Source organism: Pseudomonas marincola, from assembly GCF_900116605.1.
Classification (GTDB): domain Bacteria; phylum Pseudomonadota; class Gammaproteobacteria; order Pseudomonadales; family Pseudomonadaceae; genus Aquipseudomonas; species Aquipseudomonas marincola.
In genome coordinates, this window is sequence record NZ_FPBC01000001.1 from 627,620 (window position 1) to 742,962 (window position 115,343).

General features: G+C 57.5%; 96 protein-coding genes and 3 pseudogenes (2 of these 99 running past the window's edge). 32 read left to right on the forward strand and 67 right to left on the reverse strand.

Annotated elements, in window-relative coordinates; translation table 11 throughout:
* Together BM395_RS23530 and BM395_RS03125 are read right to left on the reverse strand one after the other, a co-directional pair.
* Positions 1 to 375 carry the 5' portion of a tripartite tricarboxylate transporter TctB family protein gene (locus tag BM395_RS23530; protein WP_090508847.1) on the reverse strand. The gene continues 96 nt to the left of window position 1, outside the view, so 375 of the gene's 471 nt are visible here — the first part of the coding sequence; its start codon is at positions 373 to 375; its stop codon lies off the left edge, out of view.
* A gap of 26 nt (positions 376 to 401) precedes the next feature.
* Positions 402 to 1,370: a Bug family tripartite tricarboxylate transporter substrate binding protein gene (locus BM395_RS03125; RefSeq protein ID WP_090508848.1), complete on the reverse strand. Its 969-nt coding sequence runs from the start codon at positions 1,368 to 1,370 to the stop codon at positions 402 to 404.
* 550 nt (positions 1,371 to 1,920) lie between these two features.
* Here BM395_RS03125 and BM395_RS03130 point away from each other — a divergent pair.
* The 5 genes and pseudogenes from BM395_RS03130 to BM395_RS03155 form a co-directional block, all read left to right on the forward strand.
* Entirely contained in the window at positions 1,921 to 2,697 is a 777-nt protein-coding gene (locus BM395_RS03130; RefSeq protein WP_090508849.1) for an SDR family NAD(P)-dependent oxidoreductase, read from the forward strand.
* Between the two features lie 84 nt (positions 2,698 to 2,781).
* Positions 2,782 to 4,362, forward strand: coding sequence for an aldehyde dehydrogenase (NADP(+)) (locus BM395_RS03135; protein ID WP_090508850.1), 1,581 nt, complete (start codon positions 2,782 to 2,784; stop codon positions 4,360 to 4,362).
* Positions 4,363 to 5,464: 1,102 nt separating this feature from the next.
* Complete coding sequence (locus BM395_RS03145; protein ID WP_090508852.1) at positions 5,465 to 6,490, forward strand: sugar kinase; 1,026 nt, start codon at positions 5,465 to 5,467, stop codon at positions 6,488 to 6,490.
* A gap of 281 nt (positions 6,491 to 6,771) precedes the next feature.
* Positions 6,772 to 7,506, forward strand: a complete 735-nt coding sequence (locus BM395_RS03150) for a ribonuclease activity regulator RraA (RefSeq protein ID WP_090508853.1) — start codon at positions 6,772 to 6,774, stop codon at positions 7,504 to 7,506.
* Positions 7,507 to 7,966: 460 nt separating this feature from the next.
* Positions 7,967 to 8,860: pseudogene (locus BM395_RS03155) on the forward strand (OprD family outer membrane porin); the annotation flags it as partial.
* Positions 8,861 to 8,974: 114 nt separating this feature from the next.
* On the opposite strand, the gene BM395_RS03160 reads toward BM395_RS03155, so the two are convergent.
* The 11 genes from BM395_RS03160 to BM395_RS03210 all read right to left on the reverse strand — a co-directional run bounded on the left by BM395_RS03160 (position 8,975) and on the right by BM395_RS03210 (position 20,445).
* Positions 8,975 to 9,877, reverse strand: coding sequence for a LysR family transcriptional regulator (locus BM395_RS03160; protein WP_090508855.1), 903 nt, complete (start codon positions 9,875 to 9,877; stop codon positions 8,975 to 8,977).
* A gap of 85 nt (positions 9,878 to 9,962) precedes the next feature.
* Complete coding sequence (gene ycaC, locus BM395_RS03165; protein WP_090508856.1) at positions 9,963 to 10,589, reverse strand: isochorismate family cysteine hydrolase YcaC; 627 nt, start codon at positions 10,587 to 10,589, stop codon at positions 9,963 to 9,965.
* Between the two features lie 89 nt (positions 10,590 to 10,678).
* Positions 10,679 to 12,259, reverse strand: coding sequence for an MFS transporter (locus tag BM395_RS03170; protein WP_090508857.1), 1,581 nt, complete (start codon positions 12,257 to 12,259; stop codon positions 10,679 to 10,681).
* Between the two features lie 10 nt (positions 12,260 to 12,269).
* Positions 12,270 to 14,108 carry an amidohydrolase gene (locus tag BM395_RS03175; RefSeq protein ID WP_090508858.1) on the reverse strand — a complete coding sequence of 613 codons (1,839 nt, stop codon included), beginning with the start codon at positions 14,106 to 14,108 and terminating at the stop codon, positions 12,270 to 12,272.
* Between the two features lie 135 nt (positions 14,109 to 14,243).
* Positions 14,244 to 14,783 carry a putative antibiotic biosynthesis monooxygenase gene (locus tag BM395_RS03180; protein WP_090508859.1) on the reverse strand — a complete coding sequence of 180 codons (540 nt, stop codon included), beginning with the start codon at positions 14,781 to 14,783 and terminating at the stop codon, positions 14,244 to 14,246.
* A gap of 26 nt (positions 14,784 to 14,809) precedes the next feature.
* A complete protein-coding gene (locus tag BM395_RS03185; RefSeq protein WP_090509205.1) occupies positions 14,810 to 15,223 on the reverse strand; it encodes a DoxX family protein in 414 nt (137 codons plus the stop codon).
* A gap of 55 nt (positions 15,224 to 15,278) precedes the next feature.
* The gene (locus tag BM395_RS03190; RefSeq protein WP_090508860.1) at positions 15,279 to 15,932 is read right to left on the reverse strand and encodes a hydrolase; all 654 of its coding nucleotides are present in this window, start codon (positions 15,930 to 15,932) and stop codon (positions 15,279 to 15,281) included.
* A gap of 39 nt (positions 15,933 to 15,971) precedes the next feature.
* Positions 15,972 to 16,988, reverse strand: coding sequence for an alpha/beta hydrolase (locus BM395_RS03195; protein ID WP_090508861.1), 1,017 nt, complete (start codon positions 16,986 to 16,988; stop codon positions 15,972 to 15,974).
* Between the two features lie 367 nt (positions 16,989 to 17,355).
* On the reverse strand, positions 17,356 to 18,801 hold the full coding sequence (locus tag BM395_RS03200) for an ATP-binding protein (protein WP_170860538.1): 1,446 nt from the start codon (positions 18,799 to 18,801) through the stop codon (positions 17,356 to 17,358).
* 170 nt (positions 18,802 to 18,971) lie between these two features.
* Positions 18,972 to 19,922: a GlxA family transcriptional regulator gene (locus tag BM395_RS03205; protein ID WP_090508863.1), complete on the reverse strand. Its 951-nt coding sequence runs from the start codon at positions 19,920 to 19,922 to the stop codon at positions 18,972 to 18,974.
* 67 nt (positions 19,923 to 19,989) lie between these two features.
* Positions 19,990 to 20,445, reverse strand: a complete 456-nt coding sequence (locus tag BM395_RS03210) for a DUF411 domain-containing protein (protein WP_090508864.1) — start codon at positions 20,443 to 20,445, stop codon at positions 19,990 to 19,992.
* 142 nt (positions 20,446 to 20,587) lie between these two features.
* Between BM395_RS03210 and BM395_RS03215 the strand changes: the two genes are divergently transcribed.
* Entirely contained in the window at positions 20,588 to 20,914 is a 327-nt protein-coding gene (locus tag BM395_RS03215) for a DUF7693 family protein (RefSeq protein WP_244528917.1), read from the forward strand.
* Between the two features lie 332 nt (positions 20,915 to 21,246).
* On the forward strand, positions 21,247 to 23,055 hold the full coding sequence (locus BM395_RS03220) for a monovalent cation:proton antiporter-2 (CPA2) family protein (RefSeq protein WP_090508866.1): 1,809 nt from the start codon (positions 21,247 to 21,249) through the stop codon (positions 23,053 to 23,055).
* A 72-nt stretch (positions 23,056 to 23,127) separates the two neighbouring features.
* Here the strand turns inward: BM395_RS03220 and BM395_RS03225 are convergent, their stop codons facing one another.
* Positions 23,128 to 24,141: a zinc-dependent alcohol dehydrogenase family protein gene (locus BM395_RS03225; RefSeq protein ID WP_090508867.1), complete on the reverse strand. Its 1,014-nt coding sequence runs from the start codon at positions 24,139 to 24,141 to the stop codon at positions 23,128 to 23,130.
* A gap of 213 nt (positions 24,142 to 24,354) precedes the next feature.
* Here BM395_RS03225 and BM395_RS03230 point away from each other — a divergent pair, with 213 nt between their 5' ends.
* From BM395_RS03230 to BM395_RS03245, 4 genes are all read left to right on the forward strand, one after another.
* A complete protein-coding gene (locus tag BM395_RS03230; protein ID WP_090508868.1) occupies positions 24,355 to 25,269 on the forward strand; it encodes a LysR family transcriptional regulator in 915 nt (304 codons plus the stop codon).
* A gap of 184 nt (positions 25,270 to 25,453) precedes the next feature.
* The gene (gene mexE, locus BM395_RS03235; protein WP_069899439.1) at positions 25,454 to 26,701 is read left to right on the forward strand and encodes a multidrug efflux RND transporter periplasmic adaptor subunit MexE; all 1,248 of its coding nucleotides are present in this window, start codon (positions 25,454 to 25,456) and stop codon (positions 26,699 to 26,701) included.
* Between the two features lie 12 nt (positions 26,702 to 26,713).
* The gene (locus BM395_RS03240; RefSeq protein ID WP_090508869.1) at positions 26,714 to 29,887 is read left to right on the forward strand and encodes an efflux RND transporter permease subunit; all 3,174 of its coding nucleotides are present in this window, start codon (positions 26,714 to 26,716) and stop codon (positions 29,885 to 29,887) included.
* Positions 29,884 to 31,278 carry an efflux transporter outer membrane subunit gene (locus BM395_RS03245; RefSeq protein ID WP_090508870.1) on the forward strand — a complete coding sequence of 465 codons (1,395 nt, stop codon included), beginning with the start codon at positions 29,884 to 29,886 and terminating at the stop codon, positions 31,276 to 31,278. The genes BM395_RS03240 and BM395_RS03245 overlap by 4 nt, the downstream gene beginning before the upstream one ends.
* Positions 31,279 to 31,372: 94 nt before the next feature.
* Here the strand turns inward: BM395_RS03245 and BM395_RS03250 are convergent, their stop codons facing one another.
* The 7 genes from BM395_RS03250 to BM395_RS03280 all read right to left on the reverse strand — a co-directional run bounded on the left by BM395_RS03250 (position 31,373) and on the right by BM395_RS03280 (position 39,037).
* On the reverse strand, positions 31,373 to 31,708 hold the full coding sequence (locus BM395_RS03250; protein WP_090508871.1) for a DUF3325 domain-containing protein: 336 nt from the start codon (positions 31,706 to 31,708) through the stop codon (positions 31,373 to 31,375).
* A complete protein-coding gene (locus BM395_RS03255) occupies positions 31,698 to 33,293 on the reverse strand; it encodes a PepSY-associated TM helix domain-containing protein (RefSeq protein WP_090508872.1) in 1,596 nt (531 codons plus the stop codon). The genes BM395_RS03250 and BM395_RS03255 overlap by 11 nt, the downstream gene beginning before the upstream one ends.
* Entirely contained in the window at positions 33,290 to 33,580 is a 291-nt protein-coding gene (locus BM395_RS03260) for an iron transporter (RefSeq protein ID WP_090508873.1), read from the reverse strand. Before BM395_RS03260 ends, BM395_RS03255 begins: the two co-directional genes overlap by 4 nt.
* A complete protein-coding gene (locus tag BM395_RS03265) occupies positions 33,577 to 34,485 on the reverse strand; it encodes an alpha/beta hydrolase (RefSeq protein ID WP_090508874.1) in 909 nt (302 codons plus the stop codon). Before BM395_RS03265 ends, BM395_RS03260 begins: the two co-directional genes overlap by 4 nt.
* Positions 34,486 to 34,653: 168 nt before the next feature.
* The gene (locus BM395_RS03270; RefSeq protein ID WP_090508875.1) at positions 34,654 to 36,873 is read right to left on the reverse strand and encodes a TonB-dependent siderophore receptor; all 2,220 of its coding nucleotides are present in this window, start codon (positions 36,871 to 36,873) and stop codon (positions 34,654 to 34,656) included.
* 116 nt (positions 36,874 to 36,989) lie between these two features.
* Positions 36,990 to 38,333 (reverse strand): HAMP domain-containing sensor histidine kinase, encoded by a 1,344-nt coding sequence (locus BM395_RS03275; protein WP_090508876.1) that lies wholly within the window; start codon positions 38,331 to 38,333, stop codon positions 36,990 to 36,992.
* A gap of 2 nt (positions 38,334 to 38,335) precedes the next feature.
* Entirely contained in the window at positions 38,336 to 39,037 is a 702-nt protein-coding gene (locus BM395_RS03280) for a response regulator transcription factor (RefSeq protein ID WP_090508877.1), read from the reverse strand.
* Between the two features lie 410 nt (positions 39,038 to 39,447).
* Here BM395_RS03280 and BM395_RS23800 point away from each other — a divergent pair.
* Both BM395_RS23800 and BM395_RS23805 read left to right on the forward strand, forming a co-directional pair.
* A pseudogene (locus BM395_RS23800) lies at positions 39,448 to 40,134 on the forward strand (PAS domain-containing protein); the annotation flags it as partial.
* Positions 40,135 to 40,239: 105 nt separating this feature from the next.
* Positions 40,240 to 40,674, forward strand: a pseudogene (locus BM395_RS23805) (methyl-accepting chemotaxis protein); the annotation flags it as partial.
* A gap of 61 nt (positions 40,675 to 40,735) precedes the next feature.
* Here the strand turns inward: BM395_RS23805 and BM395_RS03290 are convergent.
* From BM395_RS03290 to BM395_RS03310, 5 genes are all read right to left on the reverse strand, one after another.
* Positions 40,736 to 42,151: an APC family permease gene (locus tag BM395_RS03290; protein ID WP_090508879.1), complete on the reverse strand. Its 1,416-nt coding sequence runs from the start codon at positions 42,149 to 42,151 to the stop codon at positions 40,736 to 40,738.
* A 155-nt stretch (positions 42,152 to 42,306) separates the two neighbouring features.
* Positions 42,307 to 43,464: an acetylornithine deacetylase gene (gene argE / locus BM395_RS03295; protein ID WP_090508880.1), complete on the reverse strand. Its 1,158-nt coding sequence runs from the start codon at positions 43,462 to 43,464 to the stop codon at positions 42,307 to 42,309.
* 73 nt (positions 43,465 to 43,537) lie between these two features.
* Positions 43,538 to 44,212, reverse strand: coding sequence for a DUF1028 domain-containing protein (locus BM395_RS03300; protein ID WP_090508881.1), 675 nt, complete (start codon positions 44,210 to 44,212; stop codon positions 43,538 to 43,540).
* 13 nt (positions 44,213 to 44,225) lie between these two features.
* On the reverse strand, positions 44,226 to 44,654 hold the full coding sequence (locus tag BM395_RS03305; protein ID WP_090508882.1) for a RidA family protein: 429 nt from the start codon (positions 44,652 to 44,654) through the stop codon (positions 44,226 to 44,228).
* Positions 44,654 to 46,012: a flavin-containing monooxygenase gene (locus BM395_RS03310; protein WP_090508883.1), complete on the reverse strand. Its 1,359-nt coding sequence runs from the start codon at positions 46,010 to 46,012 to the stop codon at positions 44,654 to 44,656. Before BM395_RS03310 ends, BM395_RS03305 begins: the two co-directional genes overlap by 1 nt.
* Positions 46,013 to 46,591: 579 nt before the next feature.
* On the opposite strand from BM395_RS03310, the gene mutS reads away from it, so the two are divergent.
* A complete protein-coding gene (mutS, locus tag BM395_RS03315; protein WP_069899451.1) occupies positions 46,592 to 49,171 on the forward strand; it encodes a DNA mismatch repair protein MutS in 2,580 nt (859 codons plus the stop codon).
* A 138-nt stretch (positions 49,172 to 49,309) separates the two neighbouring features.
* Complete coding sequence (gene fdxA, locus BM395_RS03320; RefSeq protein WP_069899452.1) at positions 49,310 to 49,633, forward strand: ferredoxin FdxA; 324 nt, start codon at positions 49,310 to 49,312, stop codon at positions 49,631 to 49,633.
* A 523-nt stretch (positions 49,634 to 50,156) separates the two neighbouring features.
* On the opposite strand, the gene rpoS is transcribed toward fdxA, so the two are convergent.
* The 9 genes from rpoS to BM395_RS03365 all read right to left on the reverse strand — a co-directional run bounded on the left by rpoS (position 50,157) and on the right by BM395_RS03365 (position 58,226).
* On the reverse strand, positions 50,157 to 51,161 hold the full coding sequence (rpoS, locus tag BM395_RS03325) for an RNA polymerase sigma factor RpoS (protein WP_090508884.1): 1,005 nt from the start codon (positions 51,159 to 51,161) through the stop codon (positions 50,157 to 50,159).
* A 104-nt stretch (positions 51,162 to 51,265) separates the two neighbouring features.
* A complete protein-coding gene (locus tag BM395_RS03330; protein WP_069899454.1) occupies positions 51,266 to 52,105 on the reverse strand; it encodes a peptidoglycan DD-metalloendopeptidase family protein in 840 nt (279 codons plus the stop codon).
* Between the two features lie 65 nt (positions 52,106 to 52,170).
* On the reverse strand, positions 52,171 to 53,100 hold the full coding sequence (locus BM395_RS03335) for a polyprenyl-phosphate transporter (RefSeq protein WP_069899455.1): 930 nt from the start codon (positions 53,098 to 53,100) through the stop codon (positions 52,171 to 52,173).
* Positions 53,101 to 53,121: 21 nt separating this feature from the next.
* Complete coding sequence (locus BM395_RS03340; protein WP_170827738.1) at positions 53,122 to 53,757, reverse strand: protein-L-isoaspartate(D-aspartate) O-methyltransferase; 636 nt, start codon at positions 53,755 to 53,757, stop codon at positions 53,122 to 53,124.
* Between the two features lie 41 nt (positions 53,758 to 53,798).
* Complete coding sequence (gene surE, locus BM395_RS03345; RefSeq protein WP_069899456.1) at positions 53,799 to 54,548, reverse strand: 5'/3'-nucleotidase SurE; 750 nt, start codon at positions 54,546 to 54,548, stop codon at positions 53,799 to 53,801.
* Entirely contained in the window at positions 54,536 to 55,594 is a 1,059-nt protein-coding gene (gene truD, locus BM395_RS03350) for a tRNA pseudouridine(13) synthase TruD (protein WP_090508885.1), read from the reverse strand. Before truD ends, surE begins: the two co-directional genes overlap by 13 nt.
* Positions 55,591 to 56,064: a 2-C-methyl-D-erythritol 2,4-cyclodiphosphate synthase gene (gene ispF, locus BM395_RS03355; RefSeq protein WP_090508886.1), complete on the reverse strand. Its 474-nt coding sequence runs from the start codon at positions 56,062 to 56,064 to the stop codon at positions 55,591 to 55,593. Before ispF ends, truD begins: the two co-directional genes overlap by 4 nt.
* Positions 56,065 to 56,183: 119 nt before the next feature.
* A complete protein-coding gene (fghA, locus tag BM395_RS03360) occupies positions 56,184 to 57,029 on the reverse strand; it encodes an S-formylglutathione hydrolase (RefSeq protein ID WP_090509207.1) in 846 nt (281 codons plus the stop codon).
* Between the two features lie 84 nt (positions 57,030 to 57,113).
* Complete coding sequence (locus tag BM395_RS03365; RefSeq protein ID WP_069899459.1) at positions 57,114 to 58,226, reverse strand: S-(hydroxymethyl)glutathione dehydrogenase/class III alcohol dehydrogenase; 1,113 nt, start codon at positions 58,224 to 58,226, stop codon at positions 57,114 to 57,116.
* Positions 58,227 to 58,346: 120 nt separating this feature from the next.
* Here BM395_RS03365 and BM395_RS03370 point away from each other — a divergent pair, with 120 nt between their 5' ends.
* The gene (locus tag BM395_RS03370) at positions 58,347 to 59,240 is read left to right on the forward strand and encodes a LysR family transcriptional regulator (RefSeq protein WP_090508887.1); all 894 of its coding nucleotides are present in this window, start codon (positions 58,347 to 58,349) and stop codon (positions 59,238 to 59,240) included.
* Here the strand turns inward: BM395_RS03370 and ispD are convergent.
* From ispD to rpsB, 24 genes are all read right to left on the reverse strand, one after another.
* Positions 59,237 to 59,944, reverse strand: coding sequence for a 2-C-methyl-D-erythritol 4-phosphate cytidylyltransferase (gene ispD, locus BM395_RS03375; protein ID WP_170860539.1), 708 nt, complete (start codon positions 59,942 to 59,944; stop codon positions 59,237 to 59,239). The genes BM395_RS03370 and ispD overlap by 4 nt on opposite strands.
* Positions 59,941 to 60,219, reverse strand: a complete 279-nt coding sequence (ftsB, locus tag BM395_RS03380) for a cell division protein FtsB (RefSeq protein WP_069899462.1) — start codon at positions 60,217 to 60,219, stop codon at positions 59,941 to 59,943. The genes ispD and ftsB overlap by 4 nt, the downstream gene beginning before the upstream one ends.
* 66 nt (positions 60,220 to 60,285) lie before the next feature.
* Complete coding sequence (eno, locus tag BM395_RS03385; RefSeq protein WP_090508888.1) at positions 60,286 to 61,575, reverse strand: phosphopyruvate hydratase; 1,290 nt, start codon at positions 61,573 to 61,575, stop codon at positions 60,286 to 60,288.
* Between the two features lie 136 nt (positions 61,576 to 61,711).
* On the reverse strand, positions 61,712 to 62,557 hold the full coding sequence (gene kdsA, locus BM395_RS03390; protein WP_069899464.1) for a 3-deoxy-8-phosphooctulonate synthase: 846 nt from the start codon (positions 62,555 to 62,557) through the stop codon (positions 61,712 to 61,714).
* A 4-nt stretch (positions 62,558 to 62,561) separates the two neighbouring features.
* Positions 62,562 to 64,193 (reverse strand): CTP synthase, encoded by a 1,632-nt coding sequence (locus BM395_RS03395; protein ID WP_069899465.1) that lies wholly within the window; start codon positions 64,191 to 64,193, stop codon positions 62,562 to 62,564.
* A 181-nt stretch (positions 64,194 to 64,374) separates the two neighbouring features.
* Positions 64,375 to 65,688, reverse strand: a complete 1,314-nt coding sequence (tilS, locus tag BM395_RS03400; protein ID WP_090508889.1) for a tRNA lysidine(34) synthetase TilS — start codon at positions 65,686 to 65,688, stop codon at positions 64,375 to 64,377.
* Positions 65,688 to 66,638: an acetyl-CoA carboxylase carboxyl transferase subunit alpha gene (accA, locus tag BM395_RS03405; RefSeq protein ID WP_090508890.1), complete on the reverse strand. Its 951-nt coding sequence runs from the start codon at positions 66,636 to 66,638 to the stop codon at positions 65,688 to 65,690. Before accA ends, tilS begins: the two co-directional genes overlap by 1 nt.
* A gap of 325 nt (positions 66,639 to 66,963) precedes the next feature.
* Entirely contained in the window at positions 66,964 to 70,482 is a 3,519-nt protein-coding gene (gene dnaE, locus BM395_RS03410; protein WP_090508891.1) for a DNA polymerase III subunit alpha, read from the reverse strand.
* Positions 70,483 to 70,573: 91 nt separating this feature from the next.
* A complete protein-coding gene (locus BM395_RS03415) occupies positions 70,574 to 72,031 on the reverse strand; it encodes an alanine/glycine:cation symporter family protein (RefSeq protein WP_090508892.1) in 1,458 nt (485 codons plus the stop codon).
* Between the two features lie 210 nt (positions 72,032 to 72,241).
* Complete coding sequence (gene rnhB, locus BM395_RS03420) at positions 72,242 to 72,838, reverse strand: ribonuclease HII (RefSeq protein ID WP_090508893.1); 597 nt, start codon at positions 72,836 to 72,838, stop codon at positions 72,242 to 72,244.
* Positions 72,838 to 73,971, reverse strand: a complete 1,134-nt coding sequence (lpxB, locus tag BM395_RS03425) for a lipid-A-disaccharide synthase (RefSeq protein WP_090508894.1) — start codon at positions 73,969 to 73,971, stop codon at positions 72,838 to 72,840. The genes rnhB and lpxB overlap by 1 nt, the downstream gene beginning before the upstream one ends.
* A gap of 3 nt (positions 73,972 to 73,974) precedes the next feature.
* The gene (gene lpxA / locus BM395_RS03430; RefSeq protein WP_069899472.1) at positions 73,975 to 74,751 is read right to left on the reverse strand and encodes an acyl-ACP--UDP-N-acetylglucosamine O-acyltransferase; all 777 of its coding nucleotides are present in this window, start codon (positions 74,749 to 74,751) and stop codon (positions 73,975 to 73,977) included.
* The gene (fabZ, locus tag BM395_RS03435; protein WP_069899473.1) at positions 74,748 to 75,188 is read right to left on the reverse strand and encodes a 3-hydroxyacyl-ACP dehydratase FabZ; all 441 of its coding nucleotides are present in this window, start codon (positions 75,186 to 75,188) and stop codon (positions 74,748 to 74,750) included. The genes lpxA and fabZ overlap by 4 nt, the downstream gene beginning before the upstream one ends.
* A gap of 47 nt (positions 75,189 to 75,235) precedes the next feature.
* A complete protein-coding gene (gene lpxD / locus BM395_RS03440) occupies positions 75,236 to 76,294 on the reverse strand; it encodes a UDP-3-O-(3-hydroxymyristoyl)glucosamine N-acyltransferase (RefSeq protein WP_425287572.1) in 1,059 nt (352 codons plus the stop codon).
* A gap of 4 nt (positions 76,295 to 76,298) precedes the next feature.
* Positions 76,299 to 76,808 carry an OmpH/Skp family outer membrane protein gene (locus BM395_RS03445; protein WP_069899475.1) on the reverse strand — a complete coding sequence of 170 codons (510 nt, stop codon included), beginning with the start codon at positions 76,806 to 76,808 and terminating at the stop codon, positions 76,299 to 76,301.
* 42 nt (positions 76,809 to 76,850) lie between these two features.
* Positions 76,851 to 79,247: an outer membrane protein assembly factor BamA gene (gene bamA, locus BM395_RS03450; RefSeq protein ID WP_069899476.1), complete on the reverse strand. Its 2,397-nt coding sequence runs from the start codon at positions 79,245 to 79,247 to the stop codon at positions 76,851 to 76,853.
* Positions 79,248 to 79,320: 73 nt separating this feature from the next.
* On the reverse strand, positions 79,321 to 80,673 hold the full coding sequence (rseP, locus tag BM395_RS03455) for a sigma E protease regulator RseP (protein WP_090508896.1): 1,353 nt from the start codon (positions 80,671 to 80,673) through the stop codon (positions 79,321 to 79,323).
* Between the two features lie 18 nt (positions 80,674 to 80,691).
* Complete coding sequence (gene ispC, locus BM395_RS03460) at positions 80,692 to 81,879, reverse strand: 1-deoxy-D-xylulose-5-phosphate reductoisomerase (RefSeq protein ID WP_090508897.1); 1,188 nt, start codon at positions 81,877 to 81,879, stop codon at positions 80,692 to 80,694.
* Entirely contained in the window at positions 81,876 to 82,691 is an 816-nt protein-coding gene (locus BM395_RS03465) for a phosphatidate cytidylyltransferase (RefSeq protein ID WP_090508898.1), read from the reverse strand. The genes ispC and BM395_RS03465 overlap by 4 nt, the downstream gene beginning before the upstream one ends.
* Positions 82,691 to 83,446, reverse strand: a complete 756-nt coding sequence (gene uppS / locus BM395_RS03470; RefSeq protein WP_069899480.1) for a polyprenyl diphosphate synthase — start codon at positions 83,444 to 83,446, stop codon at positions 82,691 to 82,693. Before uppS ends, BM395_RS03465 begins: the two co-directional genes overlap by 1 nt.
* Positions 83,447 to 83,462: 16 nt before the next feature.
* Positions 83,463 to 84,020, reverse strand: coding sequence for a ribosome recycling factor (gene frr, locus BM395_RS03475; RefSeq protein WP_090508899.1), 558 nt, complete (start codon positions 84,018 to 84,020; stop codon positions 83,463 to 83,465).
* Complete coding sequence (gene pyrH / locus BM395_RS03480; protein WP_069899482.1) at positions 84,017 to 84,763, reverse strand: UMP kinase; 747 nt, start codon at positions 84,761 to 84,763, stop codon at positions 84,017 to 84,019. Before pyrH ends, frr begins: the two co-directional genes overlap by 4 nt.
* Positions 84,764 to 85,080: 317 nt before the next feature.
* The gene (tsf, locus tag BM395_RS03485) at positions 85,081 to 85,950 is read right to left on the reverse strand and encodes a translation elongation factor Ts (RefSeq protein WP_090508900.1); all 870 of its coding nucleotides are present in this window, start codon (positions 85,948 to 85,950) and stop codon (positions 85,081 to 85,083) included.
* A 123-nt stretch (positions 85,951 to 86,073) separates the two neighbouring features.
* Entirely contained in the window at positions 86,074 to 86,817 is a 744-nt protein-coding gene (gene rpsB, locus BM395_RS03490; protein ID WP_069899484.1) for a 30S ribosomal protein S2, read from the reverse strand.
* 398 nt (positions 86,818 to 87,215) lie between these two features.
* Between rpsB and map the strand changes: the two genes are divergently transcribed.
* From map to BM395_RS03525, 7 genes are all read left to right on the forward strand, one after another.
* A complete protein-coding gene (gene map / locus BM395_RS03495) occupies positions 87,216 to 87,998 on the forward strand; it encodes a type I methionyl aminopeptidase (protein WP_069899485.1) in 783 nt (260 codons plus the stop codon).
* A gap of 35 nt (positions 87,999 to 88,033) precedes the next feature.
* On the forward strand, positions 88,034 to 90,736 hold the full coding sequence (locus BM395_RS03500) for a [protein-PII] uridylyltransferase (RefSeq protein WP_090508901.1): 2,703 nt from the start codon (positions 88,034 to 88,036) through the stop codon (positions 90,734 to 90,736).
* Positions 90,737 to 90,796: 60 nt separating this feature from the next.
* Positions 90,797 to 92,014, forward strand: coding sequence for a succinyldiaminopimelate transaminase (gene dapC, locus BM395_RS03505; RefSeq protein WP_090508902.1), 1,218 nt, complete (start codon positions 90,797 to 90,799; stop codon positions 92,012 to 92,014).
* Positions 92,011 to 92,358, forward strand: coding sequence for an ArsC family reductase (locus tag BM395_RS03510; RefSeq protein ID WP_069899488.1), 348 nt, complete (start codon positions 92,011 to 92,013; stop codon positions 92,356 to 92,358). The genes dapC and BM395_RS03510 overlap by 4 nt, the downstream gene beginning before the upstream one ends.
* 81 nt (positions 92,359 to 92,439) lie before the next feature.
* Positions 92,440 to 93,474, forward strand: coding sequence for a 2,3,4,5-tetrahydropyridine-2,6-dicarboxylate N-succinyltransferase (gene dapD / locus BM395_RS03515; RefSeq protein ID WP_069899489.1), 1,035 nt, complete (start codon positions 92,440 to 92,442; stop codon positions 93,472 to 93,474).
* Between the two features lie 88 nt (positions 93,475 to 93,562).
* Positions 93,563 to 94,768, forward strand: coding sequence for an aminotransferase class V-fold PLP-dependent enzyme (locus BM395_RS03520; protein WP_090508903.1), 1,206 nt, complete (start codon positions 93,563 to 93,565; stop codon positions 94,766 to 94,768).
* Positions 94,765 to 95,187 carry a SufE family protein gene (locus tag BM395_RS03525; RefSeq protein WP_090508904.1) on the forward strand — a complete coding sequence of 141 codons (423 nt, stop codon included), beginning with the start codon at positions 94,765 to 94,767 and terminating at the stop codon, positions 95,185 to 95,187. Before BM395_RS03520 ends, BM395_RS03525 begins: the two co-directional genes overlap by 4 nt.
* Here the strand turns inward: BM395_RS03525 and tcdA are convergent.
* Entirely contained in the window at positions 95,174 to 95,983 is an 810-nt protein-coding gene (tcdA, locus tag BM395_RS03530) for a tRNA cyclic N6-threonylcarbamoyladenosine(37) synthase TcdA (protein ID WP_090508905.1), read from the reverse strand. The two genes, BM395_RS03525 and tcdA, sit on opposite strands and share 14 nt — an antisense overlap.
* A 323-nt stretch (positions 95,984 to 96,306) precedes the next feature.
* Between tcdA and BM395_RS03535 the strand changes: the two genes are divergently transcribed.
* The 4 genes from BM395_RS03535 (at position 96,307) to BM395_RS03550 (ending at position 101,405) form a co-directional block, all read left to right on the forward strand.
* A complete protein-coding gene (locus tag BM395_RS03535) occupies positions 96,307 to 98,898 on the forward strand; it encodes a glycosyltransferase (RefSeq protein WP_069899493.1) in 2,592 nt (863 codons plus the stop codon).
* Positions 98,899 to 99,015: 117 nt separating this feature from the next.
* Entirely contained in the window at positions 99,016 to 100,161 is a 1,146-nt protein-coding gene (gene dapE / locus BM395_RS03540) for a succinyl-diaminopimelate desuccinylase (RefSeq protein ID WP_090508906.1), read from the forward strand.
* Positions 100,158 to 100,979 carry a putative RNA methyltransferase gene (locus BM395_RS03545; protein WP_090508907.1) on the forward strand — a complete coding sequence of 274 codons (822 nt, stop codon included), beginning with the start codon at positions 100,158 to 100,160 and terminating at the stop codon, positions 100,977 to 100,979. The genes dapE and BM395_RS03545 overlap by 4 nt, the downstream gene beginning before the upstream one ends.
* 54 nt (positions 100,980 to 101,033) lie before the next feature.
* Positions 101,034 to 101,405 (forward strand): hypothetical protein, encoded by a 372-nt coding sequence (locus BM395_RS03550; protein WP_069899714.1) that lies wholly within the window; start codon positions 101,034 to 101,036, stop codon positions 101,403 to 101,405.
* Positions 101,406 to 101,465: 60 nt separating this feature from the next.
* Here the strand turns inward: BM395_RS03550 and BM395_RS03555 are convergent, their stop codons facing one another.
* On the reverse strand, positions 101,466 to 101,675 hold the full coding sequence (locus tag BM395_RS03555; RefSeq protein WP_069899496.1) for a cold-shock protein: 210 nt from the start codon (positions 101,673 to 101,675) through the stop codon (positions 101,466 to 101,468).
* 308 nt (positions 101,676 to 101,983) lie between these two features.
* Between BM395_RS03555 and plsB the strand changes: the two genes are divergently transcribed.
* The gene (gene plsB, locus BM395_RS03560; protein ID WP_090508908.1) at positions 101,984 to 104,467 is read left to right on the forward strand and encodes a glycerol-3-phosphate 1-O-acyltransferase PlsB; all 2,484 of its coding nucleotides are present in this window, start codon (positions 101,984 to 101,986) and stop codon (positions 104,465 to 104,467) included.
* Between the two features lie 60 nt (positions 104,468 to 104,527).
* Here plsB and BM395_RS03565 read toward each other — a convergent pair whose 3' ends face one another.
* The 5 genes from BM395_RS03565 to BM395_RS03585 all read right to left on the reverse strand — a co-directional run bounded on the left by BM395_RS03565 (position 104,528) and on the right by BM395_RS03585 (position 112,217).
* The gene (locus BM395_RS03565) at positions 104,528 to 106,165 is read right to left on the reverse strand and encodes a phosphoethanolamine transferase (protein WP_090508909.1); all 1,638 of its coding nucleotides are present in this window, start codon (positions 106,163 to 106,165) and stop codon (positions 104,528 to 104,530) included.
* Between the two features lie 204 nt (positions 106,166 to 106,369).
* Positions 106,370 to 107,128, reverse strand: a complete 759-nt coding sequence (locus BM395_RS03570; protein ID WP_090508910.1) for a COG4705 family protein — start codon at positions 107,126 to 107,128, stop codon at positions 106,370 to 106,372.
* Between the two features lie 212 nt (positions 107,129 to 107,340).
* Complete coding sequence (rloA3, locus tag BM395_RS03575) at positions 107,341 to 107,856, reverse strand: retropepsin-like aspartic peptidase RloA3 (RefSeq protein ID WP_090508911.1); 516 nt, start codon at positions 107,854 to 107,856, stop codon at positions 107,341 to 107,343.
* Positions 107,857 to 108,027: 171 nt separating this feature from the next.
* Complete coding sequence (locus tag BM395_RS03580) at positions 108,028 to 111,108, reverse strand: efflux RND transporter permease subunit (protein ID WP_090508912.1); 3,081 nt, start codon at positions 111,106 to 111,108, stop codon at positions 108,028 to 108,030.
* Positions 111,108 to 112,217 carry an efflux RND transporter periplasmic adaptor subunit gene (locus BM395_RS03585; RefSeq protein WP_090508913.1) on the reverse strand — a complete coding sequence of 370 codons (1,110 nt, stop codon included), beginning with the start codon at positions 112,215 to 112,217 and terminating at the stop codon, positions 111,108 to 111,110. The genes BM395_RS03580 and BM395_RS03585 overlap by 1 nt, the downstream gene beginning before the upstream one ends.
* A 91-nt stretch (positions 112,218 to 112,308) precedes the next feature.
* On the opposite strand from BM395_RS03585, the gene BM395_RS03590 reads away from it, so the two are divergent.
* On the forward strand, positions 112,309 to 112,944 hold the full coding sequence (locus BM395_RS03590; protein ID WP_090508914.1) for a TetR/AcrR family transcriptional regulator: 636 nt from the start codon (positions 112,309 to 112,311) through the stop codon (positions 112,942 to 112,944).
* Positions 112,945 to 112,971: 27 nt separating this feature from the next.
* Here BM395_RS03590 and BM395_RS03595 read toward each other — a convergent pair whose 3' ends face one another.
* A complete protein-coding gene (locus BM395_RS03595) occupies positions 112,972 to 113,715 on the reverse strand; it encodes a class I SAM-dependent methyltransferase (RefSeq protein ID WP_425287578.1) in 744 nt (247 codons plus the stop codon).
* 302 nt (positions 113,716 to 114,017) lie between these two features.
* On the opposite strand from BM395_RS03595, the gene BM395_RS03600 reads away from it, so the two are divergent.
* The 3 genes in view from BM395_RS03600 to BM395_RS03610 are tightly spaced (at most 23 nt apart) and all read left to right on the forward strand, a layout consistent with a single transcriptional unit that may run on beyond the window.
* The gene (locus BM395_RS03600; protein ID WP_069899504.1) at positions 114,018 to 114,326 is read left to right on the forward strand and encodes a BufA1 family periplasmic bufferin-type metallophore; all 309 of its coding nucleotides are present in this window, start codon (positions 114,018 to 114,020) and stop codon (positions 114,324 to 114,326) included.
* 23 nt (positions 114,327 to 114,349) lie between these two features.
* Positions 114,350 to 115,255 carry an MNIO family bufferin maturase gene (bufB, locus tag BM395_RS03605; RefSeq protein WP_090508916.1) on the forward strand — a complete coding sequence of 302 codons (906 nt, stop codon included), beginning with the start codon at positions 114,350 to 114,352 and terminating at the stop codon, positions 115,253 to 115,255.
* Positions 115,252 to 115,343: the start of an HvfC/BufC N-terminal domain-containing protein gene (locus BM395_RS03610; protein ID WP_090508917.1), read on the forward strand. The gene runs 697 nt beyond the window's last position; the window shows 92 of its 789 coding nt (coding positions 1-92); its start codon is at positions 115,252 to 115,254; its stop codon lies off the right edge, out of view. The genes bufB and BM395_RS03610 overlap by 4 nt, the downstream gene beginning before the upstream one ends.

Here is a 115,343-nt window from a genome sequence, read left to right on the forward strand (position 1 = left end):
CGAAACGGCTATCAACCAACTCGGCCGATACAAGCAATACAGCAGCACACTCAACAGTGTCGACGCGACCACCGGAAAGCCCAGAATTGGCGTTAGCACTATATAAGCTACGATCACTGCGACGATGCCTAGCAGGGTCAGGTAGAACTGTTTAATCGGCACCGCATTGGCCCAGACCATCCAACGGGTATTGCTGCGCAAACCGCGTAGCACCAACAACCCGCCGAAAGCCATTAAAAGCCCTCCGATAACAGCCGGAAATGTGCCGGCGCCATACGCCTGATGCGGCAGATTGGCCAGCCCCCGGGAATTGGCAATCACCAATATCCCAAAAATTAGCGTCACTGCCCCTGTGACCTTGTCATTGGTACGCATACTGCTGTCCTCTGGGTCACGCAGGCTTAGTTAGCCAGCCCAAGCTTTTTGATCGTTACGGCGTTCTTTTCATCCTGCTCTTTCATGTACGCCTCAAAGCCTGCGGCATCTGCCCAGACAGGACCGAACCCACGGCTGTTCATGAAGGTTTGAAATGACTCGGAGTTGAAGACTTTCTCTGCCGCTGCAGCCAAGCGCTTGCTGACATCTTCTGGCAAGTTGGCAGGCCCGACAAAACCGCGCCATGAGCCTTGAGTCCAGTCTTTACCGGTAACTTCTTTAGCCGCCGGGATGTCTGGAAATGCACTCAAACGGTCATTGGACAGAACAGCGAGTGTGCGCACACGACCTGACTGACGCATAGACTCGGTTTCAGGGAGCGATGAGAAAACAATATTCACACCATTTGCAGCCAGCTCTTGCAGGCCTGGCGCTGCCCCTTCACTTGGCACCAGATTGATGCTTTGCGGGTCAATGCCCTGCTGGTCGATGAAGCCGGCAAACGACAAGTGATAGGCTGCGCCCGGCGCTGAACCCGAAACCACGTAGGTATTGGGCTTGGCTTTAAGGTCGGCCAATGCATCGCCAAGGGTTTTCCAGGGAGAATCCGCATTCACGGTGAACGCGGCGTAATCAACGTTAAGCAGAGCAATCGGGGTGAAATCGGTGTATGAGATGTTGGCCGTGCCGATGTGCTTATAGGTGGCGATTTCGGCAGTACCCAACCCCAGAGTGTAGCCATCTGGCTTAGCCATTTTCATCGCCATGTGGCCGACAACGCCCGCGCCACCGGTCTTGTTCACAACATTCACCGGCTGGCCAAGTTCCTCTTGAAGGCCCATTGCCAACTGACGACCGACAGCGTCAGAGCCGCCGCCAGCAGACCACGGCACAATCAAGGTGATCGGCTTGGATGGATAGTTCGCAGCACCGAAAGCAGCGCTGGCAGAAAGAGTCATAACAGTGGCGCATAGAACTGTGGATAGCTTACGCATTACAAACCTCATTATTTTTAGATGGTTTCGCGTGTCTTCAGGTCGTACATACAGCTAGCGAGCCGCACTGAACAGCACACTTAAACGCGCTGTCACTGCATGAGGGGTCACCTGACATAGGCAAATGGCAGATGCACGTCCTGATAGCCCGATTCGCTCCGAGCAGTTTCAACTCAGACGAAAAACTTTGCAAGTATTTACAACTCTACTTTTTTTAGCCGCAATCCGAACACAGGCCTACCGCTCACTACTTATAGATGTTTATTGGAAGCCAATACATCACCTCTACAGAGAGACCACAAATCACATAAATAGTTGATTTTTATGTATTTTAAATAGAATAGCGATATCTGCCTGCCGTTTTCAGGCTGTCGAAAAACGGCCGATCCCCCCCTCATCACAGATGAGAATACACACCAACCAGTTGTAATTATTTGTTTGATTAGACTCTTTCTCTGCGCTATCTTGTGCCCGACCCGCCCTGCAATCGCAACACATTTGCAGCGCTCAATCTTTGCGTTATGCACTTTCAAACACTCAGGAAACCGGCATGTTTAATGATCTGAAAAATAAGAAAGTCCTGGTCACTGGCTCCACCAAAGGCATTGGCCTGGCGGCAGCATTAGAATTTGCCAAACAAGGCGCCATCGTCGGCATTAACAGCCACCAGATGGACGCGGATGCAGAACAAGCGATTTCCCAATTTGAACACCTGGGCGCAACTTTTGCCTACTTCCAGCACGACCTAAGCCGCAGCGACGAATGCGCTGCACTAGTAAGTGCGTTTGTTGAAAAATTTGGCGCTCTGGACGTGCTGGTTAATAACGCTGGCGGCCTCGGGATTCGCGCCGGTCTGGAAAGTCTGGATGATGCAGCTTATGACCTGGTCTTTGATCTGAACATCCGCTCGGTAGTCATGACGACCAAATACGCGATCCCTCACCTTAAAGCCTCTGCTGCCTCGAGTGGCACAACCGCAGCGGTTATCAGCACCGGCTCAATTGCCGGCCGCGAAGGGGGTGGTCTGGGCGCTTGCCTTTACGGCGGCTCGAAAGCTGTGATTCATAACCTGCACCGCAACTGGGTGAAAGAATTCACCAGCAGCAATATCCGTTTCAACGTTGTCGCCCCGGGCACGATCGACACCGCGTTCCATGACGATAAAAGCCCTGAGCTTAAGGAAAAGATCCGCAATTCGATTCCAATGGCGCGCTTTGGCACCTCAGAAGAATGTGCCCCCACGTATCTGTTCCTGGCTTCACATCAGGCCAGTGGCTACATCACAGGGCAAGTGATTGACGTTAACGGCGGGCAGATGTGTCCGTAATCGCTCGAAGCTCACAGAGCCAATAAGCGCTGTCACGCCCCGGACACTCGCCGGGGCGCCTCACTTCATTATCAGGACATTCATATGCATCTCCAAGGGCATCAGCTCATCGGCCAGCAGTCCATTGCTGCGTCTGGTAAACCGATTCACGCAGTGAACCCTGCCACTGGACAGCGCCTGGAACCCGGCTACGCCAGTGGCGCCGCTCACGAAGTAGAACAAGCCTGTCAGCTGGCTTGGTCAGCGTTTGATGCGTATCGCGAGACAACGCTGAGTGCACGCGCTGATTTCCTTGAAACCATTGCACAACAGATCGAAGCCATTGGCGACGCACTGATCGAGCGCGCCATGCTAGAGACAGGTCTGCCCCGCGCCCGACTTGAAGGTGAGCGGGGTCGCACGTGTGGCCAACTGCGCTTGTTTGCCAGTGTTGTCCGCGCAGGCGAATGGCTTGATGTACGAATTGACCCGGCACAACCGGAACGCAGCCCTCTGCCACGGGCAGACTTGCGCCAGCGCCAAATTGCACTCGGCCCAGTCGCTGTTTTCGGCGCCAGCAACTTTCCATTAGCCTTCTCGGTGGCCGGCGGAGATACCGCATCAGCACTGGCTGCTGGCTGCCCGGTCATTGTCAAAGCGCACTCCGCTCACCCCGGAACCTCGGAGCTGGTTGGCCGCGCTGTGCAACGTGCAGTTGCCCTGTGCGAACTGCCGGAGGGCGTGTTCTCACTGCTGTTTGGTGCCGGTAACGACCTTGGCCAAGCATTGATTACTGATCCGCGCATTCAAGCCGTGGGCTTTACCGGCTCACGCAGTGGCGGGACCGCGCTGATGCAAACGGCCAATAACCGCCCACAACCCATCCCGGTTTATGCCGAGATGAGCAGTATCAATCCAGTGGTACTCATGCCATCGGCATTGGAAGGTCGTGCAGAAGCACTGGGGCAAGCGTTTGTAGCCTCGCTGAATATGGGCGCAGGCCAGTTCTGCACCAACCCGGGCTTGGTGCTTGCAGTAAAGAGTGAGCCTCTCGAGAGGTTTATCGCATCGGCGGCCAGCGTAGTGAAAGACAGCGCACCGCAAACCATGCTGACCCCGGGCTTCTGCCAGGCCTACAGCAACGGACTTAAGCAACTGCAAGAAAGCGGCAAGGTCAGCGAGATCGCCTCAAGCAAGCTGCCGACAGACTCTGCAAGCCCGTGCCATACCACGCTGTTTCGAGCGAGCGCTGCCGACTTCATCAGCCATGAATGCCTGCAAGCTGAGGTATTCGGTTCGTGCTCGCTGATTATCGAATGCGCCGACATGGCCCAATTACAGACCGTACTCGAGCACCTTGAAGGCCAGCTGACGGCCACTCTGCATATGGACGAAGCCGACCACAGCGCGGTGCGCGCATTGCTGCCGACGCTTGAGCGAAAGGCCGGAAGAATTCTCGCTAACGCTTGGCCTACCGGGGTTGAGGTGTGTCAGGCGATGGTTCACGGCGGCCCTTGGCCCGCCACCTCCGACAGCCGGAGTACATCTGTGGGCAGCGCGGCTATCTATCGATTCCTGCGTCCCGTTTGCTATCAGGATTTGCCGCAAGCACTACTGCCAGAAGCCCTCAGAGACGACAACCCACTGTCCATCTCTCGCTTGCTCGATGGCGCGCGGCAGCAGTAAACACAGGTCTTGGCGCAGCCGTTCACGTGCACTGTCGCTGCATGTGAACGGCTGCGTTAAGGATTCAGACACCTGAGAAACCCGAGCCCTCATAGATTCCCCATCCGCAGAATCAAGCAGGGGCGCGGTCATGACAATCGCTGGACGTCGTATGTCACATGCACAGCCCACATTGGATGCCTTCGCAGCAAGCAGCAACGGGCTCGGCCTTGAGCCGCATAGTGCATACCAAGGCACATCCATCGCCTTCTGCACCTCAGCCTTAGGCACCCTGCCCCGCTCGCAGCAGATTCAACTCGCGTTGCTGCAACAATTGAAAGCGGCCGGCGTAGAAACTGTTGAAATAAGCCGAAAGTCATTACCGCAGACATTCAGGGAGTTTCAGGGTCTGGGCCGGGCGTGCAGGATCACAGGGCTGCAGGTTATCTATCACGCGGACGACACCCTGTGGAATGCTGGCTTTATCTCAGCAAGCCTTAACACACGCCTGGCTGAAGCCGCTGCACTAGGCGCACAGGCAATCAAACTTTCACTCGGCCACTACCCGGGAAAACTGGCCGCAGGCTGGCCTCAACTGTTCAAACAGTTCAACCGCCCTGCTCAGCCTCTGGTATGGCTCGAGAACGATAAAACACTGGGTGGCGGCAGCCTCAACCCGCTGCAAAACTGCCTGAATGACGCCGCCTCTATGGGTTTTACCCTCGGCATGGCCTTTAACACGGCTAACTGGCACTGGTGTGGTGTAGACCCATTGCTTGCCGCGAAACGCCTGGCCAGATATGTCCGCCAGTTAGCCTGTCTAAATCTGGAGCACACCTGCACAGCCCTGAGCAGCGAAACAGCCAGTGTAGGGTGCTGCCAACTGCACCAGCTCTTGCCTGAGCTAAGCCATGTTTCAACACTAACAATTGAGCAATCACTCAATGCCTCAGCCCAGCACAATGATCAACTCAGGCGTACAAACCCACTGAGTGATTGTATGACTGAGCACATTAAATACTTTCGTGCTCTGACTCACAGGGCTGAGCTAACGAGCCTTCGCTGTGCAAAAGCTCAATAACCCAATAGAAAAACAAGAACCTGTTGAAGGACGAAATTGAGCATGCACAACTCCGCGTTCTCGATAACCAGAAAAAAACCTAACGCCCCCGAAATCATCACCTTTGGCGAGGCCATGGCCTTGTTGATTGCACAGTCAACGGGCGATCTTGCAGAAGTCGAGCATTTCGAACGCCGAATTGCAGGCGCCGACACCAACGTGGCCATCGGCCTGGCAAGGCTTGGCTTTCACGTGGGCTGGCTGAGCCGGGTGGGCAGCGACAGCTTGGGTCGCTATATCCGCAAGACCCTTGAGGACGAAGGCCTGGATTGCCAACACATGCGCACGGACCCAAACCTGGCGACCGGGATAATGTTCAAGTCCCGAGCCGAGGGAGCGGCAGACCCCAGCGTTGAATACTTCCGCAAAGGCAGCGCTGCCAGCGCGCTCTCCCCTGACGATGCCCGGGATCTGGACTTTACATCACTGCGCCACTTGCACGTTACGGGCATCCCCCCTGCGCTTTCCGACTCATGCTTGGCGCTCACTCAGCACATGCAGGAAAACGCACGGCGGGCAGGTGCGAGCATATCCTTCGACCCTAATTTACGCCCAAGCCTTTGGCGCAATGAGGCGTATATGCGCACCACGCTAAACGCAATCGCCAGCAACGCGGATTGGGTGCTGCCCGGCTTGGCAGAGGGCCAATTATTAAGCGGCTACGAAAAACCAGAAGACATTGCCAACTTCTACCTGGACCGTGGCTGCAAAGCCGTGATCATCAAGCTGGGGAGTGAAGGCAGCTTTTACCGCGGCGTACTTGAAGGCGCACTGACAGACACGGTCATGCCTGGCATTGAAGTCGACACCGTGGTCGACACTGTCGGCGCTGGAGATGGCTTTGCCGTGGGCGTGATAAGCGCGCTGCTAGATGGATTGTCGCCTGCGAGAGCCCTACTGCGCGGCAACTTGATCGGCGCTCAGGCCGTTCAGGTGTCCGGCGACATGGAAGGTTTACCAACCCGCCAGATACTGCAAACGCTGGAACATACAGCCAATGCACAGCAAAGAGACAGAGCTAAATGCTAAAGCGAGAGCGCTAACAAGCAATAATAATTACAAATAAACTCAAATCTGCTGTTTATGTATGCAGACAGCACCTTGCACCCCGAATTCACGATCAAACACTCACAGCGGCCGTACGCAAAACCCCAGATAAATCAGGCCTCTCCTTCGGCTAGAGCACTTCAACAGCGAAATGTTGGCGTCATAATCAAGGCCACTGAAAAGATGTAAATATTTGTTTGATTTGTTAAAAATTCGCACTTATAGTTTGTCCAGTACACCCACTGCCTCCAATGGAAACCGATATGAGTGCAACTGATCACACCCCAAGCAAAACCTTATCCAGTTCAGCCAAAGCAGGCTTGATGCGCGCGTCCACTGCGTCGCTGCACACCATCCTGTTCAAGCGTGGTCTGCGAAACACCTTCATTCAGGGCGTAAGCAAAATTAACCAGGGCGCTGTGAAAATGGTCGGCCAGGCATTCACCCTGCGTTACATCCCGGCCCGCGAAGACATCGATACAGTTGCAGCCTTCAAAGACCCTAAACACCCACAGCGAGTCGCTGTAGAAACGGTTCCCGAAGGGATGATCTTGGTCAATGACTGCCGTCAGGATGCAACAGCAGCCAGCGCAGGCAGCATTTTGCTGACGCGCCTTGATTATCGTAAGTGCGCGGGCTTTGTGTCCGATGCCGGCATCCGCGATTCAGAGCACGCGGCAACCATGAGCATGCCGATTTTTTGCGCCAAGGCCAGCGCCCCAACCAACCTGACCAAGCACCATGGTGTGGATATTCAGGTGCCAATCGGTTGCGGCGGTGTTGCCGTTTTCCCCGGTGACGTGTTGGTCGGCGACCATGACGGCGTCATTGTTATTCCACTGGAAATTGCAGAAGACGTCGCCGAAGAAGCCATGAGAATGGAAGCGTTCGAAGATTACGTTCTTGAAAAAGTACGCACCGGCACTCCGGTTATAGGGCTGTATCCACCAAGCGAAGAAGCCCAGGCGGAATACAAGCGTTATGTAGAGAGCCGCTAATCACAAGCTGAATCAGCACCCGAAAACACATAATAAAAATACAGGTGAACCTCACCATGACACTGTTTACCGCAACGCCTTTGTCACGTCATGCCAGACGTCTACCCAGCGCCAAACCTAAACATACATCAGCCCCCATCGGGCACATGAAGTGTCCTGTCGTTCACCGTATTTCTATTCAACGCTCATCTCGTTTCAGCCTCAGCCCGCTGCACAGAATGGAGATGCTCAGCCGCAGAAATGTGGTCAGCACTTTACTTCATCAAACGTGCCTGTACTCACTTGAGCCAAACGGCTCAGGGTTACCCATTCAGCTAGCACCGGGTTAAGTCGCGCTAAAAACTTGTCGGATACCCGACATTTCTGCCGCCCTGTAAGGGCAACCCCAACGCACCCCCTATTCATCTTGCCAAATATGGCGAGACGGGGGCGCCTGTTTAAAAATCGGAGCAATACAATAATGACAAAAACAACATCCCGCTCACTGGTGGTTCTGGCCGCAAGCAGCCTGGCATTAACGGTGCCGCTTGCCAGCCAGGCTGAAGGTTTTACAGATGATGCAAAGGTAACCGTGGGCCTGCGCAACTACTACATCAACCGCAACTTCACTAATCCGGCCTACCCGCAGTCGCAAGCAGAAGAGTGGACGCAAAGTTTAATTATTGATGCCCGCTCAGGCTTCACTCAGGGCACCGTAGGTTTCGGTGTTGATGTGCTGGGCCTCGGCGCGATCAAGCTTGATGGCGGTCGCGGCTCGCGGGGCACACAACTATTGCCCGTACACGACGATGGCCGACCAGCCGACAGCTTCGGCCGCCTTGGGGTTGCGGGTAAGGCACGCCTCTCCAAAACTGAATTGAAGGTGGGCGAATGGATGCCTGTGTTGCCGATCCTGCGCTCGGATGACGGCCGCTCCCTGCCGCAAACATTCCAGGGCGGCCAACTTACATCTGCAGAGATCACGGACTTGACGCTTTACGGCGGCCAATTTCGCGCTAACAGCCCCCGAAATGATGCCAGCATGGAAGACATGAGCTACAAGAACGGCAGCTCAGATCGATTCAATTTTGCAGGTGGTGAATACTCATTCAACGACAAGCGCACACTGGTAGGCGCTTGGTACGCCCAACTGGAAGATGTCTACAACCAACAGTATTACAACCTGGTTCACAGCGAACCTGTTGGCGATTGGGTGCTTGGCGCCAACCTCGGCTACTTCAACGGCGAAGACGATGGCAGTGCACTGGCTGGTGCGCTGGACAACCAAACCTACTCCGGCCTGCTCTCTGCCAAAACTGGCAACCATGCGTTCTTTATTGGCTTGCAAGAAGTCAGCGGTGACAGCGGTTGGGTCAATTAGTTAAAATGGCCACTGCTACGGCCACAGCACCTGAGCGTTCAAGCCCACTGATTACTTAGCGATTAATGGGTTGACTCAGATGCTGAAAATACTTGGTTTCAGTCAGCATCACTCACCCATAAATTCAACAATTTTTGCCCGCAGCCAACGCTCGGCGCAGTCGTTATCTTGAGCGCTGCTCCAGGCCATCGACAGCTTCGACTGGGCAATTTCAAATGGCGGCGGCTCAGCACGTAAACCGCCGCCTGCAACCAGTTCGGCAGCGGCATAGTCAGGCACGGTCGCGAGCAGTTCGGAACCGGCGAGCAACGAGCGCAAGCCATTAAATTGTGGCACTGCCAGCACCACATTACGGGCCCGGCCGATACGCGCGAAGTCGCGGTCGATATTGCCGCACAAGTCACCAGAAAACGACACAAGTGCATGCGGCCTGCAGCAGTATTCCTCTAATGTCAGCGGGCCTGGCCGGTCATCTGCACGCAGGACCATGGTGTTGATTGAGCGCAATGTTCGGCATTTTGCGTTAGCCGGCAGGTTCATCACGTAGCTGACACCCACTGAAATCTCACCCGACTCTAATTGCCCGGGCATCAACAAAAAGTTTGTCCGCCGAATGACCACAACAAGGTTGGGCGCTTCCTGCCGGAGGTTGTTGAGTAGCGGCGGCAACAGCCCGCACTCAACGTCATCCGAAAGGCCAATGCGCAAAGTCAGCTTGCTGCTGGCTGGGTCGAACTCCTGCGCATAACTCAGCGCGTTGGACATCGAGTCCAGAGCGGGACGCAATTGCTCAAATATTTCCAGCGCACGCTTAGTCGGCTCCATTGTGCGGCCGGTACGGATAAGTAATTGATCATTGAAGAAATCCCTGAGGCGGAGCAGTGCATTACTTATTGCCGGCTGTCCGAGAAACAGCTTCTCGGCCGTGCGGGTCAGATTGCGCTCAAGCATCAGCACTTCAAAGATGATTAACAGGTGAAGATCCACCTTGCGCATATCATTGCGATTCATCGCATAAATCTCCGCAACCGAAAAAACTGCAACCGTGGATACAGCTAAACGACATGGCGCCGACCCGAAGGCCGGCGCCGCTATTTCAGCGCGTTAACGCCGCATAGCTATTCATCAGGTTGCGGTAGTTGGGGATACGCTCAGACAGCAGATTGCCCAAGCCTTCGATGTCATTGCGCCAGTCACGGTGAAGCTCGCAGGCCACGGCAAACCAGTTCATCATTTGCGCACCTGCCACAGTCATGCGGTTCCAGGCGGCTTGCTGAACGGTTTCATTGAACGTGCCGGAAGCATCGGTCACCACAAACACTTCAAAGCCTTCAGCCAATGCCGACAACGTAGGAAACGCGACACAAACGTCGGTGACCACCCCGGCAATAATCAATTGTTTGCGGCCCGTGGCCTTGATGGCCTTAACAAAGTCTTCGTTATCCCACGCATTGATCTGCCCCGGGCGAGCGATATAAGGCGCGTCCGGAAACATGGCTTTAAGCTCAGGAACAATCGGCCCGTTCGGCCCCTGCTCAAAGCTTGTGGTGAGAATGGTCGGCAACTCGAAGAACTTGGCCAGATCGGCAAGCGCCAGCACATTGTTCTTGAACTCGTTGGGTGTGAAGTCCTGAACCAGAGAAATCAAGCCGGTCTGGTGGTCGACCAACAGCACAACAGCATCATCTTTATTCAGACGCGAATAGGTCTTTACAGTACTCATAGGTGACTCCTTGGTGGCTGGATGTGATTGAATCTACTGGCGCTCGTTCCAGCTCGGTAGAAAGCAGCCAGTTACGCAAAACCTCAGGTTTATAACGTCTGCCCTGCCAGCAAGTGGCGGACTTGCACGGGGACACCAGCAATCTGCAATCGCCTGGCCTGAGCCTCTATTCGCTGCTCGGCCCGTGTCACCCGGTTGTGGTGGCGCAAGTGCTCAAGCCACGACTCGTCATAGAAGACTTCCAGCCAGCGCTGTCTGTTCTCGGTGTCTTGCACCAGCCCCCACGAGAACGCGCCATTGCGCCGACGCATTCGCCGAACCTCGTTCATGGCCTGCTGAAATGCAGGCCAGTCATCGGCTGCGATCTGGTATTCAACTGTGACCATGACCGGCCCCTGATCCGGGCTTTGTCCGTCCAGCAGAACGGGCACCGGCCAATGCAACGAAGGCGCTAAGTCTTCCGCTTCGGTGACTGGCAGCTTGAAATAGGCCGTCATGCAAATCCCCAACAGCAATGCAATGGCGGCAAGACAGAGCGCATAAACAATCGAGCTTTGACTGGCGACATAGCCCCACAACAAGCCTCCGCTGGCCATGCTGCCGAAGAACACCAGGATATATACGGATAAGGCGCGGGCGCGTACCCAGCTCGGAACCGCTGTTTGCGCCGCCACCTGCAAAGACGACAGCACGGCAATCCAAGCGGCTCCACTGATAAACATAACGGGCAGCAGCAACCGAAAATCGCGCACAAAAGCCAGGGCAAGAATTACCAGCGCATAGAGCACACTGGCGCCCACAACCAGCCAGTCGGCGCTTATCTTCTCGCGCACCTTCGGCAAAAGTGTTGCGCCTGTAACAGCCCCCACGCCAACACTGCCAAGCAGCAGGCCGAAATCTGCGGCGCTGCCATGCAATTCCTGGCGCACGATCAGCGGGAGCAACGACATACCGCCGCTGGCCCCCAGAAAGAACGCAAAGGCGCGTACCAGAACTGCCTGTAACGACTTCGAAGCCCGGCTGTAGCGCCAACCCGCACGGATCGCGCCCCATAGCCGTTCCGCCGGGAGTACTGCGGGTGTCACCTCGCGGCGCCAGAACAGCAGCACGGCAATTACCGCGAAGAATGACAATGAGTTAAGCGCGAATGTTGCCCACGGCCCGCTCATGCTAACCAGCACACCTGCGATGGCAGGGCCAATTGCCCTGGCGACATTGACCCCGACACTCGACAACGCAATCGCCGCGGGCAAATCGGCCTTATCGACCAACTCCGGTGTCAGTGCCGACCATGCTGGCATCATCAACGCGGTGCCGATGCCCATGCACAATGTCAGCACCAGCAGCAGCGTGACGGTCATCTGGCCACTCAAGGTCAGCAGCGCCAAAGCCATTGCGACCCCGGCCATCCACACCTGCACCGTCAGTAAGTAACGGCGTCGGTCAACAATGTCGGCCATGGCTCCCGCTGGCAGCGCCAGGAAGAACATCGGGGCGCTGCCGGCAACCTGCACCAGCGCCACATTCAGCGGGCTGGCTGATAGCGAGGTCATCAACCAGCCCGCCCCAACCTCATGCATCCAGGTGCCAATATTGGAGGCGATGCTGGCCAGCCACAGCCAGCGAAAGGTTTTGTAACCGAGCGGGCTCCAAGCCGATGACTGCGCCATGCTACGCACCTCAGAAGGCAAAACAGGAGCAGCCGAATGCACCCCAGAACCCCTGAAAATCACTTACAGGGACTGTGGACAGACGCGCCTTCTCGTGGCTGTGCGCATGCACACCACAAGCGCCTGCACATTGATGAACCTGCAATGCCTGCGGGGCCGATGGGCGCCAATGCCCCGGAACATTGACCACGGGTGACCAGTCCGGCATGACGGGGACTGACGGCGGCGACAACCTGTCGAACTCATCTGCGCCGTAAACCACCTTGCCACCCACCACTGTCAGCACCGACTCGATCCACTTAACGGCCTCGTCCTCGACCGTGAAGTAGTCAGCCGACAGGGCAATCATGTCCGCCAGCTGGCCAACCTTGATCTGTCCCTTCTTGCCCTGCTCTGACGAAAACCAGGCGCTGCCATGGGTGAATAGCTGCAGCGCGGTTTCACGTGAAAGGCCTTGAGGATAAAGCGCCATCCCCCCGACAGTCTTGCCACTCACCAGCCAGTAGAGCGAGGTCCACGGGTTGTAACTGGAGACTCGCGTGGCATCAGTACCGGCGCCAACCGGCACACCCTCAGCAAGCATGCGCTGAATGGGCGGTGTTTGTTCAGCCGCCTGTTTGCCATAACGATCGACAAAATACTCGCCCTGAAACGCCATTCGGTCCTGAATCGCGATACCGCCACCCAGCGCGCGCACACGCTCGATATTGCGTGGGGTAATGGTTTCTGCGTGATCGAAAAACCACGGCAGTCCATTGAACGGAATATCTCGGTCAACTTTCTCGAACACATCGAGCATCCGCGAAATAGATTCGTCATAGGTTGCATGCAGCCGGAACGGCCAGCGGTGTTCGACCAGGTGGTGCACAACAGGCTCCAGCTCATCTTCCATATTTGCAGCAAGATCCGGGCGCGGCTCGACAAAGTCTTCAAAGTCAGCCGCAGAGAACACCAGCATCTCCCCTGCACCGTTGTGCCGGAGAAAATCATCGCCCTGATGCAGCTTTACCGAACCGGTCCAGCTCTTGAAGTCCTCCAGCTCTTCCTTGGGCCGTTGGGTAAACAAGTTGTAAGCAATACGCACGGTCAGCTGATTAGCTTTGGCCAGCTCTTCAATAACCGCATAGTCATCGGGATAGTTCTGAAAACCACCGCCAGCATCAATAGCGCTGGTAACCCCAAGCCGGTTCAACTCACGCATGAATTGGCGGGTTGAGTTCACCTGATACTCAAGCGGCAGCTTTGGTCCCTTGGCCAGGGTTGAGTAAAGAATCATCGCATTCGGCTTGGCCACCAACATGCCGGTTGGCTCACCATTGGCATCGCGCTGAATTTCGCCGCCTGGCGGATTGGGGGTGTTGCGGTCGTAGCCCACCACGCGCAGAGCAGCGCGATTGAGCAAGGCGCGGTCGTAAAGATGCAGCACAAAGACCGGGGTGTCGGGCGCCGCCTGATTAAGTTCATCAAGGCTCGGCATGCGCTTCTCGGCAAACTGGAATTCGTTCCAGCCACCCACCACTCTCACCCACTGCGGGGCAGGTGTCACATCGGCTTGCGCCTTGAGCATCCGCAAGGCGTCAGCCAGAGACGGCACGCCTTCCCAGCGCAGTTCAAGGTTGTAGTTGAGGCCGCCACGAATCAGGTGCAAGTGCGAGTCATTGAGGCCGGGTACAACCGTACGTCGCTGCAGGTCGATCAACTGCGTGGAACTGCCGCGCATGCTCATCGCGTCGGCGTCGCTGCCCACTGCAACAAAACGACCATCCTTGATGGCAACAGCCGTCGCATGCGGGTTGTCGCGGTCCACGGTATGCAAACGGCCATTGAAAAGAATCAGATCGGCGCTCATGACTATCTCCTTAAATGTGTCTGGCAATACACCTGCGCCCGTCGTTGAACTAAACAGGCATGGTCTTTCAGGTATCGCCGGCAACAAGCTGATGACGGGCGTACTCACACTCGCCGACTAAAACGCGTGGCTTACTCAGCGTGGCTTGAGCCAATTGGCAAATAACGCTGTCACCCGCGGCATGAACAAATAAACAACCAGAAGCACAATGCTCAGGGTGATCAGGGCATTGCTGAGAAAATACCCACCGAGCAGGGGCAATCTGGCAAAGAGCGGTTGCCACAACAAAGGCACCACCAGGCTCAAGGGCAAGATCACCAAAAAGGTAATACAGGCTTGTTTCCAGCGTGCCGGCGGCTCGTTCGCCGTTGGGGTAAACCAGAACTCGCGATTGGCTTCGACCTGAATCTGGTCGCCATCCGCCAGCAACGGCTGCACTTCCTCGATCAAATGCCGCCGTTCACTGGAATCCAGCCAGCACTGCAACTCCCCGGTGCCGACAAAACGCAGTACGCAAACAAACCGGTCAGCATCCCTGATCACATTGACCCCCAAGTGCCCTGGGTAGGTGCTGGCAATCTGAGTCGTGCGCCGCAACCATTTCTCATAAGCGGGCTGCTGTCCGGCCTTAACCCGGTGACGCACGATCAGAGTGACTATTTCGGGCTCGTCCATCGCATCTCCCAGAATCTTCAAATACGCTAGTTGATCGACGCCAAAGGGCTGCCCGGTTCAAAAACTCTGGGGCCGAGCGCAAGACTGCCGCCACCGGTGATCGCCAAAGTGCTGAAGATGATTAACAACAACCAGGCAAACTGCGCTTGCTCAAAACTCCACTGCGGATGCACCAAAAACACAGAGACCACCAGCAGGAACACCACCGGCAAACAGGCCAGCCGGGTAAACAAACCGAGCACAATCAGCAGCGGACACAGCACCTCGGCAAATATCGCCAAGCTGACGGTCAAGGCACCGCCCAGACCAAAGGGATCTTCGATTACTTCTGCCTGCTGGCTGAAGTGCAGCAACTTGGGTAAGCCGTGCACTTGCAGCAGCAGGATCGAAGCACTCGCCCTGAGCCATAAGAGCGCCCAGTCAACAGCCGAATTTCGCATGTGAATAACCCGATGCAGTGTTGAATTGAGCGCACCTTGGCGCGGCGCCAAAGCCTTAGTGACCCTCAGACGCATTGAACATGGTCTTGGCGTAAATCAGGCCAAGGCCATACGCACCGCCATGCTCGATCGAGGTTTTAACCGTTTGATCGTAGGTTTCACCGCGTGCCCAGTCGCGTTGCAACTCCAGCAAATACTGCAGAGCGGTCATGGGCCGTGCGCCGATCTGGATCATGCGCTGCATCGCCATTTGATGGGCTTCATCGGACACGTCTCCGCAGGCATCGGCGATGACATAAACATCGAAACCTTGATCAATCGCCGAGAGCGCAGGACCCACGATGCACACAGAGGTCCACAAACCCGCCAGGACAATTTTCTGTTTGCCGGCGGCGTTGACCTCAACCGAGATACGCTCGTCTTCCCAGGTGTTCATACTGGTACGGTCGATGACGTTGTAGTCGGGAAAAACCGACTTGATCTCGTTGAAAATCGGACCAGAGAAGCTCTTCTCGGCAACCGTTGTAAGAATGGTTGAAACCCCGAATTCCTTGGCGGCTTTAGCCACCAATGCGGCGTTATTGCGCAGGGTCACGGCATCAATCGACTTGGTCGCAAACGACATCTGTGATTGATGATCAATCATGATCAGGGTGTGATCATTAGGGTTCAAAAGTGTCTTGCCGGGTGCAGCTTTAGCAGTCGCCATGATGGTGTCCTCTGGGTGGTTTAACGGGAGTAATGGGGCTTATTTCAGGTGCTTCTTCAGCTCCGCACCTGCTTGCAGCATTGCCGACTGCGCACCACTTATATGCGCCAGCGGATTGAGCAAACCAAAATCGTGGATCATGCCGTTGTAACGAGTTGCAGTGACGTCCACCCCGGCGGCATCAAGCTTGCGTGCATAGGCTTCACCCTCATCACGCAGCACATCGAACTCGGCGGTCTGAATCAGTGCAGGCGGGAGTCCCTTGAGTTGTTCACTGTTCGCACGCAGCGGAGAGGCGTACAGATCTGAACGCTGCTTATCGTCCGTGGTGTAGTTGTCCCAGAACCACTTCATCAGTGGCTTGGTAAGGAAATGCCCCTGGGCAAACTGGTTGTATGAGGCTGTTTCCAGATTGGCATCGGTGACAGGCCAGAGCAGCGCCTGGAACTTGATGGTGGGCGTGCCCTTGTCCTTGGCCATGAGGCTGACAACCGCGGCCATGTTGCCGCCGACACTATTGCCCGCAACCGCAAGCCGCGAGGCATCCACGCCAATCTCCTTGCCGTGCTCGGCGACCCATTGAGTCGCTGCGTATGCCTGATTGATCGCGGTTGGGTAATGCGCCTCCGGGGACGGGGTGTAATCGACATACACCGCCACAGCGCCCGAGTTCACCACCAGATCATGAATAAGCCGCTCATGGGTTGGATAGTCACCCAGTACCCAGCCGCCGCCGTGGAAGAACATGAATACCGGTAGCGTTGCGTTGGCACCCGCCGGGCGCACAATGACCAGTTTCAGCGGCTTGCCATCTACTTCAATGGTTTTGTCTTCGACTTGTGTTCCCGACAAATCGACCTTTACCGACGCTTGCGCGCCCACCAGAACTGCTCGCGCCTCTTTGGGCGTCATCTGCTCAAGGGGCTTGCCTCCACCTGCAGCAAGGGCCTCCAAAAATGCCTGGGTATCCTGTTCGACTCCCGGGCTTCCGGCAGCAAGCGCAGCGCTCGCCGAGACACTCATTGCAACGGTTGATAAATACTTTTGCATGGCCATGACTTTTCTCTCGAACTGAGGTTAATGAATACCGAAACGCCCTGCGGGGGCTTTCTGGGACTCGCGACTGCATGCGAGAAATCATCTTCAAAGCGCAGAGAAAAATTGACCAGTTAAGGGTTGTTAATTGTCATTAGGCGCTGCTTAACAGCTGTTAATGAACGCTATACATGCACCCTGCAAAGCAGTTGTTTACACCCACAGAAAGTGGCGCCCACCCGCGGATGGCGCTGTTGAGGATGGGTTTAACAACACAGGGAAACAGACCAAATCAATCGGTGCCGGGAAGCCGCGAATGACTCAAGAGAAGGGATATAACGCAGGCATATTCACTGGCTATAAGCGCTGACAGCGGCGGTCAGCGTTATTACAGCGCGTATTTTTTGGCGGCGTGTGAGGGCTGGCGATGGGCGTAACGTTTGTTGTTTATCCGAAAATCAGCACTTTCGCTGAGCTTTTCCAAAGCATAAACGCGGGTGAAATTAAGCAGGCGATAATGCACCACCTCTTTACCCATCTCGATGGTCAGTAAAGACTTGGCAGCCAGTTGCACCACGGCGTCAAAAATGGCCGCCTCAGTGACTGACTTGCAACCAATCAAGGCAATCGCCTGCTCAAGCGTGACGGCCTCCTCGAAGGTTGCAAAACGCTGGAAAATGATCTGCTCGATTGGCGTCAGCAACCGATAACTCCACTCCAGCGAAGCGCGCAGCGAATGATGGCGAGGCAAGGCCGTGCGTGCGCCCTGCATCGACAACCAGAAACAACTGTCCAACTGCGCAAGCAGCCCCTTTAAACCGAACACATTGACATAAGATGCTGCGAGCTCAATCGCCAGAGGTATGCCTTCCAGCCGACGGCAAATATCGACAACCACCGGCACATCACAGTCGCGGAATCTGTATCCCTCCTGATGCGCAACCAAGCGACTGACAAACAGCTGAACCGCTGAATAGCCAAGCGCACTGTCGCAACTCAGATAAAGGGCGCTGTCTGGGATGTTCAATGCAGGCAAACGCTGTACGCATTCAAGACTGACCAAAAGCGGCTCACGGCTGGTTGCAAGAACCGACAGTCGAGGGGCACTTTTGAGCAACGTCTCCACCAGTTCGGCGCAGGCATCGATAACGTGTTCGCAGTTATCCATTAGCAGCAGTAAATGACGATCAGCAAGATAGCGGCAGAGAGGTTCTGGCAGCTCGCTGCTCAGCCCCAATGCCAAAGACACCTGGGCGCATACCAGCGCTGGGTCATCAATTTCGGCAAGATCAACGAAGATCACTCCATCCGTGTAGTAATCCTGCAACAACTCGGCGGCCCGAACGGCCACTGTAGTCTTGCCAATTCCGCCGGCACCGACCACCGTTGTTAAGCGCCGCCCCGGCATGAGCCGCACCATCCGGTCGATAATTGCGTCGCGGCCTCTGATTTGAAACAAGCGTGCAGGGAGTTTCAGAAGAGGCGACTGAAATAACTCAGTGACCGCCTGGCCATCAGCTGAAGCCTCAACTTGGGCGACAAAACTGTATCCACGCAGGGGAACATTAATGATAAATCGCTGGCCATTTACGCCGTCACCCAACGCGCGGCGCAAGGCGGCAATGTGCACGCGCATGTTTGACTCTTCCACAACAGTCGAAGGCCAGACGTGAGCGATTATTGACTCCTTGCTGACAATATCTCCTGCGTGCTCAAGGAGTAGATGCAGAATGTCGAGCGCCTTGCTTCCGATCCGAAGCGGACAATCGCCTTTGAAGATGATTCTCTTGTGCACATGGAAGCTGAACGAACTGAATCGCAGTACTCCTTCCATGCACAGCCCCTTTGGGTGATCCATATATTTCAAGCGCCATCGCCACGACGTCGATACGTGCTCAGCACTCCTCCATCAGCAGTGTCAGCCTAAAGCTTGGCAGACAATCTGCGACATGGATGGATCAATAGGGGCCCAATACGGCCAACGATGCGTCTGATACGGACGTACTAAGAAAACTGCCGACGATACTGGCTGGGCGGCAATCCCAAACGCTCAACAAAAAGGTGGCGCATCCGCCTGGCGCTGCCAAAACCACTTCGGTAAGCCACTGTTTTTAAAGGCAAGTCACTGGTTTCCAGGAGTCTTCGTGCACTGTCGATGCGTGCACTCTGAACGAACTCCATGGGCGTCATATTCAGCTCCCGACTGAACAGCCGCGTGAAATGGCGTGCGCTCATCGAGGCTAAACTGGCCATGCGCTCAACGTTCAAATCCTCGGCCAAATTCTCCAGCACGTAATTGCGGACTCTGAACACCGGGGTATCGTCTTTCGCAACATCGGCGACCAGAGGACTGAACTGCATTTGTCCGCCCTGCCGGGTCATAACCACCAACAGGACTTTGGCCACCGCAAGCGCAATGGCCTTGCCGTGATCTTCCTCTACGATCGACAGCGCCAAATCGATCCCCGAGGTAACCCCGCCAGAGGTATACAAATTACCGTCGCGAATGAATATGCGGTCTGTTTCAACTTGGGCGCGGGGAAATTGTTTTGCCAGTCGCTCGGTATAGTTCCAATGCGTCGTCACTTGCCGTCCGTCGAGTAGCCCTGCCTTGCCAATAACGAAAGCGCCAGTGCAAATCGAAACCAAACGCCCGACCTGACTAGTCATTTTGTTTAACCAGCAATCAAGGGCTGGATCATGTCGGTTATAAGCGCCGGGACCGCCCGGTACCAATAAGACATCAAATGACCCGGATACTTGCTCAATCGACATATCCGCAGCCAGCATCATGCCGTTTGAAGCACGTACCGACAAACCGTCCGACCCGATAGTGGTTATCTGATATTGACAGTCTGGTTCAAGGTAGCGATTGGCAATCGAGAAGACCTCAACCGGCCCGGAAACATCGAGCAGCAGCAGATCTTGAAATAACACCACAGCGATTGTCTTCATTTTACGGCCTTAAATTCTCTAAACAGACGTGCCCAATTGATTGTTCAATCGTCTCGCCCCTGTGCAATCAACGCGCGGGATAATCGGCAACTACTTGCTCTGCCCCGTCCTGCGTCAGGCCAATGACCTGATAAGCCTGCTGTACGTCGCCCATCTCCATGCCCGGTGATCCTGCCGGCATGCCCGGAACCGCGATGCCAACCAGATCGGTGCGTTTGGCCAAATCGATGACCTGTTGCGCGGGCACATGGCCTTCTACAAACTTGCCGTTGATAACGCCGGTGTGGCAGGCCGAAAGGCGCGGCGGAACGCCAAGTTGTTGTTTGACGGCACTCATGTCTGGCTCGATGTGATCGACCACGGTGATACCGTTGGACTCAAGGTGTTCGATCCATTTTTTACAGCAACCGCAGTTGGCGTCGCGGTGTACATCAATGGTCAACGCCTCGCTGGCCTGAACGATGGATGACACCAGCATCGTCGCCAATAACAATGCGCGTGCGCCTTTACGTTTTGCTTGCATGCTGATGCTCCTGACCACGGGTCCAAGATTAAAGAGTCTAATGAACAGCGCGCCGCTATCATGCAGAAAAACAGCCTGAAAAAACCTTGCAGGCATCATGAAATCACAAGCTTAGCCGAGTAAATCGTTCAGGAAGACTGCTGTGAATAATCCCATGCCGATAAATGCCCGCGAGGTTTATCAGCTGCTTAAAGACGCCGCGATTGGTAGCCGCGATTGGCGTCTGATTAAGCGCGAACCGCAGAGCGACTCAAGCCAGCAACTCGCTACCGTCGAGATCGATAGCTGGCAGTTGAAGTTGCTGGTCGATGCCGGGCATCTCGTCCACTGCCAGCACTGCACAGCCGCCGATGGGCGCCACGCCTCACTTGAAAGCTGGCAGCGCCACGGCACTGATCCGCTCGAGTTTCTCAGCGTTTGGGAGCGCACCCAGCTGGAGCGACTGCTCACGCCTGACTCAACGCTTTAACGCGCCTCGCCCGGCAGCACAAACCCTGTTCCCGGTTAGCCGTATAATCCGCACGATCATGTGCGCCAACATGCGCCTGATCTTGGGGTTAGAAATACGCTAACAAGTGCGCGGCAATCGTCCAAGCTCAGCGCAAATCGCAAGCAGCCGTTAAACTAGGCAACACCTATGCACACCTCAAACCCTGCTCGGCTGCCAAAACCAGCCGAGAGCGCAGCGTGGTGCCCACGGCGATTCATCTGCGCCCTAGCGCTAACAATATCGGCCTTACACGTGCCTAGCTAGCCCGGCCATATCGGCGTTTAGGCAACACCAAAACCAAGGAAATTGCCATGCATGAAGGATCAAGCGTACTGCAAATCATTGTGGTGTTTTTAGTCGCCACCGTGGTTGCAGTGCCATTGGCCAAGCGCCTGCAACTGGGCGCGGTTTTGGGCTATTTGCTGGCGGGCGTGGTCATTGGCCCTTCGGTACTCGGTTTAATCAGCGACCCGCAAAGCGTCGGTCATATCTCCGAGTTGGGCGTGGTGTTATTGCTGTTTATCATCGGCCTCGAACTCTCCCCCCGGCGCCTCTGGCTGATGCGCAAAGCGGTGTTTGGCGTCGGCATGGCGCAGGTGCTGCTCACCGGATTACTGATTGCACTGGTGGCCATGTATGCCTTTGGTCAGTCACTGAACACCGCGGTAGTTCTTGGCCTGGGGCTGGCGCTTTCATCCACCGCCCTGGGCTTGCAAATGCTCGCCGAGCGCAAGGAGCTGAATAAACCCCACGGCCGTCTGGCCTTCGCCATTCTGCTGTTTCAGGACATCGCCGCAATCCCGCTGATTGCGCTGGTTCCCATCCTCAGCGGCACCAGCGACATGAGCATGCACGCCAGCGATACCGGCCAGGTGCTGAAAGTACTCGGCAGTATCGGCGTAGTCGTCGTTGGCGGGCGGTATCTGTTGCGGCCAGTGTTTCGCATCGTCGCCAAGACCAACTTGCAGGAGGTCTCCACCGCTACCGCGTTGCTGGTGGTAATCGGCACAGCTTGGCTGATGGAACTGGCAGGCGTGTCGATGGCACTCGGTGCATTCCTTGCAGGCTTGCTGCTGGCTGACTCGGAATACCGCCATGAACTCGAATCGCAAATTGAGCCATTCAAGGGGCTGCTGCTGGGCCTGTTTTTCATCAGTGTGGGGATGACCGCAGATCTTGGTCTACTGCTCACCGATCCGCTGATGGTTTTGGGGCTCACGGCATTGTTGGTGTTGTTAAAGCTGCCGGTGCTCTATGCGGTCGGCCGTCTGGCCGGTGATCTGGATCGTCAGGGTGCTTTGCGTTTGGGCATTGTGCTGGCAAGTGGCGGTGAATTCGCTTTCGTGGTGTTCCAGATCGCCAACGACAACGGCATGTTCGCTCCGCACGTACACAGCCTGCTGATACTCGCCATTACTTTGTCGATGGCGATGGCGCCGCTGCTGATGCTACTGGCCAGCCGCTTGAGCAAGCCGCAGCCGGTGATTGAGCCCGAAGTCCCAGATGAATACCGCAATATGGACAGTGACGAGCCGCGTGTGGTCATTGCCGGCATGGGCCGGATGGGCCAGATTATCGCGCGTATTCTGCGCGCCCAGCGTGTGCCCTTTGTCGCGCTGGACACCGAAATCGCCAGTATCGAGCTGCAACGCAGCATCGGTAATATGCCCATCTTCTATGGTGACCCGCTGCGCCCGGAAATCCTCCGCGCTGCTCAAGTCGGCAAAGCTGAATGTGTAGTGGTCGCCAGTGATGACCCCGACACCAACTTCAAGGTGGTCGAGCTGGTCCGCAACCTCTATCCGCATGTCAAAGTCATTGCCCGAGCGCGCAACCGGCAGAACGTTCATCGCCTGATCGACCTTAAGGCGCAGGTGGTCCGCGAAACCTTCCACTCAAGCCTCGAAATGAGCCGGCTGACGCTAATCAGCCTGGGCCTCAGCGAAGAGCAAGCCAGCTCACGGGTGCGCCGTTTCCAGCGCCATGACGAAGAAGTGTTGGCCGCCCAGCACAAAGTGCATGGCGACAAGGCTGCGGTGATGCAAACCGCCAGAGAGGCCCGCGCCGAACTCGAAACGCTGTTCGACAGCGACGCCATTGAACCAAAAGGTTTGAAATAAAACCGCTAGCTTTTCATGCACATACAAAAACGCCCTGAACATGTCAGGGCGTTTTTAATCCAGCATCAGGTATCAGACGTTAAGCACCACACGGCCACGGCTCGGGCAAGTGCTCATGTACTGATGCGCGGCGCCAACTTTGTTGAATGCAAAGCTTTTATCAATCAGCGGTTTCAGCAAGCCGTCCGCCGTCAGCTGATTGATGCCTTGCAAGGCTTTGGCCACCGCCGCTTTATCCTGCTCGATGCCCAACTCCTTTTTACCGGTAAAGTTACCGATGCAGTGAACAAAGAACTGAATGTTCTTCTGGAACGCTGCACAGGCAGGGAAAGGTGTTTCATTACCGCCCTGCAACCCGTACAAAACCAGACGCCCGCACGGTGCCAAAGCATCGCCAAGCAGGCACATGGTCGGCCCGCCCAAGGCATCCATGACGATATTGACGCCACGGTTGTCGGTCAGCTTGTTGATACGGGTCACCAGATCCTGCTCTTCGGTGACAATTACATGATCAGCGCCAAGCTCGCGGACAAAATCGCGGTCTTCAGCGTCATCAATCGCGGCGATCACTTGCCCGCCCAGTGCTTTGGCCATTTGTACGACGTACGGCCCCCAGCACTTGTTGGCAGCCGTCACCAATACGGTTTCACCCGCCTTGATGCGCGCCAACTCGACCAGACCAAACCAGCCGACCATTGATGGCAGAAAGTGCACACTGGCCTGCTCGGCAGTCAGGTTGTCGGCGTAGCGCGTCACAGAACCACGCGGCAACACCACTTCGTCCGCATACGCCGGATAGTCATTGGGGCTGTGCGCCGGGAAGCTGGCGACCTTATCGCCAACAGCCAGATCATCTACACCCTCGCCGACGGCCAGAATCACGCCCGCGACTTCGAAGCCCAAACCCGCTGGCAATTGTGCGGCTGTTGGCGCCAGATTCTGCCGCCACAGTACGTCGTGCCAGCTGACTCCGATTGATTCGACGCCGATCAACACTTCGCCAGCGGCAGGCGCAGGGCGCGAGCGCTCTTCGATTTTGAGGACGTCTGCCTCGCCAAACTGATGGAAACGGATGATACGGGACATCAAAAACCTCTTCGGTTGACCCCTTTAGACTCAAACTTTATAGGGCCTTTGTCAGTAACACCATCTGCCTGTAGTAATACTGATCATGCTTGGCGATGATGTTACCCCTGTCCAATATTAACCGCTTGCGCGGCTATATTGCTAAAGCGAAATGCGCCGCAATGGCCAGAAGTGCGCAATAATCTGCACAGACAATGCCTGAATGGATGCCGGATGAACCGTAACGATCTCCGCCGAGTAGACCTGAATCTTCTGATCGTGTTCGAAACGTTGATGCATGAGCGAAGCGTTACCCGCGCAGCCGAGAAACTGTTTCTCGGCCAGCCGGCGATCAGCGCATCGCTGTCACGCCTGCGCGGCCTGTTCGACGATCCGCTGTTTGTGCGCACCGGCAGAAGCATGGAACCCACTCCGCGTGCGCAGGAAATTTTCAGCCTGCTATCTCCCGCGCTCGACTACATTTCCACGGCTGTGAGCCGCGCGTCTGAATTCGACCCAACCACCAGCACGGCGGTGTTTCGCATCGGCCTGTCGGATGACGTGGAGTTCGGCCTGCTGCCACCGCTGATTAAACGTTTGCGCGCCGAAGCGCCGGGCGTGGTGCTGGTCGTACGGCGCACCAACTACCTGTTAATGCCCGGCATGCTGTCATCCGGCGAAATATCGGTGGGGGTTTGCTACACAGAAGACTTGCCCGCCAACGCCAAGCGCAAAGTGGTGCGCCGCAGCCTGCCTAAACTGCTGCGCGCCGACAGTGTGCCGGGGCCGTTGTCGCTCGACGACTATTGCGCGCGGCCACACGCACTGGTTTCATTTGCTGGCGACCTCAGCGGCTTTATTGATGAGGAGCTGGCAAAACTCGACCGCAAACGCCGGGTTGTTCTGGCAGTGCCGCAGTTCAATGCGCTTGGCCCGCTGCTAAGTGGCACCGATATTGTCGCCAGCGTACCGGATTACACCGCAGCGGCACTTACGGCGGCTGGAGGCCTGCGCACGGAACCGCTGCCATTTGAGAGTAAAACATTCGAATTACACATGGCCTGGCGCGGTGCACAGGACAACGATCCCGCCGAACGCTGGCTGCGCTCACGAATTCAGATGTTTGTTGGCGATCCGGACAGCCTGTAAAGCGCACCATCAAGGTGCGCAACTTAATAAACTATTACGCCTTCGCCCTACTATTGGTCGGTGACAATATTGGGTATCTCATAATCATTTTCAACGATAGTAAGTTTCGCGCCGTTCGATTCGTTCAAGACCGCAGCCCGCCGCAAAATCCGCCCATTCAATAAACCCACGGGCGGGGATCATCATGGAACAGCCAAACACCAAGATCTGGCATCTTCCACTTGCAGTGCTTGCAGCAGTCGTACTCAGTGCATGCGGAAAAACCGAACAAACCTCACAACAGCAGCACGCCGCTAAAGTCAGCGTTGCTGAAGTTATCGAACAACCAATCAACGAATGGGATGAGTTCACCGGCCGCCTTGAAGCGCCTGAGTCGGTCGAAATTCGCCCGCGTGTTTCCGGCTTTATCGACAAGGTCGCCTTCGCCGAAGGCAGCTTGGTAAAGAAAGGCGACCTGCTCTTTCAAATCGATCCGCGCCCCTTCAATGCAGAGGTCAAACGCCTCGAAGCCCAGCTCAATCAGGCTCGCTCTGCGTATGCCCGTACGCGCAGCGAAGCACAGCGCGGCGAGCGTTTGCGCAAGAGCAATGCAATTTCCGCCGAACTGGCAGACGCCAGAACCAGCAGCGCCCAAGAAGCACAGGCCAATGTTGCCGGTATTCAGGCTGAGCTGGATAACGCGCGTCTCAACCTGAGCTTTACCCGCGTTATTTCACCGATTGACGGGCGCGTTAGCCGCGCGGAAATCACCGCCGGCAATCTGGTGACGGCCAGCGAGTCGCTGCTCACCTCGGTAGTCTCGACCGACAAGGTTTACGCCTATTTCGATGCCGACGAGCAGACGTTCCTCAAGTACGTGGATCTGGCGCAAAAGGCCGGTAAGAACACACGCGACGCCAGCCCGGTGTATCTGGGCCTGTCCAATGAAAGCGACTTCCCACACCTCGGCAAACTGGACTTTCTGGATAACCAGGTCAATCCGCAAACCGGCACCATTCGCGGTCGCGCCGTGTTCGACAACAGCCAGGGCGAATACACACCGGGCCTGTACGCACGCCTGAAGCTGGTGGGCAGCAATACCTATTCGGCGATGCTGATTCAGGACGAGGCCGTCGGCACCGATCTGGGCAAGAAGTTCGTGCTGGTGCTCGCGGATGACAACACCGTGAATTACCGCGCCATCGAATTGGGCCCCAAGGTCGAAGGCCTGCGCGTTGTGCGCAGCGGTCTGGCCAAAGGCGACAAGATTGTCGTCAACGGCTTGCAGCATGCCATGCCTGGCTCAACGGTAGACCCGCAGAAAGTCGCCATGGCCGATGAAGAAACACTGGCCAGCCTTGCCCGTATTCGTCAGCAAGTGGACTCGACCGTAAACACGGCCGAAGGCATCGCAGAGCGCCCTGCTCAACCCAACGCAGCACCTCGCGGTTAAGAGTAGAGACCCATGAATTTTTCTCAGTTCTTTATCAAACGGCCCATTTTCGCAGCGGTTCTGTCGATGCTGATCTTGATAGCCGGTGCAATATCCCTGTTTCAACTACCTATCAGCGAATACCCGGAAGTCGTTCCGCCAACGGTTGTGGTGCGCACCAGCTTCCCCGGCGCCAACCCCAAAGTAATCGGCGAAACCGTCGCCTCACCGCTGGAACAGGCGATTGTTGGCGTTGAAGGCATGCTTTATATGTCGTCACAGGCCACCTCGGATGGCGCGCTGACGCTAACCGTGACCTTCGCTCTCGGCACCGACCTCGACAACGCCCAGGTTCAGGTGCAAAACCGCGTAACGCGAACCATGCCAACCTTGCCAACCGAGGTGCAGCGCCTGGGTGTGACGGTCGATAAAGCCTCGCCCGACCTGACCATGGTGGTGCACCTGACATCCCCGGATAACCGTTACGACATGCTGTACCTGTCGAACTACGCCGCGCTAAACGTCAAAGACGAGCTGGCGCGCCTCGACGGTGTCGGTGATGTACAGCTGTTTGGTCTGGGCAACTATTCGCTTCGTGTGTGGCTCGACCCGAACAAGGTGGCCTCGCGCAACCTCACGGCGACCGATGTGGTCAACGCGATACGCGAGCAGAACCGTCAGGTTGCCGCCGGCTCATTGGGTGCGCCGCCAACCTCGAGCGACAACAGTTTTCAGTTGTCTATCAACACACAGGGCCGGCTGGTCTCTGAGGAAGAGTTTGAGAACATCATTATTCGCGCCGGCGAAAACGGTGAGATCACCCGCCTCAAGGACATCGCCCGGGTAGAACTGGGCTCCAGCAAATACGCTTTGCGCTCGTTGCTGAACAACAAGCCTGCTGTCGCGATTCCGGTGTTTCAGCGCCCCGGCTCCAACGCCATCGAAATTTCGGACTCAGTGCGCGAGCGCATGGCCGAGCTGAAAAAGAGCTTCCCGCAGGGCGTCGACTACGAAATTGTTTACGACCCGACCATCTTCGTTCGCGGCTCCATTGAAGCTGTGGTGCACACCTTGCTGGAAGCACTGGTGCTGGTGGTATTGGTAGTTATTCTGTTCCTGCAAACCTGGCGCGCCTCGATCATTCCGCTGGCAGCTGTGCCGGTGTCGTTGATCGGTACGTTCGCGGTCATGCATTTAATGGGGTTCTCACTCAACGCGCTTTCACTATTTGGCCTGGTACTGGCGATCGGTATCGTGGTGGATGACGCCATCGTCGTGGTGGAAAACGTCGAGCGCAATATTGGCCTGGGCAAATCCCCGGTCGAAGCCACCAAACAGGCGATGAAGGAAGTCACCGGGCCAATTGTTGCCACGGCATTAGTGCTCTGCGCAGTGTTTGTGCCCACGGCTTTTATCTCCGGGCTTACCGGCCAGTTCTACCAACAGTTTGCCTTGACCATTGCCATCTCGACGGTGATTTCGGCATTCAACTCGCTGACGCTCTCACCCGCACTGGCAGCGGTACTGCTGAAAAGCCACGATGCGCCCAAGGACCGCTTTTCGCGCGGGCTTGAGCGGGTCTTTGGCGGCTGGTTGTTCATCCCGTTCAACCGTATGTTCGAGCGCGCCAGCCATGGTTACGTTGGCACTGTGACCCGTGTACTGCGCAGTAGCAGCATTGCCATGCTGACCTACGGCGGCTTGATGATTTTGACCTATTTCGGTTTCGCCACCACGCCCACCGGCTTCGTTCCGCCGCAGGACAAGCAATACCTGGTCGCCTTTGCCCAACTGCCGGATGCCGCCAGCCTTGATCGCACCGAAGATGTGATCAAACGCATGTCGCAAATTGCCAGTGAGCATCCAGGTGTGGAAAACACCGTGGCGTTCCCGGGCCTGTCGATCAACGGCTTTACCAACAGCCCGAACAGCGGAATCGTGTTCACCCCGCTGAAACCATTCGATGAACGCAAAGACCCGAGCCTCTCGGCCAGCGCGATTGCTGCCGACCTTAACGCCAAGTTTGCCGATATTCAGGATGCCTACATCGCGATCTTCCCACCGCCGCCGGTACAGGGCTTGGGTACGATTGGCGGTTTCCGCGTGCAGGTGCAAGACCGTGGCGGCCTCGGCTACGACGAGCTGTACAAGCAGGTTCAGAACGTTATTGCCAAGAGCCACGACTACCCGGAGCTGGCAGGTCTGTTCACCAGTTATCAGGTGAATGTGCCGCAGATCGATGCCGATATCGACCGCGACAAAGCCAAGACTCACGGCGTGGCGATCAGCGATATCTTCGACACCATGCAGGTGTATCTCGGCTCGCTGTACGCCAATGACTTCAACCGTTTTGGCCGCACCTATCAGGTTAACGTGCAGGCGGATCAGAAGTTTCGTGTCGACGCCGACCAGATTGGTCAGCTGAAAGTGCGCAACAACCGTGGCGAAATGGTGCCGCTCTCGACCTTTATCAAGGTCAGTGACAGCGCAGGGCCGGATCGGGTCATGCATTACAACGGTTTCATCACCGCTGAAATCAACGGCGGCGCAGCACCCGGCTATAGCTCGGGGCAAGCGCAGGCGGCGATGGAGCGCTTGCTGGCTGAGCAACTGCCAAACGGCATGAGCTACGAATGGACCGAACTGACCTATCAGCAGATCTTGGCGGGCAATACGGCGCTGTTTGTTTTCCCACTCTGTGTGTTGCTGGCGTTTCTGGTGCTGGCCGCTCAGTACGAAAGCTGGAGCTTGCCGCTGGCGGTGATCCTGATTGTACCGATGACCCTGCTTTCGGCGATTACCGGGGTGATTCTGGCGGGTGGCGACAACAACATCTTCACCCAGATCGGGCTAATCGTATTGGTCGGTCTGGCCTGTAAGAACGCGATTCTGATTGTTGAGTTCGCCAAGGAGAAACAGGAAGAAGGCATGGACCGCGTCAGCGCGGTACTCGAAGCCTGCCGCCTGCGTCTGCGGCCGATTCTGATGACCAGCTTTGCCTTCATCATGGGCGTTGTACCGCTGGTAATCAGCTCCGGAGCCGGTGCCGAAATGCGCCATGCAATGGGTGTCGCGGTGTTCAGCGGCATGCTCGGTGTGACCTTCTTCGGTCTGCTGCTCACGCCCGTGTTCTATGTATTGCTGCGCGGCTTTGTCGAAAAACGCGAAGCCAGGCGCGCGCTGCGCTTGCAGGAGGTGCAGGCATGAAACTGAAATTATTCGCCCCCGCGCTGCTCGCGCTGGCAGTCTCGGCCTGCGCCGTCGGTCCGGACTTCAAGCAACCGGAAAATAGCCCGGCGCAGCTCTCGCAGATAGCGGCGGGTCGTTATGACCAGCAGCGCTTTGAAACGCTGTGGTGGCAGCAGTTTGAAGACCCGACACTGAATCAGCTGGTTGCGCAGTCGTTGCAAAGCAACCGTGAACTGCGCGTGGCCTTCTCCCGGCTGCAAGCCGCGCGGGCAATTCGCGATGACGTGGCCAATGACCGCCTGCCGACCATTACCAGCCGTGCCAGCAGCGACATTGGCAAGGCGCAACAACCCGACATCAGCGAAGACAGAGTGAAGACCGAGCGCTACGACCTTGGTCTGGACATGGTCTGGGAACTGGACTTGTTCGGTCGTATCCAGCGCCAACTGGAAGCCAGCGATGCACAGATAGAAGTCGCCGAAGCGGATTACTATCAACTGCAGGTGAGCCTGATCGCTGAACTGGTCGATGCGTATGGCAGCTTGCGCGGGGCGCAGTTACGCGAGCATATCGCCCGCGAAAACCTGAAGAACCAGCAAGAGTCACGCGGCATCACCGAACTGCTGCGCGACGCGGGTGTGGGCAGTGAACTCGATGTGCTGCGCGCCGATGCACGGCTGGCAGCGGTTGAGGCCAGCGTGCCGCAATTACAGGCCGAGCAGGTGCGTGCGCGAAACCGCATTGCCACCCTACTCGGCCAGCGCGCCGACCAGATGAGTATTGATCTGACGCCGCAGCCAATCCCGGCAATCGCCAAGGCATTGCCCATTGGCGACCCGGCCGAACTGCTGCGCCGCCGGCCGGATATTCGCTCAGCCGAACAGAGCCTTGCCGCGGCAACCGCCAATGTTGGCGTTGCCACCGCAGATCTGTTCCCACGGGTCAGCCTCAGCGGTTTCCTTGGTTTCACCGCAGGCCGTGGCTCGCAAATCGGCGCATCGGCAGCACGTGCCTGGGCGGTTTCGCCGACCATCAGTTGGGCAGCGTTTGATCTGGGCAGCGTCCGGGCCAGGATTCGCAGCGCCGATGCGCAGGCGCAAGGTGCATTGGCGCAGTACGAGCAACAGGTATTACTGGCATTGGAGGAATCGGAAAACGCTTTTAGCGACTACGCCAAACGCCAGCAGCGCCTGCTCGCACTAATTCGCCAATCCGAAGCCAGCCGCGCCGCAGCCGAACAAGCTGGCGTGCGTTATCGTGAAGGCACGGTGGATTTCCTGGTATTGCTCGATGCAGAGCGCGAACGGCTGGCGGCGGAAGACTCTCAGGCGCAAGCCGAAGTCGAGTTGTATAGCGGTATCGTTGCCATCTACAAAACCCTCGGTGGCGGCTGGCAGCCAAACAGCTGATCGCCACGCCTCACGAGAAAACCCTGCAAGCCCCGCCCGGTAAGGGTGGGGCTTTTTTAGGCCATACGATTAATACCGGCCGAAAACGCGGGCATTAAGCCAACAGCAAGGCCGAGAGCAAAAACGGTAAGCCCAGCAGCGGCAATAGCGTCGCCAAGCGCGGGCGATATGGCATCAACAACACCAGCGCCAAGCCTGCCAAACTCACCTGCCCCATCCAGCCAACCGGGCCTTGAGCCCAGCCCCAACTGGCGATACAGGCCGCGAAACCCAGTGCCAGCAGCAGCCAGCCGCACACACGAAACGTGCGGCACCAGGTTACGCTCGGCTCACGCTGCCAGACACTTTTGAAGTGGCGCTTGAGGCCCAAGCACAACGCGACCATGCCGGCATACACCAGCAACAGACCGGCAAAAAACTCAATCAGCATTCAGTAATTCCTGAGAAACGTTACGCGACTGACGCCGCGGTGCCGGCGCTGGCTTTTTCTGGCCAATGCGCCAGGCCGCAAAGGCGAACAAGGCGCCGCACGCCACTGTGGATAATTCAAGGTAGGCACGAATTGGCTCGGCCCACGGCCGAGTCATCGTCGCCAGGCTGAGCAATGGCATACACACACATAAGGCAGCCGCACAGACCAATTGCTCGCGCCAGGCTTGCGTGCGTTCACGGCAACAGGCATGCAGCAGGCTCAGTGCCCAGCAGGCAAAGAACACCCGCACTTCCCAAGCACCGCGCTGACTCAGCTCGGCTGGCAGCAGGCGGTTGCCCCAAAGATACGCCGCACAGGCAATGCTCAAGCCGGCAATTACGCTGATGTTCAGGCGTTCGGCAAGATGGTACAGCTGCGCCGCGATTGGCCCTTCCGCCTCGGGCCGACGCCGGCGTTTTACCGTGAACAGCACGAGCCCGGTGGCAATCATCGCGCAACTGGCCATGCCGCAAATAAAGTACAGCCAGCGCATCGGGTAGCCGCCGAACTGGGCGAAGTGCAAGCCCGACAGCACGCGCTGGGTCAGTTGTGCCCAGCGGCTTTGCTCCGGCATTTTCAACACTTCGCCGCTGACGCCAGCAAAGGTCATGGACAGACCTTTCGACAGCTCGATCCGATTGCCCAGCACCGGGCGCATCTCAATGCGTGCATCACTGCGCCCCGGATGGCTGATGGACACACTGCGCACCTCACCCAGAGCCTGCTCCGCTTGCAGCAACAACGGTTGCAACGGGGTCAGCGCAACCAGTTCTCCAGATCCTTCGCCACGACCCTCATTTTGACTGCGCCCATTGCGTGCTCCCTGAGCCGCCTGCTGCTCAGTCTTGGCCGGCTGACCAGGGCCAAACGCGGCCTCGCGATCGCCATCGAACAAGGCATCAACCGCTGCCGGCATATAGATCAACGAGAAGATCACCAAGCCGGTGTAGGTAATCATCAGGTGAAACGGCAGCACCAGCACGCCGGTTGCATTGTGCGCATCAAGCCAAGAGCGTTGGCCTTTGTTGGGCCGAAAGGTGAAGAATTCCTTGAAGAATTTCTTATGGATAATCAGGCTGCTGAACAGCGCCACCAGCATGCCGACAGCGGCCAGACCGACCAGCCAGATACCAATGTTGCGCGGCATATGCAGAGTGAAGTGGAACAGGAAGAAGAACCGGCCGCCGGCAGTCTCGCGAATATCAATCGGCTCGCCGGTATTAGGGTCGAGATACTGACGAGGAGCATTGCGCCGCCGCTCGCCGGTAGACACGCTGAGTACCGGCGAGCGCGCGGTCGGCAGGCTGATATCCCAGGCACTCTCGGCGCCGTGATGACGCTGCAGATAGCTGATTGCATGCTCGGCAGCCTGAGCTTGGTCGACGTGACTGACCGGGGCCTCGGGCTGCATCCAGACGTCAATTTCCTTATCAAAGACAGCCAGAGTGCCGGTCAGGAAAATCGCGAACAACAGCCAGCCGAAGATCAGCCCGCCCCATGTATGCAGCCAGGACATGGACTGCGTGAGGGATGATGGTTTCATGCCACCGCCCTCAAAAACTGTGGCCAGAACCCGATGAGCAATAAGGGCAAAGCAAGCCCGGCACTGGCCCAGACCATTCGCGGGCGCGGGCACGCGAAAGCCCAGAGGATCGTCAGTGGATAAATCACAAAGGCTGGCAACGTCGCGACCACCAGTGCATCGCGCGGCTCAAGTGGCAGCATCTGCGCAATGGCCGCAGTAAAGGCGTAGGTGTAGAGGTAGCCGCCAAACAGCGCCGCGATGATGCGCGACACAGTGGCCCAGCTAAATGAGCGGGAGGGTTTCATGGAGCACCTTGTTCAGTCGCGAACTGCATCGCTAATGGAATCGACGCTGCGAACATCGGGCCATGCCCAAGCCCCTTCAGCGTTTGGTAATCAACCTCAATGTGCGGATAAGCCGCGAGCCGGGCGACCATTTTTGCCAGCGCATCAGTGCCGACTGCGCGCATGGCCTGCGCCCGTGCGGCGGGCATTTCCCGGCCCTTGCCAGCGCGCCCTTCTTGCTCGCCCTGCAGGATCATGACGCGAGCACGCGCCTTGAGCGGCAGCTGCTTTTCGACCTGTAAAAGCAAGCCCGATTGCCACCACAACGACGGGCTGACCGCCACGTATCGCTGGAAAGCATCCGGGCGTACAAACAGGCAGTTGAGAACAAAAACGCCACCGTATGAATGCCCCCAGAGTGTTTGCTGCTGCCGGTCTACCCGATGCCTGGCATTAACCTGTGGTTTGATCCGGGTTTCGATAAGCTCAAGAAACTGGCTGGCACCGCCGGCCATTCGGCCCTGCGACGATTCATCGGCAAAAGGCTCGCCGGTAAGGGGTGACGGGGTGTAATCGAAGGTTCGCGCCAGCGGTTCTATGCGCAACTCGGTGTCGTAGCCAATCATTACCAGTAACGGTGGATTCTCAGCCTCGGCCAGCCACGACTCCTGCAACGACGCCAGCGCAGCATTGCCGTCGAGCATGTACATCACCGGATAGCCTGCCGCCGGTGCTGGCTGTTTTGGCACCGCCAGATAAACCCGGTAATGGCGCTGGTTGTCGGCTGCAGCCAGATCAAATCGCTCGAAACTGTAACTCTCGGAGCCACTTCGCGCCAAGGTATTGCCCATGGTTTGGCTGAGGTCGGGCTTGGCCAGAACTGGCCCAGCCAGCATCGCCATAAACAGCAATATCAACGCTTTCATCGCGTATCCCTCCGCCTGCGCTCGGCGAGTTTTTGTGTCCCGCTCAATTGGCAATCCTCGAACGTGTACAGGTGCTGGTATTAGTTGAAGGCCGAAACCAAAGTGCTCCATCAGGGCGAACCTGATGGAGCGAAGTCCCGTCGCTAAACGGGCAAAGGAGCCGGGGTATCAGAAGTTGGCGGTCACCGAGGCAAAGTAGGAACGACCCGGTTCGTTGTAAGTGTTAGCCCCTTCGCCGCCGGAGTTGGCTTCGCGGTACAGGCGCTTGTCGAACAGGTTGTTAATACCGGTCGCGAAGCTCCAGGTGTCATCCAGCTGGAAGTTGCCGGTGAGGCCAAAGATGCTGTAACTGCCGCGTGTGCGCAGCTCATCACCCGTAGCCGCATCACCTCTGGAGGTGAGGTTGCGGGGTTCCTGCTTGCCGTAATGGCTCATGTTCAGAGACAGGTCCAGACGCTCCGAAACGGTCCAGTCGAGCATCGAGTTAATGGTGTACTCGGGAATAACCGACAAGGGTTCATTGGTTTCCTTGTTGTTGTTCTCGATCATGTAGGTGAAGTTGTTGTTCCAGCTGAGGACGTCGCCCTCATCACCGAGCAACGGGATATTCAGATTACCTTCCCAGCCTGCAACAACTGCCTTGGGTGCGTTTTCCCACTGGAACACGCGGCCATTGCTGGTGGTCGTGGCGACCGGATCAAGACCTGCCGTGATCTTGTTCTTGTAGTCGTTATGGAAGTAGGTGATGCCGGCGTTCCAGCCTGCATCATCGAACACCACGCCAATCTCTTTGTTGAGGCTGGTTTCGGCGTCGAGGTTATCGCTGCCCTGCACATAACAACCGCTGCCCAGGCTCGGATAGTCCACCGGGCAGCCATTGCCGCGGGTGTAATAGAGATAGTTGGGGTTGGACTGGTACAGGTTTGGCGCTTTGAACGCCCGTGCCGCCCCGCCTTTTACGGTAAAGGTATCGGTGATTTTGTACGATGTGTTGAGGCTCGGGCTCCAGTTGCTGCCGAACTGACTGTGATGATCGAAACGTAGCCCCGGCGTGAGAATCCAGCGCTCAGTCAACTCGATGTTGTCTTCGGCAAACACGGCATAGTTGTCCGCATCCGACTTGCCCGAACGGGTACCCGTTTCAGCACCCGGCACATCGCCGCCATTGCCAGTGCTTTGGGTCATTGAGTAGGGATCATTCAACTCGTCACGGGTCAGTTCGGTGCCGAGTGTCAGCACCTGGCTCGCCCAGACTTCCAGTGGCAAATTCACCTCGCCTGCCAATCGATACGCTTTAAGCTCGGACGTCGACATGTCATCAGCAGTGGTAATACTGCCTTCCGGGCCACCGGCCAAGCCCTCATTGAGGCGGCGATTGCGGGTGTTCTCATACGAGGCAACCACTTGCGAGGTGCCGAAATCCCAGTCGCCGCGGTGGGTCAGCGAGGCGGACTGGCGGTACATGATATTGGTTTCCTTGCCATCACCCGCCAACTCGTTCAGCAGGTCTGTGCCATTGGTACTGACAGCCCGGTCGCCGGCGTAGATATTGCCCTGACGGCTATAACCGCCCTCCAGTTCGAGGGTTTGCTGCGGGTCGAGATCCCAGCGCAGCAGGCCGTCTATATCCTTGTTGCGCACCCCTTCACGCCCTGCTGGCGGTGTGGCGGTCGGCGAAGCTGCGAACTCGCCGTTGAGCGACAAGTCGTCGGCATCGGTCTTGTTGAAGTTACCGTAAACCCGGTACGACAACGCCTCGACCAGCGGGCCGGCCATGTTGAAGTTGATGCGCTTGGTGGTGCCTTCTGCATCGTCTTCGGGCAGGTTGGCATAGGCTGTGACCGAGCCACTGTGCTTATGCGTTGGGGCTTTGGTGATGATGTTAATCACACCACCGGCCGCGCCCGAGCCGTAACGTGCTGCCGCCGGGCCGCGCAAAACTTCAATACGCTCGACCGCCTGCGCCGGAACCCAGTTGGTATCGCCGCGGGTATTGCGCTCACCGCTGCGGCCCATGCGCACCGAGTTGCGTGAACTCACAGGCTTGCCATCAATCAGGATCAGTGTGTTTTCAGGGCCCATGCCGCGCAGGTCGATCTGGCGGTTGTTGCCGTACTGGCCGGTGGCGCTGTTGCCGGTCAGGTTGACGCCTGGCATCTTGCGGATGATGTCGGAGAGGTCATTGACCGGCGGCTGCTTTTTGATGTCTTCAGCCGTGATAATCGATACGCCCGGCGCCTGCTTGAGTTCTTCCTCTGCAGTCCCCAGTACATATGTATCTTGCAGCTGCACGGTATTGGCGTCGGCCTCTGCGCCGAACGATACCTGCGGTGCACTGATAGCGAGGAATGCCAGGGTCAGGTGGTTGAAGGTAAATCGGGGCTGCATCAACTCTCTCCTTGAATGCGTTTTTAGCGCAACAAGAGAGCCTGATGGCGGCTCCTCTCTGCGCCAGCGGCAGTGATGATATATATTCTCACTTGAGAATAAAGATCATTTACAAACTATACAGTTTGCAAACGCACACACAGCCGCAGCCCCTGCCCGGTATTTTCCGCCCAAATTGAAGCGTCCTGCAGCTTCAACGCCCCTTTAGCGATGGCCAATCCGAGCCCGTATCCCTCACCGCCAGGGCGCGCGGCACTGAGCCGGGTGAAGGGTCGGAAGATGTTCTCAAGTTCCGACTCAGCGACGCCGCCGCCCTGATCCTCAATTTGCAGCAGCCAGGTATCCGCCTCCCGTTTACCGCTGAGCGTCACGATACCGCCAGCCGGTGAATGTCGAATCGCATTGCGCAGAATATTTTCCAGCGCCTGCGCCAGGCTGTTCAGATGGCCCAGCACACGACAGCCATCCGGCAGGTCGCAACGCAACTGCTCTGGTTGCCAGCCGCTTTCGAAGCAGGCGTCTTCACACAGCACACTCCACAACGCGCCAATGTCGATTGGCTCAAGTGCGAGCCGCGGCTGCTCGGTGTCCAGCCAGGCCAATTCCAGCGTTGCGTCAACCAGTTGCTGCATCGACTGCACTTCGCGATCCACGCGCTGGCGCAAGGCTTCCAGCTCGGTCTGCGATTCGCTGGCGACCCGCAAACGTGACAACGGCGTGCGCAACTCATGGGACACGTCGCGCAGCAGCTGACGCTGAAAAGCAATGGTCTTTTGCAGGCGCTCGGCCATGTGGTCAAACGCGCGCCCCAGGTCACCCAACTCATCCCGACGCTGGCTGACACGCGGGCTAACCCGTGTGGCCAATTGATCGCCACGCAGCGCATTGGCTTGATCACGCAGATGCCCAAGCGGGGAAATCAACAACCGGTAAATAAACAGGCACAGCAGCAACGCCAATACACCTGGCGCCACACCATGCAGCAGAATTTGGGTCGACCAGGTAAACCCTTCGGGCAAAAACCGCTGCGGCAACTGCATCACCAACTGGCCCTGCTGCGGCGCGTGCACAAAGGGCATGCCGATATACAGCTGGCCACGGGCGCGCTTGCTCATCGGATTATCCAGGCCACGCACACGGCGCAAGCGAACGTAGTCTTCAGCATCCAGCTTGTGGCGGGTCAAGCTGCGCCATTTATTGTCCACCACCACCAGCCAAACACCCGGCTCGCGTTTGGCCATCCGCTCCAGCCAGTGCTCGACACCGTCCGAGCCGCCTTGCAGCCAGGCCCGCTCAGCCTGGCGGGCATAGGCGTGCATCTGGCGCTTGGCCATCGGCTCCAGAAACGAGCGACTCTGTTCGACTTTACCGGCCCAATACCAGGCGCCCCAGGCGATCAAAATGCACACGCCCAACTGCAATGCAGCCAAGCGCCAGAACAATGGATAGGTGCGGGCCATGCTTAATCATCGCCGGACTGGAAGGCATATCCTCTGCCCCAAACCGTCTCGATGCGCCCACCCGCGTAACCAATAGCCGACAGTTTGCGGCGTACATGGCTGATGTGCATATCCAGCACGCGGTCGTGCCGCGAGTATGCCCGGTGCAGAATCTGCTGATACAACAGCGCCTTGCTCAGCACCTCTCCCGGATGCTGCACCAGCAACTCCAGAATGCGAAATTCCGTCTGGGTCAGCTGCGCCCATTTGCCTTCGTGGCAAACATCGTTGCGCTCTGCGTCGAGCGCGAACGCCGAGATATTCTGATTGGCCGCAACGAAGCCGCGCTCAAACGCAACACGGCGCATGATCGCGGCGATGCGCACCTCAAGTTCGGCCATGGTGAAGGGCTTTGGCAGATAGTCATCAGCACCCTGAGTGAAGCCGGCAATTCGGTCCTGCTCGGCACCCAGCGCCGACATCAGGATGACCGGTACGCTGCTGTGGTCGCGCAATTGCGCCAACACATTAAGGCCGTCCAGCCCCGGCAACAGTACATCCAGCAGCACCAGATCGAACGTCTCGGCTTTGCCGTGGGCTAAGCCCGACAGGCCATCGCGCTGCAAGGTTACCGAGAAACCGCGACTCTGCAGGTGCTGCTCAAGATGAGCCGCTAGCACCGGATCGTCCTCGATCGCCAGAATGTGGGAGCTACATGCACGCATAGGAATTTTCGACAAACGCAAATAATAAGCAGTCGCAATAATGCCAAAAAGCCATCCATATTCCTAGTTTGATCTGCGCGACGCACCCTCAATGAGGCTGCGAACCAGAGCGGGCGCGGGCCTTAGCGCTGTGAAAGTGGACTTTTAACTTAAAGTTGTCGGCAAAACTGTAGATATAGAGGGTATGAAGCGATGACTTAAGAGTCATTGCCAGCACTGCGTTTATGAGCACGCCCGCGAAACTTCATTCAAGTAGCGCCACAACTTCAGTGCTCATCAATCGTTCTGCCCAACACTTCTGCCTTGCGACGGTGATCAAGATGTTCAATAAGCACTACAAACAGCAAATCGAGGTGCTAACCGAGAAGCTATCGTCACTGGAACAGGTGCGTGAAAGCCTTGACCAGGAAATGCTCGCGCTCACACTCGACGCGCAAGGCCGGATTGTTCAGATCAACCGTAATTTTCAGGAAGAGATGGCCCATCACAGCGACAAGCTTACCGGCCGCCTGCTGACAGAACTTGTGCCAACCCATGCGCAGAGCACCGAACATTTCGTGCGCATGAAAAATGCCATCCGCGAGGGCGCGCACTGGGCGGGCGCCTTGCAGATTGTTCGCGGCGACGGCGAAGAGGCGTGGTTACGCGCGATTGTTCAGCCCGTTCACGACAGCCAGGGCAATATTCTGCATTGCTCGGTGTATGCCAGCGACCTCACGCGCACGATTGAAACCTCGCGCGAACACGAAAATCTGATTGAAGCGCTACAGCGCTCGACGGCCGTTATCGAATTCAATCTCAATGGCGAAGTACTCACTGCCAACGACCGTTTCCTGCAGTCGATGGGCTATACGCTTGAGCAAATCAAAGGCAAGCATCACCGCCAGTTCTGCGAGCACGAAGAACACAGCTCTGTTGAGTATCAACACTTCTGGGACAAACTGCGCCGTGGTGAATTCATCGCCGACCGCTTCAAGCGCGTCGACAGCCACGGCCGGGTCGTTTGGCTCGAAGCCTCTTACAACCCGATTTATGATGCCCATGACCGCCTCTACAAAGTGGTCAAATTCGCCACCGTAATCACCGATCAGGTAGACCGCGAAAATGCCGTCGCCGAAGCCGCCGAGATTGCCTACAGCACCTCGCAGCAAACCGACGCCACCGCGAAGCGCGGCAGTTCAGTGGTGCAGGAAACGGTCGAGGTCATGCGCCAACTGGCCGTGCAGATGGAGGCGGCGGTAGAAGGCATTGCGGCGCTCGACAAGCAGTCGCAAGTGATTGGCACGATCATCAAAAGCATCAGCAGCATCGCCGATCAAACCAACTTGCTCGCCCTCAACGCTGCCATCGAAGCCGCCCGCGCGGGTGAGCAAGGTCGCGGGTTCGCGGTGGTAGCCGACGAGGTACGACAATTGGCCTCACGCACCAGCGCCGCGACCGAAGAAATCGTCAGCGTAGTGCTGAAAAACCAGAAACTCGCCGAAGAGGCCGTGCAGGTGATCGAGCACGGCAAACGCCAAACCCAACAAGGCCTGGAACTCTCCGCACAAGCCGGCGCGGTTATCGTCGAGATTCAGGACGGCGCGCAAAAGGTGGTGAGTGCGGTGGGTCAGTTTGCCAATCAGCTGGCAACCTGAACGACTGCGGGAGAGCACCGGTGAAGATGCTCTCCCGCTCATTTGCCGCTGTAACGCGAGGTTAGTCTTGCGCCTTTAATACGCTCTCGATCGGCTCTGGCGTGAACAGGGGTTTACGCATCACCAGCTTGATCCAAACCACAGCGATTACCGCCACCAGCCCGAGCACCACACCGGCGCTGCTGAATATCTGCGCAGTCAGTTCCGGTGCTGGCGATGCGTGCCACATGGCGAAGAGCATGCCGCCGATGCCGAACAACTGCGGCAATGGGTAAAACGGCGTGCGGAATGGGCGCTTCATGTGCGGGTAGCGATAGCGCAACACCATCACATCGACGTGCACAATGATGTAGGCCAACAGCCAGGCCAGCGCAGCGGCGATCAGCAGCAGATTGATCGAATCAACGCCCATCAACAGCACCGGCAAGCCGGTAATCGCCGCAATGAACAAAACCGACACCCAAGGAGCGCCCGTGCGTTTGCTGACCCGTTTGAAGCACGGGAAGGCCTGACCATTCTGCGCCATGCCGCTGAGCATCCGCGGAATGGCCGCCAGCGAAGTATTGAGCGTGCTGCAGGTGGCAGTCACGGCAGCTGTCACCAGCAACACCTGACCGGTTTTGCCAAATACCGCGGTGGCGAACAGGTAATGCGGCAAGCCGTTACTGGCGAGTTCTTCCTGGGGCACCATCAACAGCGCGCCCAGGCAATACAGGGCAATGGTGATAAAGATGACGCTGAGGCCAAGGATCATCGAACGCGGAATATTGCGCTCCGGACGACGCGACTCCTCTACCAGCGGGCAGACAAACTCGACGCCGACAAAACCCCAGATCGCCAGCGCGGTAAGCGCGACCACGCCAAGGCCCAGTGGATTCCAACCGTCCATCTGCAAGCTGCTCAGCGGCGAAGCGCTTTCACTGCCAACAGCGCTGAAACCGAGCACCAGCAAAACCACAACCATCACCAACGCCAGCACCGACTGCAGGCGGGCGAAAATATCGATGTTGAACAGATTGAGAATGGTGAATATAGCCAGCACCCCAAACGCCACACTCATCGAGGGCAACGCATGCGGATAGACCTTCTCGACAATAAGGTCGAGCAGCAGTAACTCGGCGGATAAGGCAAACATGGCCACCACGATATAGCCCGAGAACGTCGCCAGCATTGCCGGGAATTGGCCAATGGCAACTTCTGTATAGGTACTCAAGCTCCCGGCCCGCGGGATCATCAACGCCAGCTCCGAGAATGAGAAGGCGTAACTCAGCGCCAGCAGGTAGGCGAGTGTCAGCGGTACGATAAAGCCCAGCCCGGCGATACCGACGCCTTGCAGCATGATGACCATTACACCTTGCGACACCACCAGGCCGATGGCGACGGCCAGCAAGGCGCCCAGACCGAGGGATTTTCGCGCCAGCCTGGCCTGAGCTCCGGCAGTGGCAGTGGGCAGCGGCACGCTTATATCTTGCGACATTCTGTTGTCCTCTTTTGTTGTTGTAAGGATCTTTGCCAATGGTTAACGCAGCCGGGCGCCTGAACGCTCAGCAAGGGGTCCAAAATTGGGTTGTAGAGAGGTTGTGTCAGTTAACGGCCGCGCTGCCGCTATCGGCCCCAGCCATAAGGATTCATCTAGGCATCGGTTTGCAGCCAGTCAGCGAGGCGCGCGAGCATTGCGTCGCAGCCATCGAGTTGATCCTGAGTTATGAACTCATCGGGTTTATGGCCTTGGTCCATGCTGCCCGGCCCGCAGACCACCGTGGGAATTCCAGCCTGATTGAACAGACCGCCCTCGGTACCAAACGCCACCGTGCCAAAATCGCGACATTGGCTGATCAGCGCCAGCAACTGCGCCACTTCGCTGTGCGGCTCGGTAGCTAACCCGGGATAAGCGGACAGCGGCTCAAAAGCAATCGAGGTGTCGTTGTGGCGCGCACGCATGGTTGGCAACAACTGGCCTTCGGCGTAATCCGCCAGTTGATCGACCACCTGCTGCGCATCGAAGTCGGGCAAGGCACGGATTTCGAAGTCGAACTGACACTCTGCCGGGACGATATTCAGCGCCCTGCCCCCGGCGATCACGCCGGTTTGCACGGTTGAGTAAGGCGGATCAAAACGCGTGTCATGCAAGGCTGGCTGCGCCAACTGCCCGCCAATATCACCGAGTTTGCCGATCAGCTTTGCAGCATATTCAATTGCGTTGACGCCTTGCGGGGCGTAAGCCGAATGACACGCAGCGCCCTGCACATGGCACCTCATGGCCAGTTTGCCCTTATGCCCGAGCACCGGTTTCAGCTCGGTTGGCTCACCGATAATGCAGGCCACAGGCTTATGCGGGCGCTGCTCCAGTGTCGCCAATAGCGAACGCACGCCCAGACAACCGACTTCCTCGTCATACGAGAACGCCAAATGCACCGGCATGCGCAGCGGCTGCGCCAGAAAACGCGGCACTGCTGCCAGCACCGAGGCGATATAGCCCTTCATATCGGCAGCGCCACGGCCATACAGCTTGCCTTCGCGCTCGGTCAGTTTGAACGGCTCAACCGTCCACGCCTGCCCCGCCACTGGGACCACATCGGTATGACCGGAAAGCACCACGCCGCCGCGATCAGCCGGGCCAATTGTGGCAAACAGATTGGCTTTGCTTCGCTCGGCATTGAAGTCCAGCTCACACGAAACGCCCAGCCCTTGCAGGTAGTCTTGGATGAACTCGATAAGGGCGAGATTGGACTCCCGGCTTACCGTATTGAACGAAATCAGCCTGGCCAGTAAATCACGGCTGCAGAGCATCAAATCAACTCCTTGAGCTTACGCTGAGGCAAACGCCGGGCTGGCAATATTGCGCAGCACGGCGTCGCGCGGATTATTGATCGCCGGGTACGCCGTAGCTCGGCGCGGCAGTCGGGTCGAGAGCGCGGGTCAGGTAATCCTGCATTTGCGGGCGATAAGCCTGCCACAACCGATCCAGTTGGCCGATCGGGTCAACATCTGCCCAGTCCACGCGCAGATCCACAATCGGCCACGTAAACTCACCAACAACAGACATCGCCGCCGAATGCACCGGCCCTGCTTCACCGCCAGCCGCTACCGCTGCGTGCATGGCAGCCAGCAAACGCTCGGGCAAACTGCCTTCGGCCTGCTCGAATGCCGTCACCATCGCGCTGATAACCTCTGGCGCGGCGAGCAGATTACCGGCCGCCACACAGTGCTGGCCGGCAACTGCATTGTGCGTGCCCAACGCCTCGGAGCCGGTGTACAGAGCAGTACGCCCCTGACTGTCAACAACCCCGACCTGGCGATATTGGCTCCAGCCATTACTGCCCAGCGCTTTGTCCAGCGCGGCGTCTGGCGAATGCCCTGCATCAAGCAGATCCAGCACCTGCGGGCCGAGCGATGGCAGGGTGATGTTCTGCGTCGCTACAGCACCCACGCCGGCGCGCAACCACGGGCAGCGTGCGCCCACGGCGATGCTGGATGAGCTGATGGCGATACCCAGCTGACCGGTTTCTGCGCAGTGCCCTACGATGGAAAATGTCATGAAGTGCTCCTTATCAAGCGTCCGCTTGCCAGTCGTCCGGGATGACGGCAATGACGTCGATTTCCATCAACCACTGCGGCTGACCGAGTGCGCTCACAACCAGGCCGGTGGAGATCGGGAACACGCCTTTGAGCCACTTGCCGACTTCCTGATACACCGGCTCGCGATAACGCGGGTCGATCAGGTAAGTGGTGGTTTTGACGATGTGGCTGAGGTCGCTGCCTGACTCTTCGAGCAGTTGCTTGACGTTCTTCATCGCCTGCGCCGTTTGCGCCTGCGCGTCACCCAAGCCGACCAGACGGCCTTCAAAATCGGTACCGACCTGGCCACGTACATACACCGTGTTGCCGGCACGCACGGCCTGACACAGGTCATTATCGAGATTCTGGTTGGGATAGGTTTCTTTCGTGTTGAACATCCGAATGCGCGTATGTGTAGGCATCAGCTAACTCCCATGAGACTAAGTTTTTCAACCGGCGCGTGCTCATCCGCAGCGCGTTGCGAAGCATCGCGGTATTCGGCGTATTTACGTTGCGTGGCGATGTGATCAGCAATGTGCTTGGCATCGTGCCAAACGCCCCAGATAAACGTGGAGCCACGGCGTGAAAGCCAAGGCAGACCGACAAAGTAGACGCCGGGCTCGCTGGACACGCCGCGCTGATGCTGCGGTTTGCCGTTGGCGTCGAAGGCATTCACTTGCAGCCAGCTGAAATCGACCGAGTATCCGGTCGCCCAGATCACCGAAGTCACACCCGCCTCAGCCAGATCCAACTCACGCAGCGGATTAGTGATGCATTCGGAATCCGGGAACACGCGGCGCGCCTCCGGCTCTTCGGGTAAGTCGAGACCATTGCGGGCGATATAGGCGTCCGCCGCATCGAGCAGCGACAGGTAGTTTTCATCACCGCGAGCGAGGTTGTCGGCGAGGTCTTGCTGGAAGCTGACCTTGCCATCGCTGAAAGCTTTGGTCAGGCCTACCAACGTAATGCCTTCGCTGGCCAAACGGCGAAAATCAACAGTATGGCCGCCACGCGCGCCACTCACGGCAATGGTTACGTGTTCCTTGCCCGGCTGCGCCGCTTCGGCATCCCACTCGCCCAGAACACCCAACCACCAGCAGAAATCGCGGTTGCGGTAAGCCCGTGGCGGACGGTCATGGGCGCCAACTGAGAGATAAACCTGCTTGCCGGCACGGCGCAGTTCATCGGCGATCTGCACGCCCGAAGAGCCAGCGCCGACCACCAGCACAGCCCCCTCAGGCAACTGCTGCGGGTTGCGGTAATGCGCCGAGTGAATCTGCATCAGCGTCTCGTCTTTAGGCGCAATCGGCGGGATCACCGGACGCTGGAACGGGCCGGTTGCCGACACCACGCGGTTGGCCTTGATTACGCCTTGCGATGTTTCGACGGTAAACCCTGGCCGATCAGCGTTGCGAACCACGCGCTTAACTTCTACGCCAGTGCGGATCGGCGCTTTGAATTTGTTGGCGTAGGCTTCGAAATAGGCCGCTACGCGGTCCTTGGAGGCGAAGGCGTCTGGCGACAGGTCATCGAATTCCATGCCCGGAAAGCGGTCGTGCCACGCCGGCCCATTGGCCACCAGCGAATCCCAACGCCCTGTGCGCCAGCCCTCGGCGATGCGATTACGCTCAAGTACCAGATGCGGCACACCGAGTTTGCTCAGGTGCTCACTCATGGCCACACCAGCCTGACCAGCGCCAACAATAAGCGTGTCTATTTCCATTTGATCGAGTGTCATGTCTGCGCACTTCTGCAAGGCGGTTTGGTTCAGGTCGGTCATGGCTGCCTCCTCTGACTCTGAAATTTGTTGTTCTTGGTTTACGGCAATTCGTAAGGTGTTGGCCGCATTGTGTTCGGAGGCAGGGATTTGCGAAATTATGATTTTTGTAGTCGCTGGCGAGGAAAAAACTGCAAGGCGCTGGTTATAGTTTTTTGCGCGGATGGGGCGACATATTTACGAATGGGCGCAGGCGCTTGCCAGCCACATACTGGCGCAGAGATCAGTGCCCGCGAGCGTGTCTGCGCTTGGCTCGCCAAAGGCCACCTAATGCAGCAGGCCGAGGCAAGAAGTGAGTGGCCACGCTCAGCGAGCAGCACCACAATCCACTGCGCCAATCCCTAGCCAGAGCTGCAATCCGATGCCCTGCATCAATCCATGCATTGCTGGCCTGCGAGCCCTGCCTGCCCCGTGGTAACCTTGCGCCCATTGCAATGCGCATGGGCAAATTGCAGCTTGCGCGAGGCCGTTTTTATGGCCGCACGAGCGGTGATTCCACCTCTATAAGCCTCGGCGTGATTCCACCGCCAAGCCAGATGCCCTGCCGCCCCACGAATTTTCAAGACTTGCGCTAAGTACCCAATGAATATGGCCACCAAAGACTTATCCGCCCATACGCCGATGATGCAGCAGTACTGGAAGCTGAAGAATCAGCATCCCGAGCAATTAATGTTTTATCGCATGGGCGACTTCTACGAGATTTTCTACGAAGACGCGAAAAAAGCCGCCAAGCTGCTCGACATCACCCTCACCGCGCGTGGCCAGAGTGCCGGGCAGGCTATTCCCATGTGCGGGATTCCCTACCACGCCGCCGAAGGTTATCTGGCCAAGCTGGTCAAGTTGGGCGAGTCGGTGGTTATCTGCGAGCAGGTCGGAGATCCGGCCACCAGCAAAGGCCCGGTCGAGCGCCAGGTCGTGCGCATCATTACGCCGGGCACGGTGAGTGATGAAGCGCTGCTGGATGAGCGTCGCGATAACTTGTTGGCCGCCGTACTGGGCGATGAGCGCCTGTTTGGTTTGTCGGTACTGGACATCACCAGTGGTCGTTTCAGCGTGCTTGAGATCAAAGGCTGGGAAAACTTGCTGGCCGAGATCGAGCGCCTTAATCCGGTTGAATTGCTGATCCCGGACGACTGGCCAAAGGATCTGCCCGCCGAAAAACGCCGTGGTGCCAAGCGCCGTGCGCCGTGGGATTTTGAGCGCGACACGGCACTGAAAAGCCTGTGCCAGCAATTCGGCACTCAAGACCTCAAGGGTTTTGGCTGCGAGAAACTGACACTGGCAATCGGCGCCGCCGGCTGCCTGCTTAACTACGCCAAAGAAACCCAGCGTACCGCGCTGCCGCACTTGCGCAGCCTGCGCCATGAGCGCCTGGACGACACAGTTATTCTTGACGGTGCCAGCCGCCGTAACCTTGAGCTGGACATCAACCTGGCCGGTGGCCGTGAAAACACCCTGCAATCGGTTGTAGACCGCTGCCAGACTGCAATGGGCAGTCGTTTACTGGGCCGCTGGCTGAACCGGCCGCTGCGCGATCGCAGCGTGCTTGAAGCACGACAGGAGTCGATCACGTGCCTGCTCGATCGCTACCGCTTCGAGACATTGCAACCGCAGCTCAAGGAAATTGGCGACCTGGAGCGGATTCTCGCGCGCATTGGTTTGCGCAATGCACGCCCCCGCGACCTCGCCCGCCTGCGTGATGCCTTGGCCGCGCTGCCCGAGTTGCAACAGGCCATGGGCCAACTCGACTCAGCGCATCTGGGCGCTCTGGCGACGACTGTAAGCACCTACCCGGAGCTGGCGGAACTGCTGGCGCGGGCGATTATTGACAGTCCTCCTGCAGTAATCCGCGACGGCGGCGTACTCAAGACCGGCTATGACGCCGAGCTGGATGAGTTGCAATCGCTCAGCGAGAACGCCGGCCAGTACCTGATGGACCTGGAAACCCGCGAGAAGCAGCGCACCGGGCTGGCCAACCTCAAGGTCGGCTACAACCGCGTACACGGCTACTTTATCGAGCTGCCAAGCAAGCAGGCCGAACAGGCGCCCGCCGACTACATCCGCCGGCAAACCCTCAAAGGTGCAGAGCGTTTTATCACCCCGGAACTCAAAGAGTTCGAAGATAAAGCCCTGTCGGCGAAAAGCCGTGCGCTGGCACGCGAGAAACAGCTTTATGAAGAACTGCTCGAACACCTGATCAGCCACCTCGCACCTCTACAAGACAGTGCCAGCGCGCTGGCAGAGCTGGACGTTCTGAGCAACCTGGCGGAGCGCGCGCTCAACCTCGATCTCAATTGCCCGCGCTTTGTCGACGAGCCGTGCATGCGCATCGAGCAAGGTCGCCATCCGGTGGTTGAGCAGGTGCTGAGTACGCCGTTCGTGGCCAACGACCTGAACCTTGACGATGCCACACGGATGCTGGTGATTACCGGCCCGAACATGGGCGGTAAATCGACCTATATGCGCCAGACGGCGCTGATTGTTCTGCTTGCGCACATTGGCAGCTTTGTTCCGGCTAAAAGCTGCGAACTGTCGTTGGTTGACCGCATATTCACGCGTATTGGTTCCAGCGATGACCTCGCTGGAGGGCGTTCGACATTCATGGTCGAGATGAGCGAAACCGCGAATATTCTGCACAACGCCAGCGAACGCAGCCTAGTGCTGATGGACGAAGTGGGTCGTGGCACCAGCACCTTCGACGGCTTGTCGCTGGCGTGGTCGGCGGCCGAGCAGCTGGCCAAACTGCGCGCTTATACGCTGTTTGCCACCCACTACTTCGAGCTGACGGTTCTGCCAGAGAGCGAGCCGATTGTCGCCAACGTGCACCTGAGCGCGACCGAGCACAATGAACGGATTGTTTTTTTACACCACGTGCTGCCGGGCCCGGCCAGTCAGAGCTATGGTTTAGCAGTGGCGCAACTCGCCGGTGTGCCGGGTGAGGTTATTTTGCGCGCGCGCCAGCATCTGGCACGGCTGGAAGCCACGAGTTTGCCGCATGAAGCGCCACGTGTAGGGCCAGGTGAAGCCCCGGCGCCCATGCAGAGCGACATGTTCGCAAGCCTGCCGCACCCGGTGCTGGAGGAATTGAATAAGATCAATCCGGATGATCTAACTCCGCGAAAAGCGCTAGAACTGTTATATGCATTGAAGACACGGCTCTAACGCGAGCCCAAACAAGCTGTTAGAATCCTGCGCGCTGGAAAATGCCAAACACAAAGCCTGGTGATTTGGAGAGTTTTACCAGCTCAGGGGCTGTTTATGAGGGCAGCCCCCAGCCGTAGCCTGAGGAGAGAATTAGAAATGACCTTCGTCGTCACCGACAACTGCATCAAGTGCAAATACACCGACTGTGTGGAAGTCTGTCCGGTGGACTGCTTCTACGAAGGCCCGAACTTCTTGGTCATCCACCCGGACGAGTGCATTGACTGCGCCCTGTGTGAACCAGAATGCCCGGCCCAAGCGATCTTCTCAGAAGACGAAGTACCTGATGATATGCAGGAATATACTGAGCTCAATGCTGACTTGGCCGAGATCTGGCCGAACATCACCGAGAAGAAAGAAGCACTGGAAGACGCCGAAGAGTGGGATGGCGTGAAAGACAAACTCCAGTACCTGGAACGCTAGTCGTAAGAGCCACAAGGCCTCTGTCGTCTGTATGGCTCGCTGATAACCCTTCAGCGAGCCATTCGTTCACTGCTGTATGCATCGCTGCATGCCGTCACCTGCGATCCAGGTGCTGTATACAGCGTCTTGCCTGACTTTATTTCAGGCAAAAAAAAGGGGCGGTTTTACCCGCCCACTCTTTAGTCCCTACTCCCTTTCAATCCTTCATCATCCTGATGAAATCGCATCCTGCGATTGTCCTCGCCACAGTCCTTTGCGACGTGTGTCTATCCCTCGACACAGTTCTAATAATAGAGTTTTCTGAGCCTCCCACAAGGGGCTACTTTGCCCAAAATGGCCTGAAAACCTTCAGCACAAAATATAAAATCCTTATAAATCATATTGTTACATCTAATCCACATGATTTGAAAGCTTATTGCCTCCGAAAGTTCCTACATTCACTTACAGAGCGTGTAAGCAATCACTTACAAACCTGCGCCCACAAAAAACCGGCCTGAGCCGGTTGTTTGCTGAATAGCTTATTTCACTGGAATAACGAGTCGCTCGACAGGCCATTTTTCTCGAGGATTTCGCGCAAACGCTTGAGCGCCTCAACCTGAATTTGCCGTACACGTTCACGGGTCAAACCGATTTCACGGCCGACCTCTTCCAGGGTACAACTCTCATGACCGCGCAAACCGAAACGACGTACTACAACTTCACGTTGTTTATCTGTCAGGTCAGACAGCCACTGATCAATGCTCTGCGAGAGATCATCATCCTGCAGCAGCTCACAGGGGTCGGTAGGTCGGTCATCGGTTAAGGTGTCGAGCAAAGTCTTATCTGAGTCCGCACCGAATGATACGTCTACCGAAGAGACCCGCTCATTAAGGCCTAGCATGCGTTTGACTTCTGCCACCGGCTTCTCCAGCAGGTTGGCAATTTCTTCGGCCGAGGGCTCGTGGTCGAGCTTTTGCGTCAGCTCACGAGCAGCTCGCAGGTAGACATTGAGTTCTTTGACCACATGAATGGGCAGACGAATAGTGCGCGTCTGATTCATGATCGCGCGCTCAATTGTCTGACGAATCCACCACGTAGCGTAAGTTGAGAATCGGAAGCCGCGCTCAGGGTCGAATTTCTCGACGGCGCGGATCAAGCCCAGGTTGCCTTCTTCGATCAGATCAAGGAGCGAAAGGCCACGGTTGACGTAACGTCGGGCAATTTTAACCACCAGACGCAGGTTGCTCTCGATCATCCGTTTGCGCCCAGCCGGATCCCCCTTCTGAGCCAAGCGAGCGTAGTGGACTTCTTCTTCTGGAGTCAGTAACGGCGAAAAGCCGATTTCATTGAGGTACAGCTGAGTGGCGTCTAGCGCCCGTGTGTAGTCGATGTACTTGTGCTGCTTGCTCGTAGAAGTCTTTGCCTTCGTCCGGGCAGTTGGCTTTTCAGCCTTATTATTAACCCCTTCGTCAAGAACGATGGCGGGCTCCATGAGCAACACCTCGTCACTGACGTCAAACTCCGGCACTTCTTTCTTATTGAGAGCCATTGTTTCTGTCCCTTGCTGAGTTCGACAGCAAGCTCAAGCGCACCCTATTCCTTGGCGACACTTGAGCCCGTCCTTCCTACTTGAAGGAACGGGCCAACAGTGAATCAACGCTTTGGAAGGAACTGCAAAGGATCAACAGGTTTACCTTGACGGCGGATTTCAAAATGTAGCTTCACGCGGTCTGTGCCCGTTGAACCCATTTCAGCAATTCTCTGCCCTGCTTTGACACGCTGTCCTTCCCGTACCAACAGCTTACGGTTGTGGCCGTAAGCGCTTACGTAGGTATCGCTGTGTTTGATGATCACCAACTCGCCGTAGCCCCGTAAACCACTCCCGGCGTACACCACGGATCCATCAGACGCAGCTAAAATAGGCTCTCCCAAATTGCCGGCGATATCAATGCCTTTATTCAAACTGCCGTTTGAGGAGAATCGCCCGATTACAGTGCCTTGCGCTGGCCACGCCCAGCCAGAGGCGCTTTTCGAGACGCTTTCGACTTTAGTCGTTGCCGGCGTTGTTACCACCGGCGCAGGTTTGGCAACCGGCCGTGGCTGAGTTGTGGTGGTCGTACGAGGCTTGCTGACATTGGTCACAGTCACCGAACTCGACTTGGACGTGCCGTAGTTACCGTCAAACCGGATGATCTGGCCAACCCGGATGGTATACGGCGCAACGATGTGGTTACGCGCCGCAAGGGCTTTCCAATCCCAGCCAAAACGAAACGCGATCGAATACAGCGTATCGCCACGGCGCACGCGGTATTGGCCACTGGTGGTTTTAGGGCGAGCCGGCGCCGCACTGACCGCGCGACCATTACGGTCGACCACTTGTGCGCCGCCCGAGCTGCTGGCACAGCCAGACAGTAGCAAGGTGAAGACCACGCCACTCAACAGGTAAAACAGTGTGCTGGTGCTGATACGCGATTGAATGGCTGTAAAACTCACCCGTCTCTCCCTTACTGGCGACTTGCTAGGAACCGCTGAGAATAACTGTGGCAGATTGAGGCAACTCAATCCAAAAGCTTCTGGTTACGTTTGGCAAGCCACTCGATGCCAATCACCAGTATTACACCGCTAAGGGCCAACACAATGGCCATCAGCAGCTGCGGGTCGTGCCCGCTGACAGTGGCAAACTGGCTGGGCGACAGATTGCTTTGCAACAACGGAACCTGTTCGCCATGGCTATTAAGCCGCCAGGTCAGGGTTTCTTTCCACGGCCACAGCTTGTTCAGCGAGCCGAGCATAAGGCCGGTGAGAAACGCCAGAACCAGATCGTGCCAACGCGCCAGCATCCACCGCAGCAACCCGGCAAAACTGACCAGACCCAGCGCACAGCCGCAGGCGAAAAGCCCGAGAACGCCCAAGTCGAGGCTTTTGACCGCACCGATAATGAATGGATACAACCCTAGCAGAAGCAGGATAAAGCTACCCGAGATTCCAGGCAGAATCATTGCACAGATAGCAATCGCGCCCGCGAAAAAGATATTCAGCGAGTCTGTGCCCCACTGCACCGGGGACGCCACCGTAATCCAGTAGGCAAATGCTGCGCCCACCGCAAAGCTCAGCCAGCGGCCCGGGCTCCAGCGCTGAATTGAGCGAGCGACCAGATGCGATGAAACCAGCACCAGACCAAAAAAGAATGACCACACCGGAATCGGGTGGGTGTCGAGCAAGTAGGTAATCGCGCGCGCCAGGGTCACTACGCTGGTAAGAATACCGGCGAGCAGAGTCAGCAGAAATGTCAGATTGGCGGCTTGCCACGCCTCGGCAATACGGCCGCGCAGAAATAACGTAAAAGCGCCCGGCAAACTGGAAATAGAGCGCAGCAGTTCTTCATAGATACCGCTGATAAACGCAATTGTGCCGCCGGATACGCCCGGCACAACATCCGCAGCCCCCATAGCAATGCCTTTCGCATACAACAATAGGTGCTTTTTCATAAATTCGATCTACGTGAAAAATCAGGCCAAGGGGCCATTAAGCAAAGGTACAAAACGCACGGCATCGAGAACGTGGCGCGAGAAACCATCTTCTTCGCGGACAATCAGCATCAACTGCTGCACATCACCCGTCCCCACGGGAATCACCAAGCGCCCGCCCGGCGCCAATTGGTCGAGCAGAGCCTGCGGTACATCGGCCGCAGCGGCTGTGACAATAATGCCGTTGTAAGGCGCGAGCGCCGGCCAGCCTTCCCAGCCATCACCCCAGCGAAAGACCACGTTACGCAGATTCAGTTCAACCAGACGCTCTTTGGCGCGGTCTTGCAGGCCCTGAATACGCTCAACCGTAAACACCCGTTCAACCAGCTGGGAAAGAATCGCAGTTTGATAACCAGAGCCCGTGCCGATCTCGAGCACTTTGTCGAGCGGCCCGGCAGCGAGCAACAACTCACTCATGCGCGCCACCATGTAAGGCTGGGAGATGGTCTGGTTATGGCCGATCGGCAACGAGGTGTCTTCGTAGGCGCGATGCGCCAGCGCCTCATCAACAAACAGATGACGTGGCGTGCGGCGGATTACTTCAAGCACTTGTGCGTTGGACAAGCCTTCTTCATACAACCGTTGGATCAAGCGCTCACGTGTGCGCTGGGAAGTCATACCGATGCCGTGGCGATTCATTTCATCTCGCTCTCGAATTATCAATTTAAACGCTCCAGCCAGGTCTGCAGGCTGCTAAAGCCTTCCTGAAAGGTGCGATCAAGCTGTAAGGGTGTAATCGACACGTAGCCGTTCATTACCGCATGAAAGTCTGTACCGGGGCCACCGTCTTCGACATCGCCGGCCACTGCAATCCAGTATCCTTCCTTGCCCCGTGGATTGACGTCCTTAATCGGTGCGGCGGCACGTGCGCGATGACCCAGACGGGTCAACTGAATACCGCGAATATGATCGAGCGGCAAATTCGGCACGTTTACATTAAGCACAGTGCGCGGCGGCAGTTCGAGCTGCTCATGCGCCTCAATCAGCTGACGGGCAAAATAGGCGGCGGTCGGCAGGTTCTCGGCCTGACGGGACAACAGCGAGAATGCAAAGGCCGGCTTCTGCAGAAACCGGCCTTCAAGGGCCGCTGCCACCGTACCGGAATACAGCACGTCGTCGCCCAGATTGGCGCCCAGATTGATGCCTGATGCGACCAGATCAATACCCTGCGGCAACAGACCGTTGAGGCCCAGATGCACGCAATCGGTAGGCGTACCGTTAACGCTGATGTAGCCGTTGGCCAGCGTTTGCGGGTGCAGAGGCCTGTCCAGCGTCAGTGAACTACTGGCGCCGCTTTTGTCCTGATCGGGCGCAATTACCGTGCACTCGGCATAATCAGCCAACGCCGCGTGCAGCGCAGCCAAGCCCGGGGCGGCTACACCGTCATCATTTGAAATCAGAATACGCATGGGGTTTCCGTCGGCCCTGCAGGCAGCAAATCGACAAGCTCACGCACCACAACGGTGGCAAAGCATCCCGCCGGCAGGACGAATTCCAGTTGCAAAATATCAGGCTCGGGATAATGCCACGTCAAACCGCCGATGGGCAGTCGAAGAATGCGTCGTTCATGACTCATACCCGCCGCAACCAGCCAATCCACAAGCGATTGCTCGCCAGAAAAAATATTTTCCTCAAGCTTCTGGGTCTCGCCCGCCGTAGCTGTTTCGCCTGCGCCGCACAGCGGACCGGTCGGGTGCACATCGAGAATGGCCAGGCGCGGATCAGAGCACTGCTCCTCGCCTGCCGGGAAAAAGCTGCGACTGTCGGTGAACGCCAGCAAGTCGCCTATCTGCGCGGTATTCCAGTTGCCCTGAGCAACACGCGCTGCCAGCACCTGATTGAACAGATAACTGCGCCCGGCGGACAAAATACGCGAGCGCACATTACGCTGGCCGGGCAAATCTCCGCGCTTGGCAAACTGACGGGCGTCGAACAGGTTGCCGCCTTCATGGCCAAAGCGCTGCAAGCCAAAATAGTTGGGCACGCCCTGCTGCCTGATCTGCTGCAAGCGCGCATCGAGCTGCGCTATGTCTGCATTAAGGCCGGTCAGGCGCAGGGTGAAGCCATTGGCCGAATGCGCACCGCGCTGGAGTTTGCGCGAGTGGCGGACCTGCTTGAGGATGCGCAGGCTGTCGTCTTCAGCGCTGGCCAGATCCGGATTGTCCTTGCCCGGCAGATGCAGGCTGAACCACTGACGGGTCAGGGCCTGACGATCCTTGAGACCGGCATAGCTGATGTTGCGCTGCGAAACCTTGGCCGCTTTGCCCAGCCGACGCGCAGCTTCCTCGGTATTCAGGCCACGCTTCTCGACCCATAACCACAGGTGCTCGCCTTGGCCCGACAACGGGATATCAAGGACTTCATCAACCTGAAAATCTTCTGCGCTGGCTTTTAAAACCGCTTGCCCGCAGGCATCTCCATAGGCGCGGGGGCCGAGCAGTTGCAATTCGTTCATGGTTTGACCAACAGGGCGACAGCGTGCACTGCAATACCTTCTTCGCGGCCGGTAAAGCCAAGTTTCTCGGTGGTAGTCGCCTTGACGTTAACCTGATCCAGCTCGACCTCAAGGTCGGCCGCAATCAGCGCGCGCATGCTGTCGATGTGCGTCGCCATCTTCGGCGCCTGCGCGACAATCGTTGCATCGACATTACCCACAACCCAGCCCTTGGCCTTTATCAGACCCAGCACATGACGCAGCAATACGCGGCTATCAGCGCCTTTGAAGGTGGGATCGGTGTCGGGGAAATGCTTGCCGATGTCACCCAGCGCAGCGGCGCCGAGCAAAGCATCAGCCAAGGCATGCAGCAACACATCGCCATCGGAGTGAGCCAGCAGACCAAACTTGTGCGGGATCTGCACGCCACCCAAGGTGACAAAGTCGCCCTCGCAAAAACGGTGAACGTCGTAACCGTGACCAATACGCATCGAACTGCTCATTTATAACTGGACCCTAAACTATCAGGCCCTGATTCTACATGGAGCCAAGCAGTAACTGGTGCACCGTTGTCGCGAGGTAATGCGCAAAAGCGCAAAAAGCTGCTGTTTCAGCCGTTCAATACCGCGCTGTGATGACGCAGATGGTCATCAATGAAGCTGGCGATAAAGTAGTAGCTGTGGTCATAACCCGGCTGCATGCGCAGCGTCAGCGGATGTTCTGCCGCTTGAGCTGCAGCCTGCAAGGCTTCGGGCTTGAGCTGATTGACGAGAAAGTCGTCCCGGTCGCCCTGATCAATCAGAATCGGCAATTTCTCGCGCGCTTCGCCGATCAGTACGCAGGCATCCCATTCACGCCAGCGCGAACGGTCTTCACCCAAATAGTGACTAAATGCTTTTTCGCCCCACGGGCAGTTCATCGGATTAACGATTGGCGAAAATGCCGAGAGCGACTGATAACGCCCCGGATTGCGCAACGCACAGACCAACGCACCGTGGCCGCCCATGGAGTGGCCGCTGATTCCGCGCTTGTCGCTCACCGGAAAATTAGCCTCGATCAATGCCGGCAACTCTTCCACCACATAATCGTGCATGCGGTAATGACGCGCCCACGGCTCTTGCGTGGCATTCAGGTAAAAACCGGCACCCAGACCGAAGTCATACGCGCCATTGGCATCGTCAGCGACGCCCTCGCCGCGCGGGCTGGTATCCGGCGCCACGATAATCAAACCGAGCTCAGCAGCCAGGCGGTGTGCGCCGGCCTTTTGCATAAAGTTTTCGTCAGTGCACGTCAGGCCAGACAGCCAATACAGCACGGGCAGTTTCGCGCCCTGCTCGGCCTGAGGCGGCAGATAAACCGCAAACACCATGTCGCAGTTCAGCGTGCTTGAGTGATGACGATAACGCTTGTGCCAGCCGCCAGCGCTTTTCTGGCAGGACAGATTTTCCAAAGCCATGAGCAACTCCGCAGTCATGCTAAAGATTCATCGGCAACCGCAACGGGCACCCCCGGAAATTCCAGAGGCTGCCCTGAGTGCGATTTAGAAGTTAATGACCGTGCGAATGCTTTTGCCTTCGTGCATCAGGTCGAACGCCTTGTTGATATCTTCCAGGCCCATGTTGTGGGTGATGAAGGTATCCAGCGGGATCTCGCCGCTTTGCGCTTTTTCCACATAACCCGGCAACTCGGTACGGCCTTTGACGCCACCGAATGCAGAACCACGCCAGACGCGACCGGTCACCAACTGGAACGGACGCGTGCTGATTTCCTGACCGGCGCCAGCAACCCCGATAATCACCGACTCGCCCCAACCTTTGTGAGCGCACTCCAGCGCCGCGCGCATCAGCTGCACATTGCCAACGCACTCGAAGCTGTAATCAACGCCGCCATCGGTCATTTCGATGATGACATCCTGAATCGGCTTGTCATGATCCTTCGGGTTAACGAAGTCGGTTGCACCCAACTCACGCGCCACATCGAACTTGGCCGGGTTGATGTCGATGGCAATGATGCGCGAGGCCTTGGCCATTTTCGCGCCGATGATTGCCGCCAGACCAATACCGCCGAGACCGAAGATGGCCACGGTAGCACCCTCTTCAACCTTGGCGGTATTGAGCACAGCGCCGATACCGGTGGTCACACCGCAGCCCAGCAGGCAGACTTTTTCCAGCGGCGCTTCTTTCGGAATTTTTGCCAGAGAGACTTCTGGCAACACGGTGTACTCGGAGAATGTCGAGCAGCCCATGTAGTGATAAATCGGCTCGCCTTTGTAGGAGAAGCGCGTGGTGCCGTCCGGCATCAGGCCTTTGCCCTGAGTCGCACGTACCGAACTGCACAGGTTGGTCTTGCCCGACTTGCAGAATTTGCAGGCGCGGCATTCAGCGGTATACAGCGGAATAACGTGATCGCCCACAGCTAGCGAGGTAACGCCTTCACCGACCGCCTCGACAATGCCGCCGCCTTCGTGGCCGAGGATCGCCGGGAACACACCTTCGGAGTCTTCACCTGAAAGGGTGTAGGCGTCGGTATGGCAAACACCGGTGGCAACGATGCGTACCAGCACCTCACCGGCTTTTGGTGGCGCAACATCAACTTCAACAATTTCCAGCGGCTGGTTAGGCGCAAACGCAACAGCGGCGCGTGACTTGATCATGGTGGCTCTCCGGCAGATTTACACAGTGGGCCAAAGTGTAGATCATTAGCGATACTGCAATAATCACCCAACAAGCAAAACATTATTGCTATTCAGGGATAATCAACCAAGGAACCGAACATGAGTCGCTGGGAAGGTCTCGATGAGTTTGTTGCCGTCGCCCAATGCGGCCAGTTCAGCGCCGCGGCTGAGCGTCTGAGCATGTCGTCGTCCCAAGTCAGCCGGCAAGTGGCGCGGCTGGAGGAACGCCTGCAAACCCGACTGTTCTATCGCAGCACCCGTCGTGTTGCGCTGACCGAGGCCGGGCAGACTTTTCTGCAGCATTGCCAACGCCTACAGGATGCCCGCGAAGAAGCGCTGCGCGCCGTGGGTGACCTGAGCAGCGAACCGAAAGGGTTATTACGCCTGACCTGCGCGGTGGCCTACGGCGAGCGTTTTATCGCGCCACTGGTAACCGAATTCATGATGCGCCACCCCCAGCTCAGCGTCGAAATTCAGCTCAGCAACCACACCGTCGACTTGCTCCACGAAGGCATGGATCTGGCAATCCGCCTTGGCCGTTTGCAGGACTCAAGTTTGGTCGCCTCGAAACTGGCACCCCGGCAGATGTATTTATGCGCCGCGCCCGAGTATTTGCAGCATTACGGCCGCCCGCACAGTATCTCTGAGATCAACCAGCACAATTGCCTGATTGGCAGCGCGGATATCTGGAGTTTTGCCTCGCAGGGCAACGAGACGTCGCTGCGCGTTCATGGCAACTGGCGCTGCAACAGCGGGCAAGCAGTGCTGGATGCGTGTCTGCGCGGCATTGGTTTGTGCCAATTGCCGGACTACTACGTGCTGGAGCATCTGCGCAGCGGTGCGCTGGTGTCACTGCTGGACAACCATCGCCCACCCAATACAGCGGTGTGGGCGCTCTACCCGCAACAGCGGCATCTATCGCCGAAGGTGCGGCAACTGGTCGACTTTCTCAAACTAGGTTTGAGCCAGCGCGAGGAATACCAGACGGTTTAGGACTTACGCCAGTTACGCGCCAGGCTGTGCAGATCTTCCGGGCGCGTGACCTTGATATTGTCCGCCCGCCCCTCGACCAGGCGCGGCGCAAAACCGGCCCACTCAACGGCGCTCGACTCGTCAGTAACACTAACATCGGCCACCAGCGCATCCGCCAGCACCCGGTGCAGAAAGCCCAAACGGAACATCTGCGGGGTAAATGCCTGCCAGACCACTGAGCGGTCAATCGTCTCGCACACCCGGCCATCTGCGCCGGCACGCTTCAGGGTGTCGCGCGCAGGCACCGCAAGCAAACCGCCAACGGGGTCGTCCGCAAGGGTCTCAAGCAAGGTATCGAGATCACTGCGCGAGAGATTCGGCCTCGCGGCGTCATGCACCAGAACCCAGTCATGTTCCTGCGCGCCCAACTCAGTTAAGCGCAACAGGCCATTGAGCACCGAGTCGGCACGTTCACGCCCGCCTTCCGCACGCTCGATCCGCGAATCATTGGCGCACGCCAGTAACGGCCAGTAAGGATCATCACCGGCAAGGCTGACGACCAGACCACGCAATTGCGGATGATCGAGAAAACAGGCCAGGGTGTGTTCAAGGATGGTTTTGCCAGCGAGTGGCAAATATTGCTTGGGACGGTCGGCTTGCATACGACTGCCAACGCCCGCAGCAGGAATTATCGCCCAGAAACCGGGCAGCTCAGCGTTAATCATTCGGCCAACTGGTAAAGGGTTTCGCCTTCTTTGACCATGCCCAATTCATGCCGGGCACGTTCTTCTACGGTTTCCATGCCCTTTTTCAGCTCGCGCACTTCTGCCTCGAGAATCCGGTTGCGCTCAAGCAAACGTTCATTCTCACCTTCCTGATCAGAAATCTGATGCTTGAGGTCAGTAACTTGCGCAAGACTGCCATCACCAACCCACAGGCGATACTGCAAACCGCCCAAAAGAAGGATGAGGACTAAAAACAACCAATAAGGACTACGCATAGTGAACCGAGTATCCATACGAAAAAAAGGGCGACTTGCGCCGCCCCCTTTTTACCACGCTTCTACTTAGGCGCGGAACTCACCGCGGCCGCGATATGCAACTTTACCGCCGAGCTGCTCTTCGATACGCAGCAACTGGTTGTACTTGGATACGCGGTCTGAACGGCACAGCGAACCGGTTTTGATCTGGCCAGCCGCGGTCCCTACAGCGAGGTCGGCGATGGTCGAATCTTCGGTTTCGCCACTGCGGTGTGAAATCACCGCGGTGTAGCCAGCAGCCTTGGCCATCTGGATGGCTTCCAGAGTTTCGGTCAGCGAACCGATCTGGTTGAACTTGATCAGGATCGAGTTACCGATGCCCTTATCAATGCCTTCCTTGAGGATTTTGGTGTTGGTTACGAACAGGTCGTCACCGACCAATTGAACCTTGCTGCCGATCTTGTCGGTCAGCACTTTCCAGCCAGCCCAGTCGGACTCATCCATGCCGTCTTCGATCGAGATGATCGGATAACGCTCGGACAAACCGGCCAGATAGTCAGCAAAACCAGCAGCGTCGAATACTTTGCCTTCGCCAGCCAGGTCATATTTGCCGTCTTTGAAGAACTCGCTCGAAGCGCAGTCCAGCGCCAGGGTCACGTCATCACCCAGCGTGTAGCCAGCATTGGCAACAGCTTCAGAGATAGCTGCGAGCGCATCTTCGTTCGACGCCAGGTTAGGCGCGAAACCACCTTCGTCACCCACAGAGGTGCTCAGGCCACGCGCCTTGAGAACAGCTTTGAGGTGATGGAAAATTTCGGCGCCCATGCGCAGCGCATCGGCGAAGTTCTTGGCGCCAACCGGCTGAACCATGAATTCCTGGATGTCGACGTTGTTATCGGCATGCTCGCCGCCGTTGATGATGTTCATCATGGGCACAGGCATCGAGTAAACGCCCGGAGTACCGTTCAGGTCGGCAATGTGTGCATACAGCGGCACGCCTTTGGCTTGAGCAGCGGCTTTGGCAGCAGCCAGCGATACCGCCAGAATGGCGTTAGCGCCCAGGGTCGCCTTGTTCTCAGTGCCATCGAGTTCGATCATGGCGCGGTCGAGTGCCTGCTGGTCGCGAGCATCTTTACCCAGCAACAGATCACGGATCGGGCCATTGATGTTGGCAACGGCCTTGAGGACGCCTTTGCCCAGATAACGGCTCTTGTCGCCATCGCGCAATTCCAGCGCTTCACGCGAACCGGTAGAAGCACCGGATGGCGCGCAGGCGCTGCCAATGATGCCGTTTTCCAGGATCACATCGGCTTCTACAGTCGGGTTACCACGGGAATCAAGGACTTCACGGCCTTTGATGTCGACGATCTTTGCCATTACGTTTAGCACTCCAAAAGTTAACGAGAACTGCACCAGCGGGCTTCACGCCTGTTGTCATTGTTCTGACAGACGCCCATTACCTGACCAATTGGTCAGGTAATTCCCGACGGCACTTTACCGGATATCTGCGCTTTTAGGCAGTCTCAATCGGCGGAAAACTCTTTACCAGGTCATCCAACTGCTTGAGTTGGGTGAGGAAGGCTTCAAGCTTGTTCAAGCGCAGCGCACATGGGCCGTCGCACTTGGCATTATCAGGGTCTGGATGGGCTTCCAGGAACAAGCCGGCCAGCCCTTGGCTCATGCCGGCTTTGGCAAGATCCGTGACTTGTGCACGACGACCGCCAGCAGAGTCGGAACGGCCACCGGGCATTTGCAAGGCGTGGGTCACATCGAAAAATACCGGGTACTCGAACTGCTTCATGATACCGAAGCCGAGCATATCAACGACCAGATTGTTGTAGCCGAATGACGAGCCGCGCTCGCACAGGATCAACTGATCATTACCCGCCTCAACGCACTTGTTGAGGATGTGACCCATCTCTTGCGGCGCAAGGAACTGAGCCTTCTTGATATTGATCACGGCGCCGGTTTTGGCCATGGCCACAACCAGATCAGTCTGTCGCGACAAGAAAGCCGGCAGTTGAATGATATCGCAGACATCTGCCACGGCTTGCGCCTGATGCGGCTCGTGCACATCGGTAATCACCGGCACGCCGAAGGTCTTTTTGATTTCCTCAAAGACCTTCATGCCCTCTTCGAGGCCGGGGCCGCGGAAAGAGCTGACAGATGAACGATTCGCCTTGTCGAAACTGGCCTTGAACACATACGGGATGCCGAGCTTCTCGGTCACCCGTACATATTCTTCGCAGGCCTGCATCGCCAGATCACGCGACTCGATGACGTTGATGCCACCGAACAGCACGAACGGCTTGTCGTTGGCAATTTCAATGTCACCTACGCGGATAATCTTTTGCGCCATGGGCTTAAGCCTTCCTGGATTTTTGCGCCAATGCAGCGTTAACGAAGCCACTGAACAGCGGATGACCGTCACGCGGCGTCGAGGTGAACTCAGGGTGGAACTGGCAAGCTACGAACCACGGATGATCCGGCGCTTCAACCACTTCAACCAATGCACCGTCGCCCGAACGACCGGTTACGTTAAGACCCGCATCCGTCAGGCTTGGCAGCAGGTTGTTGTTCACTTCATAACGGTGACGATGACGCTCAACGATGACATCCTTGCCGTAGCAGTCATGCACTTTGCTACCGGCCATCAGCTGGCAATCCTGAGCGCCGAGACGCATGGTGCCGCCGAGATCAGACGACTCGGTGCGCTGCTCGGTGCTGCCGTCGGCGTCTTGCCATTCGGTGATCAGACCGACGACCGGGTGCTTGCTGGCCATGTCAAATTCGGTGGAGTTGGCATCGGTCCAGCCCAGTACGTTACGGGCGAATTCGATAACGGCAACCTGCATACCGAGGCAGATACCCAGATACGGGATCTTGTTCTCGCGGGCGTATTGCACCGTTTGAATCTTGCCTTCGACGCCGCGCAGACCAAAGCCGCCAGGCACCAGAATCGCGTCTACACCGTCGAGCAGCGAGGTGCCGCTGTTCTCGATGTCTTCGGAGTCGATGTAACGCAGGTTGACCTTGGTACGGTTCTGGATGCCGGCATGGCTCATCGCTTCAATCAGCGACTTGTAGGCGTCCAGCAGTTCCATGTACTTACCGACCATGGCGATATTGACTTCTTTTTCCGGGTTCAGCTTGGCGTCAACCACGCGGTCCCACTCGGAAAGGTCGGCGCTGCCGCACTCAAGGCCAAAGCGCTCGACGACGAAGTCATCAAGGCCCTGCGCATGCAGTACCGAAGGAATCTTGTAGATGGTATCGACGTCTTCGAGCGAGATAACCGCGCGTTCTTCAACGTTGGTGAACGAGGCGATCTTGCGGCGCGACGACACATCAACCGGATGATCTGAACGGCAAACCAGCACATCAGGCTGCAAGCCGATCGAACGCAGCTCTTTAACCGAGTGCTGGGTTGGCTTGGTCTTGGTTTCGCCCGCGGTAGCAATGTACGGCACCAGCGTGAGGTGCATGAGCATTGCGCGCTTGGCGCCAACCTCAACACGCAGCTGACGAATTGCTTCGAGGAACGGCTGCGATTCGATATCACCAACCGTGCCGCCGATTTCAACCATCGCCACATCCGCGTCACCAGCACCCTTGATGATACGGCGCTTGATTTCGTCGGTGATGTGCGGGATGACCTGAATGGTCGCGCCCAGATAATCACCACGGCGCTCTTTGCGCAGCACGTCTTCGTAGACGCGGCCGGTGGTGAAGTTGTTGTTCTGGGTCATCGTGGTGCGGATAAACCGCTCGTAATGGCCAAGATCGAGGTCAGTTTCAGCGCCGTCCTGAGTGACGAACACTTCACCGTGCTGGAACGGACTCATGGTGCCCGGGTCGACGTTGATGTAGGGATCCAGCTTCAGCATCGTGACCTTCAGGCCCCGCGCCTCCAGGATAGCCGCCAGTGAAGCCGAAGCAATGCCCTTCCCCAAAGAAGAAACAACACCACCCGTGACGAATATGTAGCGCGTCATGTAAAACCCTAGAAGTCTGCGTTTAGGCGGTCAGCGCCGCCGGGGAAAGCGAAGGAAAGGCCGAAGCCAGCAGTTATAAAACAGCCATAACTGAACGCGCTGCCGAGACCAATTCTTCAAAAGAAACGGAATCAACAAAAGCGCTAATAAGACGGGAGCGTAGTCTACCGGAAATGGCTTATCAGCTCAAACCTAGTTCGCTGGTCGGTAATTGCCAGACCAGACGCCAGAGTTTGCTTGAACAACCATCCAGATTTTCCACATTTGCCACCGCACAAACGCGCCCCTGACACATCAACAAGGGTAGACGAGCGCGGATAAAAACCGGCACCTGATGCTCATTTAATAATCGTTTCAAATCGCGATGGCCACGCTCTGGCAGCTCCAGCACCTCGCCGCCCTGACGGTAGCCGATGTAAAACGCCCCGTCCGGCAACTGCCCTTCAACACGCACCCGACCATTACCCGGCAGCGCCAGCCATTGACCGGAGATAATGGGCTGGGAAAGCGCCTGAGGTTTTCTCAGCCAGTCACCACTGAGCCACCATAGCCGCTCGTCGGCACGATGAATTTCACCGCCGGCCAAACGCCAGACTGGCGATGCATCCGGGGCTGCATCACGCAAGGTAATCCAGCTCGCCCAATGCGCCGTATCTGGCATCTTAGTGCGCTCGCGCAACCAATAACGCAGAGCATTACGCTGACGCGGCTCACTCAGGCTGCGCAATACCGGCAGCGACAAGCTCGGAACTGCGCTCCATGCTGCGGTCTCAAAGGATTCTGCGCGCTGTAAATCCTCAATTGCCAACTCATCGAGCAACTGCGAAGCCTCACCCAAATGCTCGGCAGCGCGGGCGATATTGCCCAACGCTTGCGGCCAGCGCGCATGCAATGCCGGCAGCACGCTATGACGCAGATAATTACGCGAGTACTGTTGATCGGCGTTGGACGGGTCTTCGATCCAGCTCAGCCGATGCGCCAGGGCGTATTCACGCAGCTCAGCTTGCGAGACATTCAGCAGCGGACGCAGCAATACGCCAGCGCCCAACGGCCGACTAACAGCCATTGCCGCGAGCCCGCGCACGCCGGCGCCACGGAGCAACCGAAACATCAGGGTTTCGGCCTGATCATCACGGTGCTGGGCAAGCAGCAACGCCTCCCCCTCTGCCAACTGCTGACCGAACGCCCGATACCGCGCCTCACGCGCTGCGCGCTCAAGGCTTGGTCCGTCATCAACATGCACGCGCTGAACATGCAGCGGCACAGCCAAACGCGCGCAAAACTGCTGGCAATGCGCCGGCCAGTCTTGCGCGACAGCTTGCAAGCCGTGATCGATATAGATAGCGGAAAGTGCCGGGATTGCCTCACGTTGCGCAAGGCTGGCTAGTACATGTAACAGGACGGTTGAATCCAATCCGCCCGAAAAGCCGACGCGCCACGCAGGTGCGTCACGCCAGGGAGCCAGATTTTCCAGCACCCTGGCGCACAGGGTCATCACGCCACGCCGTAGCTCATGAGACGCTCGTAACGACGGGCAAGCAGCGCGTCGGTATCGAGTTTCTTCAGGTCTTTAAGCTGCACAGCCAATGTTTGGCGAACAGACTCGGCAGCCGCTGCCGGGTCGCAATGGGCACCACCCAATGGCTCGGCAATGACTTTATCGACGATGCCCAAACCTTTCAGGCGATCCGCCGTAATGCCCATGGCTTCAGCCGCATCTGGCGCCTTGTCTGCGGTTTTCCACAGGATCGATGCGCAACCTTCCGGCGAGATAACCGCATAGGTCGAGTACTGCAGCATGTTCAGCTGGTCGCAAACGCCGATGGCCAATGCGCCGCCCGAACCACCTTCACCAATAACGGTAGCGATAATCGGGGTTTTCAGGCGCGCCATAACACGCAGGTTCCAGGCAATTGCCTCGCTCTGACCGCGCTCTTCCGCGTCGATACCCGGATAAGCACCTGGGGTGTCGATGAAGGTCACGATTGGCATCTTGAAACGCTCGGCCATTTCCATCAGACGGCACGCCTTGCGGTAGCCTTCCGGACGCGGCATGCCGAAGTTGCGACGTACTTTCTCGCGAACTTCGCGGCCCTTCTGATGACCGATGACCATTACCGGTTGATCATCCAGACGAGCAACACCGCCGACAATGGCAGCATCGTCGGAGAAGTGACGATCACCGTGCAACTCGTCGAACTCGGTGAAGATATGACCCAGATAATCGAGGGTGTAGGGACGACGTGGGTGCCGCGCCAGCTTGGCGATCTGCCAGCTGGTCAGGTTGCCGAAAATGCTTTCAGTCAACGCGTTGCTTTTGTCCTGGAGCCGCGCGATTTCATCACTGATGTTCAGTGAATTGTCGTTACCGACCAGGCGAAGCTCTTCGATCTTGGCTTGCAGGTCAGCGATTGGCTGTTCGAAATCAAGAAAATTCGGGTTCATAGTCATCCGTCTTGCGTCGACGGCCAAGTGGCCGGGGAGCGGTATCCGTTTATGCCCTACCTTATAGGATTGGGCTCATCCAGGTCGACACCTGAGTCTTGGCGCAACAACCCTGAAGGATCAATGCGCACGCTGTAGACGTCAAGTGCCGCCACCCTTACATAAGGCCTAGGCCTCAAAAGTTAAGGATCGAAAAAGAGCGCGGCTCAGTACTGCGGCATTTGTAAGACTCTGAAAGCGCTGATTTTTACCAAAAATTGCGCCTCAATGAGCCCTCTAACCTTGTAACTGCGCGGCACGCGTCCTTTTCAGTGCTACATAATCCTTAGCGGTATTGAAGGAAGACGTTGTCTCGGCCGAACTGGTCACGCAATGCCTGAATCAGGCTGTCTGCCGGATCAATCCGCCACTTTTCGCCAAACTCAAGCAGCGCCCGTGCATCCGTGCCCGCGTAGTCCAGCGTGATCGGGCAAGCGCCCCGGTGGCGTTCACACAATTGCGCCAGCCAGTTCAGTTTGTCCGCCTTCAGCGCTGTGCTGGCAATACGCAAACGCAAACTTTCGGCCAGTCCGGTACGTGCTTCCTCCAGGCTCATCACGCGCTTGGCACGCAAACGCATACCGCCCGAGAAGTCGTCGTTACTCACCTCACCCTCGACCACTACCAGCGCATCGCTCTGCAACAACGCCTGATTACTGGCGAAGGCCTCGGCAAACAAAGAGGCCTCAATGCGCCCGGAACGGTCGTCCAGGGTGATAAAGCCCATTTTGTCGCCCTTCTTGTTCTTCATAACCCGCAGGTTAACAATCAAGCCGGCAACCGTTTGCGACTCACGTGACGGTTTCAGATCAACAATGCGCTGACGGGCAAAACGGCGAACCTCGCCTTCGTACTCGTCGATCGGGTGCCCGGTGAGGTACAACCCCAAAGTTTCCTTCTCACCTTTGAGACGTTCTTTGAGCGTCAGTTCCCGCGCTTTCAGGTGCTTGGCATAAACATCGGCGGTTTCGTCGGCAAAGACGCCACCAAACAAGTCCATGTGTCCGCTGTCATGGCTGCGCGCCGTTTGCTCGGCGGCCTGCACAGCCTCTTCGGTCGCAGCCAGCAATACGGCGCGGTTGCGGTCGATATTGGCGCGATACTCTTTGATCTCTTCATGGAAGTGCGGCCCGAGACGATCCAGCGCGCCGCTGCGTACCAATGCATCGAGGGTGCGTTTGTTGATTCGCTTGAGGTCGACCCGTGAGCAAAAATCGAACAGATCCTTGAACGGGCCGTCTTTACGTGACTCGACAATCGCCTCTACCGGCCCCTCGCCCACGCCTTTGATCGCGCCCAGACCGTAGACGATCCAGCCCTCATCGTTAACCGTGAACTTGTACTCGGAGGTGTTCACATCGGGCGCATCGAGACGCAGCTTCATGCTGCGGCATTCTTCGATCAGCGTAACGACCTTGTCGGTGTTGTGCATATCCGCCGACAACACCGCCGCCATGAAGGCCGCCGAGTGATGCGCCTTGAGCCAGGCAGTTTGATACGAAAGCAAACCATAGGCGGCCGAGTGCGACTTGTTAAAGCCGTAACCCGCGAACTTCTCCACCAGATCAAAGATGTTACCCGCAAGGTCCGCATCAATACCGTTACTGGCGCAGCCTTCAATGAAACCGCCGCGCTGCTTGGCCATTTCTTCTGGCTTTTTCTTACCCATTGCGCGGCGCAGCATGTCAGCGCCGCCAAGGGTATAGCCCGCCATGACCTGAGCAATCTGCATCACCTGTTCCTGATACAGAATGATCCCGTAAGTCGGCGCCAAAACTGGCTGCAGGCCTTCGTACTGGTAATCCTGATGCGGATAGGAGATCGGCTCACGACCGTGCTTACGGTTGATGAAGTCGTCCACCATGCCGGACTGCAACGGGCCCGGACGGAACAGGGCCACGAGTGCGATCATGTCTTCAAGGCAGTCGGGCTTGAGCTTTTTGATCAGCTCTTTCATGCCGCGCGATTCAAGCTGGAACACCGCGGTGGTTTCAGCTTTTTGCAACATCGCGAACGTGGCTTTGTCGTCCAGCGGGATGAAGTCGATATTCAGGTCCGGCAAGCCCTGCTTGGCTTGCTCGCGGTTGATGGTTTCCATCGCCCACTTGATGATCGTCAGGGTACGCAGACCGAGGAAGTCGAACTTCACCAGACCCGCCGATTCCACATCATCCTTATCGAACTGGGTGACCAGACCATTGCCTTCTTCATCACAGGCAATCGGCGAGAAGTCGGTGAGCTTGGTCGGCGCGATAACCACACCACCGGCGTGCTTACCAGTGCCGCGGCAGATACCTTCGAGCTTGAGCGACATCTCCCAGATTTCGGCCGCTTCTTCGTCAGTCTTGAGGAAGTCGCGCAGCGGCTCTTCCATCTCGAACGCCTTGGCCAGCGTCATACCGACCTCGAACGGAATCATCTTCGACAAGCGATCCGCCAAACCGTAAGACTTGCCCTGCGCCCGCGCCACGTCACGCACCACCGCCTTGGCGGCCATGGTGCCGAAGGTGATGATCTGGCTTACAGCGTTGCGGCCGTACTTTTCCGCCACGTAATCAATAACCCGGTCGCGCCCGTCCATGCAGAAGTCGACGTCGAAGTCGGGCATCGATACCCGCTCGGGATTGAGGAAGCGTTCGAACAGCAGGTCATAGGCCAGCGGGTCAAGGTCGGTGATCTTCTGCACATACGCCACCAGCGAGCCTGCACCCGATCCACGGCCTGGTCCTACCGGCACGCCGTTGTTCTTGGCCCACTTGATGAAGTCCATAACGATCAGGAAGTAGCCGGGGAAACCCATCTGAATGATGATGTCGAGTTCGAAGTTGAGGCGGTCGACATACACCTGCTTCTTCGCCTCGTAATCCGGCGTGTCCTTGGGCAGCAATACCTCCAGACGCTCGTCGAGTCCGTCGAACGAGACTTTGCGAAAGTACTCATCCATGGTCATGCCGTCTGGAATCGGGAAGTTAGGCAGGAAGTAGGTGCCCAACTGCACATCGATATTGCAACGCTTGGCAATTTCGACGGTATTTTCCAGCGCCTCCGGCAGATCACTGAACAGCTCGGCCATCTCTTCCGGGGTTTTCAGGTACTGCTGATCGGAGTAGTTGCGCAGGCGGCGCGGGTCGTCCAGCGAGCGGCCTTCACCAATGCACACCCGGGTTTCGTGCGCCTCGTAGTCATCCTGATTAATGAAGCGAACATCGTTGGTAGCCACCAGTGGCGCGCCAACCCGGTCCGCCAGCTCAACGGCCATGTGCAGGTATTCTTCGTCGTTGACGCGATTGGTACGGTGCAACTCGACATAGAAGCGATCGGGGAAAACCGCCTGCCATTCGCGTAAACGCTGCTCGGCAAGCACCGGATCACCTGCCAGCAAGGCGCGCCCGACTTCACCTTCACGGGCGCCGGACAATGCAATAAGCCCTTCGGCAGCCGCCTTGACCCAGTCGCGCTGGATAATCACCAAATCATTGCTTTGGCCTTCACTCCAGCCGCGCGAGACCAGCTCGGTCAGGTTGCGATAACCCTTACCGTTCATCACCAGCAAGGTCATGCGCGTCAGCGCGCCATCTTCATCGGCACTGGCCAGCCAGATATCAGCCCCACAAATGGGTTTGATACCGGCGCCCATCGAGGCTTTATAGAACTTGACCAGTGAGCACATGTTGCTCTGATCGGTGACTGCCACCGCCGGCATACCCGCGCCGGCAACCGCCTTGATCAACGGTTTGACCCGGACCAGACCGTCAACCAGGGAGTATTCGCTGTGCACACGCAGATGGACAAATGGAACAGTCATGGCAGCCCTATTCAAAACACAAAAACGACAAGGCCCGGATTGTACCGAGCCTTGGATCAAACATCAGCTTTGCGGATCAAACTATCGCTAATTAGCGATCATCCCAAACGCCGGGTGAAAGTTTTTTCTGCACTTCCGGGTACTCGCTGGCATCGAAGGTCGGCACCTTGCCCGCCTTGCGCTGGGCGTTGTAGTCACGCGCCAGCTTGAACGCCAGATTGGAGAGCAGTATCACGGCAATCAGGTTGGTAATCGCCATCAACCCCATCGACACGTCCGCAAGATTCCAGACGAAGGGCAACGATGCCAGCGCACCAAACATCACCATCGCCAACACTGCCAAGCGGAAAATCAACAGACCGGACTGGTGATTATGCTCCAGGAATACCAGACAGTTCTCGGCATAGAAGTAGTTGGCAACAATTGAGGTGAAGGCGAAGAACAGAATCACCACCGCCAAAAAGTACTTGGCCCAACCGCCTAACTGGCTGCTCAGCGCCTGCTGCACCAGCGCAATACCTTCCGCGCTGCCGGCTGGCACCTTGGCCAGCAAAATGATCGCGGCCGAGGCGGTGCAGATCAGCAGTGTGTCGATAAACACGCCAGCCATTTGCACATAGCCCTGCGAGACCGGATGCGGCGGGTAAGGCGTCGCCGATGCAGCAGCATTGGGTGCAGAACCCATGCCGGCCTCGTTGGAGAACAAGCCGCGTTTAAAGCCGTTCATGATCGCCGCACCAATGCCGCCAGCCGCTGCTTCATGCAAACCAAAGGCGCTCTTGAAGATCAACGAGAACACTGCCGGCAACTCGCTGAAATTGATCACGATGATAACCAGCGCCACCAGCAGATAGGCCGCTGCCATAACCGGCACGGCCAGCTCGGAGAAGCGCGCAATGGAGCGCAGGCCACCGAAAATAATCAATGCGGTCAGCACCACCAAGCCCAGACCAATCACCGCTGATGCCACCGGAATTACGCTGCCCATCAGGGTAAACGTGCCCCAGTCGATATTGAACGCGCCAATCATTGCGCCGCTGATGGTGTTGGCTTGCACGGAATTGAACACGAAACCGAAGGCAATGATCAGGAAGATCGAGAACAGAATGCCCATCCAGCGTGCATTGAGGCCACGCTCCATGTAATACGCCGGACCGCCGCGAAACTGGCCTTGCTCGTCGCGGCTCTTGAACAACTGAGCCAGCGTGGCCTCAACAAAACCTGTGGCCATGCCGACCAGAGCAATCATCCACATCCAGAAAATCGCACCCGGCCCGCCGAGCGTGATCGCCACGGCGACACCGGCAATGTTGCCCGTACCGACGCGCGCCGCGAGCGAAGTACACAGCGCCTGAAATGATGAAATACCCGAACTGTCACTGTTACGGCTGCCGCGCAGCACCGTGAAAATGTGCCCGAAGTGACGAAACTGTACCGCGCCCAAGCGAACGGTGAAGTACAAACCGGAACCAACCAGCAACCAGATGAGTACCTTCCCCCAGATCAACCCGTTCAACAGGTCGACAACCTGCGTGGCCACTTCTTGCATGGAAATCCTCCGACCGCCTACCGCGGCATTTACGCTCGACCCTGAATTACCGGCCGGAAACGAATGTGCATCGCACTCAAGGTGCAACCTGAAAATGATGCTGACTACCAGTGTAGACAGCGCGAAAGGGCTGGGACTTTGAAATATTGGTCGCTCGCTTGCCTGCGAATGAGCGACCCATAATTGCAGTCAGGCGACAATGGCCGCGAATTAGCTGTCTAGCAGGTTTCTGACCGGCGCAAACGAGCGCCTGTGGATGGGCGTTGGCCCCAGACGCCGCAGCGCCTCAAGATGAACAGGTGTCGGGTAGCCCTTGTGTTTGGCAATGCCGTAGCCCGGATATTGCGCATCAAGCGCAAGCATTTCCCGGTCACGACTCACTTTCGCCAAAATCGATGCAGCGGCAATCGCCGCCACCGAGCTATCACCCTTGACCACAGATGCACTGGGAACGTTCAATTTTGGGCAGCGATTGCCGTCAATCAACGCAAGTTTAGGGGTGACGCTGAGCCCTTCTACAGCCCGCTGCATGGCCAGCATTGTGGCGTGAAGAATATTCAGCTGGTCGATCTCTTCAACCTCAGCTCTGGCAATACACCAGGACAGCGCCTTCTCGCGAATCTCGTCAAAGAGCATTTCACGGCGCGCTTCGGTGAGCTTCTTCGAATCGTTGAGCCCCAGAATCGGCCGCGCCGGATCAAGAATCACCGCAGCGGTCACGACTGCGCCGCACAGCGGGCCACGACCCACTTCGTCCACCCCGGCGACAAGTTCTTCGACCTGAGCAAAATCCAATCCCATCTGCATCAGGCGCGCCCTACCAACTCAAGTACCGCATCAGCCGCCTGTTTGGAGGCATCGCAGCGCAGTGAACGATGGATCTGATCGAAGCCTTCGGTTTGCACCTCGCCGCCATCGAGCAGCGGTGAAACCGTTTGCGCCAGCGCCTCGGCAGTCGCTGCATCCTGAATCATTTCAGGCACCAGCAAGCGCTTGGCCAACAGGTTTGGCAGCGAAATATACGGGCTCTTAACCAGACGCTTGAGAATGCTGTAGGTCAGCGGAGCAACGCGGTAGGCAACCACCATCGGCCGTTTGTACAGCAGCGCCTCAAGGGTTGCGGTGCCGGATGCAATCAGCACTGCATCGCAGGCTGCCAACGCCTCATGCGAACGGCCATCGAGCAACGTCAGGGCCAGATCACGATCGGCGAGCATGGCTTCAAGTTGCTCGCGACGCTCACGGCTCGCGCACGGCAGAACAAACTGAATACCGGGACGCAGCGCACGCAAACGTTCAGCCGCATCCAGGAACAAAGCGCCCAGGCGCCCTACTTCACCACCGCGACTGCCCGGCATAAGTGCAATTACCGGAGCATCGTGAGCCAGGCCCAGCGCTTCACGGGCGCCATGCCGATCCGCTTGCAGCGGGATTTCGTCCGCCAGCGGATGGCCGACAAAGCGCACCGGCACCTGATGTTCATCGTAGAACTGTGCCTCGAACGGGAACAGCGTAAGCATCAGGTCGCAGGCGTCACGAATCTTCAGCACGCGCTTTTGCCGCCACGCCCAAACCGACGGGCTGACGTAATGCACGGTCTTGATCCCGGCCTGGCGCAGCTTCAATTCAAGGCCAAGGTTGAAATCGGGCGCATCGATGCCGATAAACACATCCGGTTTAGCGGCAATCAGGGTTTTGGTCAGGTCGCGGCGACGCGAGAGCAGCTCCGGCAGGCGGCCGAGGACCTCGACCAAGCCCATGACCGACAAGCGTTCCATCGGGAAAATCGGCTCGAGGCCTTGAGCCTGCATCCGCGGCCCACCAACCCCGATAAACTCGACCTGCGGATGGCGCAGCTTGAGCGCCTGCATCAGACCCGCGCCGAGAATATCGCCCGAAGCTTCGCCAGCCACCAGGGCGACGCGCAATACAGCCGACATAAATTAGCGGGTGATGCCGCGTTGGGAAGACTGGATCGAGTCGCGGAATACCGCCACTTCGCTGAACTCATCGGCCAACTCAGCCAGTTCAAGCAAAGCGTCTTCGATGGTCAGGCCCTGACGGTAGACAATTTTGTAGGCACGGCGCAGCGCCTGAATGGCTTCGGCGCTGAAACCACGACGGCGCATGCCCTCGAAGTTCATAGTGCGCGCTTCGGCCGGGTTGCCGGAAACGGTGACATACGCCGGGACGTCTTTACCGATCGCCGTACCCATGCCCGCAAAGCTGTGCGCGCCAATGTGGCAGAACTGATGAACCAGGGTGTAGCCGGACAGAATCGCCCAGTCACCAATGTGCACGTGGCCTGCCAGCGCGACGTTGTTAACCAGAATGCAGTGGTTACCGATTACGCTGTCATGGCCGATGTGGGCATAAGCCATGATCAGGTTGTGATCACCGACGGTGGTTTCGTCGCGGTCCTGAATGGTGCCACGGTGCATGGTCACGCCTTCACGGATAATGTTGTGATCGCCAATCACCAGGCGCGTGGGTTCGCCCTTGTATTTGCGGTCCGGGGTGTCTTCACCAAGTGAGCAAAACTGATAAACACGGTTGTGTTTACCAATTCGGGTCGGGCCTTTAATGATGACATTAGGCCCGAGCACGGTACCCTCACCAATTTCCACATCAGCCCCAATAATGCACCAAGGCCCGACCACAACGTCGTCAGCCAACTTGGCAGCAGGATCGATAATGGCGCGAGGGTCAATCAAACTCATAATTTGCGTTCCGCACAAATAATTTCAGCTGAACAGACTTCCTTGCCGTCTACGGTTGCCTTGCACTCAAACTTCCAGATGCTGCGCTTGGAGCTGAGGAACTTGGCTTCGAGAATTAACTGGTCGCCCGGCACAACCGGCTGGCGAAAACGCAGTTTATCCGAGCCAACAAAATAGTATAGCGTGCCGTCTGATGGCTTGATGTCCATCATTTTGAAACCCAGGATACCCGCTGCCTGAGCCATGGCTTCAATAATCAGGACGCCCGGCATAATCGGGTGCTCAGGAAAATGGCCGTTGAAAAAAGGCTCATTAATGCTGACATTCTTATAGGCACGAATACATTTGCCTTCAACGTCCAGCTCCGCCACCCGGTCAACCAGGAGAAACGGGTAACGGTGCGGCAAGTATTCACGAATTTCGTTGATGTCCATCATTTCCAGAGAAGCCTGTAATAAAAAAAGAGGAGCACGGTTTTCCGGGCTCACGCATCAGATGAGGCTTTTCCGTTCGAGGTCACTGCGGCGAGCTGTTTTTCCAGCTGCTGCAAGCGTTTGGCCATATCATCCAACTGGCGAATCCGCGCTGCACTTTTGCGCCACTCGTTCGCCGGCTGCATTGCCGTACCTGAAGAATATGAGCCCGGTTCTGTAATCGAGCGCGTTACCATGGTCATGCCCGTGACAAACACACCGTCACAAACCTCAATATGACCGACCATGCCCACGCCGCCGGCAATCATACAGTTCTTGCCGATCTTGGTGCTGCCAGAAATACCGACACAACCGGCCATTGCGGTGTTGTCACCGACCTGTACGTTGTGCGCGATCATGATCTGGTTATCCAGCTTCACACCATTGCCCAACACCGTGTCGGACAACGCGCCGCGATCGACCGTGGTATTGGCGCCAATTTCGACATTATCGCCGATAAGCACACCGCCAATCTGCGCTATTTTCTGCCACACGCCCTTCTCGTTGGCGAAGCCGAAGCCCTCACCGCCGATCACTGCGCCTGACTGAATAACCACATTCCGGCCGATACGCACGTCGTGATACAGGGTAACGCGCGGCGCCAACCAGCCACCTTCACCGATCACCGAACGCGCACCAACAAAGCAATGCGCGCTAATGGTGACACCGGCCGCAATCTGCGCCCCGCTCTCGATCACCGCATAGGCACCGATACTGGCCGTCGGGTCAATGCTGGCATCCGCTGCCACCAAAGCACTCGGATGCACCCCGACCACGCCTTGCGGCTTGCGATCAAAGGCATGCGACAGCTCGGCGTAAGCCAGATACGGATTGGCCACAATCAACGCGTTACCGGGGAAACCCTCGGCATCCGTTTCTGTGAGCAACACCGCAGCCGCCTGGGTATCAGCCAGATATTTACGGTACTGGGCATTTGCCAAGAAGCTCAATTGCCCGGCGCCGGCGTCCTGCAAAGTTGCAAGGCCAGTAATCAACAACTCGGAGTCACCCTTGAGGGTGGCTCCGAGCCGAGTGGCCAGTTGGCCGAGAGTAAATTCTTTAGCCGTCATCAGATCAACGCAGTTGGTTCATACGCTCGATAACCTGGCGGGTGATGTCGTACTGAGGCTTAACCTCAACCACGGCGCCACGCTCCAGAACCAGATCGTAGTTACCTTTCTTGATGACTTCTTCAACGGCCTTGTCCAGGTTCGGCTTCAGCTTCTTCAACATATCGCGGTCGGCAGCTGCTTTGGCTTCATTGAGTTCTTTGGACTGGAACTGGAAGTCACGGGCCTTTTGCTTGAAATCAAGTTCAAGACGCTCGCGCTCTGCGGTCTGCATCTTGTCGCCGCCTTTAACCAGACGATCCTGAATCGACTTGGCGCTGCTTTCCAGCGACTTCAACTTGCTCAACTGCGGGCCGAACTTCTTCTCGGCATCCACTGCGTAACGCTTGGCAGCATCGGATTCGAGCAAGGCCATTTGATAGTTCAGCACAGCAATTTTCATTTCAGCCATTGCCGGAGTGGCAGTCGCCATCAAAGCAGCACTTAACAGAATAACTTGAGTCAACTTACGCACGATGCACCCCTGCAAAACTTGTGATTGATTAAGTTCAAACGCTTAGAACGTCTGACCAAGCGAGAATTGGAACACCTGCGTGTCTGCATTGTCCGGCTTCTTGATCGGTGCAGCCAAGCTGAAGCTCAACGGCCCCAGAGCAGTGATCCAGGTCAGGCCAACACCCACCGAACTTGCCATGCTGCCCAAGTCGATATCGCAGCTGTCGCTCAACTGCTTCTGGCTATCGGTGCAGTTGGTGTCGTAGACATTACCCACATCCCAGAACAGCGAGGTCCGCAGTGAACGCTGGTCTTTGACGAACGGCAGCGGGAACAGCAACTCGGCACCACCCTGAATCAACACGTTACCACCGAACGGCAGTGGGTCCTGATCCGGGTCAGTGTAGCGACCATTGGCATCCGGTACACCGTAGATGATTTCACCCTGATCGTTGCGCACCACACTTGGAGTACTGCGCGGGCCCAGACTGCTGTCTTCAAAACCACGTACCGAGTTGAAACCACCGGCGTAGTAATGCTCGTAGAACGGCAGTTCCGAGGTATCACCGAAGCTGTCGCCATACCCCAACTGGGTGTGGAAACGCATGGTGTAGTCATCATTGATCGGTGCAAAAATCTGCCCGCGGTAATCGACCTTGTAGAACGATAGATCACTGCCTGGCAATGTTGTTTCAACCACGAAGCTCTGCGAGTGACCACGGGTCGCCAGCACGCCACGGTTGAGGGTCGATTCGGACCAGCCGAAAGACGCCTTCCAGTTCAGGTAGCTGTCACCTTCCTTGTTCAGGAAGTCGTAGATTTCATCAACGGTGTAAACACCGGTGTTGATGTCATCCTGCTGCACAGTCAAACCGTAGGTCAGACGCGAGGTTTCGCTGATCGGATAACCGATGCTCATGCCCGCACCGTAGCTGTCTACCGCATAGCTGGATACGTCGGTATCAAGCTCATCGTAGTCAGTCGAGCGATAGAACAGGTTATAACCCAGGCTCACACCATCTGGCGTCCAGTAGGGATTCACAAAGCCAAAGTTGTAGCGGCTCTGATAATCACTGCGGGTCAAGCCGATGCTGACCTTGTTACCGGTACCGAGGAAGTTGTTCTGGCTGATCGAACCACCGAGGATCAAACCGGCGTTCTGGGCGAAACCAACGCTGGCAGTGATCGAACCGGACGGCTGCTCTTCAACGCTGTAGTTCACGTCGATCTGGTCATCAGTGCCCGGCACTTGCGGCGTTTCGACGTTTACTTCCTTGAAGAAGCCCAGACGCTCAAGACGCGTCTTCGACTGGTCGATCAGGTAGGTCGAAGCCCAGCCGCCTTCCAGCTGACGCATTTCACGGCGCAGTACTTCGTCTTCCGTCTTGGTGTTGCCACGGAAGTTGATGCGGTTAACGTAAGCGCGCTTGCCCGGATCGACAGCAAATACGATCGAAACCGTCTTGTCTTCATCGTTAGGCTGCGGAATACCGTTGACGTTGGCGAAGGTATAACCCTCGTTACCCAGACGACGGGTGATCAGCTCGGAGGTGCTGGTCATCACTTTACGTGAGAACACCTGCCCTTCCTTGACCAGCAACAGCTTGCGAACTTCTTCCTCAGGTACCTTGAGGTCACCACTGAGGCGAACGTCGCTGACTTTGTACTTGCTGCCTTCGTCGATGTTTACAGTGATGTAAACATGCTTTTTATCTGGGGTGATCGAAACCTGAGTCGAGGCGATATCCATGTTGATATAACCGCGATCGAGGTAATACGAGCGCAGACGCTCAAGGTCACCGGAAAGCTTTTCACGGGCGTACTTGTCATCGTTCTTGAAGAACGACAGCAAGTTGGTGGTTTTCAACTCGAACAGATCAATCAGATCGTCGTCCGGGAACACCGTGTTACCGACTACGTTGATGTGCTGAATCGCTGCAACCGAGCCTTCGTTGATGTTGATCTTCAGCGCCACACGGTTACGTGGCTGCGGGATCACCTCGGTTTCGATTTCAGCCGAGTAACGGCCCTGAGCAACGTACTGGCGTTGAAGTTCGTTACGCACGCCTTCAAGGGTTGCACGCTGGAAGATTTCACCTTCAGCCAGGCCGGACTGGTTCAGGCCCTTGAGTAAGTCTTCACTGGTAATCGCCTTGTTGCCTTCAATTTCAATGTTCGAAATCGAAGGTCGTTCGACGACTGTAATTACCAGCACATCGCCGTCACGTCCGAGCTGGATATCCTGAAAGAATCCAGTTTTGAACAGATCACGCGTTGCATCGACCAGAGCGCGGTCATCAGCAGCTTCGCCGACGTTAAGCGGCAATGCGCCAAACACGCTCCCCGCAGACACACGCTGTAGACCGTTTACGCGGATATCGGAGATGGTGAAGGACTCGGCGTGAACTTCGGCGATCATCAATGCGGAAAGCACCGCAGGCAGCAGCAGACGTTTCATGAAGTCCTTTCTTATTCCAACTGACGATAAAAAATCTGCCGCTCTTGGCGACAGATTTGTAATTCAGTAGCGATTACAAACGGCTCAAATCGTTAACCAGGGCCAGTAACATCACCCCAACCACCAGACTTATGCCAATTTGCATCCCCCAACCTTGAACCCGCTCAGACAATGGGCGACCACGCACCCATTCGACCAGGTAAAAAAGCAAATGCCCTCCGTCTAATACCGGAATAGGCAACAAATTGAGTACCCCCAAGCTTATGCTCAGATAGGCGAGGAAGTTAAGAAAATCCCCCAAGCCCGACTCAGCCGAAGCGCCCGCCACTTTAGCAATGGTTATCGGCCCACTCAAGTTTTTTACCGAGAGCTCGCCGAAGAGCATTTTCTTCAGGGAGTCGAGAGTCAACAGACTCATGGTCCAGGTGCGCTTAAAACTCTCGCCGATTGCGGCAATCGGGCCATGGCTGACTTCGCGCAACATGTCGCTCGGCCAGTCAACGCCTTTAACCCCAGCGCCCAGATAGCCTGTAGGCGCATCCGGCTCACCGCGCGTGGCCAGCGTCACCGGCACGTCACGCTGAGCACCGTCACGCTCAACGGTGAACACCACCGACTTGCCCGGCAGGCCGCGCACGCGATCAACCAGCTGCTGCCAGTCGTCCAGCGGCTGCTGATCCAGCGCTACCAGCCGATCACCCAGCTGTAAGCCGGCAGCGCCTGCAGGCCCTTGTGGGTCGAGCTGATCCAGAACCGGCGGAATCTGCGGACGCCAAGGCGTGATGCCCAGCGCAGCAATCGGATCAGGCTCACCAACGCCTTGCAGCCACTTGTTCAACGCCACCTGACGCGGGCTTTCAACGCTTGAGCCCGGCTCGCGCACGGTAATATTCAGATTGCCGGTCTCACCCAGACGGCGAACCAGCTGCAAATTGACCGCCGACCAGCCATTGGTAGGCTCGCCGTCGATCGAAACAATTTCCTGCCCAGCGGCAAACCCGGCCTCAGCGGCCAGACTCGAGACCTCGACACTGCCGATAATCGGCTTGACCTGCTGGCTGCCCAACATGGCAACCACCCAGAAGAACCCGATGGCGAGCAGAAAGTTGGCAATCGGCCCCGCCGCAACCACGGCGATGCGCTGCCCAACGGTTTTGCGATTGAAGGCGTGTTCGAGCTGGTCCAGCGGCACATCGCCTTCACGCTCATCGAGCATTTTGACGTAGCCACCTAACGGAATTGCCGCCACCACAAACTCGGTGCCGTGGCGATCGTGCCAGCGCAGCAATGGCGCGCCGAAGCCGACCGAAAAACGCAGAACCTTGATCCCGCACTTGCGGGCGATCCAGAAGTGACCGAACTCATGGAAAGTAACCAACACCCCGAGTGCAATCAGGGTGCCAACAATCATGTACAGCGCACTCATCACTCTTCTCCGCGTGGTTTATCCACGACGTGTAAGCCATTGCTCAGCCAGGCTGCGCGCAACGCGATCAGCCTCCAGCACGGTAGCAAGCCCTTCGACAGCAACACCAGGCTGCGTGCTCAGAACATCTTCGATGATACTCGGGATTTCGTTAAAACGAATGCGCCGCTGAAGAAATGCCTCAACCGCCACTTCATTCGCCGCGTTGAGCATGGCCGGTGAAGTACCGCCAGCATCCGCCGCCTCACGCGCCAGGCGCAAGCACGGGAAACGCACCTCATCCGGCGCCTGAAAATCCAGCCGCGCGACCGCAAACAGGTCCAGAGGCGGCACACCGGAGTCGATTCGCTCCGGCCACGCCAGCGCATGGGCGATTGGCGTGCGCATATCCGGATTACCCATCTGCGCTAGCACCGAGCCGTCTACATAGTCGACCAGCGAATGAATCACGCTCTGTGGATGAATCACCACCTCGACCTTGGCCGGGCGCGTATTGAACAACCAGCAGGCCTCGATCAACTCCAGGCCTTTGTTCATCATGCTCGCCGAATCGACCGATATCTTGCGCCCCATCGACCAGTTCGGATGGGCGCACGCCTGTTCTGGCGTTACTTGAGCCAATTGCTCGAGTGGTGTTTCACGGAACGGCCCGCCAGACGCGGTCAGCAAAATACGCCGTACACCCACCGACTCAAGACCATTGGCATAATTGTTCGGCAGGCACTGAAAAATCGCGTTGTGTTCGCTGTCGATAGGCAACAGCACCGCGCCACTGTGTTTGACGGCCTGCATAAACAGATCGCCCGACATCACCAGCGCTTCCTTGTTGGCCAGCAGCACCTTCTTGCTCGCCTCAACCGCCGCCAGCGTTGGCTTAAGCCCCGCTGCACCGACGATTGCCGCCATCACCGTATCAACCTGCGGGTGACTGGCCACCGTGCACAAACCGCTTTCACCAATCAACACTTCGGTGCTCAAGCCTGCGGATTGCAGACCGCCACTCAACAACTCAGCCGCCTGCTCATCACGCACCACTGCAAACCGTGGGCGATGCTTGAGACACAAGGCCTCCAGTTCTGCCAGACGACTGAACCCACTCAGGGCAAAAACAGCGTAACGCTCGGGATGACGCGCGATGACATCAAGCGTGCTCAAGCCAATCGAGCCCGTCGCCCCGAGCACGGTAATTTGCTGAACGTGACTCACAGAGTTGCCCAGCCAGACAGCAACAGCAGCAGCGCAAAGACCGGTATCGCAGCCGTCAGGCTGTCGATGCGATCAAGCACGCCGCCGTGGCCAGGCAGCAGATTGCTGCTGTCCTTGATGCCGGACTCACGCTTGAACATGCTCTCGGTCAGGTCGCCGACGACCGAGACTGCCACCACGATGGCAGCGCCCAGCAACGCCAGAACTGTATTGCCGGCCGACCAGCCCTGAACGATACCAGTGACCAGCGTAATCAGCAGACACGTACACATGCCGCCAATCATGCCTTCCCAGCTCTTGCCAGGACTCACTGCGGGGGCCAGTTTGCGCTTGCCAAAAGCCTTGCCGGAGAAATAAGCACCGATATCGGCCGCCCAGACCAACACCATCACGGCGAGAATCAGCCAATTGGCTTGCGGCCATTGCTTGAACAGGACCAAGCCCTGCCAGGCCGGCAGCAAGATCAGCAAACCAATGGCAATCCGCCGCCAGGCAGGCGCCCAATACACAGCAGACTGCGGGAACTTCAATACCAAGGCTGTCGCCACGCACCACCACAACACACCCAGCAGCAACACCGGCGTCGCCAGAATCGGCGCGTGGTAAAGCCCGAGCAACAATACGGCAACAAGCGCTGCAAACAGTATACGCTGCCACTGCGCAGGAAAGCCGGCCAGACGCGCCCACTCCCAACCACCCAGCGTCACAACGGCGCCGATAAACAGGGCAAAAGCGCCTCCCTCAAGCAGGAAGAAGCCACCCAGCGCTATCGGCAACAGGATGAGCGCGGTGATGATTCGTTGTTTAAGCATTAAGCTTTCGCCTCGGCTTCGATTTGCTCACTGGTGCGACCAAACCGCCGTTGGCGTTTGGAAAAGTCAGCGAGTGCTTTGCGCATGGCGTCATGCTTGAAATCCGGCCAGAACAGGTCGGAAAAATACAGTTCGCTGTAAGCCAACTGCCACAACAGGAAGTTACTGATGCGATGCTCGCCACCGGTACGGATACACAGATCCGGTAACGGCAGGTCGCCCGTCGCCAAGCAGCTTTGCAGCAACTGTGGGGTTATGTCGGCAGGCTGCAAGTGGCCGCCTTGCACTTCACGGGCAAGACGCTGCGCCGCCTGAGCGATATCCCACTGGCCGCCGTAATTGGCGGCAATCTGCAGCACAAAGCGCTTATTGCCAGCCGTTTGTGCTTCAGCGTCACGCATGGCGGTTTGCAGATCCGGATGAAAGCGAGCGCGATCCCCGATAATCCGCAAACTGATACCGTTCTCATTGAGCTTCTTGGTTTCACGCCGCAGCGCTGCCAGGAACAACTCCATGAGCGCGCCGACTTCTTCCGCCGGACGCTGCCAGTTCTCGCTGGAGAAGGCAAACAGGGTCAGCACCTCAACCCCGGCCTCTGCGCAGACCTCGATCACCGCACGAACGGCATCAACGCCGGCTTTATGTCCCGCCACACCAGGCATGAAACGCTTTTTCGCCCAGCGGTTATTGCCGTCCATGATGATTGCAACATGGCGCGGCACTACTTCGGCGAGGCCGTTTTTACTCTTCTCCATAACGCCATCCTGGCCGTCAGACGGCCATCAGATCCGCTTCCTTGCCTTCCAAGGCCTTATCGGCTTCGGCGACAAATTTGTCTGTCAGTTTCTGGATTTCATCAGCGGCGCGACGCTCGTCGTCTTCGCTGATTTCCTTTTCCTTGACCAGATCCTTCAACTGCGCCAGCGCGTCGCGACGAATATTGCGCACAGCAACACGGGCGTTCTCGGCTTCAGCGCGCGCCTGCTTGGTGTAGCCCTTACGCGTTTCTTCGGTCAGCGCAGGCATGGGCACACGAATGGTGGTGCCGGCAGTGGACGGGTTCAGGCCCAGATCCGAGGTCATGATGGCTTTTTCAACAGCCTGGATCATGCTCCGGTCAAACACGGTCAATGCCAGTGTGCGCGAGTCTTCTGCCATCACGTTGGCAACCTGACGCAGCGGAGTGTCGGTGCCGTAGTAAGACACCATCACGCTATCGAGGATGCTCGGGTGCGCGCGGCCGGTACGAATTTTGGCAAAGACGCCAGCCAGCGACTCAAGAGTCTTGGCCATACGCACTTGAGCGTCTTGCTTGATCTCGTTGATCATTGTTGTTCACCTTCCTCAATTAAAGTGCCTTCTGCGCCGCCGACTACAACATTGAGCAAAGCGCCAGGCTTATTCATATTAAACACACGAAGCGGCATATTATGGTCGCGGCACAGGCAGATTGCCGTCAGATCCATAACACCAAGCTTGCGATCCAGAACCTCGTCATAGGTCAGGTGATCAAATTTCTCGGCGTGCGGGTCCTTGAACGGATCAGCGGTGTACACACCATCCACCTTGGTTGCCTTAAGCACTACGTCCGCATCGATCTCGATGGCGCGCAGGCAGGCAGCAGAGTCGGTGGTAAAAAACGGATTACCAGTGCCAGCGGCGAAAATCACCACCTCACCGGTTTTCAGATGACGCATGGCCTTACGACGATCGTAATGGTCGGTCACACCCACCATCGAGATGGCCGACATAACGATGGCCGGAATGTTTGAACGCTCCAGCGCATCACGCATGGCCAATGCGTTCATTACAGTTGCCAGCATGCCCATGTGGTCGCCGGTCACACGGTCCATTCCGGATGCGCTCAGAGCCGCACCACGGAACAAGTTACCGCCACCAATGACCAGACCCACTTGAACACCGATACCTACCAGCTGGCCTACTTCCAAGGCCATACGATCGAGCACTTTAGGATCGATCCCGAAATCTTCGGAACCCATCAGCGCCTCGCCGCTAAGCTTGAGCAGAATGCGCTTATAGCGCGGTTGACGACCACTCACCTGCTGAGCCATTACCAGTCTCTCCTGCGGCGTTAAAAATTCTTGGCGAACCGACATGATTCGCAACTTTCGAGCACTTCGACAGCGCCCGACACAAAAATGCTGCGAGCGTGCAAACAAACAACAGCGCTCGTGATCCAGGTGTTTATTCTAGCGTCCGGCCGAACAGCTTACCGGTTACTGCAAGGATTACCTACAACACTGCCAGTGCGGGTGAACTTTGCCATGCAAAGACCCCACGCTTAAAGCGTCAATCGGTCACCCTATTTTGACAAAGAGGCCGCGCGCATAAGCGGGCAGCCTCTTTTTAGCAATAGCCTTGGGGCTAATTACTGCTTGCTGGCAGCCAACTGAGCAGCTACTTCAGCGGCGAAGTCAGTTTCGCCTTTGTCGATGCCTTCACCTACTTCGTAACGTACGAAGGAGATGATTTCAGCACCGGCTTTCTTAACCAGCTCGCCAACTTTAACGCTGTCGTCTTTAACGAAAGCCTGTTCAACCAAGCTCGCTTCAGCGAGGAACTTGGTGATACGGCCAGCAGTCATTTTCTCAACGATTTCAGCAGGCTTGCCCTTGATCTTCTCTTCGTTCAGCGCCAGGAAGATTTCTTTTTCCTTGGCGATGGCTTCTTCAGAGACTTCAGAAGGGTTGAGGAACTGCGGGTTGCTGGCAGCAACGTGCATGGCAACGTCTTTAGCCAGTTCAGCGTCGCCGCCTTTCAGAGCAACCAGAACACCGATGCGGTGACCGTGCAGGTAAGAACCTACAACGTCAGCTTCAACAGTCGCCAGACGACGGATGTTGACGTTCTCGCCTACTTTAACAACCAGTGCTTCACGCTCGGCTTCCTGAGCTGCGATCAACTGAGCAACGTCAGCGATGTTCTCAGCGAAAGCCTTGTCGATGCTGTTAGCAACGAAGCCTTTGAAGTCGTCTTGCAGAGCCAGGAAGTCGGTCTGAGCGTTAACTTCGATGATCAGAGCACGCTTGTTGTCATCAGCAACTTTAACGGCGATAGAGCCTTCAGCTGCGATGTTACCGGCTTTCTTGGCGGCCTTGATCGAACCTGCTGCGCGCATGTCGTCGATGGCTTTTTCAATGTCGCCACCAGCAGCAGTCAGGGCTTTTTTGCAGTCCATCATGCCTTGGCCAGTACGCTCACGCAGTTCTTTAACCAGGGCTGCAGTAATCTCTGCCATTTTGAAAATCCTCTTGGTAGGTCTTCAACCAGTTCGCCCCATCACAGGGCAATCAATTCTATAAGTGGCAAAAAGGGGGCCTAGCCCCCTTTTCGCGCAGCGAGTAACGCAGGCGGTTACTGCTTAGCCTTGAGCGGCTTCAGCTGCCGGGGCTTCTGCGACGAATTCCTCAGTGCCACCGTTAGCGTTGCTGCGACCACGGATAACTGCGTCAGCAAATGCGCCCATGTACAGCTGGATAGCGCGGATTGCGTCGTCGTTACCTGGGATGATGTAGTCAACACCTTCAGGGCTGCTGTTGGTATCAACGATGCCGATAACCGGAATACCCAGCTTGTTGGCTTCGGTGATAGCAATGCGCTCGTGATCAACGTCGATTACGAACATGGCGTCTGGCAGACCGCCCATGTCCTTGATACCACCCAGGCTGCGATCCAGTTTTTCCAGATCACGGCTGCGCATCAGGGCTTCTTTCTTGGTCAGCTTGGTGAAGGTACCGTCTTGCGACTGGGTTTCCAGATCACGCAGGCGCTTGATCGAAGCACGGATGGTTTTGTAGTTGGTGAGCATGCCGCCCAACCAGCGGTGATCGACGAACGGAGAGTTGCAACGAGCAGCTTCTTCGCGAACGATCTTGCCAGCAGAACGCTTGGTACCAACGAACAGAATCTTGTTTTTACCAGCAGCCAGCTTCTCAACGAACGACAGCGCGTCGTTGAACATTGGCAGGGTTTTTTCAAGGTTGATGATGTGAATCTTGTTACGCGAGCCGAAAATGAACTTGCCCATTTTCGGGTTCCAGTAACGGGTCTGGTGGCCGAAGTGCACACCGGCCTTCAGCATATCGCGCATATTGACTTGGGACATTGTCGTTCCTTAATAAGTCGGGTTAGGCCTCCACGTATCCCAATCTCCAACCCTTGCACGTGGCAAAAGGCACCCAGGAAATCGTGTCGATACGTGTGTGGGTTAGTGCTCTACAGACAGACAGCCCGTAAAGCGGCGCGTTTTATACCACAACAACCCGATCTAAGCTACACCTATCAGCAATCAGATCAACCCATTGCCCGACCTAAGGTGGGTGGCAAATACGCCGACACCGCCAATACACCGGACCGCCCAGCCCTGTTTAACGGCAGCAACACAACCCGCCAACTATGCCGCAGCAGGCAGGACGGTTCGCCGCCGCGTGTTTACGGCTTATAGCTTGGCGACTAGAACTGTTACCATAGACCTCTTTTTTCAGCTTGACCGCGAGAGCCCACATGACCGTGACCATCAAAACGCCCGAGGAAATCGAAAAAATGCGCATCGCTGGCCGTCTGGCCGCCGAAGTGCTCGAGATGATTGGTGAGCACGTCAAGCCGGGCGTCACCACTGAAGAACTCGACCGCATTTGTCATGACTATATAGTGAACGTGCAGCAGGCCATCCCTGCCCCGCTCAACTATCGCGGCTTTCCCAAGTCGATCTGCACCTCGATCAACCACGTGGTCTGCCACGGCATTCCCAATGAGAAGCCGCTTAAAGAAGGCGACGTGCTGAACATCGACATCACGGTGATCAAGGACGGCTATCACGGCGACACCAGCAAGATGTTCATGGTGGGCAAAGTTGCCGAGTGGGCCGAGCGTCTGGCGCAGGTGACACAAGAGTGCATGTATAAAGGTATCGAAATCGTCAAGCCGGGCACCCGCCTGGGCGATATTGGCGAAGTGATCCAGAAGCACGCCGAGAAAAACGGTTTCAGCGTAGTCCGCGAATACTGCGGTCACGGCATTGGCGCGGTGTTCCACGAAGAGCCGCAGGTTCTGCATTACGGTCGCGCCGGCACTGGCATGGAACTGAAAGAAGGCATGACTTTCACCATCGAGCCGATGATCAATCAGGGCCGCGCCGAAACGCGCCTGCTGGGTGATGGCTGGACGGCAATCACCAAGGACCGCAAGCTCTCGGCCCAGTGGGAACACACCATTCTGGTGACCGCCGATGGCTACGAGATTTTCACCCTGCGCAGCGATGACACCCTGCCACGCACGTCAGCCTAATCCGCCAGCACGGCCGTAACCATGAAGGATGCAGTATGCCGCAGGTAGATCCCGAACTGTTTGATCGCGGCCAGTTCAAAGCCGAACTGGCATTGAAATCCAGCCCGATTGCAGCCTTCAAGAAAGTTATCCGCCGTGCCAACGAAGTCCTCGACGCCCGCTTCATGGCGGGCCGAGAGATTCGCCGGCTGATCGAGGACCGCGCCTGGTTCATTGACCAGATCCTGCTCGAAGCCTGGGGTCGGCTGGAGTGGAGCGAAGATGCCGATATCGCCCTGCTCGCTGTGGGCGGCTATGGCCGGGGCGAACTGCACCCGCACTCCGACATCGACCTGCTGATTCTGCTCGATTGCGCCGACCACGAAACCTTCCGCGACCCGATTGAGCGCTTCCTCACCCTGCTCTGGGACATTGGCCTGGAAGTGGGTCAGAGCGTGCGCTCGGTGGATGAATGCGCCAGCGAAGCCCGCGCCGACCTGACCGTCATCACCAACCTGATGGAAAGCCGCACCATTGCCGGCCCGGAACGCTTGCGCCAGCGCATGCAACAGGTGACCAATACCGAGCAGATGTGGCCAAGCAACGAATTCTTTCTGGCTAAGCGCAAAGAGCAACGTGCGCGCCACGCCAAGTACAACGACACCGAATATAACCTTGAGCCTAACGTGAAAGGCTCGCCGGGCGGCTTGCGTGATATCCAGAACATTCTCTGGGTTGCCCGCCGGCACTTCGGCACGCTTAATCTGCAATCCATGGTCGATCAGGACTTCCTGCTGAAAACCGAATACAACATGCTCGCCTCCAGCCAGGAGTTTTTGTGGAAGGTGCGCTACGCCCTGCACATGCTGGCAGGTCGCGCCGAAGACCGCCTGTTGTTTGATCACCAGACGCAAATTGCTGAGCTGCTCGGTTATACGACGAATGAAAGCAAGCGCGGCATTGAGCAGTTCATGCAGAAGTACTACCGCGTGGTCATGGGCATCGCCGAACTCAGCGACCTGATCAAGCAGCACTTCGAAGAGCAAATCCTGCGGGCGGGCGAGTCGGGCCCGGCGACACCGATCAATAGCCGCTTCCAGTTGCGCGACGGTTATATCGAGGTCACCCACCCCAACGTCTTCAAACGCACGCCTTTCGCGATCATGGAAATCTTCGTGCTGATGGCCCAGCACCCTGATATCAAGGGCGTCAAAGCCGATACCATCCGTTTGCTGCGCGATCATCAACACCTGATCGACGATGAGTTTCGCAACGACATTCGCAACACCAGCCTGTTTATCGAGCTGTTCAAAAGCAGTTCCGGCATCCATCGCAACCTGCGCCGCATGAACCGCTACGGCATTCTTGGCCGTTACCTGCCCGAGTTCGGCCTGATTGTCGGACAAATGCAACACGACCTGTTCCATATCTTCACGGTCGATGCGCACACGCTCAACCTGATCAAGCACCTGCGCAAGTTCAAGTGGCCCGAGCTTGCCGAGAAGTTCCCGCTGGCGAGCAAGCTGATCGACAAACTGCCAAAACCCGAGCTGATCTACATCGCCGGGCTTTATCACGATATCGGCAAGGGCCGTGGCGGCGATCACTCCGAGCTGGGCGCTGTCGATGCCGAGGCATTCTGCCAGCGCCACCAACTGCCGACGTGGGACTCGAAACTGGTGACATGGCTGGTGCAGAGCCATTTGGTGATGTCGACCACCGCCCAGCGCAAAGACCTTTCTGATCCGCAGGTAATCCACGACTTTGCCCTGCATGTCGGCGATGAAACCCATCTCGACTACTTGTATGTGCTGACCATCGCCGACATCAACGCGACCAACCCGACGCTCTGGAACTCCTGGCGCGCGAGCTTGTTGCGCCAGCTCTATACCGAGACCAAGCGCGCACTGCGCCGTGGCCTTGAGAACCGTCTGGAGCGCGAAGAGCAGATCCGCCTGACGCAAACGGCAGCCCTGGACATTCTGGTACGCACCGGCACCGACTCTGATGAGGCGGAGCATTTGTGGTCGCAATTGGGCGATGACTACTTCCTGCGCCACACCGCCAATGACGTGGCCTGGCACACCGAAGCGATCATCCAGCACGGCAACGACAGCAATCCGCTGGTGTTGATCAAGGAAACCACCCAGCGCGAGTTCGAAGGCGGCACGCAGATATTCATCTACGCGCAGGATCAGCACGATTTCTTCGCGGTAACCGTAGCGGCCATGGCCCAGCTCAACCTGAATATTCATGATGCGCGGATTCTGACCTCGACCAGCCAGTTCACCCTCGATACCTATATCGTCCTTGAAGGCGATGGCAGCTCGATTGGCGACAATCCGGCGCGTATCAAGCAGATCCGTCAGGGCCTGATCGACGCACTGATCAACCCCGACGAATACCCGAATATCATTCAGCGTCGCGTACCGCGTCAGCTCAAGCACTTCGACTTTGCGCCGCGCGTGACCATCCACAACGATGCACAGCGCCCGGTGACCATACTCGAACTGACGGCGCCGGACCGGCCGGGCCTGCTGGCACGGATTGGCGGGATATTCCTCGACTTCGACCTGTCGTTGCAGAACGCCAAGATTGCCACCCTTGGCGAACGGGTAGAAGACGTGTTCTTCGTCACCGACGCCAACAATATGCCGCTCTCTGACCCGGACTTATGCATGCGCCTGCAAGAGACGATAATCTCGCAGCTGTCCGAAGCCAGTGGTCATATGAGCGAACCCAACCGGATCTCTATTTAACTTTTATTCGCAAGAAATCGTTGGCCCGCGCAGCCAGTGTTTAAGTTTCAGGAAGCCCACATGAACGACGCGTTAAACCAGCTGCAACCCTACCCGTTTGAAAAGCTCCGCGCCCTGCTTGGCAGTGTTCAGCCGAATGCCGACAAAGCGCCGATTGCGCTGTCCATTGGCGAGCCCAAGCACCGCAGCCCGGCGTTCGTCGCCGAGGCCCTGAGCAGCAACCTCGACCAACTGGCGGTCTACCCGACCACGCTGGGCATTCCAGCACTGCGCGAAGCCATCGCCAACTGGGCCACGCGCCGCTTCAACCTGACCGCTGGCGCCCTCGATCCGGCGCGCCACGTGCTGCCGGTCAACGGCACCCGCGAGGCGTTGTTCGCGTTCACCCAAACCGTGGTTAAGCGTGCGCAAGGCCCCGACGCGCTCCCGGGCCTGGTAATCAGCCCCAACCCGTTCTACCAAATCTACGAAGGCGCCGCCCTGCTGGCCGGCGCCCAGCCGCATTACCTGCCGTGCCTTGAAGATCATGGCTTCAACCCTGATTTCTCGAAAGTCAGCGCCGAGACCTGGCAGCGTTGCCAGATCTTGTTCCTCTGCTCGCCCGGCAACCCGACGGGCGCGCTGATCCCGCTGCCGGTACTCAAGCAGTTGATCGCCCTGGCCGATGAGCATGACTTTGTGATTGCCAGCGACGAGTGCTACAGCGAGTTGTATTTTGATGAGAGCAACCCACCCGCAGGTCTGTTGACCGCCTGCGCCGAGTTGGGCCGTAATGACTTCAAGCGCTGCGTGGTCTTTCACAGCTTGTCCAAGCGCTCCAACCTGCCGGGCCTGCGTTCTGGTTTTGTCGCCGGTGACGCCGACATTTTGAAATCTTTCCTGCTGTACCGTACCTATCACGGCTGCGCGATGCCGGTGCAAACCCAACGCGCAAGCATTGCGGCATGGGAAGATGAGGCGCACGTGCTGGCCAATCGCGACCTGTACCGGGAAAAATTCGACGCCGTACTTGAAATTCTCAAGGACGTGCTCGATGTAAAGCGCCCGGACGGTGGTTTTTACCTGTGGGCGAAAACCCCGGTGGATGATGAAACCTTCACCCGTGACCTGTTCGCCCAGCAACACGTGACGGTCGTGCCAGGTTCTTATTTGTCGCGTCAGGTTGAGGGTAATAATCCAGGCGCCTACCGCATTCGAATGGCGCTGGTTGCTCCGCTGGCGGAGTGCATTGAAGCCGCCGAACGGATTCGTACTTTTGTTAAGGGTCTGTCTGTATGACTAACACGCTGTTTGGCATCAAAGCCTGTGACACCATGAAGAAAGCCCGGACCTGGCTCGACGAGCATCAGGTCAGCTACCAGTTTCACGATTACAAAGCCGTCGGTATCGACCGCGAAAACCTGCAAAAGTGGTGTGATGAACATGGCTGGGAAAAAATCCTCAACCGTGCTGGCACGACTTTTCGCAAACTGGACGATGCGCAGAAAAGCGACCTCGACCAGAGCAAGGCCATCGAATTGATGATGGCCCAACCTTCGATGATCAAACGCCCGGTGTTGGATTTGGGCACTAAAACGCTGGTGGGTTTCAAACCCGAGCTTTACGCCGCAGAAATGGCATAAGGCCAGGCGTCATGCACAGGCATGACGCCGACTGAATAACCCCACGCGCCACACATTGAATTCGCTGTAAGGAAGATAAACATGAGCAACTCACTATTCAGCCTGGCCTTCGGGGTCGGTACGCAAAATCGTCAGAGCAACTGGCTCGAAGTCTTCTATGCACAGCCACTGCTCAACCCGAGCGAAGAACTGGTTGCCAAGGCCGCCGAGAAGCTCGGCTACGATGGTGGCAATCAGGCCATTGCGTTCACCAATCAGCAAGCGGCGCAACTGGCTGAAGCCCTGAAAAGCGTAGACGAGGTGCAAAGCGCCCTGTTGACCCGTCTGGCCGAGAGCAACAACCCGCTGGTCGCGACCTTCCTGGCCGAAGACTCATCGCCAACCAGCACGCCAGAGGCTTACCTCAAGCTGCACCTGCTGTCGCACCGTCTGGTGCAGCCGCACGGCGTCAACCTCAGCGGTATCTTCCCGCTGCTGCCAAACGTGGCATGGACCAGCCAGGGCGCAATCGACCTCGCCGAGCTGGCTGAGCGTCAACTCGAAGCGCGTCTGCGCGGCGAGCTGCTGGAAGTGTTCTCGGTCGACAAGTTCCCGAAAATGACCGACTACATTGTGCCGAAAGGTGTGCGCATCGCCGACAGCTCGCGCATCCGTCTGGGCGCCTACATTGGCGAAGGCACCACCGTCATGCACGAAGGCTTCGTCAACTTCAACGCCGGAACCGCCGGCCCGGGCATGATCGAAGGCCGTGTATCGGCTGGCGTATTCGTGGGTAAAGGTTCCGACCTTGGCGGCGGCTGCTCGACCATGGGCACTTTGTCTGGCGGCGGCAACATCGTGATCTCGGTCGGCGAAGGCTGCCTGATCGGCGCGAACGCCGGTATCGGTATCCCGCTGGGCGATCGCAATACCGTTGAAGCGGGCCTGTACGTGACCGCTGGCACCAAGATCAACCTACTCGACGGCGAAGGCAATCTGGTTAAAGTGGTCAAGGGGCGCGACCTGGCTGGCCAACCCGACCTGTTGTTCCGTCGCAACTCGCTGAGCGGCGCGGTCGAGTGCAAGACGCACAAGTCCGCAATCGAGCTGAACGAGTCGCTGCACGCGCACAACTAAGCGCGGCTGCGCGACTTACGGGGAGTCGCTTAAACACGAAGCGCTGTATAAGCTCGTCTTTAAGCGACTCCAATGTCTGGATACCAACATGTCTTTGCACTCCCCCTGGCGAGCCGACTTCCCCGGGATTCTGGCGCTTGAAACCGAGCACCAGACCTACCTCGACAGCGCGGCCACCGCGCAAAAACCGCAGAGCGTAATCGACGCAATCACCGGCTATTACCTGCATGGCGCGGCGAATGTCCATCGTGCCCAGCACGTGCCAGGCGAACGTACGACGCGGGCGTTTGAGGGCACGCGGGAAAAAGTCAGCCAGTGGTTGAATGCGCAGGACCCGGCGCAAATCATTTTCACTCATGGCGCAACTGAAGCCTTCAATCTGCTGGCCTATGGCCTTGCGGATGTGTTTCAGGCGGGCGATGAGATTGTCATCAGCGCAGCCGAACACCACGCCAACCTGTTGCCGTGGCAACAACTGGCGCTGCGCAAGCAACTGACCCTGCGCGTTCTGCCACTGGCAGACGACGGTCAGATTGACCTGCAACAGGCCGCTGAAATAATCGGGCCGCGCACGCGTCTGTTAGCCGTGACCCAGCTTTCCAACGTACTGGGCGGCTGGCAGCCCTTGGCCCGGCTACTCGAACTCGGCAAAACACACGGCGCAATCACCGTGGTCGATGGCGCGCAGGGCGTGGTGCATGGCCGCCACGATGTGCAGCAACTGGGCTGCGACTTTTATGTTTTCTCCAGCCACAAACTCTACGGCCCGGACGGCGTCGGCGTCATTTCTGGTGAGGCGCAGGCTCTACAGCAGTTGCGCCATTGGCAGTTCGGCGGCGAGATGGTGCGCAGCGCAACCTTTGAGTCGGCTGAATTCAATCCGGCGCCCTTGGGCTTCGAGGCTGGCACGCCACCGATCAGCAGCGTGATTGGCCTTGGCGCCGCGCTGGATTATCTGAGCGGGCAGAATCCGACGGCCATCGCCGCGCATGAGGCGGCGCTGCATAAGGCGCTGCTTGCCGGCCTCATTCAGTATCCGCAGGTGAAAATTCTCGGCCAGCCCGAGGTTGCGCTGGTCAGCTTTGTGGTTGATGGCGTGCACAACGCCGACCTCGCCCACTTGCTCACCGAGCAAGGCATTGCGGTGCGCGTTGGTCATCATTGCGCCATGCCGCTGCTGAAAAGCCTTGGCCAGACGGGAGCGATCCGTGTGTCGCTGGGTTTGTACAACAACGGCAACGACTTGTTGCGCTTCTTCAATGCCTTTGATCAGGCACTGGAGTTGCTGCAATGAGCCCGCAGGACTTGTCCGCCCCTGCGACCGAAGCGCTTAGCGCGTTTCAGGCCGCTGGTAGCTGGGAGCAACGCGCGCGACTGCTGATGCAATGGGGCGCACGGCTCGAACCGCTGAGTGACGCGCAACTCTGTGAAGAGAATCGCGTGCATGGCTGCGAAAGCCAGGTCTGGCTGGTTGCGCAACAACACGGTGATAGCTGGCAGTTCAACGCCAGCAGCGACGCCCGCCTGTTGCGCGGACTGCTCAGCGTATTGCTGGTTCGGGTCAACGGTTTGTCTGCCGGTGAACTGGCGCAACTCGACCTGATCGACTGGTTTAATCAGCTCGGCCTGTCACGGCAATTGTCACCCTCGCGCAGCAACGGCCTCAACGCCGTGCTGCAGCGCATGCAGCAGTTGGCGGTCAGCTCGGCTTAACCCGCTCGGATGGCCGGCGCACGCCCTCCACCAATTTCTCCACGGTTTTACTCACGGCGACCATGCCGAAGGTCGCCGTCACCATCATCGCCGCGCCAAGCCCGCCCGCACAATCGAGGGCCACGGCGTCGCCGACAAAGCTCTTGCTCAGGCACATCGAACCATTGGGCAGCGGGTAGCGTAATTGCTCGGTTGAGAACACGCACGGCACGCTGTAATTACGCCCCTGAGTGCGCGAGAAGCTGTAATCACGGCGCAATGTTGAGCGTACTTTGGATGCCAGCGGGTCGTTGAACGTCTTGTTCAGATCGCCCACGCGAATCTGCGTCGGATCAATCTGGCCGCCCGCACCGCCCGTGGTGACGATTTGAATCTTGCGCCGCTTGCACCACGAAATCAGCGCCGCCTTGGCGTTAACACTGTCGATGCAATCAATGACCGCATCCATGTCTTCGGTGATGTACTCGGCCATGGTTTCACGGGTCACGAAATCAGTGACCGCATGCACCTTGCACGCCGGATTGATCGCCCTTACCCGCTCGGCCATCACCTCGACCTTGGACTTGCCGACAGCGCCGTCCATTGCGTGGATTTGCCGATTGGTGTTGGTGATGCACACGTCATCGAGATCGAACAACGAAATCTCGCCCACGCCCGAGCGCGCTAAGGCTTCGGCCGCCCACGAGCCAACGCCGCCAATCCCGACCACGGCCACATGCGCCGCCAATAGACGCTCAGCGCCTTGCTGGCCATAGAGTCTGGCGATACCGCCGAAGCGTTGTGGGTCGAACGTCATTACTGTCCCCTGAAGGCGGCTATTAAATGCAGGCGCGCATTATAGAAAGCTCAGCGCAAACCCCCAAGCCCGCTGGTAGATAAGCCGTAATCAGCCAGCAGCGAAACGCGCCGCCGCTTATTAAGGGCAGGAAGTTAGGTGTAGGAAATTTCGAACTCATTGCAAACGCGACGCTCTAACCTTCATCGTTAAATATTGCCTTTGGGAGCAGTGCATACGCAGGCTATACAGCCTGCCTGGGTGAGAGTAGGATGCGCGCCAACCGGCGTTCGCCGGATTCTCCCTGCTCCCTTCTGCTACTTTCTGCGGAATTTGAAAACACCATGCCATCGCGCAAATTTGGTCTCAACCTGGTTGTTGTACTGGCAATTGCCGCTCTGTTTTCCGGTATCTGGGCGCTGTATAACCGCCCTGTTACGGCACCGGACTGGCCCGAACAGATATCCGGATTCTCCTTCTCGCCATTTCGCCAGGGGCAAGATCCGCAGAACAATACCTACCCGAACGATGAAGAGATCCGCTCCGACCTTGAGCTGCTCTCCAAGCACACCGATAACATCCGCACCTATTCGGTCGATGGTACGTTAGCTGACATCCCACGACTGGCCGAAGAGTTTGGTCTGCGCGTCACCCTGGGTATCTGGATCAGCAATGATGAGGTGCGCAATGCCCGCGAGATCGCCCGTGCGATCGAGCTGGCAAACACATCGCGCAGCGTCGTGCGGGTTGTGGTGGGCAACGAGGCCTTGTTCCGTGAGGAAATCACCGCCGACAAGCTCATCGAATACCTCGATTACGTGCGCAGCAAAGTCAAAGTGCCGGTGACCACCTCCGAGCAGTGGCACATCTGGGAGAAGTACCCCGAGCTTGGCCAGCACTCCGACCTGATCGCCGCGCACGTGCTGCCTTACTGGGAATTTATTCCCATGAAGGACTCGACCGAGTTCGTGCTTGAGCGTGCCCGAGACCTGAAAAACCTGTTCCCGAAAAAGCCGCTGCTGCTTTCCGAAGTGGGCTGGCCGAGTAACGGCCGCATGCGTGGCGGCGCCGATGCCAGCCAGGCGGATCAGGCCATTTATCTGCGCACCCTGGTCAATACACTGAATGCCAAGGGCTACAGCTACTTTGTGATCGAGGCGTTCGACCAGCCGTGGAAAATCAGCGATGAAGGCTCAGTGGGCGCCTATTGGGGTGTGTATAACCTTGATCGAAATCCCAAGTTCAACCTGACCGGGCCGGTCGTGGCGATTCCCCAGTGGCGTCTGCTGGCGATTGGTTCTGTGGTCATGGCCTTGCTGTCGCTCGCCCTGCTGCTGATCGACGGCAGCGCCCTACGCCAGAACGGCCGGACCTTCCTGACCTTTGTCGCCTTTGCCGGCGGTTCGGCGCTGGTGTGGATCGGCTACGACTACAGCCAGCAATACAGCACCTGGTTCAGCCTGACGGTCGGCCTGTTGCTGGGTGTCGGCGCGCTCGGCGTGTTTATCGTGTTGCTCACCGAGGCCCATGAACTGGCCGAAGCCGTTTGGACGCGCGTACGCCGGCGTCCTTTCAGGCCGATTGTGGGCGAGTCTGATTACCGTCCCAAAGTGTCGATTCATGTGCCGTGTTACAACGAGCCGCCGGAGATGGTCAAACAGACCCTCGACGCCCTCGCCCGCCTCGATTATCCGGATTTTGAAGTGTTGCTGATCGACAACAACACCAAGGACCCGGCGGTGTGGGAACCGGTGCAGGCGTATTGCGAACAACTGGGCCCGCGTTTCAGGTTCTTCCACGTCGCACCGCTTGCAGGCTTCAAGGGCGGCGCACTCAACTACATTCTGCCGCACACCGCGCCAGACGCTGAAGTGGTGGCCGTAATCGACTCGGACTACTGCGTAGACCCGAACTGGCTCAAGCACATGGTGCCGCACTTTGCCGACCCGAGCATTGCCGTGGTGCAGTCGCCGCAGGATTACCGCGACGGCACTGAAAGCACCTTCAAGAAGCTTTGCTACGCCGAATACAAAGGCTTTTTCCATATCGGCATGGTCACGCGCAACGACCGCAACGCGATCATCCAGCACGGCACCATGACCATGATCCGGCGCAAGGTGATGGATGAACTGCAATGGGCCGACTGGACCATCTGCGAAGACGCCGAGCTGGGTCTGCGCGTGTTCGAGAAGGGCTATCAAGCCGCGTATGCCTACGACAGTTATGGCAAAGGCCTGATGCCCGACACCTTTATCGACTACAAGAAGCAGCGCTTCCGTTGGTCGTATGGCGCTATCCAGATCATGAAAGGCCACGCCAAGAGCTTGTTTGGCCGCGACTCGACGCTCAAGCGCGGGCAGCGTTATCACTTTATTGCGGGCTGGTTGCCGTGGATTGCCGATGGCCTGAACATCTTCTTCACCGCCGGTGCCCTGCTCTGGTCGGCGGCGATGATCATCGTGCCGCAACGAGTTGACCCGCCGCTGTTGATTTTCGCAATCCCGCCACTGGCGTTGTTTGTGTTCAAGATCGGCAAGATCCTGTTCCTTTACCAGCGTAATGTCGGGGTCAACCTGAAGGATGCCTTCTGCGCCGCCGTGGCCGGTTTGGCGTTGTCCCACACCATTGCCAAAGCCGTGCTGTACGGAGCGTTCACCACCAGCATTCCGTTCTTCCGAACACCGAAGATGCGCAGCAGCCATGGCTTTATGGTGGCGCTGGCCGAGGCCCGTGAAGAGGTATTCCTGATGCTCCTGCTCTGGGGCGCAGCGGCAGGTATCGCGCTGGTTCAGGGGCTGCCGAGCGCAGACGTGAAGTTCTGGATCACCACATTGTTGGTGCAGTCACTGCCGTATCTGGCGGCGCTGATCATGGCGATGCTGTCTTCCTTGCCCAAACCCAAGGAAGACGAGGCGCCCGAGACCGCCCCAGCTTAAGCCTGAATAACCTGCTTGCAGCGCAAGGTGCATGCAGATCAGCAGTTTCGGCGGCCAATGGCCGCCGTTTTGCTTTAAGATGTCGGCCTTTCTGCTGACCGTTGCCCTGGAGTCGTAATGACCACCCTGACCCCGACCCTCGAACTTGCCTGCGATCTGATTCGTCGCCCTTCCGTGACGCCGGTCGATGAAGGCTGCCAAGAGTTGATGATGCGCCGCCTGGCCGACATTGGCTTCAACGTAGAGCCGATGCGCATCGAGGAAGTCGATAACTTTTGGGCCACTCACGGTCACTCGAAAACCGGCCCGGTGTTGTGCTTTGCCGGCCACACCGATGTGGTGCCGACAGGCCCGGTGCAGGCATGGCAGCACCAGCCGTTCGATGCTCTGATCGACGAGCAAGGTATGCTTTGCGGCCGTGGCGCCGCGGACATGAAAGGCAGCCTGGCGTCGATGATTGTCGCGGTCGAGCGCTTTATTGCCGATCATCCGCAGCACAAAGGCGGCATCGCCTTCCTGATTACCAGCGATGAAGAAGGCCCGGCGCATCATGGTACCAAGGCCGTGGTCGAACGCCTGATGGACCGTGGCGAGCGCATGGACTGGTGCATTGTGGGTGAACCTTCGAGCACCTCCAAAGTCGGCGACGTGGTCAAGAATGGCCGTCGTGGCTCGCTCGGCTGCACCCTCACGGTGAACGGCGTTCAAGGCCACGTGGCTTACCCGCATCTGGCCAAGAACCCGATCCATCTGGCGGCTCCGGCGCTGGCCGAACTGGCTGCCGAACATTGGGATGACGGCAACGACTTCTTCCCGCCGACCAGTTTCCAGATCTCCAATATCAACTCTGGCACCGGCGCGACCAACGTTATTCCGGGCGAGCTGCGCACCATCTTCAACTTCCGCTTCTCGACCGAGTCGACCGTTGAAGGCTTGCAGCAGCGTGTGCGCGAGATCCTCGACAAGCACCAACTCGACTATCACCTTGAGTGGGCTCTTTCCGGCCTGCCGTTTCTTACCGAGCCAGGCGCTTTGCTGGATGCCGTGAGCGATAGCGTGCGCAGCGTAACCGGTCAGGAAACCCGCGCCAGCACCAGCGGCGGCACGTCCGATGGGCGTTTCATTGCCACCATGGGCGCTCAGGTTGTCGAACTTGGGCCGGTCAACGCAACGATTCATCAGGTCAACGAGCGCGTACTCGCCAGCGACCTCGACCTGCTGACCGAAATCTACTACCAGACGCTGGTCAATCTGCTGACATGAGCCAGAGCCGTTCAAGCCTCATTTGCCCGATTTGCCACGGCGCGCTCAGCGCTGTGGATAACGGCGTCGCCTGCCCGGCCAACCACCGCTTCGACCGGGCGCGTCAGGGCTATCTGAATCTGTTGCCGGTGCAGCACAAGAACAGTCGCGACCCGGGCGATAATGCCGCGATGGTTGCTGCACGCCGCGACTTTCTCGAAGCCGGTCACTATGCCCCGCTGGCCAAGCGTCTGGCCGAACTGGCTGCCAGCTATGCGCCGCAGCAGTGGCTGGATATTGGCTGCGGTGAAGGTTATTACACCGCACAGATAGCCGAGCAATTGCCGCAAGCACAAGGCTACGCGCTGGATATCTCGCGCGAGGCGGTAAAGCGTGCGTGCCGCCGAGCGCCCTCGGTAGAGTGGCTGGTGGCGAGCATGGCGCGGGTGCCTTTAGCCGATGCATCGTGCCAGTTGCTCGCCAGCGTTTTCAGCCCGCTCGACTGGCAGGAAGCCAAGCGCCTGCTCTCGCCCGGCGGCGGTTTGCTGCGCATGGGGCCAACACGTGAACACCTGATGCAGTTGCGCGAAAAACTCTACGACGAGGTGCGCGACTACGATGACCAAAAGCATCTGGAACTGATTCCACAAGGCATGCGCCTGGCGCACAGCGAAGTGCTGGAGTTCGAGCTGCAATTGCAACACAGTGCTGACCGCGCCAATTTGCTGGCAATGACCCCGCATGGCTGGCGCGCCAGTGCCGAGCGCCGCGAGGCCGTGATTGCCGAGCCGCTGCAGGTTAAAGTGTCGATTCGTTATGACTGGATTGTGCTCGACTAGAGTTCAACCGGCCCAATCCATTCAATGCCAGACAGTCCAAAGGTATTTACCATCATGCGCCAACCCGATATCGAGATTTACCTGAAAGACGCCGACCATAACGACATCAGCAACTGGCTGACCACGGCCATTGGCCCGTGCTCCGATTGGCAGCAAAAGGGCCAGACCTTCAAGTGCAAGGCCGGCGATGTCGCGGTGACCTGGCTGCCAAAAGCGGTCGGCAAATGGCACAGCCTGTATCTCGAAAGCGCAGACACCCCTTGGGAAGATGATCTGGCGTGTGCACAAGCAGCCTTTGCCGCTCTCAACGTAGAAGTACGCTGCGCGCCTGGCACTTGGGTTGAAGAAGAAAGTGTCGAGCAGGCCGACCGCTGGATGCGCATCAGCGCCGATGGCGTCGAAGAAATCACCTGGCGCACTCAGTAATTGCATGTGAGCCGCGCATAAAAAAACCCGTCGATGACGGGTTTTTTTATGCCAATCGGCTTATCGCGGCGCTACATCATCCGCCTGCAAGCCCTTCTGGCCTTCGGTTACCGCGAATTCAACCTGCTGGCCTTCGACCAGCGAGCGGTGGCCTTCGCCGCGAATCGCCCGATAGTGGACGAACACATCAGCACCACTCTCACGCTGAATAAAGCCATAACCCTTGGAATCGTTGAACCACTTGACGGTTCCCAGTTCGCGCTCAGCCATTACCATACTCTCCAACTGCAGTTTTTTATTGTCTCAAAGGTAAGTTGAAAGCTCGCCAATCGCACCTGGTGCTTTACCGGCACGCGCGCCACGGCCTGCAATCCAGACTCAGTATAATTCAACGAATTTCGCTGAAAAGTGCTAATTCAACTGGTTATCTGATGTTTTACGTCCATGGCCAGTAAAAGCCGGGAGCATACGCCGGTGCTGAACGCTCTGGTAATGAGAAGATTTTGCCCCGCTGCGGGCGATGCGTCACACTAGCGCCCCCGAGCATTCGCTCGATTGAAATCACCAGCAGACTCCGTATGACCCGCTCACCGCTACACCGTCTTGTATTCGGCACACTGCGCCGCCTGCTGTACCTCTGGGTACGCTCGGAAACCATCAATCAGTCATCCCTGTCGCTCAAACTCGACCGCGGCACGCCAGTATTTTACGTGCTGCAATCGCCCTCGATGACCGACCTTGCGGTGGTCGACACCGAATGCACCAAGGCCGGATTGCCGCGCCCTGTACTGCCGGTATCTCTGGGCTCGCTGGATGAGCCCAACGCGTTCTTCTACCTGACCCCGGCGCCTGGCTGGTTTGGTCGGCAGGATAAACGCGGAATTTCGCCGACGCTCGATCGTCTCGTCAGCGCGCTAAGCAGCGATGCACTGCTGAGTGCGCAAATCATCCCGGTCAGCGTGTTCTGGGGCCAGTCGCCCGACCGCGAAACCAGCCCCTGGAAGCTACTGTTTGCCGATAGCTGGGCCGTAACCGGACGCATTAAGCGCCTGTTCAGCATTCTGATTCTGGGCCGCAAAACCCGCGTACAGTTCGCCGCGCCGATTCAGTTGCGCGATCTGGTCGCTCAGAACAAAGGCCATGAGCGCACCCTGCGCATGGTTCAGCGCATACTGCGCGTGCACTTTCGCAATCAGAAAGCCGCGGTTATTGGCCCGGATGTCTCGCACCGTCGTCATCTGGTCAAAGGGCTCGTGCACTCGGCGCAGGTTCGTCAGGCCATCAGCGACGCTGCCAGCCACGACAACATCAGCCTGGAAAAAGCCGAAGCGCAGGCGCTGCGTTACGGCAATGAAATTGCCTCGGATTACACCTATACGGTGATCCGCTTCCTCGAACTGGTGCTGAGCTGGTTCTGGAACAAGATCTACGACGGCATCAAGGTTAATCACATCGAGGGCGTGCAGGACGTCGCGCAAGGCCACGAAGTGATCTACGTGCCTTGCCACCGCAGCCACATCGATTATTTGCTGCTGTCTTACCTGCTGTTCCGCAATGGCCTGACGCCGCCGCACATTGCCGCGGGTATCAACCTCAACATGCCGGTGGTCGGTAGCCTGCTGCGCCGTGGCGGCGCGTTTTTCATGCGCCGCACCTTCAAGGGCAACCCGCTGTACACCGCGGTATTCAATGAATACCTGCATACCCTGTTCACCAAGGGCTTCCCGGTTGAGTACTTTGTCGAGGGTGGCCGCTCACGCACCGGCCGCATGCTTCAGCCAAAGACCGGCATGCTGGCGATTACCGTACGCAGCTACTTGCGCAACAACCGCATGCCGGTGGTTTTCGTGCCCGTTTACATCGGTTACGAGCGCGTGCTTGAAGGCCGCACCTATCTCGGTGAGTTGCGCGGCGCGAGCAAGAAGAAAGAGTCGATATTCGATATCTTCAAAGTCATCGGCGCGCTCAAGCAGCGCTTTGGCCAGGTGTGGGTCAACTTCGGCGAGCCGATCAAACTGGCGGAATTCCTCGATGCCGAACAACCCGATTGGCGCCAGCAGAATTTAGCGCCGGCCTATCGCCCCGAATGGCTCAACGCCACAACCAACCGACTCGGCCAGCGGGTTGCCCAGCACCTCAATGAAGCTGCTGCGGTCAATCCGGTGAATCTGGTGGCATTGGCGTTGCTGTCCACCAGCAAGCTGGCGCTGGATGAGCGCTCGCTGGCGCGGGTCTTGGATCTGTATCTGGCCCTGCTCCGTGAGGTGCCCTATTCACCGCATGCCACCTTGCCGGAAGGCGATGGCGCAGCGCTGATCGAGTACGTCGCACGTATGGACCTGCTCGCACAGCAGGATGATCGTCTGGGCAAGATTGTCTATCTGGACGAGAAGAATGCTGTCCTGATGACGTACTACCGCAACAACGTGCTGCATATATTTGCGATTCCGGCGCTGCTCGCCAGCTTCTTCCAGAGCAGTGCGCGCAACAGCCGCGAACAGATATTGCGCTACACCCGTGCGCTTTATCCGTATTTGCAGAGCGAGCTGTTTATCCGCTGGAGCCTCGACGAACTCGACGCGGTGATTGACCAGTGGCTGGCGGCGTTCGTTTCGCAAGGCCTGCTTAAACAGGATAACGACGCCTACACCCGCCCGGCGCCAAGCTCGCGGCAGTTCGTGTTGCTGACCCTGCTCTCGCGCACGGTCGCGCAAACCCTGCAGCGCTTCTACATGGCCACCGCCTTGTTGATCAACGCCGGGCAGAACACCATCAGCGCCGAAGAACTGGAAGACCTGTGTACGGTCATGGCTCAGCGTCTGTCGATCTTGCACGGCCTCAATGCGCCGGAATTCTTCGACAAGAGCCTGTTCCGTCACTTCATCCAGACCCTGCTCGACCAGGGCGTGTTGCGCCGTGATCAGGCCGGCAAGCTGAGCCATCACCCGGCACTCGACTCGCTGGTTGAGGGCGCGGCCAAGCGGGTGCTGCCTGCCGAGTTCAGGCTGTCAATCCGTCAGGTGACGATGGACGGTAATCAGGATCACCCAGCCGACCAATAATTGACCCAGAATGCAAAAGCCCCGGAATAATCCGGGGCTTACTGGTGCAGATTGGCCGTATCAGTTAACGCCCTTCTCCTGCGTACCGCTGATGGTTGAAGCCTGTTGCGGCGCCTGACACTGATGGAACATATCGCGAGCCGGGTCGTAAACGCTGGTTTGAATAGCCATCAAGCCCAACACCGAATCGAACAGATTATCCTGCGACCAGGCTTTATCCTTAACACTCTGCAAGCAACCTGGCTGCAGGTTGGCGGTTTCCTCCATGCCTTGGGACATCCACAGAATCATCGGGATATGCGTTTGCTGCTGCGGCGCCATGGCGTAAGGCAGGCCGTGCAAGTAAATGCCATTCTCGCCGAGCGACTCGCCGTGGTCGGACATATACAGCATGGCGGTGTCGAAGCGCGTTTGATTGGCCTTGAGTAATTTAATGGTCTGCGCCAGGACATGATCGGTGTAACGCAGTGAGTTGTCGTAAGCATTGACGATGCTTTCAGTTGAACACTGATCCAGCTCGCTGCTCTGACACACCGGTGTGAAGTGCTCAAACGCTTGCGGGTAACGCTTGGAATACGATGGGCCGTGACTGCCTTTCATGTGCAGCACTACCACAGTGTCGTCCTTGAGCGTGTCCAGATAATCCTGCAGGCCGCTGAGCAATGCTTCGTCGTGGCACTCGCCGCCCGCCTCGCAGATGTCAGCAAGCCCCAGATTCGACACATCAACGCTCGCCACGCGATCACAAGCACCTTTGCAACCGGAGTTATTGTCACGCCAGAGCACGTTGACCCCGGCGTGCTTCAACACATCCAGCAAGCCTTCGCGGGACGTTGCCATCGACGGCTTGTAATCATCACGACCGGCTTGCTGGAACATGCACGGCACCGATACCGCAGTGGCCGTACCGCACGAACTGGCGTTGGTGAAGTTGATGATGTTCTGCTTTGAAAGCTCAGGATTGGTGTCGCGCTTGTAGCCATTGAGCGCAAAGTTCTCGGCGCGCGCCGTTTCACCGACCACCACAATGGTCAGGCGTGGTTTGACGGCATTACCCACGCGCATCTGCCGGTGAGCATCGGCGCCAATCACTTCAAGTTGGGTCGGGGTTTTCAGTTCACGACGCACATAACCATTAACCGCAGACACCACGTTGGACGGCGTCAGTTGCAGGCGAATTTCGCGGTGGTTGCGAAACAACGAGGCGTAAGACTGATACTCGCTCATGGCGATGCCGCCGATACCGGCCAGGGCAACCACCACACTGACCAGCTTCATGCTCAGTTCGCGCTTCCAGCTGAACTTGCGGGTTTCAATACGGGTGAGCAGAAACGCAGGCAGAACGCCTAACAACGCGATCCAGATGAACATGCGCGGGCTGAGCAGTTCGAGCGCCTCACGGGTGTCTGTCTGCACCACGTTAGTCAGCATGTCGTAATCAATCACAATCCCGAAGCTGTTCATGAAGTAGCTGGCCGAAGCCGAAACGATCAGGAACAGGCCTAGCACCCACTTGGTCATCCGGCCCCACGCCAGCAGCGTGAGCAGGCCAAATGTCCACAGCAGAGCCAGTACTGGCAGGCTCAGCAAAAACAGCGGGCTGCCGTTATCCCAGCCGCCGATGCCTTGCCAGACCGTGGTCCAGAATGTGCTATTGCTGAAAACCAGCAACCACACCGAAACCAACAAAATCTGCATGGGTCGGCTTAAGCTGATTTTCCAAGCGAAAGAGGATGAGTTAGGGGTGTTGTCAGTAGTGGGCTTGGTCACTTCGAGTCCTGCAGCTGAGCCTAGAATGAAGCCAGCTTACGGAGCACGCTGTTAGTGGAATGTCAGCCCGATGTGAAAAAATCGTTGGTCACTTTGCAGTGGCACCTGGCGTCAGGTGCCACTGAGTCGGAGTCATGCGCTGGGGTTGGCGACCAGTGTGGCCGGGCCCCGGCGCTGGGCAATGCTGGCCCCCACGATCATCAGCAGCAGGATCGCGCCGAGAATGGCTGACGAGCCGATAGTGCCGAAGCCCATGCCGCCTTGCTCGTGCGTCTTGGTCAGGAAGTCGCCAAGGGTTGCGCCAAACGGACGGGTCAGCACGAAGGCAATCCAGAACAGCGCCACCGGCGAAATCCTGGTGACGAAACGCAGTACCACTACCGCGGCGATCAGGCTGCCGATCAGCAGCGCGCCACCGGCAAAACCCAGCCCCGAATCATCGGCCAGATAATCACCGAGGGCGGTGCCCAGTGTGTTCGAAAACAAGATGGCGACCCAATAAAACAACTCACCTTTGCGGGTGGTGATGTGCTCGACGTTGAGCGACTTTTCACTGTATTTCCACACGGCAAAAGTCAGCAGCAAGATGCCGATCAGCAGCGCCGAACCGGTGGCGTAACCGAGCCCGAGTGTGCGATCCATAAAGTCCGACATGGTGGTGCCGGCAGTGCTGGTTGCCAGAATGACCACCCAGTACAACGCGGGGTGGTAGCGACGTGAATAGAGTTGCCCCAACAAGGTCAGCAGAAACACGCTGATGAGTAATAGCGAGCTCATTGCATAGCCGATATTGAGGGTCATCGATAACAAATCACCGGCGGTTTCGCCGAGAGTGGTCGCACAAATCTTCATCACCCAGAAAGCCAGGGTGATTTGCGGAAGTTTATTCATAGAGGGGCGCTCGCGAGACGGTTGGCGGAACTGCACCCGGTATGCAGCCCGGCTGTATAAGCCGGGCTTGAGCGGTTCAAGGTGTCAGTGCGCGCACAGTAGGCAAGCATTGGTGAAAATAGCGTCAAGAAACAATCAAGCCGGTATTAGCGCCTGAGTTGTCCTGAAATTAGTGCATCAGGCCGGGCAAAAGGCTAAGGGTGCCGGACAACTCAGAGCTTGCACTTGGGCTTGGTGGTGAATGTCTGGGAAACATCGACCGCGCCTAAATGCTCAAGCGTGCGACGGCCAATAAGCACCGGATAATTCATTTTTCCACGGTTCTTCAGCGAGAATTGCTCATCGTAGATTTCGTTACCGATGCAGATTTTCATCATCACCACCGGGCGGCTTTCCTGCCCGCCAGCACCACGCACCTTGATCCTGCGAACCACCCGCCGCTCAACGGGCGAGTTGCTGACTTCGCCGGTGTTGGCGTCTTTCAGCTCAACCATGAACCGCACCCAGTCCTCGCCATCTTTCTTGAAGGTTTCCAGGTCCTTGGCATCCATCGACGATGTCTTGGCCCCGGTGTCGAGCTTGGCCTTAACGGTGATGGCCTCAGGTTCGATTATCGCCTCCTCGATCCAGCCGAAAATTTTACTTTGGGCCTCGCCCGCCAGTGCCGGAAAAACACTGCCGATGCCCAAGGCGATTAGTGCGAAGCGAATGCAGCGTGCGACTTGCATAACGATCCCCCGATAAGGTGTAGGTGTCGATTATGCCGCAGCAAATGTGAATGGATTGTCATGCCGGAGCAAACCGACAGCGCTGCAGCTCTCGACCTAGCCTAGCCCACAGGCCCGACGACCGACAGGCAATGGAGCAGATGCGCTGCCCTATTGCCTGCCCAAGCGCGCTTAGTCGGTATGCGCTTCACTCGGTTTTACCCGGAACCAGGCGGCGTACAACGCTGGCAGGAACAGCAGTGTCAGCGCGGTCGCGACGATCAAGCCACCCATGATTGCCACCGCCATTGGCCCGTAAAACACACTGCGCGACAGCGGGATCATCGCCAGAACAGCGGCCAGCGCCGTGAGCACAATCGGCCTGAAACGGCGCACGGTGGCATCGATCACCGCATTCCAGCGATCCTGCCCGGCGAGGATATCCTGCTCGATCTGGTCTACCAGAATTACCGAGTTACGCATGATCATCCCGGACAAGGCGATGGTGCCCAGCATGGCAACAAAGCCGAATGGCTGATTGAGGATCAGCAGGAACAAGGTCACCCCAATCAACCCCAAAGGCGCCGTGAGAAATACCATCGCGGTGCGCGAGAAACTCTTCAACTGCAACATCAGCAAGGTCAGCACCACCACTACAAACAGCGGGATACCGGCGTTCACTGAGCGCTGTCCACGCCCGGAGTCTTCAACGGTGCCGCCCACTTCAAGGTGATAACCACCAGGCAGACGCGCACGAATCGGCTCCAGCGTTGGCAGAATCTGCTGCACCAATGCCGAAGGCTGTTCAGGCCCATAAACATCAGCCCGCACCGTAACCGTTGGCAAGCGCTTACGGCGCCAGATAATGCCTTCTTCAAAACCGTATTCCAGCGAGGCGATTTGCGCCAACGCAACACTGCGCCCGTTACCTGTTGGCACCGACAAACTCGACAACATGCTGAGTTTTTCACGGTCTTCCTTGGCCCCGCGAATTACCAGCGCAATCAGTTCATTGTTCTCGCGGTACTGGCTGACCGGCGTGCCGACCAGAGTACTTTGCAAGAAGTTGGACACTTCGCGCGTGCTCACACCCAATGCCCGTGCGCGCTCCTGATCTATATTCAGGCGCACCACTTTGCTTGGCTCCTGCCAGTCGAGGTGAACGTTAGTCACGTAAGGGTTCTCACGCACCTTGCGCTGCACTTCGCGGGCAAATGCGCGAACCTCGTCTATGTGCTCACCAGACACCCTAAACTGGATCGGATAACCCACCGGCGGGCCGTTCTCAAGACGCGAAACACGGGTGCGCATGGTGGTGAATTCGGTCGCCATCAGATCGATCAACCATTTGCGCAACTCCTCACGCTGCTCCAGATCCTTGGCCAACACCACGAACTGGGCGAAGCTGGTCATCGGCAGTTGCTGATCGAGTGGCAAGTAGAAGCGCGGCGATCCTGAGCCAATGTAGCCCACATAGTTATCAATGCCCGGATGATCCTTGAGCATGGCTTCAAGGCGTTTCGCCTGCGCCTCGGAAGCTTCAAGTGAAGCACCTTCGGCCAGTTTCAGATCGACCATCAGCTCAAGACGACCGGATGCCGGGAAGAACTGCTGCGGCACCAGCTTGAATAAAAACACCGAGCCGATGAACAGCACCAGCGTCGAGACAATGACTGTCTTGCGGCGCTCGACACACCAGCCCACCACACGCCGAACGCGCTGATAAAACGCCGTTGAATACGGGTCATGTCCGCCTGCGCTGCCGCCGTGTTTGGCCGCATGCAATTTAGCCAGATCCGGCAGCAGGCGATCGCCCAGATACGGCACAAATACCACCGCAGCGAACCAGGACACCAACAAGGCGATGGTCACAACCTGAAAGATCGAACGGGTGTACTCACCGGTACCGGACTGGGCAGTGGCAATCGGCAAGAAACCGGCGGCGGTAATCAAGGTGCCGGTCAGCATCGGAAATGCAGTGCTGGTCCAGGCGAAGCTGGCGGCCTTGAGGCGGTCATAGCCCTGCTCCATTTTGATCGCCATCATTTCGACGGCAATAATGGCGTCATCCACCATCAAGCCCAACGCCAGCACAAGCGCGCCGAGGGAGATCTTGTGCAAGCCGATACCGAAGAAATACATCGCCGCAAAGGTCATGGCCAGCACCAGCGGAATCGACAAAGCAACCACTAACCCGGTGCGCAGCCCCAACGAGAAAAAGCTCACCAGCAAGACGATCACCACCGCCTCGGCCAACACTTTGACGAACTCGTTGACCCCGGCTTTAACCGCAGCGGGTTGGTCGGACACCTTGCTCAGCTGCATGCCGGCGGGCAAATCGCTCTGCAGCGTGGCAAAGGTTGTTTCAAGCGATTCTCCGAGTTGCAGAATATCGCCGCCGTCCTTCATCGCCACGGCCAGGCCAATGGCATCTTCACCCATGAAACGCATGCGCGGCGCCGCTGGTTCATTGAAGCCGCGTTTAACCTCGGCAATATCGCCGAGCCGGAAGGTGCGCCCGGCCACTCGGATGGGGAAGTTGCGAATCTGCTCGGGCGTGGTAAAGCGCCCGGAAACCCTGACTTGCACGCGGTCGGTGGCGGTCTCGAAAAAACCTGAGCTGACAATCCCGTTCTGGTCTTGCAGCGCCTGTTGCACAGCCTGCAACGGCACGCCCAGCGTTGCCAGTTTGGTGTTGGACACCTGCACCCAGATGCGCTCGTCCTGCAGCCCGATCAACTCGACCTTGCCGACGTCTTTAACGCTTTGCAGTTGCAGCTGCACACGCTCGGCATAATCCTTGAGCACGGCGTAATCGAAGCCCTTGCCGGTCAGTGCATACAAGTTGCCGAATGTGGTGCCGAATTCATCGTTGAAGAAAGGCCCTTGCACGCCTTCGGGCAACGTATGCTGGATATCGCCGACCTTCTTGCGAATCTGATACCAGAGTTCGTTAACGTCCTTGGGACCCATCGCATCATTGGCGATGAAGGTGACCTGGGACTGGCCCGGCCGCGAAAACGAGATGAGCTTTTCGTACTCGCCGGTCTCCATCAATTTCTTTTCAATGCGGTCGGTCACCTGCTCGGCCACCTCCTCGGCACTAGCGCCGGGCCAATCGGTACGCACCACCATTGCTTTGAAGGTGAAGGGCGGATCTTCACTCTGCCCCAGCTTGGTGTAGGAGAGTGTGCCGACAACGGCCAGCAACAGCATGAAATAGAGCACGATCTGGCGGTTTTTCAGCGCCCAAGCCGATAGATTGAAGCCCATTACTGCGGCTCCTGACCAGTCAGCTCAACGGTGCGGTTATCACGGTCCACCGGGCGCACTTTCTCGCCTTCGTGAAGCATCTCGACACCGGCCAGAACAAACCAGTCATCGGCACTCAAGCCCTCGAGTACAGGCACCAGACGCTCGCCGTACGGGCCCACTCGCACAGGCCGTTTGTGCAATGTCGAGGTTGCCGGGTCAAGCCACCAGACATAGGGTTGCTGCCCTTCTGCGGTCAACGCCGAAAGCGGAATTGCCAGCGCGTCCTGATCTTTTTCAAGAATGAATACCCGTGCGCTCAAACCCAGTGCGACGCGCGTGGTGTCGGTGTTGAAGGCCACTCGCGCCGCGTAGGTGCGCGACTGCGCGTCGGCTGAGGGTGAAATCTCGCGGATGTAGCCGATGTAGCGTTTACCCGGCTGCGACCACAGTTCCACGGCGACCTTCTGGCCGATTTCAAGTTTGGAAACCATATGTTCAGGCAAGTCGATCTGCACTTCACGGTCGCCATCGGCAGCCAGACTCAACACCGTTTGCCCCGGCGAAACCACTTGGCCGACATCGATCATCCGCTCAGCGATAACCCCATCCTGCGGGGCACGCAGCACCGCGTAATCGGCCTGATTACTGGCCACCTTGTACTCGGCCTTGGCCTGATTGAGCCTGGCCAGACCTGCACGGTAGAGGTTTTCGGTGTTGTCGTATTGCGAGCGGCTGACCAATTGGCGGCCGAGCAGGGTCTTGTAGCGATCCCGTTCGGTTTTCACCAACTGCAGGTTGGCTTCGGCTGCCGCGAGCTGAGCCCGCATGGCATCGAGCTTGAGGCGCATGTCATCCGGATCGAGTTCGGCCAGCGCCTGATTCTTTTTCACCCGCTGCCCGGAATCGACCAGCCGCTTACTGACCTTGCCGGCGATGCGAAAAGCCAACTCAGGCTCGAAGCGCGCGCGAACCTCTCCCGGATAAGCCTCCTGCAACTCGATGGCAGATTGCGGCTGCGTCACCATCGCAGCGCGAATAACCGGCTCCGAGGTCGTTTCCTTACCGCAAGCGGCAAGCAATGCAACCAGCGCCAATGGCAAGGTTAGGTTCACAATAGGACGCAGCATGACAGCAGACCTTTGAAGAAGGTTTAGAATATTTATACTGAGCGGTATAGTAAAAATACTAAACTCGGCAGTCCAGTATTATAATCAGCCAATGACCGACAAAATATTGCAGACCAACGGCCCGGGCCGTCCCAAGGATCAAGCCAAGCGCCAAGCCATTCTGGATGCGGCGCAATCGCTGTTTCTGAGCAATGGCTATGACGGCAGCAGCATGGATGCGATTGCCGCCGAGGCGGGGGTTTCAAAGCTTACGGTGTATAACCACTTCACCGATAAAGAGACGCTGTTCTCGGCCGCAGTGGCCGCCAAGTGCACCTCGCAGTTACCGGAAGGCCTCTTTGAACTCACGTCAGACGTCTCGATAGAGAAGATTCTGATGAATATCGGCAGAGCGTTTCACACGCTGATCAACAGCCGCGAGTCCATCGAACTGCACCGGGTGATGGTCAGCCTGAGCACGCAGGAATCGAAACTTCCGGAGATGTTTTTCCAGGCAGGCCCGCAAACGCTGATCGACAAGATGACGCGCCTGCTGACCCAGGCCAACAACAGCGGCACACTCAAGGTGGAAACACCGCAACTGGCGGCGGATCAGTTCTTCTGCCTGCTCAAGGGCACCAGCAATTTTGCATTGCTGATCGGTTGCCGCGCGGCGCACAGCCAGCAGGAAGCAGAACTGCACGTCAGCGATTGCGTGAAAATGTTCATCCGCGCCTATCAGCCGTAATCTGCCGGGCGCGAATGACCGGCAGGGTTACTGAAGCTTCTTCAGCGGGTAAATATCGTAACGGCTGGATTTACCTTCCAGCGCATAACCGGGTTTGAATCCCTCGATTATCGGAGCCTTGCGCGGGCGTTTAACCACCACGCGGTGAGTCGCCAGCGCCATCGCGGCCGCCAGCAGCGCCGGAGCATCCTGATCGTCGCCGACCAATGGCCGAAACAGGCGCATTTCCTTTTTCACCAACGCACTCTTGTCGCGGTGCGGGAACATCGGGTCGAGATAAATCACCTGCGGCGCTTCGCCCTGCCACGCGCTCATCAACTCGATTGCATTGCCTTGCAGCAAGCGCATGCGTGCGCAGATCGGTGCTACATCCAGATCCAGCCGTGCCCGCGCCAGCCCGTCTTCCAGCAAGGCGGCAATCAGCGGCTGACGCTCGATCATGCTCACATTGCAACCCAGACTTGCCAGCACAAAGCTGTCGCGCCCAAGCCCTGCGGTAGCGTCCAGCACCACCGGGCGTATGCCTTGCTGAATGCCGACGGCCTTGGCGATCATCTGCCCGCTGCCACCGCCAAACAAGCGCCGGTGCGCCACAGCGCCTTCAACAAAGTCGACCTTGACCGGCCCCGGCGCCTTGTCACCCAACTCGCTCAGTTGCAGGCCAGCGGGACCGAGTTGCAAGGCAAAATCGGCATCGCCGTGCAATGCTAGGCCCAAGCGTGACGCCCATTGCTGCGCTGCATCATCCAACTCCGGCACCAGCGCTTCCATCCGCACCACGGCTGCTTGCACGTTATCGCTCATAAACCACTCATCAATTATTCGTCTGCGCAGCATTCTGCGCTGAGACCTTCAATGCCGGCTATTTTGCCAGAGCCGGGCACTTCGCGCGTTATCCAAGCGCCGCTGAAATTGTTTATTTGCCCGCTGTAACAAAAACACCGCTGACGGCTCTTTAGTCTCAAGCGAGCGACATCATCATCTCGCTTATAACTGGCGCTCATCAGGTGATAAATCGCCGGTCTGAGCCAGCAACAGATCCGCTCAATCTTTGAAGCCTTGGAGATATACAGATGACTAACAAAAGCACCCGCGCTGTATCCGCTGCCAGCTTGGCCCTTGCACTTGGCGCAGCCGTTGCGATCTCGACTGCCACTGTTACCACCGCCCATGCGGCCGACAACGAGAAATGCTTCGGTATTTCCATGAAAGGTAAAAACGATTGCGCAGCAGGCGCTGGCACCACATGCGCAGGCACTGCAAAAACCGATTTGCAGGGCAATGCCTGGAAATATGTCCCGGCCGGCACCTGTGAAAAGACCCCGTCTGCCTCATCGCCAACCGGCTTTGGTCAGCTGCAGGAATACAAAGAAAAAGCCTGATAAATCGCGGGGGAGCGAACTGTATGCCTAATGCTCATTTAACCGACGTCAGCCTGCGCGCCCCCGCTAAAGTCCGGGGCCTGCCCAACCGGGCGGGCATCGGCCTGAAAAGCCAGCATGTGGCCGAAATTATCGAGACGCTTCCGGAGCTCGGTTTCTTCGAGGTCCATGCAGAGAATTACATGGTTGCCGGGGGGCCGTTTCACCACTTCCTGCAACAGATTCGCCAGCATTATCCGCTCTCTATTCATGGCGTCGGCCTGTCGATTGGCGGTGTAGATCCACTCGACACGGCACATTTACAGCGCCTGCAAATATTGCTGGAACGCTACCAGCCGGAGTCGTTTTCCGAGCATCTGGCCTGGTCCAGCCACGGGCAAAACTATTTCAACGACCTGCTACCAGTTGCTTACGACGCCGCCACGCTGGATCGGGTGTGTGCGCATGTCGATCAGGTGCAGTCGCTGCTGAAGCGACAGATACTGCTGGAAAATCCATCGACTTACGTCGAGTTCGCTGACTCCAGCCTGACTGAGCCGCAGTTTATCAGTGCGATCATCCAGCGCACCGGCTGCGGCCTGCTGCTCGATGTGAACAATGTGTACGTCTCGGCGACCAATCATAACTGGGACGCACAACAGTACATCGACGCGCTGCCGCTGCACGCGGTCCGCGAGATTCATTTGGCAGGCTTCAGTGAAGACCTCGACAGCCTCGGCAGCCGCCTGCTGATCGACGCCCACGGTTCTGCCGTGGACCAGGCCGTGTGGACGCTGTACGCCGATGTTCTGCAGCGCCTCGGGCCGGTTCCGACCCTGATCGAGCGCGACGACGATGTGCCGGCGCTGCAGCACTTACTGGCCGAGGCGGATATCGCCGAGCAACATTTGCAACATGCAGCCGCCGCACGCAAGCAGGCCTGCCGATGAGCAACCAGACCACCTTCAGCCAGGCCCTGCTCAACCCAGAGCAGCCGTGCCCAGATGGCTTACGCAGCTGGAATGGCTCCGATCCCGC

What these genes read in the sequence shown, in the direction of transcription:
- BM395_RS03125 (WP_090508848.1), bottom strand. Translation starts at nt 1,370, where the DNA reads ATGCGTAAGCTATCCACAGTTCTATGCGCCACTGTTATGACTCTTTCT.
- BM395_RS03130 (WP_090508849.1), top strand. Translation starts at nt 1,921, where the DNA reads ATGTTTAATGATCTGAAAAATAAGAAAGTCCTGGTCACTGGCTCCACC.
- BM395_RS03135 (WP_090508850.1), top strand. Translation starts at nt 2,782, where the DNA reads ATGCATCTCCAAGGGCATCAGCTCATCGGCCAGCAGTCCATTGCTGCG.
- BM395_RS03145 (WP_090508852.1), top strand. Translation starts at nt 5,465, where the DNA reads ATGCACAACTCCGCGTTCTCGATAACCAGAAAAAAACCTAACGCCCCC.
- BM395_RS03150 (WP_090508853.1), top strand. Translation starts at nt 6,772, where the DNA reads ATGAGTGCAACTGATCACACCCCAAGCAAAACCTTATCCAGTTCAGCC.
- BM395_RS03160 (WP_090508855.1), bottom strand. Translation starts at nt 9,877, where the DNA reads ATGAATCGCAATGATATGCGCAAGGTGGATCTTCACCTGTTAATCATC.
- ycaC (WP_090508856.1), bottom strand. Translation starts at nt 10,589, where the DNA reads ATGAGTACTGTAAAGACCTATTCGCGTCTGAATAAAGATGATGCTGTT.
- BM395_RS03170 (WP_090508857.1), bottom strand. Translation starts at nt 12,259, where the DNA reads ATGGCGCAGTCATCGGCTTGGAGCCCGCTCGGTTACAAAACCTTTCGC.
- BM395_RS03175 (WP_090508858.1), bottom strand. Translation starts at nt 14,108, where the DNA reads ATGAGCGCCGATCTGATTCTTTTCAATGGCCGTTTGCATACCGTGGAC.
- BM395_RS03180 (WP_090508859.1), bottom strand. Translation starts at nt 14,783, where the DNA reads ATGGACGAGCCCGAAATAGTCACTCTGATCGTGCGTCACCGGGTTAAG.
- BM395_RS03185 (WP_090509205.1), bottom strand. Translation starts at nt 15,223, where the DNA reads ATGCGAAATTCGGCTGTTGACTGGGCGCTCTTATGGCTCAGGGCGAGT.
- BM395_RS03190 (WP_090508860.1), bottom strand. Translation starts at nt 15,932, where the DNA reads ATGGCGACTGCTAAAGCTGCACCCGGCAAGACACTTTTGAACCCTAAT.
- BM395_RS03195 (WP_090508861.1), bottom strand. Translation starts at nt 16,988, where the DNA reads ATGGCCATGCAAAAGTATTTATCAACCGTTGCAATGAGTGTCTCGGCG.
- BM395_RS03200 (WP_170860538.1), bottom strand. Translation starts at nt 18,801, where the DNA reads ATGGAAGGAGTACTGCGATTCAGTTCGTTCAGCTTCCATGTGCACAAG.
- BM395_RS03205 (WP_090508863.1), bottom strand. Translation starts at nt 19,922, where the DNA reads ATGAAGACAATCGCTGTGGTGTTATTTCAAGATCTGCTGCTGCTCGAT.
- BM395_RS03210 (WP_090508864.1), bottom strand. Translation starts at nt 20,445, where the DNA reads ATGCAAGCAAAACGTAAAGGCGCACGCGCATTGTTATTGGCGACGATG.
- BM395_RS03220 (WP_090508866.1), top strand. Translation starts at nt 21,247, where the DNA reads ATGCATGAAGGATCAAGCGTACTGCAAATCATTGTGGTGTTTTTAGTC.
- BM395_RS03225 (WP_090508867.1), bottom strand. Translation starts at nt 24,141, where the DNA reads ATGTCCCGTATCATCCGTTTCCATCAGTTTGGCGAGGCAGACGTCCTC.
- BM395_RS03230 (WP_090508868.1), top strand. Translation starts at nt 24,355, where the DNA reads ATGAACCGTAACGATCTCCGCCGAGTAGACCTGAATCTTCTGATCGTG.
- mexE (WP_069899439.1), top strand. Translation starts at nt 25,454, where the DNA reads ATGGAACAGCCAAACACCAAGATCTGGCATCTTCCACTTGCAGTGCTT.
- BM395_RS03240 (WP_090508869.1), top strand. Translation starts at nt 26,714, where the DNA reads ATGAATTTTTCTCAGTTCTTTATCAAACGGCCCATTTTCGCAGCGGTT.
- BM395_RS03245 (WP_090508870.1), top strand. Translation starts at nt 29,884, where the DNA reads ATGAAACTGAAATTATTCGCCCCCGCGCTGCTCGCGCTGGCAGTCTCG.
- BM395_RS03250 (WP_090508871.1), bottom strand. Translation starts at nt 31,708, where the DNA reads ATGCTGATTGAGTTTTTTGCCGGTCTGTTGCTGGTGTATGCCGGCATG.
- BM395_RS03255 (WP_090508872.1), bottom strand. Translation starts at nt 33,293, where the DNA reads ATGAAACCATCATCCCTCACGCAGTCCATGTCCTGGCTGCATACATGG.
- BM395_RS03260 (WP_090508873.1), bottom strand. Translation starts at nt 33,580, where the DNA reads ATGAAACCCTCCCGCTCATTTAGCTGGGCCACTGTGTCGCGCATCATC.
- BM395_RS03265 (WP_090508874.1), bottom strand. Translation starts at nt 34,485, where the DNA reads ATGAAAGCGTTGATATTGCTGTTTATGGCGATGCTGGCTGGGCCAGTT.
- BM395_RS03270 (WP_090508875.1), bottom strand. Translation starts at nt 36,873, where the DNA reads ATGCAGCCCCGATTTACCTTCAACCACCTGACCCTGGCATTCCTCGCT.
- BM395_RS03275 (WP_090508876.1), bottom strand. Translation starts at nt 38,333, where the DNA reads ATGGCCCGCACCTATCCATTGTTCTGGCGCTTGGCTGCATTGCAGTTG.
- BM395_RS03280 (WP_090508877.1), bottom strand. Translation starts at nt 39,037, where the DNA reads ATGCGTGCATGTAGCTCCCACATTCTGGCGATCGAGGACGATCCGGTG.
- BM395_RS03290 (WP_090508879.1), bottom strand. Translation starts at nt 42,151, where the DNA reads ATGTCGCAAGATATAAGCGTGCCGCTGCCCACTGCCACTGCCGGAGCT.
- argE (WP_090508880.1), bottom strand. Translation starts at nt 43,464, where the DNA reads ATGCTCTGCAGCCGTGATTTACTGGCCAGGCTGATTTCGTTCAATACG.
- BM395_RS03300 (WP_090508881.1), bottom strand. Translation starts at nt 44,212, where the DNA reads ATGACATTTTCCATCGTAGGGCACTGCGCAGAAACCGGTCAGCTGGGT.
- BM395_RS03305 (WP_090508882.1), bottom strand. Translation starts at nt 44,654, where the DNA reads ATGCCTACACATACGCGCATTCGGATGTTCAACACGAAAGAAACCTAT.
- BM395_RS03310 (WP_090508883.1), bottom strand. Translation starts at nt 46,012, where the DNA reads ATGACCGACCTGAACCAAACCGCCTTGCAGAAGTGCGCAGACATGACA.
- mutS (WP_069899451.1), top strand. Translation starts at nt 46,592, where the DNA reads ATGAATATGGCCACCAAAGACTTATCCGCCCATACGCCGATGATGCAG.
- fdxA (WP_069899452.1), top strand. Translation starts at nt 49,310, where the DNA reads ATGACCTTCGTCGTCACCGACAACTGCATCAAGTGCAAATACACCGAC.
- rpoS (WP_090508884.1), bottom strand. Translation starts at nt 51,161, where the DNA reads ATGGCTCTCAATAAGAAAGAAGTGCCGGAGTTTGACGTCAGTGACGAG.
- BM395_RS03335 (WP_069899455.1), bottom strand. Translation starts at nt 53,100, where the DNA reads ATGAAAAAGCACCTATTGTTGTATGCGAAAGGCATTGCTATGGGGGCT.
- BM395_RS03340 (WP_170827738.1), bottom strand. Translation starts at nt 53,757, where the DNA reads ATGACTTCCCAGCGCACACGTGAGCGCTTGATCCAACGGTTGTATGAA.
- surE (WP_069899456.1), bottom strand. Translation starts at nt 54,548, where the DNA reads ATGCGTATTCTGATTTCAAATGATGACGGTGTAGCCGCCCCGGGCTTG.
- truD (WP_090508885.1), bottom strand. Translation starts at nt 55,594, where the DNA reads ATGAACGAATTGCAACTGCTCGGCCCCCGCGCCTATGGAGATGCCTGC.
- ispF (WP_090508886.1), bottom strand. Translation starts at nt 56,064, where the DNA reads ATGCGTATTGGTCACGGTTACGACGTTCACCGTTTTTGCGAGGGCGAC.
- fghA (WP_090509207.1), bottom strand. Translation starts at nt 57,029, where the DNA reads ATGGCTTTGGAAAATCTGTCCTGCCAGAAAAGCGCTGGCGGCTGGCAC.
- BM395_RS03365 (WP_069899459.1), bottom strand. Translation starts at nt 58,226, where the DNA reads ATGATCAAGTCACGCGCCGCTGTTGCGTTTGCGCCTAACCAGCCGCTG.
- BM395_RS03370 (WP_090508887.1), top strand. Translation starts at nt 58,347, where the DNA reads ATGAGTCGCTGGGAAGGTCTCGATGAGTTTGTTGCCGTCGCCCAATGC.
- ispD (WP_170860539.1), bottom strand. Translation starts at nt 59,944, where the DNA reads ATGATTAACGCTGAGCTGCCCGGTTTCTGGGCGATAATTCCTGCTGCG.
- ftsB (WP_069899462.1), bottom strand. Translation starts at nt 60,219, where the DNA reads ATGCGTAGTCCTTATTGGTTGTTTTTAGTCCTCATCCTTCTTTTGGGC.
- eno (WP_090508888.1), bottom strand. Translation starts at nt 61,575, where the DNA reads ATGGCAAAGATCGTCGACATCAAAGGCCGTGAAGTCCTTGATTCCCGT.
- kdsA (WP_069899464.1), bottom strand. Translation starts at nt 62,557, where the DNA reads ATGGCGCAAAAGATTATCCGCGTAGGTGACATTGAAATTGCCAACGAC.
- BM395_RS03395 (WP_069899465.1), bottom strand. Translation starts at nt 64,193, where the DNA reads ATGACGCGCTACATATTCGTCACGGGTGGTGTTGTTTCTTCTTTGGGG.
- tilS (WP_090508889.1), bottom strand. Translation starts at nt 65,688, where the DNA reads ATGACCCTGTGCGCCAGGGTGCTGGAAAATCTGGCTCCCTGGCGTGAC.
- accA (WP_090508890.1), bottom strand. Translation starts at nt 66,638, where the DNA reads ATGAACCCGAATTTTCTTGATTTCGAACAGCCAATCGCTGACCTGCAA.
- dnaE (WP_090508891.1), bottom strand. Translation starts at nt 70,482, where the DNA reads ATGACTGTTCCATTTGTCCATCTGCGTGTGCACAGCGAATACTCCCTG.
- BM395_RS03415 (WP_090508892.1), bottom strand. Translation starts at nt 72,031, where the DNA reads ATGCAAGAAGTGGCCACGCAGGTTGTCGACCTGTTGAACGGGTTGATC.
- rnhB (WP_090508893.1), bottom strand. Translation starts at nt 72,838, where the DNA reads ATGCAGATGGGATTGGATTTTGCTCAGGTCGAAGAACTTGTCGCCGGG.
- lpxB (WP_090508894.1), bottom strand. Translation starts at nt 73,971, where the DNA reads ATGTCGGCTGTATTGCGCGTCGCCCTGGTGGCTGGCGAAGCTTCGGGC.
- lpxA (WP_069899472.1), bottom strand. Translation starts at nt 74,751, where the DNA reads ATGAGTTTGATTGACCCTCGCGCCATTATCGATCCTGCTGCCAAGTTG.
- fabZ (WP_069899473.1), bottom strand. Translation starts at nt 75,188, where the DNA reads ATGATGGACATCAACGAAATTCGTGAATACTTGCCGCACCGTTACCCG.
- lpxD (WP_425287572.1), bottom strand. Translation starts at nt 76,294, where the DNA reads ATGACGGCTAAAGAATTTACTCTCGGCCAACTGGCCACTCGGCTCGGA.
- bamA (WP_069899476.1), bottom strand. Translation starts at nt 79,247, where the DNA reads ATGAAACGTCTGCTGCTGCCTGCGGTGCTTTCCGCATTGATGATCGCC.
- rseP (WP_090508896.1), bottom strand. Translation starts at nt 80,673, where the DNA reads ATGAGTGCGCTGTACATGATTGTTGGCACCCTGATTGCACTCGGGGTG.
- BM395_RS03465 (WP_090508898.1), bottom strand. Translation starts at nt 82,691, where the DNA reads ATGCTTAAACAACGAATCATCACCGCGCTCATCCTGTTGCCGATAGCG.
- uppS (WP_069899480.1), bottom strand. Translation starts at nt 83,446, where the DNA reads ATGGAGAAGAGTAAAAACGGCCTCGCCGAAGTAGTGCCGCGCCATGTT.
- frr (WP_090508899.1), bottom strand. Translation starts at nt 84,020, where the DNA reads ATGATCAACGAGATCAAGCAAGACGCTCAAGTGCGTATGGCCAAGACT.
- pyrH (WP_069899482.1), bottom strand. Translation starts at nt 84,763, where the DNA reads ATGGCTCAGCAGGTGAGTGGTCGTCAACCGCGCTATAAGCGCATTCTG.
- tsf (WP_090508900.1), bottom strand. Translation starts at nt 85,950, where the DNA reads ATGGCAGAGATTACTGCAGCCCTGGTTAAAGAACTGCGTGAGCGTACT.
- rpsB (WP_069899484.1), bottom strand. Translation starts at nt 86,817, where the DNA reads ATGTCCCAAGTCAATATGCGCGATATGCTGAAGGCCGGTGTGCACTTC.
- map (WP_069899485.1), top strand. Translation starts at nt 87,216, where the DNA reads ATGACCGTGACCATCAAAACGCCCGAGGAAATCGAAAAAATGCGCATC.
- BM395_RS03500 (WP_090508901.1), top strand. Translation starts at nt 88,034, where the DNA reads ATGCCGCAGGTAGATCCCGAACTGTTTGATCGCGGCCAGTTCAAAGCC.
- dapC (WP_090508902.1), top strand. Translation starts at nt 90,797, where the DNA reads ATGAACGACGCGTTAAACCAGCTGCAACCCTACCCGTTTGAAAAGCTC.
- BM395_RS03510 (WP_069899488.1), top strand. Translation starts at nt 92,011, where the DNA reads ATGACTAACACGCTGTTTGGCATCAAAGCCTGTGACACCATGAAGAAA.
- dapD (WP_069899489.1), top strand. Translation starts at nt 92,440, where the DNA reads ATGAGCAACTCACTATTCAGCCTGGCCTTCGGGGTCGGTACGCAAAAT.
- BM395_RS03520 (WP_090508903.1), top strand. Translation starts at nt 93,563, where the DNA reads ATGTCTTTGCACTCCCCCTGGCGAGCCGACTTCCCCGGGATTCTGGCG.
- BM395_RS03525 (WP_090508904.1), top strand. Translation starts at nt 94,765, where the DNA reads ATGAGCCCGCAGGACTTGTCCGCCCCTGCGACCGAAGCGCTTAGCGCG.
- tcdA (WP_090508905.1), bottom strand. Translation starts at nt 95,983, where the DNA reads ATGACGTTCGACCCACAACGCTTCGGCGGTATCGCCAGACTCTATGGC.
- BM395_RS03535 (WP_069899493.1), top strand. Translation starts at nt 96,307, where the DNA reads ATGCCATCGCGCAAATTTGGTCTCAACCTGGTTGTTGTACTGGCAATT.
- dapE (WP_090508906.1), top strand. Translation starts at nt 99,016, where the DNA reads ATGACCACCCTGACCCCGACCCTCGAACTTGCCTGCGATCTGATTCGT.
- BM395_RS03545 (WP_090508907.1), top strand. Translation starts at nt 100,158, where the DNA reads ATGAGCCAGAGCCGTTCAAGCCTCATTTGCCCGATTTGCCACGGCGCG.
- BM395_RS03550 (WP_069899714.1), top strand. Translation starts at nt 101,034, where the DNA reads ATGCGCCAACCCGATATCGAGATTTACCTGAAAGACGCCGACCATAAC.
- BM395_RS03555 (WP_069899496.1), bottom strand. Translation starts at nt 101,675, where the DNA reads ATGGCTGAGCGCGAACTGGGAACCGTCAAGTGGTTCAACGATTCCAAG.
- plsB (WP_090508908.1), top strand. Translation starts at nt 101,984, where the DNA reads ATGACCCGCTCACCGCTACACCGTCTTGTATTCGGCACACTGCGCCGC.
- BM395_RS03565 (WP_090508909.1), bottom strand. Translation starts at nt 106,165, where the DNA reads ATGCAGATTTTGTTGGTTTCGGTGTGGTTGCTGGTTTTCAGCAATAGC.
- BM395_RS03570 (WP_090508910.1), bottom strand. Translation starts at nt 107,128, where the DNA reads ATGAATAAACTTCCGCAAATCACCCTGGCTTTCTGGGTGATGAAGATT.
- rloA3 (WP_090508911.1), bottom strand. Translation starts at nt 107,856, where the DNA reads ATGCAAGTCGCACGCTGCATTCGCTTCGCACTAATCGCCTTGGGCATC.
- BM395_RS03580 (WP_090508912.1), bottom strand. Translation starts at nt 111,108, where the DNA reads ATGGGCTTCAATCTATCGGCTTGGGCGCTGAAAAACCGCCAGATCGTG.
- BM395_RS03585 (WP_090508913.1), bottom strand. Translation starts at nt 112,217, where the DNA reads ATGCTGCGTCCTATTGTGAACCTAACCTTGCCATTGGCGCTGGTTGCA.
- BM395_RS03590 (WP_090508914.1), top strand. Translation starts at nt 112,309, where the DNA reads ATGACCGACAAAATATTGCAGACCAACGGCCCGGGCCGTCCCAAGGAT.
- BM395_RS03595 (WP_425287578.1), bottom strand. Translation starts at nt 113,715, where the DNA reads ATGGAAGCGCTGGTGCCGGAGTTGGATGATGCAGCGCAGCAATGGGCG.
- BM395_RS03600 (WP_069899504.1), top strand. Translation starts at nt 114,018, where the DNA reads ATGACTAACAAAAGCACCCGCGCTGTATCCGCTGCCAGCTTGGCCCTT.
- bufB (WP_090508916.1), top strand. Translation starts at nt 114,350, where the DNA reads ATGCCTAATGCTCATTTAACCGACGTCAGCCTGCGCGCCCCCGCTAAA.